This window comes from Rhodoferax sp. ZS1R25, assembly GCF_056521335.1.
This window is the reverse complement of record NZ_JBWMAZ010000001.1, coordinates 2,023,668-2,136,922: the sequence shown is the minus strand read 5'-3', so window position 1 is coordinate 2,136,922 and position 113,255 is coordinate 2,023,668. Positions and strand designations below refer to the sequence as shown.

Below are 113,255 nucleotides of genomic sequence, written 5' to 3'. Positions count from 1 at the left end.
GAGGGTGATGCGTTGGCCCAAGCCCAGGCCGAGCTAGCCACCTTGCAAGCCAAGAGCAGCGACTTGGCCGACCAGTTTCTGCGCGCCAAGGCTGAGGCCGAAAACGCCCGCCGCCGCGCTGAAGACGAAATCGCCAAGGCCCGCAAATTTGCCGTGGAGTCGTTTGCCGAGAGCCTGCTGCCCGTGGCCGACAGCCTGGAAGCTGGTTTGGTGATCAAGGACGCCACGCCCGAGCAAATCCGCGAAGGCGCCCAGGCCACCCTGCGCCAGCTGGTCGCCGCCTTGGAGCGCAACAAGGTGATTGCCATTGCCCCCGCTGCCGGTACCAAATTTGACCCACACCAGCATCAGGCCATCAGCGTGGTGCCTGCTGAGCAGGAAGCCAACACCGTGGTGAGCGTGCTGCAAAAGGGCTATTCGATCGCTGACCGCGTGCTGCGCCCGGCGTTGGTCACGGTGACCGCTGCGAAATAAATAAAGCAAGCGCCCTAAAAAATAACACTTTGAGCGCTGTGGGCTCTTGAAATGAAAAAAGTAACCCACACGTTATCCACATCTGAATTTTTAAGTTAGCAGGAGTAAATCATGGGAAGAATCATCGGCATTGACTTGGGCACCACCAACAGCTGCGTTGCCATCATGGAAGGCAACACCGCCAAAGTGATCGAAAACGCGGAAGGTGCACGCACCACGCCTTCCATCATTGCGTACCAGGAAGACGGCGAAGTACTGGTGGGCGCATCCGCCAAGCGCCAGTCGGTGACCAACCCCAAGAACACGCTGTACGCGGTCAAACGCCTGATCGGTCGCAAGTTTTCTGAGAAAGAAGTGCAGAAGGACATCGACCTGATGCCCTACACCATCGCTGCGGCCGACAACGGCGACGCCTGGGTGGAAGTGCGCGGCAACCGCATGGCGCCCCAGCAGGTCAGCGCCGACATTCTTCGCAAGATGAAGAAGACCGCTGAAGACTACCTGGGCGAGGAAGTGACCGACGCGGTGATCACCGTGCCCGCCTACTTCAACGATGCTCAACGCCAAGCCACCAAGGATGCTGGCCGCATTGCCGGTCTGGACGTCAAGCGCATCATCAACGAACCCACCGCTGCGGCACTGGCGTTTGGCCTGGACAAGAACGAAAAGGGCGACCGCAAGATCGCCGTGTACGACTTGGGCGGCGGCACATTTGACGTGTCCATCATTGAAATCGCTGACGTCGACGGTGAAAAGCAATTCGAAGTGCTGTCCACCAACGGCGACACCTTCCTGGGCGGCGAAGATTTCGACCAGCGCGTGATCGACTTCATCATCACCGAGTTCAAGAAGGAACAAGGCGTCGACCTGTCCAAGGACGTGCTGGCCCTGCAACGCCTGAAAGAAGCCGCTGAAAAGGCCAAGATCGAACTCTCCAGCAGCTCGCAAACCGACATCAACCTGCCTTACATCACGGCAGACGCGTCCGGTCCCAAGCACCTGAATATCAAGCTGACCCGCTCCAAGCTGGAAGCCCTGGTGGAAGAGCTGATCGAGCGCACCATTGCGCCCATCCGCACCGCCCTGAAAGACGCGGGTGTCACCGCGGCTGACATCCATGACGTGATCTTGGTCGGCGGCATGACCCGCATGCCCAAGGTGCAAGAGAAGGTCAAGGAACTGTTCGGCAAGGAACCCCGCAAGGATGTGAACCCTGACGAAGCCGTGGCCGTAGGCGCCGCGATTCAAGGTCAGGTGCTCTCCGGCGACCGCAAGGACGTGCTGCTGTTGGACGTGACGCCTCTGTCGTTGGGTATTGAAACCCTGGGCGGCGTGATGACCAAGATGATCACCAAGAACACGACCATCCCCACCAAGTTTGCGCAGACCTTCTCGACTGCCGAAGACAACCAACCGGCTGTGACGATCAAGGTGTTCCAGGGCGAACGCGAAATTGCCGCCGTGAACAAGATGCTGGGCGAGTTCAACCTGGAAGGCATTCCACCCTCGGCCCGCGGCACACCGCAAATTGAAGTGTCGTTTGACATTGACGCCAACGGCATCTTGCATGTGGGCGCCAAGGACAAGGGCACGGGCAAGGAAAACAAGATCACCATCAAGGCCAACTCCGGTTTGTCCGAAGCTGAAATCCAGCAAATGGTGAAAGACGCCGAGCTGAACGCTGCCGATGACAAGAAGAAGCTGGAACTGGTGCAGGCCAAGAACGAAGCCGATGCCAATGTGCACAGCGTCAAGAAGAGCCTGGCCGAATACGGCGACAAGCTCGAAGCTGGCGAAAAGGAAAAGATTGAAGCCGCCATCAAGGACCTGGAAGACACCTTGAAGCAGGATGACAAGGACGCGATCAAGGCCAAGAGCGAAGCGCTGATGGCGGCCAGCCAGAAGCTGGGCGAAAAGATGTACGCCGACATGCAGGCCAAACAGGCCGCTGAAGGTGGCGAGCAAGCGGCTCCCGAACAAGGCGCACAGGCATCCTCCAAGCCCACGAACGACGACAACGTGGTGGACGCGGAAGTCAAGGAAGTCAAAAAAGGCTGATTGCGCGGACACGCGCAGCTGAAAGATGCCGCGTTGAACGCCAGCTGGGGTTCAACGCGGCTTTTCTGTTGTAAACGGGCACAGAGATACACATGGCCAAACGAGACTATTACGAAATCCTGGGTGTTGCCAAAAACGCGTCCGAGGATGAGATCAAAAAGGCCTATCGCAAGCTGGCGATGAAGCACCACCCTGACCGCAACCAGGGAGACAGCGCCAAGGTCGCAGAAGAAAAATTCAAGGAAGGCAAAGAGGCCTACGAGATGTTGTCGGACGCGCAAAAGCGCGCGGCCTACGACCAGTACGGCCATGCCGGTGTGGACCCCAACCGCGGTGGCGGCGGGGGTGGAGAAGGTTACGGCGGTTTTGCCGAAGCCTTTGGCGACATCTTTGGTGACATGTTTGGCCAGCAGCGTGGCCGGGCCGGCGGCGGACGCCAGGTCTACCGCGGCAGCGATTTGAGCTACGCCATGGAGGTGACGCTGGAAGAAGCGGCCCGTGGCAAGGACGCACAAATCCGCATCCCCAGTTGGGACGCCTGCGACACCTGCAAAGGCAGCGGAGCCAAGCCAGGCACCCAGGTCAAGACCTGCGGCACCTGCAATGGCGCGGGCTCGGTGCAGATGCGCCAGGGCTTCTTCAGCGTGCAGCAAACCTGCCCCACCTGCCGCGGCAATGGCAAGGTGATTCCCGAGCCCTGCATTGCCTGCAGCGGCCAAGGCAAGATCAAGCGCCAGAAGACGCTGGAAGTCAAAATCCCCGCCGGTATCGATGGCGGTATGCGCATCCGCAGCGCGGGCAATGGAGAACCCGGCACCAATGGTGGCCCGCCCGGAGACCTCTACATCGAGATCCGGCTGAAGAAGCACGACATCTTTGAGCGCGATGGTGATGACCTGCATTGCTCGGTGCCCATCAGCATCGTGACGGCTTCGTTGGGTGGTGAGATTGATGTGCCCACGCTGGCTGGCAAGGCTGCCATCGACATTCCCGAAGGCACGCAGACCGGTAAGCAGTTCCGCCTGCGCGGCAAGGGTATCAAGGGCGTGCGCTCCAGCTACCCCGGCGATTTGTATTGCCACATTGCAGTGGAGACGCCGGTCAAGCTCAGCGAACACCAGCGCAAGCTGCTCAAGGAGCTCGACGAGTCCTTCAAAAAAGGCGGTAGTAAGCATTCCCCCTCGGGTGACAGCTGGACCGACCGTTTGAAGAGCTTCTTCAGCTAATGCCTGCCAGGCACTGAGGCGAGCCATCGCCCAAGCAGCCGCCATACCTGTACGGGTGTGGCGGCTTTTTCATGGTCCCCAAGGCACAATTGCACCATGCCCTCCCCCCGCTACCTCACTGCCGCGTTCTACAAATTCGTCGACCTGCCCGACTACGCCGAGCGCAAACCGGCACTACTGGCCTTCTGTGAAGCGCGTAACGTCAAAGGCCTGATCCTGCTGGCGCGTGAAGGTATCAACAGCACCATCGCCGGTGCGCCCGACGACGTGCATGCGGTGCTGGCCCATCTGCGCGCCGACCCGCTGCTGGCCGATCTGCAGCACAAGGAATCGTTTGCCGAGAAGGCCCCGTTCTACCGCATGAAAGTGCGCCTGAAAAAGGAAATTGTCACCATGCAGGTGGATGGCATCAGTCCCACGCACATGGCGGGCACCTACGTCAAACCCGAGGACTGGAACGCACTGATCTCCGACCCCGAGGTGGTGGTGGTGGATACGCGCAATGACTATGAGGTGGAGATAGGTACCTTTGCGGGTGCCATCAATCCGCACATCAAGACATTTGCAGAACTGCCCCAGTGGGTGCAGCAATCGGAACAACTGACAGCCACTGGTGGAAAAAAGCCCAAGGTCGCGATGTTTTGCACGGGCGGCATCCGCTGCGAGAAATCCACTGCGTACATGCGGGCACAGGGCTATGGCGAGGTCTACCACCTGGAAGGCGGCATCCTCAAATACCTGGAGACCGTCGCACCCGAGAACAGCCTGTGGCAAGGCGAGTGCTTTGTGTTCGACGAACGCGTCTCGGTCGGTCATGGCCTGGTGCCCGGCCACCACGGTCTGTGCCGCGCCTGCCGCCAACCACTGGAAGACGGCGCCACGGCATCTCCCTTGTACGAGGCCGGCGTGAGCTGCCCGCGCTGCCATGCGCACACCAGCGACGTCCAGAAAAACAGCGCCCGCGAACGCCAGCGTCAGTGGGAACTTGCCAAGGCGCGCCAGCAGGTACACATCGGTGCGGTCTTGCCCAAGCCAGTGACCGGCTGAGGTTGGCATGTCGCTGCCAGTGCTGTATTCGTTCCGGCGCTGCCCCTATGCCATGCGCGCCCGCATGGCCGTGGCAGTAAGCCAGCAGGTGTGCGAACTGCGCGAAGTCGTGCTCGCCCACAAACCAGACGCGTTGCTGCAGGCATCGCCCAAAGGCACAGTGCCAGTGCTAGTGCTGGCCGATGGCACGGTGATCGACCAGAGCCTGGACATCATGCTCTGGGCCTTGCAACGGAATGACCCCGAACACTGGCGGCCCACCACAGAGGCGGCGTGGGAGCGCACGCGCAGCTGGATTGCCGAGAACGATGGGCCGTTTAAGCAGGCGCTGGACCGTTACAAATACCCGCACCGCTATGCCCTGGCCGATGGCCTGACGCACCGGACCGAAGGTGCGGTGTTTCTGCAGGCGCTGGACGCGGTGTTGCGTACCCAGCTCTATCTGGCGGGCCCGCAATTCGGGCTGGCCGATGCCGCGCTGGCCCCCTTTGTGCGCCAGTTCGCCCACACCGACGCCCTGTGGTTTTCGCAGCAGCCCTGGCAGGGACTGCAGAAATGGTTGGCGCGGTTCGAGCAATCCCCCCCCTACCTGCGCGTCATGGGCAAGGTACCTGCTTGGAAACCCGGGCAAGCAACTGTGACTTTTCCAACCATTTGACGGAAATTTACAACTCGTTACGAGAAATTGTGTATCAAGCGGGTAAATCTGGGTGCCCGGTCATCGCAGGGACTACGGATGGGCCATGGTCCATGCGATCATTCCGAATCACAAATTCAGTCGATGGACGAGCGGTTCGCAGGCCCCCAGAGGTCGCGTCACCTTTCAGCGGTACATGAGCGCATTTCAGCCTTTTTCAGCCAGCAATAGCACCCCCGAGTCGCGCGCACAGGCGTTGCGGTTGGTGCGCGCGATGATGGGCAAAACGCTGGGGTATTTTGAAGACCGCGAAGACGCCCAGATCAAACAACTGCGGACCCACCTGCTGGATCTGGCCGACAGCAAGCTGCCCTTGCTGCAATCGCAAAACCTGCGTACCGCGGCCATGCTGCTGGACCGCCAATCGGCAGCCTTCAACCGCCTCTACCGCGACGCCCTGCAGCAAATCCTGAACGAGGAAGTGCGGGCCGTCTGGCCCGAGATGGAAAAACTGGGCGCCAAACCCGTGCCACTGACCGACCACGCGCTGGATGGCATGACCCTGAGCCTCATCGACTTGGACGAGGTGCACCGTATTCTGCTGCTGGACCGCGTGGCCCAGCAGTTCAATAACCACTATGACGCCACCCTTGCCCCGCTGACGCAAAAGTTGGGCGCCTTGTTTGGCATTGAATCCCCTTCTGTATCGACCAACCCCTTCCGCCCAGAGATCCTGCTCCGCGCCTTCATGATCGCTTGGGAAAAAGGCGAGTTCGACCCCCAAGCGACCGAGCATTTGGTGCAAGCACTGGAGCCCGCGCACACCATCAACCTGGCACCGCTGTACACCGACCTTGGCGCCACGCTGGCGCAGGCCGGCATCCAGGCGCAGACGGTGCACCGCATCCGTAAATCGGTGTCGTCGACCTACGCACCGCTGACCGGTTCTGCGCCGCTCAGCGAATCGGGTGCCCAAAGCAGCCAGGCCCCTCTGCAATCGGCTCCTGCCCCTTTGAGCGGTGGCAACAACGGCGGTGCGCCATCGTCCCCTGCAGCCTTTGCCCCCGAACCCGCCCGCAGTGCCTGGAGTGCGCTCGCCCCTGCGGGCCAGCACATTGCCACCCAGGTCAAAGCCTTTTTGCAACGCTTGGGCGTAGGGTCCACGGCCGCCGCCCCCCAAGGCCCAGGTGCTGCAGCAGGCCCAGCCGGTCGTGGCCCCGTCGCCTATGGCGGCGGTAGCGGCATGGGTGGTGGAGGCATGCAACCAGGTGCGTCCGAAGACTTTGATGGCAGCACCCAGGGCCAGCAATACGACTACGTTCCCGGCCAGTACAGCGGTGGTGCCCCAGCCGACCCGGCGCTGCTCAATTACCTGGGGCAGATGCAAGCTGGCGCGGGCATGGGCCAGACGTCCTCACGCTTCCAGTTTTTGCAGCCGCAAGAAGACGGCCCAGGCCACCACAATGTGCTGCGCCAGATCCGCGAGCAAGAAGAAATTCGCCAAGCCCCCGAGCTGGACCGCGGCACCGTGGACGCGCTGGCCGAGGTGTTCGACTACGTGTTCGCCGACCAAGCCATTCCCTCGCAAATGAAGGTGGTCATTGGCCGGTTGCAGATTCCGGTGCTGCGCGCGGCCATGATGGACCGTGACTTTTTCCTGAGCAGTGAGCACCCTGCACGCAAGCTGGTGGACACCCTGGCCTCATCGTCCGTCGCCTGGACTCCTGAAAAGGGCGAGGAAGATCCGCTCTACGTGCGCATCGAACACACTGTCCAGCGTGTACTCAGCGAGTTTGACGAAGACCTCACGCTGTTCAGCCTGCTGCTGGCCGAGTTCACCGAGTTTCTGTTTGAGAGCGAACAACAGGCACAGGAACAGATTGAGCCAGTCGCCGAAGCGCAGCGTGACCAGGAAGCGCTGAATGCCGCACTGGCCCATGCCGACGAGATCGTGCACGCCCGCATCAGCGCCCTGCCCGACAGCCTGCCGCTGGTGCCCTTCCTCAAGCCCTTTCTGACGACCGAGTGGCGCCAGGTGATTGCTGCGGCCTGGATGCTGGAAGACAGCGAACCCGGCCGCTGGAATGCCGCGCTGCAGACCATGGACCAGTTGATCTGGAGCACCCAGCCGAAGACTACGTCCGAAGAGCGCAAGGAACTGGTCGCCGTGCTGCCGGAGCTGGTGCGCATCCTGAATGTGGAGCTCGACGCCATCGCCTGGTACGGCGACCCGCGCGCCACCTTCACACGGAGACTGATCGGCACCCACATGCTGGCCATCCGCATGAAGGCGCCGCCCCCTATCGACACGCAAAGCGCAGCACTGGAAGAAAGCGCGGGCGACGCCGCGATGGAAGCCCTGGACCAACGGCGCGCCACACAGCTCACGGTGCAGGCCCCGTCGGCCATGGACGATTTTGATGCCAGCGCCCAACTGCTGACGCGTGGCGTCTGGTTTGAAGTGGCCGAGCCCGACGCCACGCCGCACCGCTGCCGCCTAAGCTGGGTCAGCCCCATGCGCACGCGCTTTTTGTTCACCAACCGCGAGGGCTTCGACGCCTTTGTGCGGTCTGAGCGCGAAGTGGCCAACATGCTGCGCCTGGGTCACCTGCAGCTGCTGGACCAGGCACCGATTGTGGAACGCGCGCTGAACCAGCTGATGGGTGGCAACGAGGAAGAGTTGCGCCTGCAGGCTTGAAGAGGCCCAGGCGCTCTCAAAAGAATAGCGCCCCGCGCAGATTGCACGGGGGCTAAAAGCCTAGATCTCTTAAATCTACGCGTAATTGCGAGCCAACAGCTCGGCCTTGGCGGCAGCGTATTCCCGCTTGAGCTGTGCCACGTACTCGCCCGCAGGCTGCACCTTGGTCACGGCGCCAATGCCCTGGCCGCAGCCCCAGATGTCTTTCCAGGCCTTGGCCGAAGCGCCGCCAAAGTTCATCTTGCTGGGGTCGCTCTCCGGCAGGTTGGCCGGGTCTAGGCCCGCAGCGCGAATGCTGGGCGCCAGGTAGTTGCCGTGCACGCCGGTGAACAGGTTGCTGTAGACAATCTCGTCAGAGTCGTGGGCCACGATGGCGTCCTTGTACTCCTGCGCGGCGCGCGCTTCTTCGGTGGCGATGAAGGCCGAGCCAATGTAGGCGAAGTCCGCACCCATGGCCTGTGCCGACAGCACCGCAGCACCGGTGGAGATGGCGCCGCTCAGCGCAATGGGGCCGTCAAACCACTGGCGAATTTCCTGGATCAGCGCAAACGGACTCTTCACACCCGCGTGGCCACCGGCACCCGCCGCCACGGCGATCAGGCCGTCGGCACCCTTCTCGATCGCCTTGTGGGCGTGCTTGTTGTTGATGATGTCGTGCAGCACCACACCGCCGTAGCTGTGGGCCGCAGCATTGATTTCCTCACGCGCCCCCAGGCTGGTGATGATGATGGGCACCTTGTACTTCACGCACAGCGCCATGTCGTGCTCCAGGCGATCATTGCTCTTGTGCACGATCTGGTTGATGGCGAACGGTGCAGCGGGCTTGTCCGGGTGGGCCGCGTTGTAGGCGGCCAGGGTTTCGGTGATTTCCTTGAGCCACTCTTCCAGCAGCTCCGCCGGGCGCGCGTTGAGCGCGGGCATGGAACCCACCACACCGGCAATGCACTGGGCAATGACGAGCTTGGGGTTGCTGATGATGAACAGCGGCGAGCCGATGACTGGGAAAGGCAGTGCGTTCAGGGGTGCGGGCAGTTTGGACATGGTCAGAAAGCCTCCAGGGCCAATGCGGTCACGCTGTCGGCACCTTCCACAATACTGTCGCGCAGGCCACCGGCCTTGCTCAGCAGGTGGTCGGCGTAGAAGCGTGCCGTGGTGGTCTTGGCTTGCATAAAGGGCACGTCGGTCCCCGCAGCAATTTGCTTCTCGGCCACCAGCAACGCACGCGCCAGCTGCCAGCCCGCCATCAGGTTGCCAGCCAGCATTAGGTAGGGCACGCTGCCTGCAAACACCGCGTTCGGGCTGGCTTTGGTGTTACCCGCCACAAACTCCACCACGTCAATGAAGGCCAGGCGCGCAGCCTTTAGGCGCTTGGCCACGGCCAGCGCGTGGGCCGAGCCACTGGCGGCCAGTTCAGCCTCCGTAGTCTCAATCTGCGCGGCAATGCCCTTGGCCGTTTGGCCACCGTCGCGCGAGGTCTTGCGGCCCACCAGGTCATTGGCCTGGATGGCCGTCGTGCCTTCGTAGATCGTCAGGATCTTGGCGTCGCGGTAGTACTGGGCTGCGCCGGTTTCTTCGATAAAGCCCATGCCACCGTGCACCTGCACGCCCAGGCTGGTGACTTCCAGACTCATCTCGGTGCTGTAGCCCTTGATCAACGGCACCATGTATTCGTAAAAGGCCTGGTTCTGCTTGCGCGTGTCGGCATCGGGGTGGTGGTGGGCCGCGTCATAGGCGCTGGCGCCCACGCTGGCCAGGGCGCGGCAGCCTTCAGTGTAGGCACGCATGGTCATCAGCATGCGCTTCACATCGGGGTGGTGAATGATGGGCGCGCTGGCGGCAATAGAACCATCCACGGGGCGGCTTTGCACGCGGTCCTTGGAGAACTGCACGGCCTTTTGGTAGGCACGCTCGGCAATCGCAATGCCCTGCACGCCTACACCATAGCGGGCGGCGTTCATCATGATGAACATGTACTCCAGGCCACGGTTTTCCTGGCCCACGAGGTAACCAATGGCGCCACCGTGGTCGCCGTACTGCAGCACTGCGGTCGGGCTGGCCTTGATGCCCATCTTGTGTTCGATGGAGACACAGTGCACATCATTGCGCGCACCCAGGCTGCCATCTTTGTTGACCATGAACTTCGGGCAAACAAACAGGCTGATGCCCTTCACACCCTCGGGCGCACCGGTCACGCGGGCCAGCACCAGATGGACGATGTTCTCGGCCATGTCGTGCTCACCCCAGGTGATGAAAATCTTGGTGCCAAATACCTTGTAGCTTCCGTCGGCCTGCGGCTCGGCGCGGCTGCGCACCATGGCCAGGTCGGAGCCCGCCTGGGGTTCGGTCAGGTTCATGGTGCCGGTCCATTTGCCGCTCACCAGGTTTTCCAGATACGTGGCTTTGAGTTCGTTGGAACCCGCCGTCAGCAGCGCTTCAATCGCGCCGTCGCTCAGCAGCGGGCACAGCGCAAAGCTCATGTTGGCGCTGTTGACCATCTCGCCACAGGCGGCGCCAATGGTCTTGGGCAGGCCCTGGCCGCCGAAGTCGGTCGGGTGCTGCAGGCCTTGCCAGCCGCCGTCGGTGAATTGCTTGAAGGCTTCCTTGAACCCTGGGGTGGCGGTAACCACACCGTCTTTCCAGCTCGACGGGTTCTTGTCGCCTTCCCAGTTCAGCGGGGCCAACACGCCTTCGGTGAACTTGGCGGACTCTTCCAACACGGCCTGGGCCGTGTCCAGGCCGGCGTCTTCAAAACCAGGGAGTTGGGCGATCTGTTCGATGTTGGCCAGGTGTTCGATGTTGAACAGCATGTCCTTGACGGGGGCGACGTAGCTCATGGAAGTCTCCAAAAATTCTTGTTACAGGCGGGGTACGTTGGCATGCAGACCAAAAAAAAGGGCACCGCGCGCGATGCCCTTTTTCACACTGGCATCAAAGCGCCGCAATCAGTTCGGGCACCGCCACGAACAGATCAGCTTCCAGACCAAAGTCGGCCACGCTGAAGATCGGTGCTTCGGGGTCCTTGTTAATCGCCACGATGACCTTGCTGTCCTTCATGCCGGCCAAGTGCTGGATGGCACCGCTGATACCGCAGGCCACATACAGCTGGGGTGCCACGATCTTGCCCGTCTGGCCCACTTGCCAGTCGTTGGGCGCGTAGCCCGCGTCCACCGCAGCGCGCGAGGCGCCCAGTGCAGCACCCAGCTTGTCGGCCAGAGGCGTCATGACTTCCATGAACTTTTCGCTGGAACCCAAGGCGCGTCCACCGGACACGATGATCTTGGCAGCGGTCAGCTCAGGGCGGTCGTTCTTGGCGATCTCGGAGCCCACAAACGTGACGTTGGCGTTGGTCGCGGCAGCGGCCACGGTTTCCACGGCGGCGGAGCCACCGGTGGCAGCAGCGGGGTCAAAGCCGGTGGTGCGCACGGTCAACACCTTCACGGCATCCGTGGCTTGCACGGTGGCGATGGCGTTGCCGGCGTAGATGGGGCGCTCGAACGTGTCGGCGCTGATGACCTTGGTGATGTCGGACACCTGGCCCACATCCAGCTTGGCAGCCACGCGGGGGGCGATGTTCTTGCCCGAAGCAGTAGCGGGGAACACGATGTGGCTGTAGGCAGAGGCGATGGCCAACACCTGGGCGGCCACGTTTTCGGCCAAGCCGTGTTCAAAAGAGACGCTGTCAGCGTGGATGACCTTGGACACACCGGCGATTTGCGCGGCAGCCGCAGCGGCGGCACCGGCGTTGTGGCCAGCCACCAGCACGTGCACATCACCACCGGCCTGGGCGGCGGCGGTCACGGTGTTCAGGGTGGCACCCTTGATGGATGCGTTGTCGTGTTCGGCGATTACGAGTGCGGTCATGGTCAGATTACCTTTGCAACGTTCTTCAGTTTGTCCACCAGCGTGGCAACATCGGGCACCTTGATACCGGCGCTGCGCTTGGCCGGCTCGGCCACCGACAGGGTCTTGATGCGGGGAGTCACGTCCACACCCAGGTCTTCAGGCTTGAAGACATCCAGCTGCTTCTTCTTGGCCTTCATGATGTTGGGCAAGGTCACATAGCGGGGCTCGTTGAGGCGCAGGTCGGTGGTGATGATGGCAGGCAGGGTCACGGCCAGGGTTTCCAGGCCACCGTCCACTTCACGCGTGACGTTGGCTTTGCCGTCGGCCACTTCCACCTTGGAGGCGAAGGTGGCTTGGGGCAGATCAGCCAGCGCTGCCAGCATCTGGCCGGTCTGGTTGCAATCGTCGTCAATGGCTTGCTTGCCCAGGATCACGAGGCCGGGTTGCTCTTTGTCGATCAGGGCCTTGAGCAGCTTGGCCACGGCCAGGGGCTGCAGCTCCTCAGAAGTTTCCACCAAGATGCCGCGGTCGGCGCCGATGGCCATGGCGGTACGCAGGGTTTCCTGGCACTGGGCCACACCGCAGGACACAGCAATCACCTCGGTGACCACACCCTTTTCCTTCAAACGTACGGCTTCTTCCACCGCAATTTCGTCAAAGGGGTTCATGCTCATCTTGACGTTGGCGATGTCTACACCCGTGCCGTCCGACTTCACTCGAACTTTCACGTTGTAGTCCACCACACGTTTGACGGGTACCAGGACTTTCATTGCTGCCACTCCAGAGGTTAAAAATGGGTCTGTTTAGTTGACGTGCACGTCAATCAGTCGATTCTATGCGGGACGGCCTTGCGGCCCCGACTATCGTCTGCGCCCCGCCATCATAAACACAAAATAGAACGATCGTGCTTTTTTATGATTATAGCGGCGCGCGGCGCGCCTTCTGGCGCTTTGGCGACTTAACTTAGAGGCAGCTCATCAAAACTCAGGGGGCCGTGCGCGTATGCACCACGCGCTGCGGGTAGGGAATGTCGATGCCATGCGTGCGCAGGGCGCGCAGGATGGCCAAGTTGATGTCCGAGCGCAGATTGCCCTGGCCGTTTTCCAGATCATTGATCCAATAGCCCACGGTGAATTCCAGCCCGTCCGCGCCAAAGTTGGCCAGGCTGATGGACGGTGCGGGTTCATGCAGTACGCGGGGCTGGCTCAGCGCGGCCTCCAGCAGCAGGGCCATCACCTGCTCCACATTGCTCTCGTAGCCCACGGCCACGTTGATAACCTGGTGCACACGGCTGTCGGCCAGCGACATGTTTTCCACGCGCTGGGTAATCAGCATCTCGTTGGGCACAATGGACTCGCGCCCGGTCTGTGAGCGGATCACGGTGTAGCGGGCGTTGATCTCGGTGATGGTGCCCTCGAAGTTGTCCACCCGCACCACATCGCCGATGCGCATGCTGCGCTCGGCCAGGATGACAAAGCCGCTCACATAGTTGGCCGCCAGCTTTTGCAGGCCAAAACCAATCCCCACACCCACCGCGCCGCCCAACACTGACAGCGCCGTCAGGTCAATGCCCACGGCCGACAAGGCCAGCATCAGCCCGACAAACATCAGCAGCGCGCGCGCGGCGTTGCTCACCGCCTTGCGCAGCGACAGCTCCCCGCCGGTGGCCGAGCGCAGCAGGCGCGACTCGATACCCGCAGAAATCCAAAGCGTGATGATGAGCACCGCACCCGCGGTGATCAGGCCTTCGATGATGTTGCGTACCGACAGCGTGGTGCCGCCCACCTTCCAGGTGATCTGGTCCAGCTCGTTGAGGATGACCGGCAGCAAGCCACTCACCCACAGCACCATGGCCAGCCAGGCCACCCAGGAAATGGTTTGTTCCAGCGGCTTGACCCAGCGCGATTGGGTAAAGCTCGCCTGCAGCACCTTCACGCCCACGCGAATCACCACCAGCGACATCAGCACCGGGATGGCGATGCGGAACACCGCCACGGGGACAAAGTTGCTTAACAGTTCCAGCGATACATAGCCCAGGCACAGCAGCACCAGCGGGAACAGCACGCCGTCCACCACCCGCTTGCCAAACCAGATGGAGCGCTCTTCCTGCTGCCCCAATGTGCGGCGCAGGGCTGCGACCATGCCCCAGGCCAGTGCCACGCTGAGCGCCAGCGCTAGCAGTTCCACCAGCACGGTGGGCTGGGTGAAGGCCGCGAGCCAGCCCTCAAAATCGTCAATAGGCCGGGGGGTGGGAAGGTGTTTGAGGATGGTCATCACAAATCGGCCAGCACGCGCACGTGGGCTTCCACGCTGCGGGCCAGTGCGTCCAGGTTGTAGCCACCCTCCAGGCAGGAGACGATGCGTCCCTGCGCATGGCGCTCGGCCACGGCCTTGAGCTGTTGGGTGATCCAGGTGTAGTCTTTTTCGACCAGGCCCATTTGGCCCAGGTCGTCGTCGCGGTGCGCGTCAAAGCCCGCGCTGATGAAGATCATCTCGGGTTGGTAGGCCTCCAGCCGTGGCAGCCAATGCTGCTCAATCAGCGCGCGCACCTGTTCGCCCTTGGTGTAGGCCGGCACCGGCACATTCACCAGGTTGCTGGCATGGGAGCGGGCGCCGCCTTCCGGGTAAAACGGATGCTGAAAAAAGCTCACCATCAGGATGCGCTGGTCACCCGCCACGATGTTCTCGGTGCCGTTGCCATGGTGCACATCAAAGTCGACGATGGCCACGCGCTTGAGGCCGTGGCGTTCCAGCGCATAGCGTGCGGCCACGGCCACGTTGTTGAAAAAGCAAAAGCCCATCGCCTTGTCTTTGCAGGCATGGTGGCCTGGTGGGCGAATGGCGCAAAACGCGTTGGCCATTTCACCGGCCAGCACGGCATCGGTCGCGGCCAGCGCAGCACCGGCGGCACGTAACGCGGCGTCCCACGTGTGGACATTGATGCAAGTGTCGGGGTCGATTTGCGCATGGCTGGGGCCACCGGCCGTAATATCCTCGCGCAGCCCATCGGTCAGGCCGCGCAACGAGGCGACGTACATGCGGCCATGGGCCAGTTCGAGGTCGGTGATGGGGGCGTGGGGGGCCTCGCGCTGGTCCAGCGCATCGGCCACACCGGTGATGAGCAAACGGTCTTCAATCGCATCCAGGCGCTCTGGGCATTCCGGGTGCCCGTGGCCCATGTCGTGCTTGCGGCAATCGCGGTGCGAAAAGTATCCGGTCTTGTTCACCAATGCGCTCGGTATTCAGGAATTTCGGGTAACGTCGTGCCATGGATGCACAACACAAGCTTAAATCATTGCTGGCTCAGCTTAACACGGTGATTGTGGGCAAACCGACCCAGCTACAGGACTGCGTGGCCTGCCTGCTGGCCGGTGGCCACTTGCTGATTGACGACGTGCCCGGCGTGGGCAAAACCACGCTGGCGCACGCACTGGCGCGCAGCTTTGGCCTGCAGTTTTCGCGCGTGCAATTCACCTCTGACCTGATGCCCAGCGACCTGTCGGGCGTGTCGATTTACGAACGCGGCAAAGAGGCCTTTGTATTCCACCCCGGCCCCATCTTTGCGCAAGTGCTGCTGGCTGACGAGATCAACCGTGCCAGTCCAAAAACCCAGAGCGCGCTGCTGGAAGCCATGGAAGAAAAACAGGTCACCGTGGAAGGCGAAACCCGGCCCCTGCCCCACCCGTTTTTTGTCATCGCCACACAGAACCCGCTGGACCAGTTGGGCACCTACGCCCTGCCCGAATCGCAGCTGGACCGCTTCCTGATGCGCATCTCGCTCGGCTACCCAGACCGCGCCTCTGAACGCGCCCTTCTGGCAGGCGAAGACCGCCGCGCCATGGTAGACGCGCTCCCCAGTCTGTTGGGCGAAGGCGAGCTGTTGCAGCTGCAGGCCACGGTATTGGCCGTGCATGCCGCCGGGCCGCTGCTGGACTACGTGCAGGACCTGATCGCCGCCACGCGCTCCGGCCAGTGGTTTTTACAGGGCCTGTCACCCCGCGCCGGCATTGCCGTGGTGCGTGCAGCCAAGGCACAGGCGCTGCTGAGCGGGCGTGACTACGTCGCGCCCGACGACGTGCAGGCCGTGTTGCCGCAAACCATTGCGCACCGCCTGATCCCTGTGGGTGACGCGGGCCGCGGCGCCGTCGAGCAAGTGCGCGCCATGTTGCAGGTGGTGCCTCTGCCGTGAGCGTGCTGGCGCAGCTCAATCCGCTGGCAGCAGTGCGCCGCCGTTTCCAGGCGTGGTGGCAATCACGCCTGCCGCTCAAGGACAGCACCACGCTGACCCAGCGCAATGTCTACATCCTGCCCACGCGCCCTGGCCTGATGCTGGGGCTGACACTGCTGGTGCTCCTGGTAGCCAGCATCAACTATCAGCTCAACCTGGGCTATGTGTTGACCTTCTTGCTGACGGGCAGCGCAGTGATTGGCATGCATGTTTGCCACGGCACGCTGCGTGGCATCACTATGCATTTGGTAGCACCCGACGCACAGTTTGCGGGGGCTAGCGTGCATATCCCCATCCATGTCCAGAGCGAACGCAAGGGCGTGCGCTATGGCATTGGGCTGGCGGTGCTGGGTTCCGACCACTGGAGCTGGACCGATGTCCCCTCGCAGGGCAGCGCCAAAGTACAGGTGGCCTTTCAGCCCGAGCGGCGCGGCCTGCACCGCGTGCCGCCACTGACCGCCGAGACCCGCTTTCCGCTGGGCACCTTCCGCGTCTGGACCGTGTGGCGGCCTGCGGCCCAGGTGCTGGTCTACCCTGCACCCGAGGCCCATCCGCCGCCCTTGCCACCGGGCGAACCGCGCGCCGGCGGCGCGGCCACAGTACGCCCCCAGGCCACGGGCGAATTTGATGGCGTGCGGGCCTACCGCCGCGGCGACCCGCTCAAGCTTGTCGTCTGGAAAAAAGCCGCCAAGGCCGACGAGCTGGTAAGCCGCGATGCCCAGCAGTCGCAACGCTTTGAGCTCTGGTTGGACCTGGCCCATGCGGCACAGGGCCTGGGCAATTCCCGCGAGCACGCCCTGTCTCGCCTGTGTGCCTGGGTGCTGCTGGCCGAGAAGCAGGGCCTGCGCTACGGCCTGCGCCTGGCTGGCACCGAGCTGCTGCCCGACAGCGGTCCGGCCCACCAGAAGAATTGCCTGCAAGCGCTCGCGCTGGCCTGAGCCACCCCTATGTTCAAGCGCCTGCACCACCTGCCCCGCGAAGCGCGTGACACGCTGTTTCTGTTGCTGGTCATCGCCTGGACCATTGCGCCACAAACATCAGAGTTGCCCCTGTGGTGCAGCGGCATGGCGGCAGCGGTGCTGCTGTGGCGCGGCTGGCTGGCGGTGCAGGGCCAGCCCTTGCCTTCGCGCTGGTGGCTCATGGCCCTGCTGGTGCTGGCCACGGCGGGCACCGCATTCACCTACAAGACCATCCTGGGGCGTGATGCAGGGGTGACCTTCATCGTGGTGCTGTTGGCGCTGAAAACGCTGGAAATGCGCGCCCGGCGCGATGCGTTTGTGATCTTCTTCCTGGGCTTCTTCACCCTGCTGTCCAACTTCTTTTTCTCGCAGAGCCTGCTCACCGCCGCCTCCATGTTGGTCGCGCTGCTGGGCCTGCTCACCGCGCTGGTCAATGCCCATATGCCCGTGGGCCGCCCGCCGCTGCTGCAGGCCGCCAAAACGGCGGGGTGGATGGCACTCCTTGGCGCCCCCATCATGGCCGTGCTGTTTATGCTGTTTCCGCGCATTGCACCGCTGTGGGGGCTGCCGAGCGACGCCATGAGCGGCCGCAGTGGCCTCTCCGCCAGCATGCAAGTGGGCACGATTGCGAGTCTGGCGCTGGACGACAGCATTGCCATGCGCATCCGCTTTGACGGGCCGCCGCCCGCGCAACCCGACCTGTATTTCCGCGGCCCCGTGCTCTCCAGCTTTGACGGGCGCGAGTGGCGCCCGCTGCGCTCCAACTTCCCCCCGCGCTACCAGCTGCAGCCCGAGCTGCAGGTGCAGGGCGAACCGGTGAAGTACCAGGTCACCCTGGCCGCTAACGACCGCCCCTGGTTGCTGGTGTTGGACGCCACGCCCACCAAGCCCGAGATCGTGGGCTACACGCCCAGCATGTCGCCCGATCTGCAATGGCTGTCGGACCAGCCGATTGCCGACCTGGTGCGCTACCGCGCCACCAGCTACCCGCAGTTCCGCCATGGCCCCAGCAAGCTGGCGGTGGGGCTGCAAGACTATGTGGACCTGCCGCCGGGCTTTAACCCGCGCACGCTGCAACTCGCCGCCGAGATGCGCCGCAGCCCCGAACTGGCACGCGCCAGCACGCCCCAGCTGGTGGACGCAGTGATGCAGCGCCTGCGCACCGGCGGCTACGTGTACACGCTGGAGCCCGGTGTCTTTGGCACCCACACGGCCGACGAATTCTGGTTTGACCGCAAAGCCGGGTTTTGCGAACACATTGCCTCCAGCTTTGTGCTGCTGATGCGCGCCCTGGACGTGCCCGCGCGCGTAGTCACCGGCTACCAGGGTGGTCAAGTGAACAATGTGGACGGCCTGTGGACCGTGCGCCAGAGCGATGCCCATGCCTGGGCCGAGGTCTGGGTGGCAAACCAGGGCTGGGTGCGCGTGGACCCCACTTCGGCCGTGTCGCCAGCGCGCACCGGCTCGTTCAACCGGCTGCAGGCACCGCAGAACGTGTTCACCCAGGCGCTCAACACCATGAGCCCGGGCTTTGCCATCAACCTGCGCGCCATGTGGGAAGCCGCCAACAACCGCTGGAACCAGTGGGTGCTGAACTACAGCCAAGCCAAGCAACTGAACCTGCTGCGCAACCTGGGCTTTGAGACCCCCAGCTGGGAAGACCTGAGCTATGTGCTGATCGCCCTCATCGTGCTGGCCAGCCTGTTGGGCGCCGCCTGGACGCTGTGGGAGCGCTACCACCAAGACCCCTGGCTGCGCCTGTTGCACGGCGCGCAACAGCGCCTGCAGCGCGCGGGTCTGGCCAGCTCGGCCCAGACCCCACCGCGCCAGCTGGCCTCACTGCTGCAACAGCAGTGGCCGGGGGACCCCGCGCACGCGCGCCAGCTCAGCGACTGGTTGTTGCGCCTGGAAGCTTGGCGCTACGCCCCCCAGCCGGCAGCCGCCACGCTGGGTACACTGCGGCGAGAATTCCGGCAACTGCCCTGGCCTGTGCGCCAGCCCTGACCATTGGACCCCGTGATCTTTTCCCTCCGCCTCACCGCTACGTTTTTAATAGCTGCTTGCGCAATGTCCGCGGGGGCTAGCACCCTAAAACGCCATAAACCCGCCGCCAAACATGCCCACCGGGCCAAAGTGGCAACGCCACCGCCACCCGCCGCCAACGCCGGCCCGCTGTATGCCACACGGCCCGAGGTCATGCTGATTGCCGACGACATCGCACAGCGCCGCAACCTGGACCGCGACTGGGTGCGCAACGCCGTGGGCCAGTCGCGCATGGTGGCCTCCGTGGTGCGCGCCATCACGCCGCCCGCCGTGGGCACGCCGAAAAATTGGGCGTTGTACCGCAGCCGTTTTGTGGAGCCCATCCGCATCCGCGCTGGCGTGAAGTTCTGGCAGGACAACCGCGAGACGCTGGAGCGCGCCGAGCGTGAGACCGGCGTGCCAGCCAGCATCATCGTGGGCATCATCGGCGTGGAAACCATCTACGGCCAGCAAACCGGCACCTACCGCGTGATGGACGCACTGACCACGCTGGCGTTTGACTTCCCCAGTGCCCACCCGCGCAAGGCTGAGCGTGCTGCCTTCTTCCTATCTGAGCTCGAAGCCTTTTTGAGCCTGACCGCCCGCACCCAGACCGACCCGCTGGCCCTGCGCGGCAGCTATGCGGGCGCCATGGGCCTGCCGCAGTTCATGCCGTCCAGCTGGGCCAAGTACGCGATCGACTTCGATGGCGACAGCCGCGTGGACCTGTTCCACAGCGCCGCCGACGTCATAGGCTCGGTGGCCAATTACTTTGTCGCCTTCAAATGGCAGCGCGACCTGCCCACCCACTACCCCGTACAGCTAGACCCGGCCCGCCTGGACCGCACCACGCTGCTGGCGCCCGACATCGTGCCCAGCTTTGCGCCCCAGACCATGGCCGACAAGGGGGTGCTGCTGGACGCAGCCGCTCTGGCCCACCCCGGCAAGCTCGCCCTGGTAGAGCTGCAGAACGGGGCCGATGCGCCGCTGTACATCGCAGGCACCGACAACTTCTACGCCATCACCCGCTACAACTGGAGCAGCTACTACGCCCTGGCCGTGATCGAGTTGGGCAACGCAGTAGCGGCGGGTGTGGTCAACGCCTCCGCCGTGCCAAAATAAACCATGCCTGCCGCCCCCACTACTGCCCTGGACAACACGGACGAACACTCCACCACCGCGCTGTACCGCGCAGCCATTGGGGATGTCAACAGCGCCTACTACCTGCCGCTGTTCACACGCTTTGAAGCGGCAGACCGCCCGGGCTTGAGCTGGAATTGGTCGGCCGCGCTGTACACGCTGAACTGGCTGGCTTTCCGCCAGCTGTGGCATGCGGCATTGCTGTACTCGGGCTGTGTCGTTGCACTGGCACTGTCGGTGTTTGGCATCGGCAGGCTGGTGTTCCAGTTTTCTGAAGGCACGCAGTGGGGCCTGCTGGCCACACTGCTGGTCATCGCCGTGGCGGTACCCGGCTTGGGCGGCAACGCGCTGCTGCACAACGCCACGCGCAAACGCATGCAGGCCGCACTGGCAGCCAGCGCCACCGTGCCCGAGGCCTGCGCCCTGCTGGCACGCCAGGCCAGCACACGCCGGCGCCTGATCGTGCTGGCCGTGCTGAACCTGCTGATCGCCGCGGCGGCGGCCTATTCGTGGACCCACTTCAGTGGCTTTGAGCCTCTGCCGGGCTATGCCGACAAGGCCGTGGACAAACTGAGTGACGCCCGCAACCTGGCTGTGGGCCGCGCCACCGATGCCACGGCACCGGCGGCTTCAGCACCCGCATCCTCGGTTGCCCAGCCGGCCGCACTACCAGCATCGGCACCTGCTTCTACCGCGACGACTGCGGCAACGCCTGCGATCGCCGCTTCCGCGCCCAAGGCAGCAGCGTCCCCCCCGGTTTCCGCACCGATGCCTACCCCTGCCAAGGCCGCCGTGACAATCACGCCCGCGGCTAGCGCATCGGCCGCCAAGCCGGCAGCTGCCAAGCCCGTGGAAGCCAAACCTGCGGAGGTGAAACCCACCGCGGTGCCCAAACCCGCGGCGTCACAACCCGTGCGCGCCAAAGCCAAGGCTGTGGCCCCCACGCCAGCGGCCACCGAGCCCTTGCGCGCAGCCCCCCGCCCCGCACCCACGGGCCGCTTTGTCGTGAACGTGGGCATCTTTGCCGACGAGAACAACGCGCGCAATGCGTTCACCCGGCTCATGGACGCAGACCTGCCCGCCAACTCCAAAGCGTTCCAGGCCGTGCGCGGGCCGCGCACCCGCGTGTGGGTCGGCCCGTTTGAAACCCAGACAGAAGCCGACACCGCGGCTCAGAAGATCAAAACATTTGGTCTGGACGCGCTGGTCGCGCCCGAGTAGGCGCATGGCCTCGGCAAACTCAGTTTGGAGCGCAACGTTCCCACAAGCCAACGCCAGCCTGTTTGGCGTCGTGTTTGGCAAGAGCCGCCAAATTGGCCACATCTTCGGCACGCGTGTACTGGCTGCCGTCGATGGCCACCGCGCCGATCGACAGTGTGGTGCACGGGAAGAAGCGCATCACACCATGGCGGTCTTCGGCTTCGATGCCGCCCTGGGCTCGGGCTTGCTCGTCAAACATGGCTTGCGCACGCTCGGCAAATTCCTGCACTAGCCGCTCGCAACGCTGTTGCCAATCGGGGCTTTGGAACAGCAGGATGAAATCGTCGCCGCCCACGTGACCCAGAAAGTCGCGCTGCGAGTCGCATTGCTCCATGGCAATGCGTGCCAGCAGGCGGATCATCTCGTCGCCACGCCAGTAGCCGTAGTAGTCGTTGAAAGGTTTGAAGTTGTTCAGGTCGGCATAGCAGGCGACAAAGTGCACTTCTTTTTTCAGCAGCCGCTCGATGTGCTGGCTGATGGGGATGTTGCCTGGCAGAAAGGTCAGCGGGTTGGCGTGGCGGGCTGCCTCGATACGCGTCTCGGTCACCGAGCGCACCAGCTGGTCACCCGTGCCCAAGCCCACGTAGCGGCCGTTCTCAATGGCGATGAAACCGTCAGATAAGTAGCGCTGGTCTTGCGACGTGAGAATGCCTACCAACTCGTCCACACAGTGCTCGCGCTCGATGAGGCGCGGCTCGCGGTTGGCATGCACCGCGCAGGACTTGCGGCCCCACACCTCGCGGTAGTAGAGCTTGGTGTACTCGTTCATGAACGTGGCGCGGTTGACGATGCCCACCGGGCAGTCGTCCTCCAGCAGTGCCACCGCATGCAGCGTGGGGTGCTCCAGAAACAGCTCGGCCAGCGCGTCGTTGCTGGTCTGTGCTGTCACCGTAGGCGCGCGCAGCAGCGACAGGCTGCGCAAATGACCGCCTTGCGAGACACGGCTGAGCTCGGGAAACACCACCACCTGGCGCTCACCAAGAACGCGTTGTGGCTCCACCCCGAGGTACTTCAGCGGCGCGCGGTCGGGGTGACCCAGAAAGTAGCCCTGGCCATACTCAATGCCTAGGTCGCGCAGTACGCGCAGGTCCTCGGCGGTCTCTATGCCTTCGGCCACCAGCGAGCTGCCAAAGATGGTGGCAATTTGCTGCAGGGCCTGGATGGTCTTGAGCTTGTCGCCGTGCTCGCTGATGTTGCGGGTGAAGTACTTGTCGATCTTCACCACTTCGGGCTTGAGCTGTGACCACAGCCGCAGGCTGGAATGGCCGTCACCAAAATCGTCCAGCGCCAGCGACACGCCGGCGGACCGGATGTCATTCACCACCTCGGCCAGGCGGTCCATGTTCTCCACACGCTCGTGCTCCGTGATCTCCAGCACCAGCATGCGCGGCACCACGCGCATGTCTTGAATCCAGCGCAGTAGCCCGTCACGCCCCTGCAGCTGAACAATGCGGGTCAGCGCATTGGCACTGATGTTCACAAACAGGCGCCCCACCCCGCGCATATGGCCCCAGTTGCGCAGGGTAGCCATGACACAAGCGCACTCGAATTCGTAGCCCAAGCCTTCTAGTGCCGCAGCGCGCAGCAGGTTGTCGGGGGTATGCAGGGGCGTGCCCGCGGGGCCGCGTATCAGCGCCTCGTGGGCATAGATGGAGGCGTCTGCCAGGTTCACGATGGGCTGGAACACGGGATACAAGGTCCCGTCGTTCAGCACCTTTTTTAAAGGACCTGGTTCACCCTCTCCGGTAGTGCGGGCGGCCACCAAACGCAAGGTTGATGTTGGCATGGCATGGGTTCCAAAACGACTAGAGGGGCAGTCTAGGGAAACCTTATGACAACCCAATGACAAAACTGTGTCATGCGATTTTGTGAAATTTATTAAACGATATAAACTGTATATACCGTTTATTTTTTCAAAGGAAACCACGTGACGACTGCAGACAATGCAACCGGTGTTGAGATCAAAGCCCCCATCAAGGTGAGTGCCAAGGCGCCCGCCAAAGCTGTAGCCAAGCCAGCCGCCAAAGCCCCCATCAAGGCAAAAGCCAGCACCGCCAAAAAGCCCGCTGCACCGGTGAAAAAACCTGCCACAGTGGCGCCTCCCGCCAAAGCCAAGCCTGCAAAGGCCACCAAAGCCGCTACCACGCCCAAGAAGCCCGCTGCCAAGCCTGTTGCAGCCCCTGTGGTCAAAGCCAAAAAGCCCAAGATGGTTCGCGACAGCTTCACCATTCCCAAGCCCGAGTACGACGTGCTGGACGTGCTCAAGCTGCGTGCCGCCAAGCAAGGCACCCCTGCCAAAAAGACCGAACTGATTCGCGCAGGCATCAAGGTGCTGGCGGCGTTGTCTGACACCGCGTTCAAGGCCGCGCTGCAAGCCGTGCCCAGCCTGAAGACCGGCCGCCCTGCCAAGGCTAAGAAGGCCTGAGGCCGACCTGGTCTACAGCACCTCGGGGGATTGCACCGTGACCACCATGGTCTGGGCAATGCCCTCGCGCTCGCGGTGGCGCAGCCACCAGATGGCGCCTTTTTTCACGGCGCAATCGGCCTCGGCCAACCCCAGCAGGCGCGCAATCGTGTGACCCAGCGTGGGCTGGTGGCCCACCACCAGCACGCAGCCCTTGACATGCGGCCAGTGCACCAAGTCCAGCAAATCATCGACGGTGGACAACGGCGCTAGCGCCGCATGGGTTTTGAATTTTCGCCCCAGCGCCTGGGCAGTTTGCTCGGTGCGCAGCGCCGGGCTGGACCACACCTTGGCACCTTCCGGCAGCTGCCGGTCCAGCCAACCCGCCATGCGGGTCGCCTGCTTCTCGCCTTTGGCGGTGAGGGTGCGCACCATGTCGTCCCCCACCAGCTCCAGATCAATGGCCTCTGCGTGCCGCCACAAAATCAGATCCATCGCCGTCACTCCCTTTTTTATCCTTTGTCATTGCGCGCGTAGCGGCCCATCAGCGCCGCCTGTGCACCGTGAGCAGGCACATCGGTGCGTGCTTCTTGTCGGCGGTACACCCCGTCGCCCCCCAGGTCCCACGCATCCACGCCATCGTGCAAGTAGGCCACTAGGCACTCATCCACAATGCGCTGGCGCTGCACCGGATCGGTCACGGGCCAGGCCAGTTCCACGCGGCGCACCATGTTGCGGTTCATCCAGTCGGCGCTCGACAGGTAGAGGTCTTCCACCTGGCCCTGGCGGAAATAAAACACGCGCGAGTGCTCCAGAAACCGCCCAATGACCGAGCGCACGCGGATGTTGTCGGTATAGCCCGTTACCTGGGCCGGCAGCATGCAGGCGCCGCGCACAATCAAATCAATCTTCACGCCCTGGCTGCCCGCGGCCATCAGGCTGCGGATCAGCGCCTCGTCGGTCAGCGAGTTCATCTTCACCACGATGCGGGTCTCCACACCGCGTGCCGCCGCCTCGCCCAGGGCGTCAATCTTGGCGATCAGTTTGCGGTGCAAATAGAACGGCGCCAACCACAGTTTGGACAAACGCGGCAGCTTGCTCTGGCTGGCCAGGTGCACAAACACATGCTCCATGTCGGTGGTGAGCGCCACGTCGGCTGTGAGGTGGCTCACGTCGGTATACAGCTTGGCGGTGCGCGGGTTGTAGTTGCCGGTGGAAAGGTGCCCATAGCGCTTGAGCGACTTGCCTTCACGACGCGTGATCAGCATCATCTTGGCGTGCGTTTTCAGGCCCACCACGCCGTACACCACCTGGGCACCAATCGACTCCAGCATCTCGGCCCAGTTGATGTTGGCCTCTTCGTCGAAGCGCGCCTTGAGCTCCACCACCACAGTCACTTCCTTGCCGCGGCGCACGGCCTCACGCAGCAAGTCCATCAGCTCGGAGTCTGCGCCGGTGCGGTAAATGGTTTGCTTGATGGCCAACACCTGGGGGTCGTTCACGGCCTCGCGCAAAAACGTCAGCACCCCGTCAAAGCTCTCAAACGGCTGGTGGATCAGGATGTCGCGCTGTTTGAGCTGGTCAAAGATGGACTGGCTGGACTGGATTTGCACCGGGTAGGCCGCGCGGTACGGTGCAAAGCACAGGTCGGGGCGGTTGGCCAGGTCGATCAGCTGCGTCAGGCGCACCAGGTTCACCGGGCCGTGCACGCGGTACAGCGCCTTGGCGGGCAGCGCAAACTGTTTGAGCAAAAAGTCCGCCAGGTGTTCCGAGCAACCCGCTGACACCTCCAGACGCACCGCCTGGCCGTAGTGGCGGTGCACCAGGCCCTGGCGCAGTGCGGTGCGCAGGTTTTGCACATCGTCTTCGTCCACCGCCAGGTCAGAGTGGCGGGTCACGCGGAACTGCGAAAACTGCCCCACCACGCGCCCCTGGAACAGCTCGTCCAGGTGTGCGCGAATGATGCTGGACAGCGACACAAACCAGGCCTTGTTGCCCACCAGTTTGTCCGGCATGCGGATCAGGCGCGGCAGCACGCGTGGCACTTTCACGATCGCGATTTCGTTCTCCCGCCCAAAGGCGTCCTTGCCGCTCAGCCGCACGATGAAGTTCAGCGATTTGTTGGCCACCTGGGGAAACGGGTGCGAGGGGTCCAGTCCCACGGGAATCAGCAGCGGGCGCACCTCGCGCTCAAAGTATTGCTTCACCCAGGCGCGCTGCGCGGCATTGCGCTCGCCGTGGGAGAGGATGCGCAAGCCCTGTGCTTCCAGCCCCGGCATCAACTTTTCGTTGTACAGCGTGTACTGGCGCGCCACCAGCTGGTGCAGGGCATCAGCCAGGCGGTCGAACGAGCCGACCGAGTATTGCCCCTTGCGGTCACTGGCCTGGTAGGCGCTCAGGTGCGGCTCGGCCCGCACCTCAAAAAATTCATCCAGGTTGCTGGAAACGATGCACAGAAAGCGCAGGCGCTCCAGCAGTGGCACATCGTCGCGTACCGCCCAGTCCAGCACGCGCTCGTTGAACGCCAGGATGCTGTGGTCACGGTCCAGCAGTGCGGGGGGCGCAGATTGCACCAGCGCGAGAGGCTTGCGAATAAGAGACAGCATGAACGGCATCCATTTATGACACAACGATGAACGATTGTTTACGTCCCAGATGACAGTTGTGTGACATCTTGCGCCACGGGCTGGGGCAGCGTCCGTGCGGTGTGCGCGGGCACCAAGTGGCCCGCGAACAGCAGGGAGGCGTAGGCCCAGCTGAAGTGCAGCGCCCGCGTGCGCGCCTCATGGCGCGGCACTGCCAGCGCGCCGTACCAGGCCGCAGTCAGGTCGGGGTCCAGCACCCCGCCCTGGGCGGGCGTCCCCACCACCTCGTTAGGCCCCTCTACCGGGTAGGCCGCCACCGGCGTACCACATGCCATGGCCTCCAGCATCACCAAACCAAAGGTCTCGGAGCGGCTGGGCATCACAAACACATCGGCCGCGGCATAGACCTTCGCCAGCTCGTCGCGCGGCAGCACGCCCAGCCAGCGCACGTGGGGGTAGCGCTCGCGCAGGCTGGCTTCCAGCGGGCCCACGCCGCACACCACCTTGGTGCCGGGCACGTCCATGTCCAGAAACGCAGCGATGTTTTTCTCGTACGACACGCGGCCCACAAACAGCGACACCGGGCGCGCCAGCACCCCCAGCGCGGGGTAGACCTTGGGCACCTCCTGGTACTGAAACAGCTGCATGTCCACCCCATGCGTCCAGCTGCGCAGGTTGCGAAAGCCCTTGGCATCCAGCATGCGCAGCACGCTGGGCGTGGGCACCATCACACCCGACGAGGGCTTGTGAAAATAGCGGAACAGCGCATACCCCATCCACAGCGGCACCTTGAGTGCGGCCTGCAAGATCTCGGGAAAGCGCGTGTGGTACGCCGTGGTGAAGGCCAGCTTGTGCTTGCGGCAGTAGCTGCGCGCGGCCCAGCCCAGCGGGCCTTCGGTAGCCAGATGAATGGCGTCGGGCGCGCTGGCGTCCAGCATCTGCGCCAGCGCCTTGCCGGGGCGCACGGCCAGGTCAATGCCTGCGTAGCCCGGGCATGGACGGGTGGCAAACAGGCCGGGGTGGATCACCTCCACCACATGGCCCAGGCCTTCGAGTTCGCGCACCAGCTCCACCAGGGTGGTCACCACCCCGTTGACCTGGGGTTGCCATGCGTCGGTAATCAGGGCGAGTTTCATGCGTGGGTTTCCTGCAGTGCGGGGGTGGCCACCGCAGTGGCCGGTGGGGTGGGCGTGCCCGCCCAGTAAATGAGTTCGAGCTGACCGTCCAGGTGCTCCACCAGCGCGGTGCGGCTCTCCACCCAGTCGCCGTCGTTGCAATACAGCGTGCCCTCGATGGTGCGCATCTCGGCATGGTGGATGTGGCCGCAGACCACGCCGTCGTGGCCGCGGCGGCGTGCCTCGTGGGCCACGGCTTTCTCAAAGTCTGTCACGTAATTCAGTGCTTTCTTGACCTTGTGCTTGAGGTAGGCCGAGAGCGACCAGTACGGCAGCCCCATGCGCGCGCGCAGGCTGTTGAGGTAGCGGTTGAGCTTGAGCGTGAACTCGTAGGCGTTGTCACCCAGGTAGGCCAGCCACTTGGCGCACTGGATCACGCCGTCAAAGTAATCGCCATGCGTGACCCAAAGCGTACGGCCATCTGCGGTGGTGTGCACCGTGTCTTCGTACACCTCGATGCCGCCAAACTGGTGGCCCACAAAGGCACGCGCAAATTCATCGTGGTTGCCGGGAATGAAGACCACGCGACAGCCCTTGCGCGCGCGGCGCAGCAGCTTTTGCACCACGTCGTTGTGCGCCTGGGGCCAGAACCAGCGGCGGCGCAGCTGCCAGCCATCCACGATATCGCCCACCAGGTAGAGGTGGTCGCTGGGGTGGTGCTTCAGAAAGTCCAGCAGCGGCTTGGCTTGGCAGCCTGCGGTGCCCAGGTGGATGTCGGACACAAACACCGCGCGGTAGCGGCGGTGGCCCACTTCGTCGTCATCGGCTTCGGCGTCTGGCGCCAAACCCTGCCAGTTGGCTCCCAGAGCGTCGAAGGCGGTGCGCATCAGGCCCCCAGAAAGTGCTTGCGGTAACGGGATGGCAAGTCGGCGATGCGCATGAGCATCGGCAGGTCGGCCGAGTTGAAGTCCGGGTCCCAGGCCGGCGCGCCCAGCACCTTGGCGCCCAGGCGCAGATAGCCCTTGATGAGCGCCGGGGGTTCCACATCCAATGTGCTGTCGAGCTGTTCAATGGGCAGCGGCAGGCGCGGCCGCACGTGGTATTCGATCGGAGCCAGGTGCGTGGCCTGCACCTGGCGCCAGATGCTGGCCGCAGCGTCACCGCTGACGATGCCGTTGTGCAGCATGGGCACGCTGGCGCAACCAATCATGGTGTCGAGCTGGTTGCGCACCATGAACTCGGCCAGTGCGCCCCACAGCGCCATGATGACGCCGCCGTGGCGGTGGTCCGGGTGCACGCAGCTGCGGCCCAGCTCCACCATGCGTTCGCGCAAGCTGCGCAGGCGGGTCAGGTCAAATTCGGTGTCACTGTAAAAACTGCCCACGCGCTTGGCCTGGGTGGGGGTGAGCACGCGGTAGGTGCCCACTACCTGGCCGCTGGCCTGGTCGCGCACGATCAGGTGCTCGCAGTAGTTGTCAAACAGATCCACGTCGTGGCCTGCGATCGGGGTGTTCAGGCGCGCGCCCATCTCTCCGGCAAACACATCAAAGCGCAGGCGCTGGGCGGCGCGCACTTCGTCCTGTTGGCGGGCCCAGGAGACCTGGATGCCGTTGCGCGCGGGAGCGGCGTCTGACGCCTGCACGGCGATGGGTTGCACCGCGATAGGCGCGATGGGGTGTACAGTGGGCGAGGCCAGCGTAGGCACGGCGGTGGCGGATGTTGTTGGCATTCTTGTCCCCTTCCTTGAGCGTGATTGCACTGACCGGGAAGTGTGAAGAGCACCTGTGACCCACACATGGCAGACGCGTGAAGTTTTTGTGACAGGGGCTGCGCCGTGGTCATTGATTCAATAATTCAAGTATTATTGAAATATGAACACCGCAGCCTTTGACGAACCCCAGGCCCTCAAGGCCCTGACCGCGCTGGCCCAAGCCCAGCGCCTGCGCGCCTTCAAGGCCTTGGTGGTGGCCGGCCCCGAGGGCCTGACCCCCGGCACCCTGGCCCAGCAGTTGGACAGCGCACCCAGCGCCCTGTCCTTCCACCTGAAGGAACTGGCCCACTCCGGCCTGGTCGACATTGAGCAGCGCGGGCGCAACCTCATTTACCGCGCCAACTTTGCGCAGATGAACGGTCTGCTGGCGTACATGACCATGCATTGCTGCCAGGGTGAAGGCTGCGAGGTGACAGGTACCACGGCGGGCAAATGCTGTTAAACGCCATGACCAAAACTCCGCCTACACCCCCCCTGCGCCAGCAGCTGTTGGCCGAATTCCTGGGCACCGCCGCCCTGCTCTGCGCCGTCATTGGCTCCGGCATCATGGCCCAGCGCATCAGCGGCGGCAACGACGGCGTGGCGCTGCTGGCTAACACATTGGCCACGGTGTTTGCGCTGTATGTGCTGATTGAAACCCTGGGCCCGGTCAGCGGCGCGCACTTCAACCCATTGGTCACGCTGCTTATGTGGTCAAAACGGCAGCTAGCCCCTGAGAACAGTGCGCGAGCAGCTACGCTTTTCATAGCATCCCAGTTGCTGGGGGCCGCGGCCGGTGCGGCCCTGGCCAACGCCATGTTCGAGCTGCCGGCCCTGCACCTGAGCCAGCACCTGCGGGGCGGTACGGGCCAGTGGGTGGCCGAGGCCGTGGCCACTGGCGGGCTGGTGTTCACCATCCTGCGCGCACCGCCCGGCAAAGCACCAGCGCTGGTGGCCTGCTACATCGGCGCGGCCTACTGGTTCACCGCCAGCACCTCGTTTGCCAACCCCGCCGCCGTGGTGGGCCGCATGTTCAGCGACACCTTTGCAGGCATCGCCCCTGCCAGCGCCCTGGGGTTTGTGCTGGCGCAATGCGTGGGCGCAGTGCTGGGCGCAGCCTTGGCCAACACACTCTCCTCCCAGAAAGAAACCGTATGACCATCACCATCTTCCACAACCCCGCTTGCGGGACGTCGCGCAACACTCTGGCCATGATTCGCAACAGCGGCGTGGAGCCCGAGGTCATTGAATACCTGAAGACCCCACCTACCAAAGTACGCCTGCAGCAACTGCTGGCCGCCATGGGCAGCGGCCCGCGCGATCTACTCCGCGAAAAAGGCACGCCCTATGCCGAGCTGGATTTGGCGAATGCAAAGTGGACGGACGACGAACTGCTGGACTTCATGCTGCAGCATCCCATCCTCATCAACCGCCCGGTGGTGGAAACCCCCTTGGGCACGCGCCTATGCCGCCCATCCGAGCTGGTGCTGGACCTGCTGCCCACCCCTCAGCAAGCGGCGTTTACCAAGGAAGACGGTGAAGCAGTGGTCAACGACAAGGGCCAACGTGTGTGATCTGGTCACCACTCTGCCGCAGCTGGATGCCACCCACTTTCGGGTGCCGGATGTGGCATCACTGCGCTCGGCTACGCCATCCAATCATGCTCCCCGCATCGCGCTGCTCTATGGCTCGCTACGGCCCCGCTCGTTCAGCAGGCTGTTGACCGAGGAGGCCGCGCGCCTGCTGCAGGCCATGGGGGCAGAGACCCGCATCTTCAACCCCACCGGACTGCCCTTGCCCGACGACGCGCCCGACACCCACCCCAAGGTGCAAGAGTTGCGCGAGCTAGTGTAGTGGTCTGAGGGCATGGTGTGGACCTCACCCGAGCGGCACGGTGCCATGACCGGCATCATGAAGGCGCAGATCGACTGGATTCCGCTGAACAGCGGCGCCCTGCGCCCCACACAGGGCAAGACACTTGCAGTGATGCAGGTGAGCGGCGGCTCGCAAAGCTTCAACGCAGTGAACCAGATGCGTCTGCTGGGCCGCTGGATGCGCATGGTCACCATCCCGAACCAAAGCTCGGTGGCCAAGGCGTTCATGGAGTTTGGTGACGATGACCGCATGAAGCCATCCAGCTACTTCGAGCGCGTGGTGGATGTGATGGAAGAGCTGGTGAAGTTCACGCTGCTCACGCGCGATGTATCGCCATATCTGGTGGACCGCTACAGCGAACGCAAGGAAACAACCGAGCAGCTCATGAAGCGCGTCAACCAGCGCAGCCTTTGACGCCTCCATCACCATGCAAACCACGCCGGCCATCCCCAACACCACGCTAGCCGATGCGATGAACCTGCGCACCTAAACCTATGCCGGGTGCGTGCAGCTACTGGCCGCCCGCACCTACAACGGCCAAACCACTGACTTCCGTACCGAAGGGGGCGGTTTCGCTCCGGTGATGTGGGTGCCTGACTTGCAGAGCGCTCCCACGAACCTCTGCAGCCCTGCCCCCTGATCGACCATACTGCGGCTGTGAAACACGTCGCCTTTTTCCGCAACCTCAACCTGGGCCGCACCCACTGCCCCACGCGGGTGCAGCTGGAGCAGGCGTTTCTGGACGCCGGGGCGCATGCGGCCGCATCGTTTCTGACGAATGGCACGCTGGTCTTTTCAACCGGCCCACGAGCCAACCCCGACGCGCTGCTGCGCAAGGCGGCCAAGCAACTTCACGCGGTGTGCGGCCTGGTGGAGCCCGGTTTTGTGCGGCCTGTTCCCTACTTGGCGCAGCTGGTCGCGAGTACGCCGTTTGCCGGGGTGGACACCACTACCGTCTATGAATGTTGCGTCACGTTTTTGCACCACGACGCAGAAGTGCCCGGCCCCCTGCCTCTGCACTCCAAGCGCCAGGACCTGGAGGTGTTTCACTGCACGGGGGGTGAGGCCTTCAGCCTGAGCCTCAAGATCGGCAACACGCCGGGCAGCCCCAATGCATTTTTGGAAAAAATGCTGGGGTTGCCGGCCACCACCCGGAGCTGGAACACGGTATCCCGGCTGGTGGCCAAATACGCGTGATCTAGGGCCCTAGCCCAGCCACTTCTGCATGAAACCCGCCTGCCCCATGGCCGGGTCTAGCGCGTAATAGGCAAAGCCCACGCGCTCGTACAGCTTCACCGCGCCGCCGTTGCCCGACAGCACTTCGAGCGTCAGCTTGCAGGCACCGCGCTCGGTGGCGATCTGTTCCACCAGCGCCAGCATCTTCTCGCCAATGCGCTGGCCGCGGTAGCCGGGCAGCACTGCGACGTCATGCACGTTCACCAGCGGCTTGCAGGCAAAGGTGGAGAAACCTTCAATGCAATTGATCAGGCCCACGGGCGTGGCGTCGTCCTCGGACGCGTATGCCAGCACGCTGAAGGCCTGCGGGCGCGCGGCCAGCGAGGGCACCAGGTTGGCCTTGGCAAAATCACTCAGACCCTCACCACCGCCCATGGGGTCGCTGGCATAGGCATCGAGCAGCATGACCAGCGCAGCGGCATGCACGGGGTTGGCGTAATCGGCACGGACCACGCGGATCGCAGTCGTCATGGGTTCAAACCTTCAGGGTATCGGCAATGCGCTGGGCACAGCTTTGGGCCTGCGCGGCATCGCGCGCCTCCACCATCACACGTACCAAGGGTTCGGTGCCACTGGCGCGGATCAGCACGCGGCCACTGTCACCGAGCGCGGCTTCAGCGGCTTTGGTTTCTTCGCTCAGGCGGGTGTTGGACTTCCAGTCCTGGCCCGGAGCCAGGCGCACGTTGATCAGGGTTTGCGGGAATAGCGTCACGCCATCCAACAGCTGCGCCATGGTCTTGCCGCTGCGCACGCAGGCCTGCAGCACCTGCAGGGCCGACACCAAGCCATCACCCGTGGTGTGCTTGTCTAGCGCCAGCAAGTGGCCCGAGCCCTCGCCCCCCAAGATCCACTTGTGCTTCTCCAGCTCTTCGAGCACGTAGCGATCGCCCACCTTGGCACGCACAAACTGAACACCGCGCTTCTTCAGCGCCACTTCCACGGCCATATTGGTCATCAGCGTGCCCACCACGCCGGGCACATGCTCGTCGCGGCCTAGGCGGTCGTCGGCCATCAGGTACAGCAGCTCGTCGCCGTTGTAGAGGCGGCCGTCCGCATCCACCAGTTGCAAGCGGTCGGCGTCGCCGTCCAGCGCGATGCCGAAGTCGGCCTTGTGGTCCTTCACGGCCTGCACCAGCGCCTCGGGGTGGGTGGCACCCACGCCCTTGTTGATGTTCAGGCCGTCGGGCGAGCAGCCGATGGCAATGACCTCGGCACCCAGCTCATGGAACACCTTGGGTGCGATGTGGTACGCCGCGCCATGGGCCGCGTCCACCACAATCTTCAGGCCCTTCAAGGTCAGGTCGTTGGCAAAGGTGCTTTTGCAGAACTCGATGTAGCGGCCGGCCGCGTCGTCCAGGCGGCGGCTCTTGCCCAGGCTGGCAGAGTCCACCCATACCGGCGGTTTCTCCAGCTCGGCTTCCACGGACAGCTCCCAGGCGTCGGGCAGCTTGCTGCCCTTGGCGCTGAAAAACTTGATGCCGTTGTCGGCAAACGGGTTGTGGCTGGCGCTGATGACCACGCCCAGCGAGGCCCGCTGCGCACGCGTGAGGTAGGCCACGCCCGGTGTGGGCAGTGGGCCGAGCAGCACCACATCCACACCCGCGGAGTTAAAGCCGCTCTCCAGCGCGCTCTCCAGCATGTAGCCCGAGATGCGCGTGTCCTTGCCGATCAGCACCGTGGGGCGTGCCTCGGTTTCCTTGAGCACATGGCCCACGGCGTGCGCCAAGCGCAGCACAAAGTCGGGGGTGATGGGGGCCTGCCCCACGGTGCCGCGAATGCCGTCGGTGCCGAAATACTGTCGTCCCATTTGAATTCCTGTTGTGTTGTTGTTGGTTGTTATGAACGTGCAGCTTGCATGGCGGCCAGCACCTTGAGGGCACTGACCGTGTCGCGCACATCGTGCACGCGCACCACATTCGCACCGTTCTGCACGGCCAGCACGGCGGCCGTCACGCTGGGTGCCCGGCGCTGGTCCACGTCCATGCTGGCCACCTGGCTCAGCGAGGTTTGGGTGACTGCGGCCAGCGACGATTTGCGCGACCAACCCGCCAGCACTGGGTAGCCCGCGGGCACGGCCTGGGTTTGGCGCGCGAGCAACGCAAAGTTCTGCGGCACCGTCTTGCCAAAGCCAATGCCGGGGTCCAGGCAAATACGGGCCGAATCGACCCCTAGCCCTCGTAAACGCTGCGCAAGCAGCTCTAAAAAAGATAGCACCTGCGGCACCACATCGCCCTCCATGGGCGCCACCTGCATGGTCTGTGGATCGCGGTGCATGTGCATCAGGCACACGCCGCAGCGGCCGTGTGCGGCCACCACCGCTTCGCCCGTGGATCCACCCGCTGCATCACGCCAGCGCAGGGCCCAGACGTCGTTGACGATGTCAGCCCCCAAGTCCAACACCGCCTGCATGACGGCGGGCTTGTAGGTGTCTACCGAGACCGGCACACCCAGGGTGACCGCGTGTTTGACCACGGGCAGCACACGCGCCAGCTCTTCCTCCAGCGGCAGCGCCTGGGCACCGGGGCGGGTCGATTCACCGCCGATGTCCAGCATATCGGCCCCGTCCTTGAGCAGCTTCTCGCAATGCGCCAGCGCAGCATCGCGCGCAGCATACTGCCCGCCGTCGGAGAACGAATCGGGGGTGACGTTGACGATGCCCATGACCTGGGGCCGGGACAGGTCAATCGTGAAACGGGTGGTTTGCCAATGCATGGGCTGGATTATGCAAGCCCTGAAACGCACACAGGGCCCGAAGGCCCTGTGGGTTCAGCGCAGCCTGGTGTCAGGCGGCTGTGGGTGCCGGGTCGGCCGCCACGGCGGGTGCGCCACCGCTGCCTCCGCCACCATTGGTGGGGGTGCGGGGCGTCCAGTCCTTGGGAGGACGTGGCTCACGGCCAGCCATGATGTCGTCCAACTGGTCGCTGTCAATGGTTTCCCATTCCAGCAGGGCTTTGGCCATGGCGTGCATCTTGTCCTGGTTGTCTTCGATCAGCTTGCGCGCGAGGGCGTATTGCTGGTCGATGATGCGGCGCACTTCCGAGTCCACCTTTTGCATGGTCTGTTCGCTCATGCTGGTGGTCTTGGTCACGCTGCGGCCCAGGAAGACTTCGCCTTCGTTTTCGGCATACACCATCGGGCCCAGCGCGTCGGTCATGCCGTAACGGGTCACCATGTCGCGGGCGATCGAGGTAGCACGCTCAAAGTCGTTGCTGGCACCCGTAGTCATCTGGTTCATGAAGACTTCTTCGGCAATACGGCCGCCAAACAGCATGCTGATCTGGTTCAGCATGAATTCGCTGTCGTAGCTGTAGCGGTCTTGTGCGGGCAGGCTCATGGTCACGCCCAGGGCACGGCCACGGGGAATGATGGTGACCTTGTGCACCGGGTCGCACTTGGGCAACAGCTTGCCAATCAGCGCGTGGCCGGACTCGTGGTAGGCCGTGTTCTTGCGCTCTTCTTCAGGCATGACCATGCTCTTGCGCTCGGGGCCCATGAGGATCTTGTCCTTGGCCTTCTCGAAGTCCTGCATTTCCACCAGGCGCGCATTGCGGCGGGCGGCCATCAGGGCGGCTTCGTTGCACAGGTTCGCCAAGTCGGCACCGCTCATGCCGGGCGTACCACGGGCAATGGTCATGGCGCTCACGTCCTGACCCAAAGGTACTTTGCGCATGTGCACGTTCAGAATCTGTTCGCGGCCACGGATATCGGGCAGGGTCACATACACCTGGCGGTCAAAACGGCCGGGACGCAGCAAGGCCGCATCCAGAATGTCAGGGCGGTTGGTGGCAGCCACCACGATCACGCCCACATTGGTCTCGAAACCGTCCATCTCGACCAGCATCTGGTTCAGGGTTTGTTCGCGCTCGTCGTTACCACCGCCTAGGCCCGCACCACGTTGGCGGCCCACGGCGTCAATTTCATCGATGAAGATGATGCAGGGGGCGTTCTTCTTGGCGTTCTCGAACATGTCGCGCACGCGGGATGCGCCCACGCCGACAAACATTTCCACAAAGTCAGAACCCGAGATGCTGAAGAACGGCACCTTGGCTTCGCCCGCAATGGACTTGGCCAGCAGCGTCTTGCCGGTACCGGGAGGGCCGACCAGCAGCAGGCCGCGCGGAATACGGCCACCGAGTTTCTGGAATTTGGAGGGATCTTTGAGGAAGTCCACGACTTCCTTCACTTCTTCCTTGGCCTCATCGCAACCGGCCACATCGGCAAAGGTCACGGTGTTGGTGTTTTCGTCCAGCAGGCGCGCCTTGCTCTTGCCGAAGCTGAAAGCGCCGCCCTTGCCGCCGCCTTGCATTTGCCGCATGAAGTACACCCACACGCCAATCAGCAGCAGCATAGGCCCCCAGCTGACCAGCAAGGTCATGAGCAAGGAGCTTTCTTCGCGGGGTTTGACGTCGAACTTGACGCCGTTGTTGATCAGGTCGCCAACCAGGCCACGATCGAGGTAGGTAGCGGTGGTGCGGACCTTGCGGTCGTCGGTGGTGACGGCCAAAATTTCAGTGCCGCCCTGGCCTTCCTGGATGATGGCGCTCTTGATTTGCTTATTGCGCACTTGCTCCAGGAAATCGGAGTAGCCGACCAAGCCCGCGCTGCCAGCGCTGCGCGAATCGAATTGCTTGAACACGGTGAAAAGCACCAAGGCAATCACCAACCACACTGCAATTTTTGAAAACCACTGATTATTCAAGCGAAGCTCCAATACTGGCGCAAGTAGACGAACCTTGCGTACTTGGGACCCATTTTAGGCGTTTCAAGACATGAAAGCTGCCCATTCAAGGTTTACGGCCACAGAAACCGCATGGGAATAGCTGGGCGGCTGCTTAAACAGAGCGCAAGCCCATGCCCACCAGGAAGGTTTCCGACGAACGGTCGCGCGAGGCCTTGGGCTTGAAGGGCTTGACCGTGACAAAGGCCGACTTGAAGCGCTGCACTACATCGTTGTAGCTGCCGCCATGGAACACCTTGGCCACCAGGGCGCCCTGGGGCTTCATGTGGTTCTGGGCAAACTCAATCGCCAGCTCCACCAAATACTCAATGCGCGCCGCATCGGCCGAGGAAATCCCTGACAGGTTGGGCGCCATGTCGGACACCACCAGATCCGCCTGCTTGCCAGCTAGTGCCGTCTCCAGCAAGGCCAGGGTATCGGCCTCGCGAAAATCGCCCTGGATAAAGGTAACGCCCTCAATGGGCTCCATGGGCAGCAGGTCCAGCCCAATGATGGTGCCGTCCAACGCCCCCACCGCCGCACCTTGGGGCGACATGCGGCGGCGCAGGTACTGGCTCCAGGCGCCAGGGGTGCAGCCCAGATCCACCACCAGTTGGCCAGGCTTGATGAGATGCAAGGTTTCGTCAATTTCCTTGAGTTTGTAGGCCGCACGGGCCCGGTACCCCTCTTTGGCCGCCAATTTGACGTAGGGGTCGTTGATGTGGTCGTGCAACCAGGCCTTGTTGACCTTTTTGCCTTTGCTGGGTGTTTTCATGCGAGCCTTGAATGCGATCCCCATTGCGGGGAGGGTTCCGATTGTCGGGCTTTTCCAGTTCGCCCCACATCTCCTCTATAGTGGCGAGTTGACCTTTGACGGAGATCTTCCTCGAAGGAGGCCCCCAGATCGAGAGGAAGGCATGCCCCTGTTCAAGCGCAACGTCAAACTGCACGTCACCATCAGCTGGCTGTTTGTCGTCCTGACCCTGCCTGTAATCATCGCGTTCTTGCTGGTGAGCTACCGGGCCAACACGCTGCTGATCGAAGACTATTCGAACAAGTTCATCGAAAAGTCGGTCCATGAGAACTTCAACAACGCGGCCCGGTTGCTGAACCCCTTCATCAGCAACGCCCGCGCCGCCGGCACCTTGATGCGCGACAAACCCGATTACTTTCGGGAGCCCAATGCGTCGGACTATCTGCACGAAATTGTGGCCTCCAATGAGGCGGTGTACGCGGCCTATGCGGCCTTCGAGGACGGAAGCTTTCGCCAGGTGCGCCGGGTAGTGCCCGGCAGGCCAGTGTTGGACAAGCCGGTTCCCACAGGTACGCTGATCATTGACCGCTTTATCGACCAGCGCGCTACAGCGGGTGAACCCCAGGACCAGTACCGCTTCCACAGCGCCTGGGGCACGGTGCTGGGCAGCGACGCCGGTCCGGTGAACTACGACCCCCGCACCCGCGGCTATTACAAGGAAGCGGCGCGCCTGCAGACGCTCATCGTGTCGGACGTTTACCCCTTTGCCAGCTCCGGCGAGCTGGGCATTACGGTAACTGCCCCCATCGTCACGGCGGGGCACACTTCCGGTGTGTTCGCGATTGACCTGACGCTCAAAACCCTGTCGGCCTACCTTTCGGACAACCGGGTCAGCCCCAACAGCATCACCATCATTGCCGACGACCACGGTGGCGTGATCGCCCACCCGGAGTTCGAGCGCGGCCTGACGCTGAAGGACAACGAGCTGGTGCAAAACCAGCTGGGCAAACTGGGGGACGTGCGCGTGACCGCGGCGCTGGCCGAGCGGATTCGCAGTGGCACCGACCGCTTCCACTTCACGGCAGGGCCCGACAACACCGAATACATCGGCGTGTTCTCCCCCTTCCCCAAGAACTTCAAAAAACCGTGGGAGCTGCTGATCATTGCGCCCACCGACGACTTCGTGGGTGGCATCAAAGACACCAACCGCCGCTTGCTGGTCTTCGGCACCCTGGTGTTTTTCCTGCAACTGGTGCTGATTTACCGCCTGTCCCGCGCCTTGTCCAAGCCCATAGAGCAGTTGGCAGAAGAAGTGGTGCACATCCGCGATTTCGAATTCCTGCAGGCCCCCATGGTCGAGTCGCGCATTGCCGAAATCAGCCATTTGGCCAAAGCCGTGTTCACCCTTACGCGTGCGCTGGAATCGTTCACCTCCTACGTGCCGCGCGGGCTGGTCAAGCAACTGATCGACTCGGGCCAGGGCACGCGGCTGGGGGTGGAAAGCCGCTACCTGACGCTGTTCTTTACCGACCTGGAAGGCTTCTCCACCTTGTCGGAATCCGAGCCTTCGCAGCAGCTGCTGGCCCGCGTGTCCGATTACTTTGCCAGTGTCACCCAGTCCATCGAACAGGAACACGGCACGGTGGACAAGTACATTGGCGACGCCGTGATGGCGTTCTGGGGCGCGCCCACCCCGCTGGAGAACCACGCTTATCTGGCCTGCGTGGCGGCGGTGCGCTCGCAGCGCCGCATGGCTCTGCGCAACCAGGAGTGGACCTCCCAGTCCATGTCGGCCCTGAAAGTGCGCATCGGTATCCACAGCGATTCGGTGCTGGTAGGCAATGTGGGATCGGCCGAACGGGTGAGCTACACCGTCATGGGCGATGGCGTGAACGTGGCTGCGCGGCTGGAGGGCCTTAACAAAGAACTGGGCACCTGGGTCTGCGTGAGCCACGCGGTCTACCGGGCTGCCGGTGAGCGCCTGTGGTTGCGCCCTATCGACACGGTCTCGGTCAAAGGCCGCAAGGGAGAGCTGCTGGTCTATGAGCTGCTGGCCATCCGCGACGGTGACGAGGAAACCGCGGCCACCCCCGAAGAAGCCCGGCTGTGCAACCTGACGGTAGATGCCTACGCCCGCTACGCGGACAACGACTTTGTGGGGGCAGCCGAGGCCTATGCCGCCATCCTGGCGCGATTCCCGCACGACACCGTGGCCCAGCGCATGCTGGAAAAATGCCAGGGCCAGCGCACCAAGGACCCGTCGCCGACCTGAATGGTGCTGGCGCCATTCCGCGCCGGCACCAATGCGTCGATAATATGGGCATGCCCCAAATCCAACTGACTCCTGCCCAGCGCAAGGAACACCGCGCTGAAGCCCACCACCTGGACCCCGTTGTCATGGTCGGTGGCGATGGCCTGACGGCCAACGTCAAAAAAGAAGTTGACGCAGCACTCAACGCCCACGGCCTGATCAAGGTGCGCGTGTTTTCCGACGATCGCGTGGCCCGCGAAGAGATGTTCAAGACCCTGGCCGACGAGCTGAATGCTGCGCCCATCCAGCACATCGGCAAGCTGCTGGTGCTCTGGCGCCCCCAGCCTGTGAAAGAAAAAGTGGTTGACGAAGACCGCATGGCGGGTCCGCGTGATTTCAAGGTGCTGAAGTTCAGCAAGCGCCCTGGCCAGCGGCCTGAGGTCAAAACCCTGCGCGTGCTGGGCAATCAGCGCCTCACGCCCGGCGGCAACATCAAGCGTGCCAAGCCGAAGCCAAAAACCAGCGTCAAGAAACGCAGCCAGACCTGAGTCGGGCACCCTTCCCTTGCAAACCGGAGCCTGGTGCTCCGGTTTTTTTATGCCTGTGCGGAGGGTTCGGTGGCTGATCGTGTGGCGGCGTGGGCCAGTTTGCCAAACACCACCAGTGCGCACAGCCACTGCGCCAGGTACATGGCGCTGCCTAGCTTGTGCCACAGCGCCAGGTTGTCACGCGCCACAATGCGCGGCGCCACGGCCAGCTCCACGAGCAGCGCAAGCAACACACCCGCCACTACAAAAAGCGTAGCAGCTTGCGCAGTATCCACGGGGGCTAGAGGCTTGTTTGATCTAAAAACCATCAGGAGCAGAACGCCGCAGGCGACCGACACCCAGGTTTGCACCGTGAACAGCTTGGCCGCCATTTGCCCGGCCATCGCAGGCGTGGGCAGATGGACAAACAGCATGGGCACCACGAACAAGCCCAGCACGCTCAGGCTCATGGCCCAGACGGCGGCCAGCCACAGGGGCAGGCTACGCATCAGAGGTAGTGAACGGCCACGATCTCGTAGGCCTTCTCGCCACCGGGGGCTTGCACCACGGCGGTATCGCCCTCTTCCTTGCCGATCAGGGCGCGGGCAATGGGGGAGCTGATATTGACCAGGCCCAGCTTGAGGTCGGCCTCGTCTTCACCCACGATCTGGTACTTCACCCGGTCGCCCGTGGCTTCGTCTTCCAGTTCCACGGTGGCCCCGAACACCACACGGCCACCCGCGTCCAGCTCGGTGGGATCGATGATTTGCGCAGCCGACAGCTTGCCTTCCACCTCCTGGATACGGCCTTCGATGAAGCCTTGGCGGTCCTTGGCGGCTTCGTATTCGGCGTTTTCGCTCAGATCGCCTTGGGCGCGCGCTTCCGAAATCGCGTTGATCACCCAAGGGCGCTCCACGGTTTTGAGCTTGTGCAGCTCGGCCTTCAGGATTTCAGCGCCGCGCTTGGTAATAGGAATGGTTGCCATGGTGGATAGAGAAATTACAGGGCCTCAAAGTGACAAGGACAGTGCAACGCTTGCGCGCGGCACTGTCCCATGCAGTTGGATCGGATTATGCCAACTTATGCGGTGGCTCAGGCCTGAAGTTGTGCGTGCATTTCCTGCACCGACACCACACCCAGGTTGTCCAGGTACTTCATGCCCTCCACCGCGGCTTCAGCTCCGGCGATGGTGGTGTAGGTCGTAACGCGGGCCAGCAGGGCCGAGGTGCGGATCTGGCGGGAATCGGCGATCGCGTTGCGGCGCTCTTCCACAGTGTTGACCACCATGGAGATTTCCTCGTTCTTGATCATGTCCACAATGTGCGGGCGGCCTTCGGCCACCTTGTTCACCACACTGCAGGTCACACCGGCTGCGTTGATGGCCGCTGCCGTGCCCTTGGTCGCCACAATCTCAAAGCCCTGCGCGGCCAGCGTACGTGCCACTTCCACGGCGCGGGGTTTGTCGGTCTGCTTGACCGAGATAAATGCCTTGCCGCCGCGCGGCAGCTTGGCACCGGCACCCAGCTGCGACTTCACAAAGGCTTCGCCGAAGGTCTTGCCCACGCCCATGACTTCACCGGTGGACTTCATCTCGGGACCGAGAATGGTGTCCACACCGGGGAACTTCACAAACGGGAACACGGCTTCCTTCACACTGAAGTACGGCGGTGTGACTTCCTTGCCAATACCCTGGCTAGCCAGGGTCTGGCCGGCCATGCAGCGCGCAGCCACCTTGGCCAGCTGAATGCCCGTGGCCTTGGAGACAAAAGGCACGGTGCGGCTAGCGCGGGGGTTCACTTCCAGCACGTAAATCACGTCCTTGCCGTCCACGTTCTGGATGGCGAACTGCACGTTCATCAGGCCCACCACATTCAAGGCGCCGGCCATCGCCTTGGTCTGGCGTTTGATCTCGGCCACGGTGTCCGTGCTCAGGCTGTAGGGTGGCAAGGAGCAGGCAGAGTCGCCGCTGTGCACGCCGGCTTGCTCGATGTGCTCCATCACGCCACCGATGAAGGTGTCGCCGGAGCCATCGCGGATGCAGTCCACATCGCACTCGATCGCGTCGTTCAAAAAGCGGTCCAGCAGCACGGGCGAGTCGTTGCTCACCTTCACCGCTTCGCGCATGTAGCGCTCCAGGTCGCGCTGCTCGTGCACGATTTCCATGGCGCGGCCGCCCAGCACATAGCTTGGGCGCACCACCAGGGGGTAGCCCAGGGCGGCGGCTTTTTCCAGCGCTTCGGGTTCGGTACGGGCCGTGGCGTTGGGCGGCTGGCGCAGCTTGAGTTCGTGCAACAGCTTCTGGAAGCGCTCACGGTCTTCGGCGGCGTCGATCATGTCGGGCGTGGTGCCGATGATGGGCACACCGTTGGCTTCCAGGTCCAGCGCCAGCTTCAAAGGCGTTTGGCCGCCGTACTGCACGATCACGCCGACCGGCTTTTCCTTGTCCACGATTTCCAGCACGTCTTCCAGCGTCAGCGGCTCAAAGTACAGGCGGTCGGAGGTGTCGTAGTCGGTGGACACCGTTTCGGGGTTGCAGTTGACCATGATGGTCTCGTAGCCGTCTTCGCGCATGGCGAGCGCGGCGTGCACGCAGCAGTAGTCAAACTCGATACCCTGGCCGATGCGGTTGGGGCCACCGCCCAGCACCATGATCTTCTTCTTGTCCGTGGGCGCGGCTTCGCACTCGGAGCCTTCGGCCTCGTAGGTGGAATACATGTAGGCCGTGTTGGTGGCAAATTCGGCGGCACAGGTGTCCACGCGCTTGTAGACAGGGCGCACACCCAGGGCGCGGCGCTTTTCGCGCACGGCCTTGTCGGTGGTCTTGAACTGGCGCGCCAAACGACGGTCCGAGAAGCCTTTTTGCTTCAGGGCACGCAGGGTGGGCGCGTCGATGTTATCCAGGGCGCTGCCCACGGCAGGCTGGGGCAGGCGCTCGATTTCGAGCTCCAACTTCACGATCTGTTCGATCTGCACCAGGAACCAGGGGTCGATCTTGGTCAGCGCAAACACTTCGTCCACGCTCATGCCCTGGGCGAACGCGTCGCCCACGTACCAAATGCGCTCGGGGCCGGGTTCGCCCAGCTCTTTTTCCAGCACTTCGCGGTCCTGGGTTTTCTCGTTCATGCCATCCACGCCCACTTCCAGACCGCGCAAGGCTTTCTGGAAGGATTCCTGGAAGGTGCGACCCATGGCCATGACCTCGCCCACGCTCTTCATCTGCGTGGTCAGGCGGCTGTCGGCAGTGGGGAATTTCTCGAACGCAAAGCGTGGGATCTTGGTGACCACGTAGTCGATGCTGGGTTCGAACGATGCGGGAGTCGCACCGCCGGTGATGTCATTGCGCAGCTCGTCCAGCGTGAAGCCCACCGCCAGCTTGGCCGCCACCTTGGCAATCGGGAAACCCGTGGCCTTCGAGGCCAGCGCCGAGGAACGGGACACGCGGGGGTTCATTTCGATGACCACCATGCGGCCGTCCACCGGGTTGATGGAGAACTGCACGTTGGAGCCACCGGTGTCCACGCCAATTTCGCGCAGCACGGCCAGCGATGCGTTGCGCAAGATCTGGTATTCCTTGTCGGTCAGCGTTTGCGCTGGCGCCACGGTGATGGAGTCACCCGTGTGCACACCCATGGGGTCCAAATTCTCGATGGAGCAAACGATGATGCAGTTGTCCGCCTTGTCGCGCACCACTTCCATCTCATACTCTTTCCAGCCCAAGAGCGACTCTTCGATCAGCAGCTCGTTGGTGGGCGAGGCTTCCAGGCCGCGCTTGCAGATAGTCTCGAATTCTTCCGAGTTGTAGGCGATGCCACCACCCGTGCCACCCAGCGTAAAGCTGGGGCGTATGACCGTGGGGAAGCCCAGCGTCTTTTGCACGGTCCAGGCTTCTTCCATGCTGTGGGCAATGCCGGAGCGTGCGGAACCCAGACCGATCTTGGTCATGGCGTCCTTGAACTTCAGGCGGTCTTCCGCCTTGTCGATGGCTTCGGGCGTGGCGCCGATCAGCTCCACCTTGTACTTGTCCAGCACGCCGTGGTGCCACAGGTCCAGTGCACAGTTCAGCGCGGTCTGGCCGCCCATGGTGGGCAAAATGGCGTCGGGCTTTTCCTTGGCGATGATCTTCTCGACCGTCTGCCAGGTGATGGGCTCGATGTAGGTGACGTCGGCGGTGGCCGGGTCGGTCATGATCGTCGCAGGGTTGCTGTTGATCAGGATGACCTTGTAGCCCTCTTCACGCAATGCCTTGCACGCTTGCACGCCGGAGTAATCGAATTCACAAGCTTGGCCAATGATGATGGGGCCGGCGCCGATGATGAGAATGCTTTTGATGTCGGTACGTTTTGGCATGGTGAGACTCGTAGCTTTTAGGCTCTTTACGTTTTAATTAATTCAGGCTCGCGGTGGCCAGCTTGGCGCCGAACCACACAAACAGGCCGCCCACGGCACTGGAGAGGCTGGCGCTCAGGCGCTTGCGGCGGCTGAAGCCTTGGGCCAGGCGGGCGCCCGCAAAAATCAGGGCAGACAAATACAGCGCGCTGAACACCATGATGATGGCGCTCAGGATCAGGAAGGGCACGGCCGGCGTGTCGTAGCTCGGATCGATGAACTGCACGAAGAAGGACAGCAAGAACAGAATCGCCTTCGGATTCAACAGGCTGATGACCAAGGCACGCTTGAACGGCTGCTGCAGGTTGGCGGTGGCTTGCGCCACGGCGGTGTCTGCGGACATATCCATCGGGCTGTTGCTGCGCCACTTCTTCACGGCGGCAATCAGCAGGTTCACGCCCACCCAGGTCAGGTAGGCCGCGCCCGCGTACTTCACGACCATGAACAAGGCTGGGTAAGTACGCAGCAGGCTGGCAGCGCCCAGCGCGGTGAGCAACAGCAAAATCGTGTCACCCACAAACACGCCCATAGCCCCCCGGTAGCCGGCCTTGACGCCGCGCACGGTGGCCACCGACAGAACAAACAGCGAGTTGGGGCCGGGCAGCAAGATGATGCCCAACGCGCCTATCACGTAGGTCCAGAGGTCGGTGACACCGTAAAAGCTCATGCGCGTTTTTCCATTTCGGTGATGAAGCGGTCGAACAGGTAGCCGATGTCGTGCGGGCCGGGCGATGCTTCGGGGTGGCCCTGGAAGCAGAAGGCCGGCTTGTCGGTGCGCTCCAGCCCTTGCAGCGTGTTGTCAAACAGACTGATGTGCGTGGGGCGTAGGTTGGCAGGCAACGATTTTTCGTCCACCGCAAAACCGTGGTTCTGGCTGGTGATGGAGACGCGGCCGCTGTCCAGGTCTTTAACCGGGTGGTTGGCGCCGTGGTGGCCAAACTTCATCTTGAAGGTCTTGGCACCGCTGGCCAGCGCCATGATCTGGTGGCCCAGGCAGATACCAAAGGTGGGCGTGCCGGTTTCGATAAGTTCCTTGGCGGCGGTGATCGCGTAGTCGCAAGGCTCGGGATCTCCAGGGCCGTTGGATAGGAAGATGCCGTTGGGTTGGAGTTTGAGTACCTCCGCAGCGGATGTCTGCGCGGGCACTACGGTGACCTTGCAACCGCGCTCGGCCAGCATGCGCAGGATGTTTTTCTTCACGCCGAAGTCATACGCCACGACGTGGAACTTGGGCGCGGTTTGTTGGCCGTAGCCTTTGCCCAGTGTCCACTCGGCTTCGGTCCAGCCATAGCTCTCGGTGCTAGAGACGACCTTGGCCAGATCCAGACCGGCCATGCTGGGCGCGCCCTTGGCAGCAGCCACAGCTTTTTCAATCGCTTCCTTGGTCACGGACTCACCAGCCGCCAGTGCCAGGATGCAGCCGTTCTGTGCGCCCTGGGTGCGCAGCTGGCGGGTCAGCTGGCGGGTGTCGATGTTGGCAATCGCCACGGTGCCCTCAGCGACTAGGTACTCGGTCAGCGTCTGGGTTTTGCGGAAATTGCTGGCCACCAATGGCAGGTCTTTGATGATGAGACCGGCGGCAAACACCTTGTGGGACTCGACGTCCTCAGGGTTGATGCCGTAGTTGCCGATGTGGGGGTAGGTCAGGGTAACGATCTGCTGGCAATAGCTGGGATCGGTGAGGATCTCCTGGTAGCCGGTCATGGAGGTGTTGAACACGACTTCACCGACGGTGGAGCCGACGGCTCCAATGGAATTGCCAATGTAGACCGTGCCGTCTGCGAGCGCCAGGATGGCGGGTGGGGTGGTTCCCTTGAGAGACAAAAGCACTGGTTTCTCCGAATGGGTTACGGGTACGCCCAAACGCGCTCAAGAATGGCTCTTGGCGAGTGCTGCTGTGAGGGGATGTTCAGAGGTGCGCTTGGGACGGCTGTTTTCTGGATAGCCTCTCATTATAGCCGAGGCCTCAGCGAAATTCAGTTTCAGGCAAGCGTCAAACTGCTCGCATGCAAGCAAATCGCTGCCGCCGCGGCCACGTTGAGCGACTCTTCGCCCCCGGGTTGACCAATGCGAGCAAACACACTGGCGCGAGCCATCAATTCGTTTGAGACGCCCTGCCCTTCATGGCCCATGGCCCAGGCGCAGGGGTGGGGCAAAGCCAGTTTTTGCACAAGATCACCCTGGTGGGAGCTGGTAACAACCAACGGAACAGCCAGGGCATCCAGATCAAACAGCTCCAGTCCTTCGACCAACTGCAGACCAAAGTGCGCGCCCATACCAGCGCGCAGCACCTTGGGACTCCACAGCGCGGCTGTCCCCTTGAGCGCCAGCACCTGGCGAAAACCAAAGGCGCCAGCACTACGCAGGATGGAGCCGACGTTGCCAGCATCCTGCACACGGTCCAGGATGACGGTGGCGACGTTGGGCTGCAATGCGATGTCTAACGGCAAGTCCAGCACAAAACCCACCTTGGCGGGCGACTCCAGGCCACTCAGTTCGCGGAACAAGGCGTCAGGAATTACTATGGTTTTTGTAGCTGCTCGCGCATATTCCACGGGGGCTAGTGGCCAAAATGACTCCGAAACCACGAACACGGCAGGCTGCATGCCGCGGTGCAAGGCAGCGCTGCATAGGTGGTCGCCCTCCACCCAAAAGCGCCCGGCCTTGCGGTAGGCAGTGTTGTCGGTGCTGAGCTTGCGCAGCTCTTTGAGCAGCGTGTTATCACGGGAGGTGACGACGACAGGCTCGCTCATGGAAACGCCTGCAGCACCTGGGTCACGGGGGCAAAGGTTTTGCGGTGCTCGGGGCAGGCACCGTGGGCCTTGAGGGCCGCAAGGTGCTCGGCCGTGCCATAGCCCTTATGGCCGGCAAAGCCGTACTGAGGGTACTGCTGGTCCAGCGTAGCGCACCAGCGGTCACGCGTGACCTTGGCCAAGATAGATGCCGCGGAAATGGACTGCACCGTGGCGTCTCCGCGCACAATGGCTTCGGCCAGCACGTCCAGCACAGGCAGGCGGTTGCCGTCCACCAGCACCTTGGCGGGCCTGAGGCGCAAGCCCGCCACCGCACGGCGCATGGCCAGCAAGGTGGCCTGCAGGATATTGATTTCGTCGATTTCTTCCACGCTGGCCTGCGCAATCGAGCAGCACAGCGCCTTCGCGCGGATTTCGTCGAACAGCTTTTCGCGCCGCAGCGCGGTGAGCTTCTTGGAATCGTTCAGACCGGCAATCGGATTCAGGTCATCCAGAATCACCGCGGCAGCGACCACGGGCCCGGCCAACGGGCCACGGCCGGCTTCGTCCACGCCAGCGATCAGCCCGGGCAGGTCCCAGGCAAAGGCGACCTGTTGGGCTGGCTCAGGCTTGGAGGACTTTTTGGATGGCATCGGCAGCAAGGGTGGCGGTATCGCGCTGCAGCGTGGTGTGCAGTGCGGTGAAGGAGGTGTGCAAAGCCGCTATTTTCGCAGGATCAGAGGTGCGCGCATCCAACCACGCGATCACTTCACATGCCAGCGCCTCAGGGGTAGCCGCGTCCTGCAGCAGCTCAGGCACCACAAAACGCTCGCACAGAATGTTGGGCAACCCCACCCAGGGCTGCAGGCGCTTGCGTCGCATGATCTGCCAGGACAGCCAGGCCATGTGGTAGCCGATCACCATGGGGCGCTTGAAGAGCGCGGCCTCGAGCGTGGCGGTGCCGCTGGCAATCAGCGTCACATCGCAAGCGGCCAACGCGGTGTGAGACTGCCCGCTGAGCAACTGCAGACGGCCTTGCATGCCACTCTTTCGCGCCAGTGCTTCAATCTCCGGCAGCAGGCCGGGCACGCAAGGCACTATGAATTTAGTAGCAGATCGCGCAGTTTGAATGCGGGCTGCAGCCCGAAAGAAGCGCAAAGCCAGGTGGCGAATCTCGGACTGACGACTGCCCGGCAGAATGGCGACCACCGTGTCATCGTCCGCCAGGCCGAGCGCACGCCGGGCTGCAGCCTTGTCAGGCTCCATGGGAATGACATTGGCCAGCGGATGTCCCACATAGGTGGCTGCAATGCCATGCGCCGCCAGCAGTTCGGGCTCGAACGGGAAGATGCACAGCACGTGGTCGGTACTGCGGCGGATTTTCTCCACACGCTCCGGCCGCCAGGCCCAGATGGAGGGGCAGACAAAGTGCATGGTCTTGACGCCCTGCCCTTTGAGCCGCGCTTCCAGATCGAGGTTGAAGTCGGGCGCATCGACGCCAATGAACACATCGGGCTTGTGCGTCAGCAAACGGTCACCCAACTGCCGGCGAATGCCCACGATCTCACGGTAGCGCTTGAGCAGTTCCCAGCTGAAACCGTGCACCGCCAGCTTGTGGTGCGGCCACCAAGCCATGAAGCCCTGCTTGGCCATCTGCGGGCCACCTATGCCCTGCGCCACCGCAGCGGGCCAGCGCTTGCGCACACCGCCCAGCAGCAGACCAGCAAGCAGATCGCCCGAGGCCTCCCCCGCCACCATGGTCACCGTGGGGGCGCCCACGGGGGCGTGAGACGGATTCATGATGATTCGGAGATTCGGAATGCTTAGCGAACGATGCCGCGCTGGGGAGACACGTCGCCCAAAAAGCCATTCATCATGGCCACATCGGGCGCCGTGTCGGGGTGCGCGGCTTCCAGCTCGGCAATCCGTTGCTTGGCCTGCTCTAGCGTCAGGTCGTCGCGGTACAGGGCCTTGTGCATGGCTTTTACACCCGAAATGCGCTCCGGCGAAAACCCGCGGCGACGCAGGCCTTCGAAGTTCATGGACCGGGCCGCGGCCGGCTGTCCCTGGCACATCACGAACGGGGGCACATCGGCAAACAGCAGCGAGCACATGGCCGTCATGCTGTGGGCACCCAGGCGCACAAACTGGTGCACCACGGTGAAGCCGCCCAGAATCACCCAGTCGTCCACATGCACATGGCCGGCCAGCTGCGAGTTATTGGCAAAAATCACGTTATTGCCCACTAGGCAGTCATGCGCAAGGTGCACATAGGCCATGATCCAGTTGTCATTGCCCAGCACCGTCTTGCCGACGTCGCCCGGAGAGCCGATGTTGAAGGTGCAGAACTCGCGGATGGTATTGCGGTCACCAATGATCAGTTCGCAGGGCTCCCCCGCGTACTTCTTGTCCTGCGGAATCGCACCCAGCGAGTTGAACTGGAAGATGCGGTTGTCTTGGCCAATCGTGGTGTGGCCTTCGATCACGCAGTGCGGCCCCACCGTCGTGCCGGCGCCAATGCGCACATGCGGACCGATCACAGTGTAGGGCCCGACGGTCACCGAGCTGTCGAGCTCGGCTTTGGGGTCAATGATGGCCGTGGCGTGGATAGCAGACACGCGCACCCCTTAGGCAATCGCGCGCATCGCGCAAGTCAGCTCGGCTTCGCAGGCCAGCTCATCACCCACGGTGGCGCTGGTCTTGAACTTGAAAATACCGGCCTTCATGCGCAACAACTCCACGTTGAGAATCAGTTGGTCGCCCGGCTCCACAGGGCGCTTGAAACGCGCGCCGTCGATGCCGGCAAAGTAGTACACCATCTGGTCGTTGGGCGAAGTGTCCAGCGTATCAAAGGCCAGCAAGGCCGCGGCCTGCGCCAGCGCTTCCAGCATCAGAACACCTGGCATCACGGGACGATGGGGAAAGTGGCCTTCAAAAAAAGGCTCGTTGATGGTGACGTTCTTCAGGGCCTTGATGGTCTTGCCCTTGTCCAGCTCCAGCACCCGATCCACCAAAAGGAAAGGGTAACGGTGCGGCAATTGCTTGAGGATTTTGTGGATGTCCATCATTTGGGTAACTCTTTTTCCAAGGTTTTGATACGGTCGCGCAAACTGTGCAACTGCTTCAGCGTTGCGGCATTGCGCTCCCACGAGGCGTTCTCGTCAATCGGGAACATGCCGGTGTAATGGCCGGGCTTCAAAATCGATTTGCTAACCACCGTGGCGGCCGAGATATGCACGTTCGCGCCCAGGGTCAAATGACCCAGAACAATCGCGCCCCCCCCAATGGTGCAGTTGGGCCCGATGGTGGCAGAACCGGCCACCCCCACACAGCCCGCCATGGCGGTGTTGCGCCCGACGCGCACGTTGTGGCCAATCTGGATCAGGTTGTCCAGCTTCACACCGTCTTCAATGACCGTGTCCTGCAGGGCGCCACGGTCGATACAGGTATTGGCGCCAATTTCCACGTCATCGCCAATGTGTACTGCACCGAGCTGTTCAATCTTTTCCCAGCGTTCGCCATCCTGCGCAAAACCAAAGCCATCAGCACCAATCACAACGCCTGCATGCAAGATACAACGCGCCCCGACGACACAGTCTTCTCCCAAGGTCACACGTGACTTGAGCACCGAATGAGCGCCCACACGTGCGCCAGCCTCCACCACACACAAAGGGCCAATGCTGGCCGTCGCATCAATGGCGGCCGAAGGATCGACCACTGCACTGGGGTGAACCCACGACCCGTGTGAGGGCATCACCGTCTTTGCTCGCGCCAGATCACGCTGCCGTTTCCATAGCTGCGTTACCTTCGCAAAATACAGATACGGTTGTTCGGTGACGATGCAGGCGCCGCGTGCAACAGCAGCATCGCGCATGGCAACGCCTACGATCACGCAGGCAGCTCCGGAGTCCGCCAACTGTTGTTGGTATTTGGGATTGCTGAGAAAACTGAGGTCGCTCGGGGTGGCGGTCTCCAGCGGAGCCAAGCCCGCAATAGACATAGCCGCATCACCATGCAGCTCTCCACCCAACGCGTTCACGATGGAAGCGAGGTCCATCTGTTCTCCCCTCGCCTGCTGGTCCAAGACTTACTTGGCAGGTGTGTTAAGAATCTTGAGAACCTTTTCGGTGATGTCGTGGCGCCCATTGCTGTACACCACTTCCTGGATCACCAAATCGTACTTCTCAGCATCGGCCACTTGCTTGACCGCTTTGTTGGCTTTGTCGAGCACCTGCTGCAACTCTTCGTTGCGACGGCCATTCAGGTCTTCCTGGAATTCACGTTGTTTGCGTTGAAAGTCGCGGCTTTGCTCCGCAAATTCTTTTTGCCGCGTCACACGCTGGGTTTCTGCCAATGTGGGAGCATCCCGCTCGAACTTTTCACTCATGGTTTTGAGTGCTTGCTGCTGATCGGCGAGCTCTTTCTGGCGCTTGGCGAACTCTTGCTCGAGCTTGGTCTGCGCCGCCTTCGCAGGAGCAGATTCTGTAGTAATTCGCTGGGTATTGATGTAGCCGATTTTGGACTCTTGTGCATGGGCACCCACAGTCGCCATCGCCAGCACAAATGCCACACCCCACATTGCTTTAACGTGTTTCATTAGAAAGTAGTTCCGATCTGGAATTGAAGACCTTGGAGTTTATCGCCTTCGAACTTGGTAATGGGTCTCGCGAACGCCAAGCGCAAGGGACCTACAGGAGAAATCCAGCTGATACCCACGCCATAGGACGAGCGCATGTCTGCAAGTTGAATGGATTCGTCGGAGCCATAAATGCCCCCCGCGTCCACAAACCCATAGACACGCAGCGTTCGGTCATTACCTCCACCAGGTAGCGGTGCCAACAACTCGCCGTTAAAGGTTATTTTCTTGGTGCCGCCAGTGGCAGTCAAACCACCTGCACGCTGGGCGGCGGTCGTCAAACTACCCTGTTCAAATCCACGAACAGATCCCAAACCACCTGAATAGTAATTCTTAAAAACCGGGTAAGAGAGCCCATTGGTACCAGCGCCCATGGAGATATCTGAGCTAAACGCGGCAGTTACTTTACGTGAAATCGGAAAGTATTGCTGATACTGGGCTGTGCCACGTGCGTAACGCAAATCACCGCCAACACTCCATTCACCGGAAGCTCTAATAACTTTACCATTACTTGGCACCAACGCACTATCACGCGTATCTCGCGACCATCCGATGCTTAAAGGCAATGACGTGCTGCTATACCCAAACTCGTTCGCGAAATCTTGGTATACCGTGGGCAACAATGTTCCTGGGATGATTCGGGTGCGATCCGCGCCGACTCCTAAGTACACGGTATCGGAGTCTGTGAAAGGAATGCCGAAACGAACGGCAGCGCCAGTTGTCTCAATCGCATAAGTATCTACGTCATCATAGGGCCGGGAAGTACGCTGATACACGTCAATGGCACGCGAAACACCGTCCTCTGTAAAGTACGGATTCGTTGTACTAAGTACAACTGTGCGATTGGTTTTACTGGTATTGACTTCGATGCCCAGAGAATTCCCAGAACCAAACGCATTCTCTTGCTTGAATGCAAACGAAAGGCCTAAGCCATCCGCACTGGAAAGCCCCGCACCTAAGCTGATACTCCCGGTCGGTTTTTCTGCCACGGTTACTGTCAAATCCACTTGGTCCGGCGAACCAGAAACCTCTTGCGTTTCAATACCGACGTTGGTGAAGTACCCCAAACGGTCTACGCGGTTGCGTGATTGGCGAATTTTTTCACCGTCGTACCAAGCGGCTTCCAATTGCCGAAACTCGCGCCGAATCACTTCATCGCGTGTCCGGTCATTGCCCGCCAAGTTGATGCGCCGCACATACACACGGCGCGAAGGGTCCGCTACCAAGGTCACGGCAACGCGGTTGCTGGTTCGGTCAATCGCAGTGCGCGCCTCCGCGCGGGCAAAGGCGAAACCAAAATTCCCGAAATAGTCTGTAAAGGCCTTGGTAGTTTGCGCAACCTCCGTCGCGTTGTACGCCTCGCCTGCCTTGATGGTGATCAGGGACTGGAACTCCTCTTCCTTACCCAGGAAGTTACCTTCCAGCTTGATGCCTGACACCACAAATCGGTCACCCTCAGTGATGTTGATAGTGACTTCAATGTCTTGTTTGTTGGGAGAAATGGCGACCTGGGTGGAGTCCACCTTGAACTCCAGATAGCCACGTGCCAGGTAGTAAGAGCGCAGTGTCTCAATGTCTGCATTCAACTTGGGGCGCGAATACCGGTTCGACTTGGTATACCAACTCAACCAGCTCCCTGTATCGGAGTCGAACAAGCCGCGCAGGGTACTTTCTGAAAACGCCGTATTGCCCACAATCTTGATCGCACTGATTTTGGCGGTATCACCCTCCGTTACCGAGAAGCTCACGTTCACACGGTTGCGCTCAATCGGGGTAACCGTCGTCACCACTTCGGCGGCATACATGCTTTTGTTGATGTACTGGCGCTTGAGCTCTTGCTCGGCGCGGTCCACCAAGGCTTTGTCGAAAGGACGACCGTCGGTCAAACCAATTTCACGCAGCGCTTTCTTCAGCACATCTTTGTCGAATTCCTTGGCACCCACAAAGTCGACATCAGCAATGGTTGGGCGCTCCTCCACAATGACCACCAACACGCCATTGGCAGCTTCAATGCGCACATCCTTGAAAAGCCCTAGCCCGAACAGCGCGCGAATGGAAGCCGCGGCCTTGTCGTCTGTGTAGGTATCTCCCACACGCACCGGCAACGACGCAAAAATGGTTCCCGCTTCTACACGCTGCAGGCCTTCGACCCGGATATCGCGAACAGAAAATGGCTCCAAAGCCAACGCAGCTTGGGCCACCAGGCCGACGGCCACAGAACACACCACAGCACGCATAGAAGATCGGTCGAAATGCATAGTTACCAATTCAAAAACTCGGGATATCCGCTCGCCGGATTCGTTGGGCCGGGCACTAGCCCAGCAAATGTGTCAGGTCGTTGAAAACCGCGACGGACATCATCATCAGCAAAATGACCAGCCCCACGCGCTGCAGTTGCACCATCCAGGCGTCCGAAACAGCCTTGCCGGTCAGCAACTCCCAAAGATAATACATCAGGTGCCCACCATCGAGCACCGGCAGCGGCAACAGGTTGAGCACGCCCAAGCTGATACTAATCAAGGCCAAAAACACCAGGAACTGCGACCACCCCAACGCGGCCGATTTGCCCGCGTAATCCGCAATGGTTAGTGGGCCGCTCAAATTTTTAAGGGAAACCTCGCCAATCACCATCTTGCCCATCATGCGCAGCGTCAAAGCGGAAACTTCCCAAGTGCGCTGCAGCGCACGGGTAACCCCCTCGACCAACCCGTAGCGCACAAGCACAGTAACGGGCATCGCACCGATCATGGCGTTCACGCGCCCCACCGCGACAGCACCACTCTGCTCGCGCGTTGGCGTGACGGGTAGGACCAATTGCTGCGCCGCACGCAGCACAGTCCAGCGCTGTACCTTTATTTGCGGAGACTCGGCGCTTGAACGGATGATTTCACGCAAATACGCGCCATCACCGATCACCACGCCGTCGACTTGTAGAACGACATCCCCCGGCTGTAGTCCCGCAGCCGCGGCAGCACCGCCAGCCTTAACATCGCCCACTACCGCCGCAGACCAGGGGCCTAGCCATCCTATTTTTCGGAACAATTCAGAATCCGCCATGCGGACATCCAGCGTTTCCAGATTCAACCGCGCTTGGGTGACCAACGCTGTACCAGATGGCTGGTACTCCATCAAAAGGCCTTCGTGTCCCAGCGCATTGCGGGTCAGCTGCCAACGAAAGTCCTCAAATGACTGTACAGGTTTCAAGCTAGCCCCATTGGTGCCGACACGCAACACCCGCTCGCCCCCTTCCAAACCCAGACCCGCAGCCAGCGATCCTGCCACCGGTTTGGACAGTTTGGCTTCGAACTCCTGCATGCCCGTCCAATGCACCACCGAGTACAACAGCACCGCCAATACCAAATTGGCGAGCGGCCCGGCAGCAACGACCGCCGCACGCACTTTCAACGGCTGGGTATTGAACGCCAAGTGGCGATCTCTGGGATCCACAGCGCCTTCACGTTCATCGAGCATCTTGACGTAGCCACCCAGTGGCAACGCACAGACAACAAATTCGGTACCCGAACGGACAGACGTCCAACCCCAAACTCTGGGACCAAAGCCCACAGAAAACCGCAATACCTTGACACCGGAAGCCGCCGCCATGGCGTAGTGGCCCCACTCATGGACAGCCACCAAGATTGCGATCGCAACAATGAACGAGGCAACGGTCAGCATGGTGACGCGTCCAGCATCAGCGCGCCAACTGGCGGCTTACCTGCTCTGCAGACCGCCGCGACAGTGCATCCAGCGCAATCAGATCATCCACTGACCCTGGCGGTGTTGGCTGAACCTGGGCTAAGGTTTCCGTGTTCACACGATGGATCTGGTCAAAGCGAATCTCCCGATTCAAAAATGCTGCTACCGCCACCTCATTGGCGGCATTCAATACCGCGGTGGTGCCGGGCGCCGCATTCAAGGTGTCCCACGCCAGCTGCAGGCCCGGGAAGCGGGTGCGATGTTCGTTCGAATCCATAGCCTCGAACGTCAACGCGGATATGGTAGCAAAATCAAGCGCAGTTGCCCCGGACTCCACCCGCTCGGGCCAGGACAACCCGTAGGCAATGGGTCCCCGCATATCCGGCGTACCCAGCTGGGCCACCACCGAGTTGTCGACGAACTGCACCATGGAATGGATCACGCTTTGGGGATGAATGACTACCTGAATCTGCTCAGGGGACACGCCAAACAGATAGCGGGCCTCAATCACCTCCAGCGCCTTGTTCATCATCGTCGCCGAATCCACAGATATCTTGCGCCCCATGACCCAATTGGGGTGGGCACAGGCCTGCTCGGGCGTCACGTCTACCAGAGAGGACGGCAAGCGTGTGCGAAAAGGCCCGCCTGACGCCGTCAAAATGATTTTGTCCACGCACGAGGCCCAGCGCGCCGAGTCTTCAGGAAGCGATTGAAAAATTGCGGAATGCTCGCTGTCAATCGGCAACAAGGTTGCGCCACCTGCATGCACCGCATCCAGAAACAACTGCCCGCCCACAACCAATGCCTCCTTGTTGGCCAGCAACAGGCGCTTGCCGGCCCGCGCGGCGGCGATGCAGGGGCCAAGGCCTGCGGCACCCACAATCGCAGCCATCACCGTGTCAGCCTCAGGGTGGGCAGCAACTTCTTCCAATGCCGAAGGGCCCCACAAGGCTACCGTGCTGCTACCAGCAGCCTTCAGCCTCGCTTGCAATTCGCGGCCATGTAACTCACTAGCCATCACCGCAAAAACCGGCGCATGCCGCAGGCATTGCGCCAGCAGCAAATCCACACGGGTCGAAGCCGTCAGCGCAAACGCCTGAAACGAATGGGGGTGGCGCGCCATTACATCCAGCGTGTTGACCCCAATCGACCCCGTGGAGCCCAACACCACGACCTGGCGCTTGGCTTGCGTTGTGTCCTGTCTCATAGGGTATGCAACATCATGGCGAGGGGAATCACGGGCAATAAGGCGTCCAGGCGATCTAGCACACCACCGTGGCCTGGCAACAAATGGCTGCTGTCTTTTGCCCCAGCACTGCGTTTGATCAGCGACTCCACTAAATCCCCCACCACACTCCAGGCGGCCAGAAACACAACCGCCAGCACAGCCACGACGGGGCTGACATCAGACATCTGTCGGTAAATACTGGAGGTTGTCGACCCCAGAGACCGTTCAACCCATTGCCAAGCAAAGGCACACGTCAGGACGCCCACAACACCCCCGGCAACCCCTTCCCAGGTTTTTCCTGGACTGATGGAGGGCGCCAGCTTTCTCTGGAAAACTCGCCCACCCAGCAAACGTCCCGAAAAATACGCAAACACGTCTGCCACCCAGACCAACACCAACACCGAGAACAAAAAATTGTTCCCCAGGCTGCGCGCCTGTGCAACGGCCAGCCACGCCGCGCACAGCGCCAATACGCCCAGACTCCAGCGCACGAACTGAGGAATGGTGCGCCAAGCCCCCGCGCCCCGAAAAAGCAACCAACTACCACCTAAAACCCATGCTGCACCAACAGCCAACCAAAGTTCCCGTAGTGGCAGACTCACCCAACCAGCCCAAAAGAAAAACCCGCACAAGGCGACACATAACAGCCCGGTGCCCCAAGCCTCAAAGTTACCGTACTGGTTCAAACGAGCCCACTCCCAGCCACCCGCAGCGATCAACAACAGGGCAACGGCCTGAAAGGCAAAAGGGTTGGGATAAAAGACCGCTGGCAGCAATATGGCCAACAACAGGATGGCGGTGATCACTCTCTGTTTCAACATGGATAGTCCTTGTTCACTTGGCTTGCGGGACATCCGCTACGACTTGGGCTGAGGTTTTCCCAAACCGGCGTTCCCGCGCCTGGTACTCCGCCAAAGCGGCGTCCAAAGCAGCCTCGTCAAAGTCAGGCCAAAACAGGGGGCTGAAATACAACTCGGTATAAGCACATTGCCACAAGAGGAAGTTGCTGATGCGGAATTCTCCACCCGTGCGAATCAGTAGATCAGGATCTGCCATCGGCGCCAGAGTCAATGCCGCTGACAACGATGCCTCATCAATGGCAGTTCCTGATTGGGCTAGTTGACGTGCTGCCTGAACAATATCCCAGCGTCCTCCATAGTTGAAGCACACATTCAATGCGAGCCGGGTATTGGAGCTGGTTTCAGCTTCTGCATCAGAAAAGCCCTGCTGCACACGCCCAGACAAACCTGTGCGATCCCCCACAAAACGCAACCGCACACCATCGCGTTTAAGTTGGGATACTTCCTTGGCCAGCGCACCGGCCAAGATATCCATCAAGCCAGAGACCTCTTCCGCGGGACGATTCCAGTTTTCAGACGAAAACGCAAAGACCGTCAACGCGTCAATCTGCCGGTGTGCACATGCCCGCACGATTTTTTTGAGAGTCTCCACCCCCTGCTTATGACCCGCAATGCGCGGCAGGAAACGCTTGGAAGCCCAACGCCCATTTCCGTCCATGACAATGGCCACATGCCGTGGCCCTGCAACGTGAGTTGCCATAGTGGTTGGCGTCAAACCGCCATGATGTCTTGCTCTTTGGAGGCTACCAACCGATCGATTTCAATGATGTGCTTGTCCGTGACCTTTTGAACATCCGCCTCACATCGTTTTTGGTCGTCTTCGGAAGCCAGTTTGTCTTTCACCAGCTTCTTGACAGCTTCATTGGCATCACGGCGAAGGTTACGCACAGCCACCTTCGAGGCCTCGCCTTCGGTGCGAACCACCTTGGTGAGTTCACGGCGACGCTCTTCGGTCATGGCGGGCATGGGAACGCGAATCAGATCGCCCATGCTGGTGGGATTGAGCCCCAAATCGCTGTCGCGAATCGCTTTTTCAATCTTGGCACCCATGCCTTTTTCCCAGGGCTGCACGCTGATCGTGCGGGAATCCAACAGTGAAAGATTCGCTACCTGGCTGATGGGCAGCATGGAGCCGTAATAGTCCACCTGCACCGTATCCAACAAAGCCGGATTAGCCCGGCCTGTACGAATTTTGGTGAGGTTGTTTTTGAGCGCCCCGATGGATTGGTCCATCTTGCTCTCAAGGTTCTTTTTGATGTCTTCAATTGACATGATTGCTTCCTCAGATCAACTCAACCAGACAGCCCGTCTAACGGGCTTATACGTGAACCAGCGTACCCTCATCTTCGCCGAGCACTACGCGCTTCAGAGCACCGTGTTTGAAGATGGAAAACACCTTGATGGGCAGCTTCTGGTCGCGGCACAGCGCAAAGGCTGCCGCATCCATAATGCCGAGATTTTGCGTCATGGCGGCATCGAACGTGATGCTGGCATAGCGGGTGGCGGACGCATCTTTTTTCGGGTCTGCCGAGTAGACACCGTCTACCTTGGTCGCCTTCAACACTATCTCTGCGCCGATTTCTGCACCACGCAAGGCAGCAGCCGTGTCGGTAGTGAAGAATGGGTTGCCAGTACCAGCAGCGAAAATCACCACCTTACCCTCTTCGAGGTACTGCAAGGCCTTGGGGCGCACGTAGGGCTCCACCACTTGTTCAATACCGATGGCAGACATCACCCGCGCCGTCAGTCCTGCCTTGTTCATGGTGTCACCCAACGCTAAGGCGTTCATGACCGTGGCCAACATGCCCATGTAGTCAGCGGTAGCCCGGTCCATACCAACCGAGCCTCCCGCCACACCGCGAAAAATGTTGCCCCCACCGATCACCACCGCAACCTCCACTCCCAGTCGGGTCACCTCAGCAATCTCATCCACCATGCGAACAATGGTGTCACGGTTGATGCCAAACTGATCGTCTCCCATCAAAGCCTCGCCCGACAGCTTTAGCAATATGCGCTTGTAGGCGGGCTTTTCTTGGCTCATGGAGATCTCCGATAGGGGAAGGGAAGGTTTAGGGGCAGGGTTTAAGCAGCTTGCTTGGCAGCAGCGACTTGAGCAGCCACTTCTGCGGCGAAGTCGTCAACCTTTTTCTCAATGCCTTCGCCCACCACGTACAGAGTGAAACCCTTGACGGTGGTGTTCACCGACTTCAGCATTTGCTCAACGGTCTGCTTGTCGTTCTTGACGAAAGGCTGGTTGAACAACGAGACTTCCTTGAGGAACTTCTGCACGCCGCCTTCGATGCGCTTGGCCACGATTTCAGCGGACTGCACGGGCTTGCCAGCAGCAGTTGCCACGGCCGCGTCTTCAGCCGCCTTGGCAGCAGCCACAGAGCGCTCGCGCTCTACCAGCTCGGCAGGCACTTGGTCAGACGAAAGGGACACAGGCTTCATGGCGGCCACATGCATAGCAACGTCCTTGGCAGCGACTTCTTCGCCGTCAAACTCCACCACCACACCAATACGGGTGCCGTGCAGGTAGGAGGCCAGCTTGGTCGAACCATCGAAATGCTTGAAACGGCGGAACGTCATGTTCTCGCCGATCTTGCCGATCAGGCCCTTGCGAACGTCTTCCAGCGTGGGACCGAAACCGTCTTGCTCGTACGCCAACGCGCTCAGAGCGGCGACATCGGCGGGGTTGTGCTTGGCAACCAGCGACGCAGCGGCATTGGCCAATGCCAAGAAGCTGTCGTTCTTGGTCACAAAGTCGGTTTCGCAATTGACTTCAATCAGTGCACCGGCAGCGCCTTCAATGCTGGTGGCGACTACGCCTTCGGCGGTCACGCGGGCAGCGGCTTTGCCAGCCTTGCTACCCAGCTTGACGCGCAACAACTCTTCCGCTTTGGCCATGTCGCCTTCGGCTTCGGTCAATGCCTTTTTGCATTCCATCATGGGGGCATCGGTCTTGCCGCGCAGTTCTGCCACCATGCTTGCTGTAATTGCTGCCATTTGGGATTCTCCGTAATTCAGTAGTTTAAATAAGAGCTAAAAAAAAGGGGCAACAAAGCCCCCTTTTTAGGGTGAAAAGCTGCTTAAGCAGACGCTTCACTCACTTCAACGAACTCGTCGTCGCCTTCAGCGGCAACGGCCTTTACAACGTCGTCCACGGCGTTGGCACGGCCTTCCAGAATCGCATCGGCGATGCCACGGGCGTACAGAGTGACAGCCTTGGAGGAGTCATCGTTACCGGGGATCACGTAGTCGATACCTTCTGGGGAATGGTTGGAGTCCACCACTCCGATCAGAGGGATGCCCAGCTTCTTGGCTTCAGCGATGGCAATCTTGTGGTAACCCACGTCGATCACGAAAATCGCGTCGGGCAAGGTGTTCATGTCCTGAATGCCGCCAATGTCTTTTTCCAGCTTTTCCAGCTCACGGGCAAACATCAGCTGCTCTTTCTTGCTCATGCTGTCCAGACCCGCTTCTTGCTGAACCTTCATGTCTTTCAAGCGCTTGATGGACGTCTTGACCGTCTTGAAGTTGGTCAGCATGCCGCCCAACCAGCGTTGATCCACAAAAGGAACGCCGGCGCGCTGGGCTTCAGCGGACACGATTTCACGGGCTTGGCGCTTGGTGCCCACCATCAGGATGGTGCCGCGCTTGGCGGACAGCTGGCGGACAAACTTGGCCGCGTCCTGGAACATCGGCAAGGACTTTTCCAGGTTGATGATGTGGATTTTGTTGCGGTGGCCGAAGATGAACGGGGCCATCTTGGGGTTCCAGAAGCGGGTTTGGTGTCCAAAGTGAACGCCGGCTTCCAGCATTTCGCGCATAGTAACTGCCATATTTAACTCCAAAGGTTAGGTCTTAAATCCGGTCCGCTCATCGCTGCGAAGCCCTGCTTCAACAACAACACCTTGGCTGGACCGGTTTGCGATTGCTTGCCTAATAGCGGAACGCTCTCAGCAAAGCCCATCGAGTATACCACGCGCACTTTTCTTGCCCGAGCTGGGGCCTCGCCAGACACGTAACAAACGCCAACACGACATCTGCGTGTGAAAAACCAGCCCCAGCTTGTGAAAAAATACGGTTTTGGGTGGCTGGGATTGCGCTACCAGGTTACAGAAGGAAACAATGAAAATTGCAGTAGTAGGCGCCGGAGTAGTTGGCATTGTTACGGCGTACGAGTTGGCGCTGGATGGGCATTCCGTAACGGTCCTGGAAAAAGCGGCCGCGGCGTGCGAAGGCGCCAGCTTTGCCAACAATGGTGTGGTTGCCCCTAGCTTCACCCAGCCGTTCTCTACCCCTGAGTGGCATGGCAATGGCTTCGCGCGCCTGGTTCGTAGCGCACGGCGCCTGACACGCACACCCTGGAAATCTGGCCAGCAGCTTAAATGGCTGCGGCGCTGGACCAAGCTCCATTCCCCCCAAAACCATGCGGAGGTGCAGCGCGCTGGCCAGCAGCTGGCCGCCTACAGCGCAGAGCGCTTGACCTACATCACCGGCGCCTGCCAGCTGGAACTGGAATGCAGCGAAGGGCAACTGCTGTTGCTGCGCACGGCCACCGCACCCGAAGAGCTGCAGCCAGTGTTAGATGCGCTCAAAGCACAAGACATCACCTGCAAACTGCTGAGCGCCGATGAGGCCCGGCAGCATGAGCCCGCCCTGCACGCCGCGGCACCTTTTCAGGGCGCGCTGTGGTTCCCCGGCAACCAAGTTACCAATTGCCGGCAGTTTGCGCTGCTGCTGCGCCAGGAAGCGCAACGGCTTGGGGTGCAATTCCGGTTCAACACCGCGGTGGAGCAGTTGCATGCCAACGCCAAGCCCAGTCTTGACCTGACCAGCGACGGCGGGCGCGAGACCCAAAGCTTCGACCACATCGTTTTTTGCACCGGCGGTTTGCCAGACGTGTTGCCCACCGCATGGCGGCAAAGGGTGCCATTGATGGCGCTGCATGGCTATGTCTTGAGTGTCACCGTGCGGGAACCGCTCAACGCCCCCCGCAGTGCCGTACAAGACCTTCAGAGTGGCATCAGCATCAACCGCTTAGGCCAGCGCATCCGTGTGAGTGGTGGGGCCGAACTGGGCGATGACACCGGTACCAAAGACGATGCCACCGTGAACCAGTTGTACCGCGCCCTGGAGCAGTACTACCCCGGCGCAGCCAACTACCCCTCCGGCACCCAAGTCTGGCGGGGCACACGCTACCTGGTGGCCGACGGCATGCCGCTGATTGGGCCGAGTGGCTTGGCCGGGGTCTCGCTGAACCTGGGGCATGGCGCCAATGGCTGGACGCTGGCCTGTGGCTCTGCCCGGCTGCTCGCCGATCTGGTCGGCGCCAAGGACACTGCTTTTCCCACAGCGCATTTGCTTCCCACGCGGTTTGCAGCGTAAAAAAGTGTTGTCCTTGGGCAAAATGTGCTGACACAATCCGCAGTAAGGGAGATGTTCAGCCCATGAGTCCAGAGCTTTCGCAAAAATTAGCCGCTGCCGTGGATGGCATGCCTGCGTTTCCCAAAAGCGTGCAGCGCATTTTGGAATTGACCCGGGACGTCAACAGCACCCCCAAGGACCTTGTCGATGTCATCGACAAAGACCCGGTGGTGACCGTCAAGATTCTCAAAGTCGTTAATTCGGCGTACTACAGCTTGCCCAAGCAAGTCACGTCTATTGGCCACGCGGTGGTGTACTTGGGCTTCAACACCATCAAAAACCTGGCTTTGAGCATTGCAGCTATCGGCATGCTGCCCAAGGACAACGCCGCCGGCTTTGATGTGAACCAGTACCTGCTGCATTCGCTGGCAACCGCCGGGATTGCCAAGCAGCTCGCTCTCAAAGTGGACGATGCGGACCCCATGGATTGCTTCATTGCGGGTTTGCTGCACGACTTTGGCAAAGTGGTATTTGCCCAGTTCATGCCCACAGAATTCAAGGCGGCCCTGCAGATCAGCCAGGAGACCCAAAGCTCTCTGCACGCCGCCCTGCAAACTACCATCGGCGCGGACCATGCAGTCGTGGGCGCCATGCTGGTGGAAAAATGGCGCTTTGCGCCCCATTTGATTGACACGATTCGGCACCAGCGCGTGGACGACCTCAAAGACACGGACATGATTGCCTGCGTGTTTGCCGCCAACCAGATTAGCAAAAAACTGCAGTTTGGTTTTGCGGGCAACTATGGCATTGAAGAACTTCCGCCCGCCATCCAGAAACGGCTGGGCGGAACCCTGGACCAGGTGATTGCCTCGATGGGGGACCTGAACACCCTGTTCGCAGAAGCCCAAGTGTTCGCCAAACTATGAAGGAGACGGCATGAAGGTGAAGTTCTGGGGGGTACGCGGGTCCATTGCTTCGCCGGGCCCCAAAACGGTTCGCTATGGTGGCAACACCACTTGCATCGAGATCCGCACGGACAACAACGAGTTGATCATCCTGGATGCCGGCACCGGCATTTTCCCGCTGTCACAGACGCTGCTGGCAGAAATGCCCGTGACCGCCAATGTGCTGATCACCCATTCGCATTGGGACCACATCCAGGGTCTGCCCTTTTTTATCCCCAACTTCATCCCCGGCAACACCCTGCGCCTGCATGGCTGCTTCGACCCCGTATCGGGCAAAGGCATTGAACAAGTCATGGCGGTGCAACTGCAGTACAGCTACTTTCCGGTGCGCGAAGCTGAGATGAAAGCCCGCATCGAGTACGTCACGCTGATGCCGGACCAGCCCATCCAGATCGGATCAGCCACGGTGACGCCCTGCTTGTTGAACCACCCGGTGATTGACTTTGGCTACCGCATTGAATGCAACGGCAAGTCGGTTTTTTTCACGGGCGACCATGAACCACCGTACAACATCTATGACCCGAGTGATGAGGCCTATGCCGAGTACCAAGTGTTTGTGGATGAAAAGGAGCGCTCCATCCAGGACGCCATTCGCGGCGTGGACGTCTACATTGCTGACAGCTCTTACACCGATGCCGAATATCCCGCAAAAAAGGGCTGGGGCCACGGCACCTTCAGCAGCAGCATCGCCAGCGCACATGGTGCCGGCGCCAAGCTGCTGTTTTGCACCCACCACGAACCCACGCGCAGCGATGACGCACTGGAAGCCGCGTTTGCCGAGGCGCTGAGCACCAACGCCACACTCACGCAGGGCATGGACATTCGCCTGGCCCGAGAAGGCGATGTCTACGAATTCTGAGTGGGTGCTGGGCCCGCGTGGCCCGGTTGCGCTACACGCTTACCCGCTGTGCAGAACACAGCAGACCCGGGCCCTGGAAACCCGGGCGGCCAGCGCCCTCCCCGCTCACACGCTAATGCAGTGCGCCGGCCTGGCGCTTGCACGCCTCGCCCTGGCCCATGCGCCCCACGCACACGTCTTTTGGTCGGCCTGCGGACGTGGCAACAACGGCGGCGACGGCCTGGAGGCCGCGATGCACCTGCAGCGTTGGGGCAAGACCGCCATCGTCACGCTACTGGACAGCACGTCCGCCTTGCCGGCAGATGCCGCGCGCTCCTTGCAGCGCGCCCAGGAAGCCGGCGTTACTTTTCTGGATGCACCGCCGGCAGAATGGGATGTCTGCATTGACGCCCTGCTGGGTATCGGCTTGCGCCAAGCGCCCAAGGGCGTCACGCTGGAATACATCCATGCCATTCGCGCAGGTTCAGGCTTCGTGGTAGCGGCCGACGTGCCCAGTGGCCTGCAGGCGGACACCGGGCAGGCCCCAGGCGAATGCGTGCGGGCTGATGTAACCCTGTCCTTCCTCACATTGAAGCCGGGCTTGCTCACCGCGTGGGGACGTGACCTGTGTGGAGACCTGTGGCTCAACACCCTGAGCGTAGAGCCACCCGCGTCGCCCGACGCTTGGATCAACGCCCCACAGACACCTGCGGAACGCGCTCACGCATCCCACAAAGGCTCCTTTGGCGATGTAGGCGTGCTGGGCGGTGCCACTGGCATGGCGGGCGCCGCGCTCTTGGCCGCCAGTGCCGCCTTGCATGGGGGAGCCGGTCGGGTGTACTTGGGGCTGCTGGACACCACCCAGGCAGGTGGGGCACTGGCGAGTCAGCCAGAACTGATGGTGAAGCCCTTGGCCCAGTGGGATCTGGCCACCATGGCCGTGGTAGCCGGCTGCGGGGGTGGTGTAGACATTGCCGCGCACTTGCCGCAACTGATTCACGACGCCAAACACTTGGTGCTAGACGCCGATGCACTGAACGCACTGGCAGCACAACCCGCATGGGCAACTCTGGTGGCCAATCGCAGGCCGGAGAGCACCACCCTCACGCCGCATCCGCTGGAAGCCGCACGCTTGCTAGGCTGCACCACGGCCGCCGTGCAGGCCGACCGCCTGGCAAGCGCAAAAGCCCTGGCAACCCAGTTCGGCTGCACGGTGATTCTTAAGGGGTCAGGCAGCGTGATCGCCGCCCCGGGGCAGACGCCCCGCATCAACCCAACAGGCAATGCACGCCTAGCCACGGCAGGCACAGGGGACGTACTGGCAGGCTTGGTAGGCAGCCTCATGGCGCAGGGCTATTCAAGCTGGGAAGCCGCATGCCTAGGCGCATACCGCCACGGTCAGGTAGGGGATGCCTGGCAGGAGCCCTATGCGTTGACAGCAGCCAGCTTGGCTAAAAAACTATAAAGCCAGCCAACCGCTCTTGCGCGGCCTCAGGTCACGGGAACCAAAAATTCACGGCTGATGTGGGCCCCCAGATCATTCACGCGGTCCAAGAACTGCGTGAGATAGGCGTGCAGGCCGGTGGCCAGGATTTCGTCGATACGGCCAAACTGCAGCTCGGCGCGCAACTTGCCAGCGCGGCGCAGGGTTTCGCTGTTGGGGTCGCTGGCCACCAGGCTCAGGTTGTTGACCACCTCGTTCAAGCTGGCGTGCAGGGAGCGCGGCATGTCGGGCTTGAGGATCAGCAGCTCGGCCACACGCTCGGGTTTGATGACGTCGCGGTACACCTTGCGGTACACCTCAAAGCCCGAGACGCTGCGCAGAATCGCGCTCCAGTGGTAGAAGTCGTACTCTTGGTCTTTCTCGCTGGCAGCGCCAAAAAAGTCGCTTTGCACGGCGTGGAATTTCACATCCACCAAGCGCGCGGTGTTGTCAGCCCGCTCCAGAAACGTACCCATGCGCATGAAGTGCAAGGCCTCGTCCATCAGCATGGTGCCCACCGTGACACCGCGCGACAGGTGCGAGCGGAACTTCACCCACTCAAAAAACTGGGCGGGGTCTTTTTCAAACTCGCCGGTCTTGATCATGCGCTTGACTTCGAGCCAGGTGGTGTTTTGGGTTTCCCAGACCTCGGTGGTCAGCGTGCCGCGCACGGCGCGGGCGTTCTCGCGCGCGGCGCTCAGGCAGGACATGATGGAAGACGGGTTGTCCTCGTCCTTGACCATGAAGTCCATCACCTCGCGGGCTTGGATTTCGCCATGGCGTTCCTGGTAGCTGTAGAGCAGTTCGCTGATGGACAGCAGGCCCTGCCAGCCCAGCTGGGCCACGGCCTGTGATTGCGGCAGCAGCGATGTCTGGTAGTTCACGTCCAGCATTCGTGCGGTGTTCTCGGCCCGCTCGGTGTAACGGGACATCCAGAACAGGTGATCAGCGGTTCTTGACAACATAGGGTGGTTCCTCCGCAGTTCGCTTATTGTTTTGGGGTTTGGCTTTGGGTCTGCCCGACGGTGGCCACAGCAGGCGCATCGTCTTCGAGAATCCAGGTGTCCTTGGTGCCCCCGCCCTGCGAAGAATTGACCACCAGCGAACCGTCCTTTAGCGCCACGCGTGTCAGGCCGCCGGGCACCATCTGCACCGTCTTGCCCGACAGCACATAGGGCCGCAAATCAATGTGGCGCGGCGCAATGCCACTTTCCACAAACGTGGGGCAGCTGGACAAGCTAAGCGTCGGCTGGGCGATGTAGCCACTGGGGTTCGCCTCCAGCGCCTTGCGGAAATCTTCGATCTCGGCCTTGGTGGATGCAGGGCCCACCAGCATGCCGTAGCCACCCGCACCGTGCACCTCTTTCACCACCAGGTCTTTCAGGTTCGCCAGTGTGTAGGCCAGATCGTCCTTGTTGCGGCACATGTAGGTGGGCACGTTGTTCAGGATGGGCTTCTCGCCCAAATAGAACTCGATCATCTTTGGCACGTAGGGGTAGATGGACTTGTCGTCGGCAATGCCGGTACCGACTGCGTTGCAGATGGTCACGTTGCCGGCCTTGTAGGCATTCAGCAGACCCGCACAACCCAGTGTGGACGTGGGGCGGAACACCGTGGGGTCCAAAAAGTCGTCGTCCACCCGGCGGTAAATCACGTCGACCCGGCGTGGGCCGCGCGTGGTGCGCATGTAGACAAAGTTGTCTTTGACGAACAAGTCTTGCCCTTCAACCAACTCTATGCCCATTTGCTGGGCCAAGAAGGCGTGTTCAAAGTAAGCGCTGTTGTACATGCCGGGCGTGAGCACCACCACCGTGGGCTCGGCCGTGGTGGCCGGGCTGCTGGCGCGCAGGGTTTCCAGCAACAGGTCGGGGTAATGGGCGATGGGGGCGACGCGGTGTGCGCTGAACAGATCGGGGAACAGCCGCATCATCATCTTGCGGTCTTCCAGCATGTAGCTCACGCCACTGGGCACGCGCAGGTTGTCTTCCAGCACGTAGTACTCGCCCTTGCCGTTGGAATCTGGCGCCCGCACGATGTCGATGCCACTGATTTGCGAGTAGATGCCATTGGGCACATCCACCCCCACCATCTCGGGGCGGTACTGGGCATTGCCCTCAATCTGCTCGCGCGGCACGATGCCGGCCTTCAGAATGTCCTGGTCGTGGTAGATGTCGTGGATGAAGCGGTTGAGTGCGGTGACGCGCTGCGTCAGGCCCTTCTCCATGGTGGACCACTCATGTGCCGGGATGATGCGGGGGATCAGGTCAAACGGGATCAGGCGTTCGGTGCCCGAGCCGTCTTCGTCCTTCTCGCCGTAGACGGCGAAGGTGATACCCACGCGGCGGAAGATCATTTCTGCTTCTTCACGGCGCTTGGCCATCATGTCGCTGGGCTGGCGGGCCAGCCATTCGTCGTATATCTTGTAGTGGTCTCGTATCTGCTTGCCCTGAGTGAAAAACTCGTAGGGAAGCTGGGTGTACATCTCGTCGAATTTCCGCATAAAAGACCTCTCTGAACACACAGTATGCAAGCTTTGGGCCACGGCCCTCCTATCCCGCTCCTGCACCACTATGGCACATGATGATGCCAGTAACGGCGATCTTCCTCCCGAGAGCACGCCACATTTTGGGGCTGCTCCGAGCGCCAAGTCATCGCACCACAACGGGGCGAACTCACCAAATTGATGCGTGCTTGCGCATAGCGCTCCACCACCGGCGGCGCGGGGTGGCCAAAGCGGTTGCGGTAGCCGGCCTGCACCAGCGCCCACTGGGGCGCCACGGCCTGCAAAAACTCGGGCGTGCTGGAGGTTTTGCTGCCATGGTGCGGCACCAGCAGCACGTCGGCATGCAGATGGTCGGTGCCCTGCCAGGCCTGCACCAGGCGCGCCTCTTGCGCCGCCTCGATATCACCCACCAGCAGTGCGGTGCGCTCATCCGTGCTGATGCGCAGCACGCAGGACAGCGCATTGGGTTTGGGGGGTGGGCTGGCCGCATAGTCGGCCGGCTGCGGGTGCAGCACTTCGAACTGCACACCATCCCACTCCCAGTGCTGCCCGGCCTCGCAACGCTGCGCCGTGCGCAGCTGCTGCAGCGGGTGCTGCGGCTCAATCGAACTCAGCAACGCGGCTTGCGTCTGCATGGCCAACACGGCAGCCGCGCCGCCCACGTGGTCAATGTCGCGGTGGCTCAGCACCACGGTGTCCAGGGTTGCGTCCAATGCCTTGAGCAGCGGCACCAGCACCCGGTGGCCCGCATCGCTCTCCAGGCTGTAGCGCGGGCCCGCATCAAACAGCAGCGCGTGGTGGGCGGTGCGCATCAGAACCGCATTGCCCTGGCCAATGTCAGCCGCCAGCAGCTCGAACTGCCCTGACGCGGGCAAGGCTGGGCGCCATAACAGGGTGAGCAGGACCAGGGGCACGCCCAGCGCCCGCACATGCCAGGGCGCAGGCAGCACCAGTAGCAGACCGCCCAGTACAGCGCCCAGCCCCAAGCCCAGCGGCGGCAAAGGCAGTACTACGGCCGCGCCCGGCAATACTGCCAGCCAGGACAGCCACTGCCACAGCAGCGCGACGGCCCACGACGCCACATCCCATACGCCGGGTAACAGCGCACCCAGCAGCGCCAACGGCGTGACCACCAGCGTCACCCATGGAATCGCCAGCAAATTCGCCACCAGCCCCACCACCGAAAGTTGGCCGAACAACAGCAGCGTGAGCGGCGCCAGCGCCAGCGTGATGACCCACTGCTCCCGCAGCATGGCCCACACTTTTAAGCCGAACCGGCCGCTAGCCCCCGTATCTTCTGCGCGAGTAGCTCCTGAATCTGTAGCAAACAGCACGCCCACCGCGACAAAACTGAGCCAGAACCCGGGCTGCAGCAGCGCCCACGGGTCCAGCGCCACCACCATAGCGCAGGCCAGCATCCACACCAGCGGCCAGGGCCAGCGCGCACCCGAGAGGCGCAGCAGGGCCACAGTGGCCAGCATCAGGCAGGTCCGCTGCGCGGGCACACCCCAACCCGCAAACACGGCATACGCACAAGCCAGCAGCACGCCACCCAGCAACGCGGCCGACGGCGCAGGCAAGGCCAGGCACAGGCGCCGTGAGCGCCGCCACAGCCAACCGGTCAGCCAGGCAGCACCCCAGGCGAACATCGTGATGTGGAGCCCGGAGATCGAGACCAGGTGCGAGACACCAGTGGCGCGGAACACGTCCCAGTCGCTACGGTCCACCGCGGCCTGGTCGCCCACCACCAACGCGGCCATGAGCCCGGCCGCCCGCTTATCGGGCACGGACGCCAAGATGCGGTCGCGCAGCGCCTGCCGCGCCAGCGCCACGGGCGCGCGCCAGGTCTGGCCCAAGCGCTGGGGCGGCGTGTCTTTGTCGCCAGCCCGCACATAGGCGGTGGCCTGCACGCCCTGCTCCCACAGCCACAGTTCGAAGTCAAAGCCATGGGGGTTGATGCCACCGTGTGGCGCTTTGGGGCGTAGCGTGAGCTGCCATCGTTCGCCCGCCTGCACCTCGACCGGCACGCGCTGCAACCCGGCCTGCTCGCCCGCCAGCGCATAGCCCCCGGCGTACCAGCCCACGTCCAGGCGCGGGGGCACCTCCACGGCCTGACCATCCAGCAGCGCCTGCTCCACCGCCAGGCGAAAGCGCAGGCCAGCCTCGGAGCGCTGGGGCATGTCGGTCACCACACCGGTGATGCGCAGGTCACGCCCCTCCAAGTTGGGGGCCAAAGCGTGGCTGGCAAACCCCACTGCACGCAGGCCGGTGGAGCCAAACCCCAGCGCCATGCCGGCCAGCAGCACCACGGCCGTGGCACGCACAGCCGCTATTCTTTTAGGAGCTGCCAGCGCATAGGCCACGGGGGCTAGCAGCCCAAAACCCATATAAACCCAGACGGGCCAGAGTTCCGGCTGCTGCAACTGCGCCGCCGTGCCCAGCACCACACCCAGCAGCACCGCAAACACCGTGCGGGGCCAGGCGCTGGTAAGGGTGGCGGCAGAGAACATGGCCCCATGCTAACCCGGCCCTCCCCCACGCTTACGGCCCCGGTACAGGCGTCAGGGGGCATGGCGCAGGACTTGCTTTAACCCCTGTCAACATCGATTGTTAGTATGGTGCTGGTGCAGCCCTCGCTGCACAGGCTTCCCAGTGAGATTACCGAGAGACCGGCCCATGTCCATTCACGCAGCGCTGAACCACGTCACCCACTACACCTACGACCGTCTGGTCAATCTCGGTCCCCAGGTCATCCGCCTGCGCCCTGCCCCCCACTGCCGCAGCAAGGTGGTGTCTTACTCCCTCAAGGTCGAGCCGGCCACCCACTTTATCAACTGGCAGCAAGATCCGTTTGCCAACTACCAGGGCCGCCTGGTGTTCCCCGAGAAGACCAAAGAGTTCAAGGTCACCGTGGACCTCGTAGTGGAAATGGCGGTCTACAACCCGTTTGACTTCTTCCTGGAGCCCGAGGCGGAAGAATTTCCTTTCAAGTACACCCCCGAGCTCAAGCAAGAGCTGCTGCCCTATCTGGACGCCGACCCGGTCACGCCATTGGTGCAGGCCTACCTGGACAAGATCGACCGCACCAAGCGGCGCAGCGTGATCTTTCTGGTCGACCTCAACACCATGGTGCACAAGTCGGTCGACTACACCATCCGCATGGAACCCGGCGTGCAAACGCCTGAAGAAACGTTGGAGCTGGGCTCTGGCTCCTGCCGCGATTCGGCCTGGCTGCTAGTGCAACTGCTGCGCAACTGCGGGCTGGCCGCGCGCTTTGTGTCGGGCTACCTGATCCAGCTCGCCCCTGATGTGAAATCGCTGGACGGCCCCAGCGGCACCGAGGTCGACTTCACCGACCTGCACGCCTGGTGCGAGGTCTATTTGCCCGGCGCCGGCTGGATTGGCCTGGACGCCACCAGCGGCCTGCTGGCCGGCGAAGGCCATATCCCGCTGGCCTGCACACCGCAGCCCAGCGGCGCGGCACCCATTGAAGGCGGCGTGGACGAGAGCGAGGTGGAATTCAGCCACCACATGCAGGTCACCCGCATTTACGAATCCCCCCGCGTCACCAAACCCTACACGCCTGAACAATGGGCGTCGGTGATGAAGCTGGGCGACAAGGTGGACGCCGAGCTGGTGGCAGGTGATGTACGCCTGACCATGGGCGGCGAACCCACCTTTGTCGCGGTGAACGACCGCGACGCCGCCGAATGGAACACCGACGCCCTGGGCCCCACCAAGCGCGGCTTCGCCACCGAGCTGGTGCACAAGCTGCGCGACGAATATGGCCAGGGCGGCTTTCTGCACTTTGGCCAGGGCAAGTGGTACCCCGGCGAGCAGCTACCGCGCTGGGCGCTGAACATCTACTGGCGTGCCGACAAGCAGCGCGTGTGGAACAACCCCGCCCTCTTCACCGACGAACGCAAGCCCACCCACTACACCGCCGAAGACGCGGGCTACTTCATCCGCACGCTGGCCGGCAAGCTGGGCCTGACCGACAAATACGTGCAGGCCGGCTATGAAGACACCTGGTACTACCTGTGGCGCGAACGCCGCCTGCCGGTGAATGTGGACCCCTTCAACGCCAAGCTGGACGACGAAATGGAGCGCGCCCGCCTGCGCCGCGTGTTCGAGCAAAAACTCGACTCTGCCGTGGGCTATGTGCTGCCGCTGAAGGTGGCAGACTCTGCCGGCCTGAACCCCTCGCTGGCTGGCCCGATGTGGACCACCGGCCCCTGGTTCTTCCGCGACGAGCGCATGTACCTGATGCCCGGCGACTCGCCCATGGGCCTGCGCCTGCCGCTGGACTCGCTGCCCTGGGTCAGCCAGGGCGACTACCCCTACATGGTGGAGCGCGACCCGACCGTAGAGCGCGGTGCGCTGCCACAGCACTCGGCGTTTGCAGCGCGCTATGCGCCGGCGGTCAAGGTCTCGGCCCCCGCCAGCAGCGCGGGCAGTGTGTCGCCCAACGGCCTGCCCTACCTGGCCGGCAACCTGGCCACGCCAGAGGCCAGTCGCAAGCTGCAAACCCCGGCCGGCCCAAGCGCCACCGGTGACAGCAGCATTGCGACCAACGCCCAAACGGCCCTGCAACCCGAACCCGCCCGCTACGCCCAGGTGCCCAGCCGGTTTGAGTCGGCCCACTGGATCACCCGCACCGCGCTGTGCGTGGAAGTGCGTGACCCACGCCGCGCCAGCGGCCCCAAGGCCGAGGCCGTGGGTGAAAAATCCGGTGTGCTGTACATCTTCATGCCACCGCTGGAGCGCCTGGAAGACTACCTGGACCTGCTGGCCGCCATCGAAGCCACGGCCAACGAGCTGAAGATGCAGATCGTGCTGGAAGGCTACCCGCCCCCACGCGACCCACGCCTCAAGCTGCTGCAGGTCACACCTGACCCCGGCGTCATCGAGGTCAACATCCACCCGGCCACCAACTGGAAAGAGTTGGTCTACAACACCGAGTTTTTGTACAACGCGGCGTTTGAGTCGCGCCTGTCGGCCGAGAAGTTCATGACCGATGGTCGCCATACCGGCACCGGTGGCGGCAACCACTTTGTGATGGGCGGCGCCACGCCGGCCGACAGTCCGTTTTTGCGCAAGCCCGAGTTGCTGGCCAGCCTGCTGCTGTACTGGCACAACCACCCCAGCCTGAGCTACCTGTTCAGCGGCATGTTCGTGGGCCCGACCAGCCAGGCCCCGCGCGTGGACGAGGCGCGCAATGACCAGCTCTACGAGCTGGAAATAGCCATCGAGCAGATCTACAAAAACCGCGAGCTGTATGGCCAGACCATGCCCCCGTGGCTGGTAGACCGCACGCTGCGCAACATCCTGATCGACGTGACCGGCAACACGCACCGCAGCGAGTTTTCCATCGACAAGATGTACTCGCCCGACTCGGCCACGGGCCGCCTGGGCCTGCTGGAGCTGCGCGCGTTTGAGATGCCACCGCACCCGCATATGAGCAGCGTGCAGCAGCTCTTGCTGCGCGCGCTGGTGGCCCGCTTCTGGAAGGCACCGTACAAGGCGCCGGTAACGCGCTGGGGCACCGAGCTGCACGACCGCTTCATGCTGCCCACCTTCATCAAGATGGACTTTGACGACGTGATGGCCGACATGAACATGGCGGGCTACGCGTTCGATTCCAGCTGGTTCGCACCGCACTACGAGTTCCGCTTCCCGCTGGTGGGCGCGGTCAAGGCCGCCGGTGTGGAGCTGACGCTGCGCAACGCGCTGGAGCCCTGGCATGTGATGGGCGAAGAGAGCTCGGCCGGCGGCACCGCGCGCTATGTGGATTCGAGCCTGGAACGCATCGAGGTGCGTGTAACGGGCTTGAACGAGAGCCGCTATGTGGTCACCTGCAACGGGCAAGCCTTGCCCATGCAGAGCACGGGCACAGTAGGTGAGTTTGTGGCCGCGGTGCGCTACAAGGCCTGGAACCCGCCCAGCAGCCTGCACCCCACCATTGGCATGCACGCGCCGCTGACGTTTGACATTGTGGACACCTGGATGAAGCGCTCGCTGGGCGGTTGCCAGTACTTTGTCACCCACCCCGGTGGGCTGAACTACGAGACCTTCCCGGTCAACGGCTATGAGGCCGAAAGCCGCCGCCTGTCCCGCTTCGCCGCCATGGGCCACACCCCTGGCAAGCTGGTGGTGCCACCGGCCACGATCAACGTAGCTGGCAGCAAGGAGTTTCCGTTCACGCGGGATTTGCGACGGGGCTAAGCGTTTTAAGAAAAAAAACAGCTCCAACCCGCGTGGAATATGCGCTGGCAGCTATTGAATTAATAGCAATATTGCAGAGGCGCTAGGTCGGGTCAGTTCCTGTGCTACCGTACTGGGTGCACACCATACCGGCCAGTCGTCGCGCAGCGTCACTCATGCTGTGATGCGATCGATGCACAAGCCCAATGTCACGGTAAAAGGTGCGCTCTCCGAGGTCGATCGCACGCACAGCGGCTGGCCATCGCTTGAAGCTTTCGGTTTGAGGCAATAGCGCAACGCCCACCCCTTTGGCCACCAGTTGGACAATGGCCTCCAACTCATCGAGTTCGCAGACCTCACGCACCTGCAGGTGGGAAGCGCGCAGGAACCGGTCCACCTGGCGGCCGCCGTACGACTCTCGGTCGTACCGAACGAAAGGCTGGCTCGTCAGCAACTCGGACCAATCGCTTCCACTCACATTCCGCGGCACAAGCAGTCGGTACGGCTCGCGTACCAATGTTGTCCAGCGCAAGTCGCTTTGCAACGAGAACGGGGGCCGAATCACCACACCCAAGTCGATTTTCCCGGCGTCAACCATGTTCAGCAAGTGCATCGACAGCCCGGGAACGATGCGAACCCGGCAGTCCTTGACTTGCTTGTAGAAGCCCGCCAAAACGTCTGGCAGCCATGAACGCTGCACCGACGCGATAGCCCCCACATTGACGAAGGACGGCGCGGGCGACCCCAATGCACGCGAACCAAGATGGTTGTATTGCAGGATCAGCTCCTGCGCTTGTTCGACGACCTGGTGGCCGCGCGGGTTCAGCCGTGCGGCGCGGGCGCTGCGGTCGAAGAGGGCAAACCCGAGTTCGGCTTCCAGTCGCTGCATCTGGGCGCTGACGGCGGCCTGGGTCAGGCCGATCTTGTCGCCAGCTGCGGCAAAAGTGCCTTCACGTGCCACTGCAATGAGGGTTTTGAGTTCACGAATCATATAAATAATATTGATGCTTAGCATCAATATACATTGATTTTCATTTTAAATGAAGGCGCCTAGGATTGCCGCATCCCTTCACCATTTATCCATTTCACTATGCAAGCTCCGGCAACCAACCCCGCCCCAATGTCCCCTTTCCACCTGGCTTTCCCCGTGCACGATCTGGCGCTGGCGCGGCAGTTCTACGGGCAGACGCTTGGCTGCCCCGAGGGCCGCAGCTCGGAGGAGTGGATCGACTTCAACTTCTACGGACACCAGATCGTCGCGCACCTGGCGCCCAGCGAAACCGGCCTGGCCCAACGCAACGCCGTTGATGGCCATGGCGTGCCCTGCCGCCACTTTGGCATCGTGTTGCCGATGCAGGATTGGGAAGCGATGGCCGAGCGGCTGAAGGCTGATGGCATCGAATTCATCATCGAACCCTACGTCCGATTCAAAGGGGAACCCGGTGAGCAGGCCACCATGTTCTTCCTGGACCCCTCTGGCAACGCAGTTGAGATCAAGGCGTTTGGCGACATCACCAAGCTCTTCGCCAAATGATCCGGACCACTCTGATGCTTGCCAAAATCACATTCGCATTGGTGGCCGCTGGCTGCGCTTTCACCGTCCACGCCGATACGCTCCAGCAAATCAAGTCGAACGGGGCTGTCACCATGGGTGTGCGCGAAGCATCCGGGGCGCTCTCCTATTCGTTGGGCGACAAGTACGTGGGCTTCCATGTCGAGCTGTGCCAGCGCGCCCTGGCCGACATCCAGAAGCAGCTCGGTCTTCCCCGGCTTGAGATCAAATACCAGACGGTCACCTCCAGCAACAGGATTCCTCTGCTGCAGAACGGCACCATAGATATCGAATGCGGTTCAACCACCAACAACGCCGTGCGCCAACAGCAAGTTGCATTTGCGGTGACCACCTATGTCGAAGAAATCCGGATGGCAGTGAAAACGAATTCCGGCATTCAGTCCATTGCGCAGCTGAGTGGCCGCAAGGTAGCGACTACGTCGGGCACCACCAGCGTGCAACTGCTGCGAAAGCATGAGCGGGCGCACGGTGTCGACTTTCAAGAAATCTTTGGCAAGGACCACACCGATAGCATGCTGATCCTGTCTTCGGGTCGTGCTGATGCGTTCGTGATGGATGCGCAAGTCCTCGCTGGCAATATCGCCCAAAGCCGCAATCCATCCGACTGCCGAATTGTTGGCGAGGTACTTGGCGTCGAACCCATTGCCATCATGCTGCGCAAGGACGATGCGGCTTTCAAAAAGGCCGTCGATGGCAGCTTGCGCACCATGATGAAGAGCGGCGAAATGGCCCAGCTGTATGACAAGTGGTTCACCAAGCCCATTCCACCGACTGGGACAAGCCTCAGCCTGCCGGCATCGCAGGCCACGCTGGCAGCCTGGGCCAACCCCAACGATCGCCCGGCCGAAGAGTACGGCGCACGCTAGTCCAAGCGCAGAAATTTAGAAGAGACCCGAAAACATGAACACTTTGTTTGAACCTTTGGCGTTGCGTGGAGTGACCTTGCGCAACCGTCTGGCACTGAGCCCCATGTGTCAATACACAGCCAGCAATGGCTTCGTGAACGAGTACCACATCGCCCACTACGGACGCTTTACGTTGGGCGGCTTCGGCCTGGTGATGGTCGAAGCCACCGGCGTATCGCCCGAGGCGCGAATCACCCATGGCGATGTGGGCATTTGGAACGACGCCCATGTCGAGGGCCTGGCCCGCATCGCGGCCTTCGCCAAGGAATACGGTGCCGTCCCCGGCATTCAGATTGGCCATGCCGGCCCCAAAGCCAGCATTCAGCGGGCTTTCCAGGGCAATGGCCCGTTAAACGCGAGTGACGCTGCCCGCGGCGAACATCCCTGGAAGGTGGTGTCCCCCAGTGCACGGCCCGTGACTGAAGGCTGGCTGGTACCCATCGCGCTCGATGCCCAAGGCATTGCAAAGGTCCGAGCTGACTTTGCCGCCGCTGCACGCCGTGCGCTGCGTGCTGGCTTCGAGGTATTGGAGCTGCACTGCGCACACGGCTTCTTGCTGAATGCGTTCATGTCCCCCCTGACCAACGACCGGACCGACGCGTATGGCGGCAGCTTCGAGAACCGGATCCGTCTGCCGTTGGAAATTGTCCGTGAGCTGCGCGAGATCTGGCCGCAGGACAAACCGCTGTTCGTACGCATCTCCGCCGTGGACGGCAACCGTGACGGCTGGACCATCGAAGACAGTGTGGCTTTTGCCAAGGAACTCGACAAGATCGGCGTCGATGTTGTCGATTGCTCGTCGGGCGGCTTCGGTGTCTTCGACTATCCGAGCGGCTATGGCTTCCAAGTGCCATTCGCCGCCCAGATCCGCCGCGAGACGGGCATCGGCACCATGGCCGTGGGCCTGATCGTCGATCCACACCAGGCGCAGGCGATTGTTTCGTCGGGTCAGGCTGACATCGTTGCCTTGGGGCACGGCGCGCTGCGCGCCCCCCACTTTCCGCTGCACGCGCAGCAGGCCTTGGATGCTGCCGATCCACAGAATCCTTACGCTGACTGGAATATCCAGGCCGGCTGGTGGCTCAACGATCGCCAAAAAAGACTTCAACGGCTGGGACCCCTGGCTTCTGCAGAAAAACGCGCCCCAGAAATGAGCGGCGCTTGACCTGGGTTTCGATGCCGTGTCGGTCACCCACTGATTCCCCAAACGCAACCAAGATAGAAACCATGAACAAACCTACTTACGTCCAAGACTACAACGCCATCATCACGGTGTTGAACAAGTACAACGATGGCTGCAAGCAAGCCCAAAGCAGCATCATGAAGCCGGCCTTCAGCGAACAGGCGACCATTTTTGGCGTCGGCGCCGACGGCAAGCTGACCGGTGGTGCAATTCAGAATCTCTTCGACGGCATCGACAGCGCCTTTCGCCCATCACCGGAAGCGCAAAACGCGATCGTCAGAATTGACATTGTCGGCACCGCCGCCAGCGCCCGAGTCGACACCAATGACGTATCTGGTTTCTGCTTCACCGACTTTTTCCATCTGCTGAAGGTCGATGGCCGTTGGACCGTGGTCAGCAAGATTTACCACACCCACATCGCCCCCTAAGCAGGCTGATTCATTCACTTGCAGCTTCGGTGCACACAGCGCGTGCTGTGCTTGATTTCTGATTCCTCCGGGTCTCTATGACGGCACAGCCAACGGTGCGAAAGTTGGTTTGTGGAGCTGCAATGGTGGGAAAAAATCAGCAATGGGCCTTCAATGCCAACGGCACTATCACCAGTCAAGGACGACGTGAAAGAATTGGGTAGATACAAACACGATATTTCATGATTGACAGGTCTTGCAGAAGACCGAATACTGTTGGAAACCGAGCAAGGGGTCCCACTACCGTGCCTCCTCGTTAGCTCGCGTTATGTCGTGAAAGCCTTGCAGAAACCTACAAGAACGGGGCACAACATGGTGACTACTGAATTCACTCGCCTCGGGGTACCCAAGCGCTGGGCCTGGTGGATGGGTGGGTTGGCTGTGATTCTGATGAATTGCGTCATGGTCAAGTCCCTCCAGGCGGCGGAACCAGAATTGAAGTTGCTCGTTGCATCGCAAGTCGCCCCCAAGATGTTTTTGGACGAAGACGGGAAGCCAACAGGCTACGTCACCCAGGTTGCTGTTGCCATTATTCGTCGTGCGGGCTATGCGCCGGTGGTTGACGCAGTGCCGTGGGCGAGGGCATACAAGTTAGCCCAGGAGGGTGAGGGAGTCTTGGCTGGCCTGTCCAAAACGATTGAACGCGGAAAAATATTCAACTTTACCGACGTCGTGCTTGAGGACCGCGTCCAAGTCATAACCTTGAAGAAAGCCGATCTCAAGATAGCCCAATTTTCTGACCTCAAAGGTAAGCGCGTCGGGATTCAACGTGGTTCGTCTTATGGCGAGCAGTTCGAAGCGGCGCTCCCGACGTTTTACGAAGATCGAGACAACAGTGGCGATTCCCGTTTGAATAAACTTGTTGCTGAACGGATCGACGCGGCAATACTGTCAGGTGGTAACACTGCGGTTAAGTACTATTCCAAACTTGCCGGCGTTGACATGTCTCTACTGACCGTGCAAACGCCACCTTTGGTTGTTGACCTAAATTACATTGGGATTGCAAAGACAAGACCCGATCAGGCGGAAGTGATGGCAAGGCTCAATGCCGCCATCACGGCGATGCGTGCAGATGGCAGCATGGCCAAGATCGTTGCGGCATGGGAACACTGATCAACCCAATGTTGTGTACCGCACGGAAGGAAGCCCTGGTTTGACTTAGGGTCCAGAGGAATGAGATTTCGAAGGCCTGCGGTGTGCGAGCTGCGATGTCCTTCCTCCACCTGACGGGTACAACCATGAACTTCAGTTTCCGCGTTCCCCAGTCCCCGACCGACAGCATGTGCACGGTGCTGGCCTATTTCGCAGTCTGGTTCTTTGCGTCCCTGACTGCGAGCGCCTGCCTGGCCGGGGTGTCGGCCCTGTTTCGTTAATCTGCGCTCACAGCGTCGGCCAGCAGCACGACCTCCAGATCCCGCCGCGAGTGGACCCAGGAATCGCGGGTGACGTCGCGTGCGTGCTCCCACTCGAGGTTGGAATCACCGCGCACGGTGGGCCACTCCAACGCGAGGTCGGATTCCACCTCCTCAAAACCCCGGTCCGGGAATTTGGCGGACGCATGAATCCCGAACACGTAGGCCGGTGCATAGTCGTCAAAAACCGCTCCATCATCAACATCCGGGCGGTTCGCAAAATGGTCGCGCCAATAGGCATATTCGGCGGCCGGGTCCATCGCTTCGACGGCATAGGCGGCAGCCGTGGCACTGGGGTTGAGGTGTTCGGTCGTGTTGGCGGTGGGCATAGTCGGCTCACTTGCAAGGTTGTGAAAGAGTGTGGTTCGTGCCAGCACTGCGTGAACAGGGCTGGCGTGGAAATATTCTTTCAATGCCGCGGCGGCTTCTGTACGTCAACACACAGATGTTGTCCCGCCGCCGTTTTATACCTTCCACAGCGTGAACGAAACGCGGCACAGCCGCAATTCCCCATCCACCTTCGGCCTCAGGACGAGCAAGGAGTTTCCATGCCGCGTGCAATCTGGAAAGGCGCCATTACCTTTGGTCTGGTGCATGTACCGGTAACCCTGTACCCCGCCTCGCAAGAGGTCGGCATCGATTTCGATTGGCTCGATAAACGCTCCATGGACCCCGTCGGCTACAAGCGCATCAACAAACGCACCGGCAAGGAAATCCAGAGCAAAGACATCGCCAAAGGCATTCAGCAGGAGGATGGGAACTATGTAATCCTGAGTGAAGACCAGATCAAGGCCGCCTATCCCAAGTCGACCCAGACCCTGGAAATTGAAGCCTTTGTCCAGGCCCGCGAGATCCCCTTCACCCTGCTGGAAACGCCGTACTACCTGGAGCCCCTAGGCCGGGGCGGCAAGGTCTACGCCCTGCTGCGTGAAGCCATGCTGGAAGCCGGGGTGATCGGTATCGCCCGGGTGGTGATGCACACCAAGGAACATCTGGCTGCCCTGGTTCCCATCGGTGCGGCCCTGGTGCGAAAAAAGGTAGCCGCCAGTGAAGCCGAAAGCGTAACCCTGCTGGAGAATGCCCCAGACGCTATTGCCTCCAATGTGGTCGATTTGACCGAACTGCTGGCCAGCAGCCTGTCCAAGCGCAAGCCAGCCAGGAAAAATGGCACCAAGTCGGGGCGCTAACCCCGTAATGCCGTCAGGAAATACTGTCAGGAATGTCCTATCGACGGGGAAAGGCCGACGGTTTAACATACCTGAACCGTTGGAGCAGCGCAAAAAGCTGCACATTAGAGATAGAAGCATGGAAGTAGACCTGAAAACCGAGAGCTGGGCATTTCTCTCCACCAAGCCCGCTGGCCGCCGTGAAAACCGTTACGCGCTCTTTGCCGTACTGGTATCGGCCCTCTTTTTCTTCTGCGCCGTGCCCTACGCCAAGACGCCCTTGGCGCAGTTTCCGGCCTTTATTCCTATTTACGTGTCCTGGCTGGTGATCTGCGACCTGATCACCGCGGCCCTGCTGTTTGGGCAGTTCAGTGTGTTGCGCTCCGGGGGCCTACTGGTCATGGCCGGGGGCTACCTGTTCACCGCCTGTATTACCACCGCCTACGCCATTATTTTTCCGGGCCTCTTTGCCCCGCCCGGCCTGTTTGGCGCTGGCCCCCAGAGCACCTCGGCCATGTACATGTTCTGGCACGCAGGCTTTCCACTGTTCGTCATGGCCTACACCCGGTTCCAGGCTAAGGAGGCGGCCCCCACGCTACCGCTGCCCAGCAGTGCCGTGCGCGAAAGGGCGCGCGCTGCGATTCTGGGCACCATCGGCGCAGTACTGACCGTGGTGCTGGCCTACTTTGCGTTTGCCACGGGCGGTTCTGCCTACATACCCACGTTTCTCAACGGCAACATGACCACCGATCTGGGACGGTTGTTTCTGCTGGGTGTATGGATATTGAGCCTACTGGCCCTGGCCACGCTGTGGCTGCGCAAGCCCCATACCGTGCTGGACCTGTGGCTGATGGTGGTGATGTGCGTGTGGATCTTCGACATCGCCCTGGCCGCACTGCTGAACACGGGCCGCTATGACCTGGGCTGGTACACGGGCCGGATTTACGGCCTGCTGGCGGCCAGCTTCCTGCTGATCGTGCTGCTCGTCGAGGACGGCAAGCACTACGCCCGGCTGGTGCATCTCTCGGTGGCCTTGAGCGCCGCCAACAAGCAGTTGGCCCATTTGTCCCGCCACGACGGGCTGACCGAGCTGGCCAACCGGCGCTTCTTTGATGAGTACCTGGCCGAGCAGATTGCCGTGGCCAGCCGTTACAACCGCGCCCTGGCCTTGGTCATGTGTGATGTGGACCAGTTCAAGGCCTACAACGACCATTACGGACACCAGATCGGCGATGCCTGCCTGCAACAGGTGGCAATGGCCATCCAGTCCTGCTGCAACCGCCCCGCGGACAAGGCCGTGCGCTATGGCGGTGAAGAATTCGCCATCATCCTGCCCGACACCGAGCTGGCTGGCGCAGTGCGCATTGCTGAAGCTGCCCGCGAAGCCGTCACGCGGCTGCAAATTCCCCATGGGCATTCTTCGGTGGGCGCACATGTCAGCATCAGCGGCGGTGTGGCCGTGCTGCTGCTGCGCGCAGACATGACGGCGCAGCAGCTGATTGCCGCGGCAGACCAGTGCCTGTACCGGGCCAAAAACCTGGGCCGCAACCGGGTGATCACCACCTAGCCAGTGCTCCGGGCGTGGTGTCAAAATGCAGCAGTGCGGGCCTGGCCTGCACCCTGCAAGGAAAGACGCCATGACCCCAGCCCCCATCCCCAGCAACGAGGACGATCGCCTGCAGGCGCTGCGCGCGCTGCTGATTCTGGACACTCCCCCCGAAGAGCGGTTTGACCGCATCGTGGCCTTTGCGGCCGAGGAGTTCGAGGTGTCATCGGCACGCGTGTCGCTGGTGGATTCGGAGCGCCAGTGGTTCAAGGCCGCCCATGGTGAGGAGCAAGGCGAGTCGCCGCGTGAAACATCTTTCTGCGGCCATGCCATCCTGAAAGACACGCCCATGGTGGTGCCAGATGCGGCGCAAGACCCCCGCTTTGCCGACAACCCCATCGTCACCGGACCGCCACACATCCGCTTTTATGCCGGTGCGCCCTTGACGCTGCCCACAGGGCAAAACGTTGGCACGCTCTGCATCTTTGACAGCCACCCCAAGGAGATGGATGCGATCGGGCTGGCCATCCTGGTCTCCCTGCGCGACTTGGTGGTGGAAGAGCTGGTGCGCAGCACCACGCCGGAATGAGCACTGCCATGACCTCCTATGCCCCCGACATCCTGCTGGTGGAGCAAAGCGCCATGGTGGGCAACATCATTGTTTCCACCGCGCGGCAACTCAGCATGCCCAAAGTGCGCCTGGTCACCAGCATCCGCAGCGCCCAGCAGCAGCTGGAGACGCAGCCTTTCAGCGCAATGATTACCTCGCTGGAAGACGAAGCCGCAGCACTGGAGCTGATACAGGGGCTGCGCAGCGGTGCGTTCAAAAGCCATTCGGACACCCCCGTGGCCATCACGGCTGCGCTGTGTGACGTGCACCTGGCCCACCGGCTCAAGGTGCTGGATGTGCGCCGCATCCTGCTCAAGCCCTTCAAAATCCGCGATGTGATTTCCACCGTCGAACTTTTGACCAACGCGGCCACGGTGTAGATCGGCCAGCACAACCACTGTCACACGGCCCTAGCACGCAACTTGCATACTCAAGGCCTTTAACAAGGAAAAACACAGATGCCCTCGATCAACTTCATAGGCGGCGAAAAAGGCGGGGTGGGCAAATCAGTCGTGGCCCGCGTGCTGGCCCAGTATTTCATCGACCAGGGGCGTGCTTTCACGGGCTTTGACACCGACCGCTCGCACAACTCGTTCACGCGCTTTTATGCCGACTACGCCGCCTCCGTGGTGGTGGACACCTACGAAGGCCTGGACCTGGTAGCCGGCGTGTTTGAGGATGAGCCCATCGAAGGCACCTACCCGAATGTGATCGTGGACCTGGCCGCGCAAACCGCGCTGCCGCTGGCGCGCTGGGTCAAGGACTCGGACCTGGTCTCGCTGATGGCCAGCCTGGGCGTCACCGTCAATTTCTGGCACGTGGCCGATGCAGGCAAGGACTCGGTGGACCTGCTGGACCGGCTGGTGGCCACCTATGGCCCGGGGCCCAACTACATCGTGGTGAAAAACCTGGGGCGCGGCAGCGATTTCTCGCAGCTGCAAGACTCCGCCGCCCTCAAGAAAGCCGTGGCACTGGGCGGGCATGTGGTTTCGCTGGGGCAACTGCACGAAGCCAGCATGCGCAAGATCGACCGGCAAAACGCCAGCTTCTGGGCCGCCATCACCCACAAGGGCGGTGAAGACAGCCTCGGGCTGCTGGAGCGCCAACGCGTCAAAACCTGGCTCAAGACCACCTACGCCACGCTGGACACGCTGCCACTGGGTTAGCATGCAGGCACGCATTGTTTAGAGGGAACCCACTGATGCCGTTGCAGCCTTTTCACCTGGCCATTCCTGTGTACGACCTAGCCATCGCCCGCCAGTTTTATGGCGAGGTGTTTGGCTGCGAAGAGGGCCGCAGCAGCGCCCAGTGGGTGGACTTCAACTTCTTTGGCCACCAGCTGGTGATCCACCTAGCGCCCAAAAATGATTCCCAAACCCACGCCCACACCAACGAGGTGGACAGCCACCATGTGCCGGTACCGCACTTTGGCGTGGTGCTGGCCTGGGACACCTGGCACGCGCTCGCCGAGCGGCTGAAAAGCCGCCACACCGCGTTTGTGCTGGAACCTGGCATCCGCTTCCAGGGCCTGGTGGGCGAACAGGCCACCATGTTTCTGCTAGACCCCTGTGGCAACGCGCTGGAGTTCAAGGCTTTCAAGGACATCGGCCAGTTGTTTGCCAAATAAGCCCACCCCTCTCTGAACAGGCACCCCCATGGAAACTTTGATCAGCGAATTCGGTCGGGAAGTCTTCGATGCGGGTGTCACGGTGTTCAGTGTGGGCGACGCGGGCGAATCGGCCTATGTGATCGAGTCGGGCTGTGTGGAGGTACTGGTGGGCCCGCCTGCGGCGCAGCAGCGCGTGGCCGTGCTGGCCCAGGGCGCCATGTTTGGCGAAGTGGCCCTACTGGACCGCCAGGCCCGTACCGCCACCGTCCGCGCCCTCATCCCCACCACGCTGGTGCGCATCGACCGCACCCATGTGGAAGAGCTGCTGGGCCGGGCCGACCCGGTGATTCAGTACCTGCTGCGCCTGCTACTCGAGCGCTTTCGCAACAAGACCCAGGGCGATACCGCCGCCCCGGCCTCTGCATTTCCCGCAGTGACGGAGCCGTCCCCGCCCACCGACTTGCATGCCGCCGCGGTGCGCACGCTGTCGCTGGCACATGACCTGTCCGACGCCATTGACCGTGGCCAGCTGGACCTGTACTACCAGCCCATCGTGCGGCTGGGCAATGGCTCGCTGGCAGGGTTTGAGGCCCTGGTGCGCTGGCGCCACCCCCACCTGGGCGTGGTGCGGCCCGACGAATTCATTCCCCTGGCCGAAAAAACCGGCTTGGTGCACCGCATTGGCCAATGGGTGCTCAAGCGCGCCACCACCGACTGGCCGCTGCTGCGCCAGCGCTGCGCGGCCACCTCGCACAGCGCGCCCTTTGTCAGCGTCAACCTGTCGGCGCCCGAGCTGTGCAACCCCGGCATCGTGCAAAGCATCCGCGAATGCATTGCCAGCTCACACATCACCGCGTCCGAGCTGCGTATCGAGCTGACCGAGACCGTCATCATCAGCAGCGTGGAGCTGGTGTCCAGCGCCATTGCGCAGCTGCGTGACATGGGGGTGGGCATTGCGCTGGACGACTTTGGCACGGGCTACGCCGGCCTGGATTACTTGCAAACGCTGCCCTTCACGGCCATCAAGATCGACCGCGCCTTTGTGGCGCAAATGCACGACTCGGAACGCAGCTTCCAGATCATCAAATCGGCGCTGGAGCTGTCGCGCCTGCTGGGCATTGCCACTGTGGCCGAGGGAATTGAAGACGCCAAGACCGGCGCCATGCTGGCCGAGATGGGCTGCGACTACGGCCAGGGCTACCACTACGCCCGCCCCCTGCCCCTGCAAGACCTGCTGGGCGCCGTCGCCGCTACATAACCGGGCGCACCTTGCGCAGGCCGGTGTTCAGCGCGCGCAGGGCCTTCTCGCCCGACGGTGTGCGCTGAAAGCACACATACAGGTTCTTCACATCCAGCACCTTGGCGTTGGTTTGCAACTGCAGGGCTGCACGGCCAATCTCGGGATCGGTGCGCACCAAGTGTTGGTACACGTGGCTGTCGATCACCACCAGCTCCAACCGGCCTGCCGCCAGCTTCAGGATGTTGCTGCGGTCATCGGGCACCTCTTCGGCCAGCACCGTTTTTTGGGCAATGCGGGCGTCCAGCTCTTCGGTATTCACGAAGCCGCGCACCACGCCAATGTGCCGGCCCTGCAGGTCGTCGTAGTTGGCCCATTTCACGGGGCTGTCAATGCGCTCCAGAAACACCATGGTGCTGCGCCCTATAGGCTCGGAGAACAAATAGCGGCTGGCGCGCTCACGCGAGTAGTAGGCGGGAAAAAAGCCAATGTAGGCAGAGTCTGGCTCGACCAGACGCACCGCCCGCGACCAGGGGAAGAACTGGATTTCCACCGAGGTTCCGGTGACCTTCAGGGCATCGGCAATGGTGCTCGACACAAAGCCCAGGCCAGGCAGCGCGGCGCCTGTGTAAGGTGCCCACTCCAGGGTGGACATTTTGTAATCGGCGGCCAGCGCCTGCGGTGCCAGACTGCCCCACAGGCCCAGCACAAGTCCCCATGCGACCAAGGTTCGCCACATATGTGTCATAGGGGTCTCCAACGTTAAATACCCGGTTTTTGACAGGATGGTAGCGCCCTTTTGGGAGAATTGGCTGGGCACGGGGCTTGCGTTCCCCCGGCGGTGCCCAGCCCCTTGCGCTGGCATACTCTGCGCCAGTGATTTCCTCTTCTGATTCCCGCCCTGTGGACCCCGTGTCCCCCCCCACCGATGTGCTAGCCAGCGCACGCGCCAGCATGGCTGCGGCCGAGCACTACGACGAGCTGCGCGGCCACACCACGCCCAAAACCCGCAGCCACACTGCGACCGACCCCGAAGATGCTATGGATTCCATAGCTGGCGGCGCAGACTTTACGGGGGCTTGGGGGCAATTCTTTGACAATCTGGAGACCCAGAGCGGCACCGACATGGACGCCCGCGCCGCCAGCCTGCAGCGCCAGATCCGCGATAACGGCGTCACCTACAACGTCTACGCCGATGCCGAGGGCCCACAGCGCCCTTGGTCGCTGGACCTGTTCCCGCTGGTGGTCGACGCCCCCAGCTGGCAGCACATCGAAGCCGGTGTGCAGCAGCGCATGCGCCTGCTGGAGGCGGTGATGGCTGATGTGTACGGCCCGCAAACCTATTTGACCCAGGGCCTGCTGCCCCCCGCTTTGGTGCACGGCCACCCCGGCTACCTGCGCCCCATGGCCGGCGTGCGCCCCGTCGGTGGGCGGCATCTGCATGTGGCCGCGTTTGACCTGGCCCATGGCCCCGATGGCAACTGGTGGGTCGTGGGCCAGCGCAGCCAGGCCCCCAGTGGCCTGGGCTACCTGCTGGAAAACCGGCTGGCCGTGTCGCGCCAATTTCCTCAGGCCTTTCAGGCGCTCAAGGTGCAGCGCCTGGCTGGTACCTACCGCGCGCTGATGGACAGCCTCAAGGCCCACTGCCCGGCCGGGACCGATGCCCACATCGCCCTGCTGACGCCCGGCCCCTACAACGAAACCTATTTCGAACACGCCTACCTGGCCCGCTACCTGGGCCTGAGCCTGGTGGAAGGCAGCGACCTCATCGTGCGTGACGAGCGCCTGTTCCTGCGCACGTTGCGTGGCCTGGTGCCGGTGCACGGCCTGCTCAAGCGCGTGGACGACCAGTACCTGGACCCGCTGGAGCTGCGCCCCGACTCCACGCTGGGCGTGCCCGGCCTGCTGCAGGCCATACGCGCGGGCAATGTGCTGGTGGCCAATGCGCCAGGCTCGGCGTTCCTGGAATCCCCTGCGCTGCTGGGCTTTCTGCCCGCGCTGGCGCGCCATGCGCTGGGCGAAGAGCTCAGCCTGCCCGCCCTGTCCACCTGGTGGTGCGGCGAACGCAGCGCCATGGAAGACGCCCTGGCCCGCCTGCGCGAGCACACCATCAAGCCCACCTATCCGGGCTCGGCCATCCACACCAGTTTTGAATCGGTCATCGGCCACAGCCTGGGTCAGACCGCGCTGGACGCCTGGGCCGGCCGCATCATGCGCCAAAGCGAAGACCACACCGTGCAGGCCTACATGCCGCTGTCGCAAATGCCCACCTGGCACAGCGCCGGTCCTGGGCAGCGCGGCGCCATGGTGGCGCGCTCGGTGCTGCTGCGCGTGTTTGCCGTGTCCGACGGACTGGATGCCGCAGGCCGCCCACACTGGCGCGTGCTGCCCGGGGGCCTGGCCCGCGTGGCCGGCACCAGCGCCGACATTGCCAGCATGCAGCGCGGCGGCAGCAGTGCCGATGTCTGGGCCCTGACCGAAGGCGAGGTGGACAACACCACCCTGCTGCCCACGGCACTGACCCCGGCTGTGCTGGCCCAGCGCAAGCGCCTGGTCACCAGCCGTGCCGCGGAGAACCTGTATTGGCTGGGCCGCTACACCGAACGCTCGGAGAACACCCTGCGCCTGGCCCGCCTGACGCTGGAATGCTTGGGCGGCGAGAACCAAACCTCGGCCCCGCTGCTGCAATGGCTGTCGCAGCAGGCCGTGGCCAACACGCTGGTGCTGCCCGGCACGCCATCGGCCGTGCAGGCACGCCGCGTGTTCGAGCGCACGCTGATCGCCAGCCTGGCCTCGGCCGAGGGCGCCACCAGCGTAGGCTTCAATGTGCGTGCCTTGAAGATGGCCGCCGCCACCGTACGCGAGCGGCTCTCGCAAGAGCACTGGCACACCATCGTGCGCACCGAGGAAGAACTATTTTCCCAATGCGCCCGCCTGGCTGCCCAGGGCGACTACTCGCCCGCGCAGGCCCTGCGCGTGCTGAGCGAGGTGAGCGACCAGCTGGCCGCCATCACCGGCGCGCAGACCGACCGGATGACGCGCGACGACGGCTGGCGCCTGCTCAGCATTGGCCGCCATGTGGAGCGCCTGCACTTCCTGGCCAGCGCGCTGGCGCGTAGTTTTGAGACCGGTGCAGTGGACACCGACGGCGGCTTTGAGGCCCTGCTCACGCTGTTCGACAGCACCATCACCTTCCACGCCCAGTACCAGCAAAGCCGCGACATTGCCGCGTTGACCGACCTGCTGGTGCTGGACCGCGACAACCCGCGTTCGCTGGCCTGGGTGGCCCACACGCTGCGTGGGCGCCTGGCCAAACTGGCGCAAAGCCCGGCGGGTGAGCTCAGCAGCATGTCGCTGCAGGTGCCCAACCCCGACAGCTGGGACCTGGCCCACCTGTGTGAAACGCCCGAAGGCGAGCCCAGCGCGCCCGCGCTGCGCGCGCTGCTGGACGGCTTGAGCGACTGCGCCTTTGACGTGTCTGAGGACATCAGCACCACCTACTTCACCCACTCGGGCCAAACCAAACACAGCGTGGGCACCTGATGCTGCTGCAAGTCACCCACAACACCCGCTACGACTACCAGCCGGCCGTCGAGACGGCGCAGCACGTGGCCTACCTGCAGCCGCTGCGCCACGCCAGCCAGAACCTGCTGAGCCACAGCCTGACCATCAGCCCGCTGCCCGCGCAGCAGCGCAGCACCGTGGACGTGTATGGCAATGCACGCTGCTTCTTCTCGCTGCAGGTGCCGCACACGGTGCTGGAGGTGAAGGCCCAAAGCCTGGTGACCACGGCCACCCACGACCTGCCCGAGAGCGAGCAGCCATGGGAACAACTGCGCGACCGGCTGCGCTACCAAGCCCACACGCCGTTTGAGGCGGCCTCCGAATTCGTCTTCGCCTCGCCTTTTGTGCCGCGCCGCCAGGAGTTTTCGGGCTACGCGCGGCCCAGCTTTGTGGCCGGTGCCAGCGTGCTGGCCGTGGCGGTGGACCTGATGGAGCGCATCCACGCCGACTTCACCTACGAGAGCGAGAGCACCCAGATCAACACCCCCGCGCTGCAGGCGCTGGAGCAGCGCAAAGGCGTGTGCCAGGACTTTGCCCACATCATGCTGGCCGGACTGCGCAGCATGGGCCTGCCAGCGCGCTATGTCAGCGGCTACCTGCTGACCCAGCCCGCGCCGGGCGAGGTCAAACTCATTGGCAGCGATGCCTCACACGCCTGGGTCAGCGTCTACGTGGGCGACCTGCCCGAGGGCCAGCGCTGGGTAGACCTGGACCCCACCAACAACCGCTGGGGCTGGAATGCGCCGGGCGTGGACTACGTGACCGTGGCCACCGGGCGGGACTTTGGGGATGTGTCACCGCTGCGTGGCGTGATCCACGGCGGCGCCAGCCACACGCTGACCGTGGGCGTCACAGTGGAAGAAATCCGCGGCGACAATAGCCGTTCCGAGCCCACGGCGGCGCCTGCACCGACCTCCAGCCAGACCCAAAGCCAAGGGCAAAACCAGTCCCAAGGCGGCGGTCAGAGCCAAAACCAGGACGCTATCAATTAAGTAGCTGCTCGCGCAATGCCTACGGGGCTAGAGGCACTTTTTATACCTAACGACAGGAAACACCATGAGCATTTACGACAAACTCACCGCCCTGAACATCACCCTGCCCCCGGTGGCTGTGCCTGCCGCGGCCTATGTGCCTTTTGTGCAGACCGGCAACCTGGTCTTCATCAGCGGCCACATCGCCAAAAAAGACGGCAAGCCCTGGGTGGGCCAGTTGGGCAAGAACACCAGCACGGAAGAAGGCAAGGCCGCCGCGCGCGCCATCGCCATCGACCTGATGGGCACGCTGCACGCCGCCGTGGGCGACCTGAACCGCGTCAAACGCATCGTCAAGGTCATGTCCCTGGTCAACTCCACGGGCGACTTCACCGAACAGCATTTGGTGACCAACGGTTGCAGCGAGCTGCTGGGCGAAGTGTTTGGCCCGCAGGTGGGTGCGCATGCGCGCAGCGCCTTTGGCGTGGCGCAAATCCCCATGGGCGCTTGCGTGGAAATTGAACTAATCGCCGAAGTGGCCTAATTCAGCAGCAACGCCGAGCCCTGGGCATGGCCCAGGCTGGGCGCCACTTTGAACACGGCCACCGCCTGGGCCAGCTGGGCGGCCTGGTCGCGCAGGCTCTCGGCCGCGGCGGCACTCTCTTCCACCAACGCGGCGTTTTGCTGCGTCATCTGGTCCAGGTTGCCTACCGACTGGTTCACCTCGGCAATGCCCGCGCTTTGCTCGCTGGACGCCGCGGTGATCTCGCCAATCACGTCCACCACGCGGCGCACGCTTTGCACAATCTCCTGCATGGTGGCACCCGCATCGGTCACCAGCTTGGTGCCTGACTCGACCTTCTCCACCGACGTACCAATCAGGCCCTTGATCTCCTTGGCGGCCTCGGCGCTGCGGCCAGCCAACGAGCGCACTTCACTCGCCACCACGGCAAAACCGCGACCCTGCTCACCGGCGCGTGCGGCTTCCACTGCGGCGTTCAGCGCCAGGATGTTGGTCTGAAAGGCGATGCCATCGATGACGGAAATGATGTCGGCGATCTTCTTGCTGCTGGCGTCGATCTGCTGCATGGTGCTGACCACCTGCGACACCACCTCGCCCCCGCGCTGGGCCACGTTGGAGGCATTGGCGGCCAGCGTGGCGGCCTGGTGGGCGTTGTCCGAACTCATGCGCACGGCGTGCGTCAGGCTGTCCATGCTCGATGCGGTGGAGGCCAGGTTGCTGGAGGTTTGCTCGGTGCGCTGGGCCAGGTCGTTGTTGCCGGAGGCAATCTCGGTGCTGGCGGTGGCAATGCTGTCGGTGCTGTGGCGGACCTGGGAGACCATCAGCCCCAACGAGCGGTTCATGGCGGCCAGCGAGCGCATCAGGTCGCCGAACTCGTCGGCGCGGGTTTCGTCCACATGGCCGCTGAGGTCGCCCTCGGCAATGCGGGCGGCCAGGTCATTGGCCTGCAGCAGCGGCTTTTTGATGGAGCGGATCAGGAAACCTGCGCCCACCAAAATGCCGCTGATCAGTCCCACCAGGCTCAGCGCCGAGGACAGGATGAGCTTGCGCCCCTCGGCTTCAAAACTGTCGCGCAACGATTCGTTGGCGGCGTCCTGCATGGACACAAAATCCTGGTGGGCCTTTTGCAGGGCCAGCACGGCGGGGCGGTACTGGGTTTCCACGAACGCACCCATCTCAGTGGGTTTGGTCACCTTGAGCAGCGCGGTCTGGCTGGTCAGGTCCTGCAGCTTCTTGCGCAGATCGGTGATTTTGGCGAGCTGGGCCTTGTCCGCCTCGGTGGGGTCGGCGGCTTCGATGGCCTTTTGCAGTTCTTCAATCTTGGCATTGCTCTCCGCAATTTCGTCCTTGAAGGCCTTGGCCACGCCGGGGTCGATGGACACCACCACGGCATAGGCCCGGGTGGCATTCACGTCCACCAGGGCCGCCCACTGGTTGGCGGTCTTGATCTGGGCCAGCATGGCCGCGTTGACGGCGCCATAGGCTTCGCGGGATTTGCGGGACTGCAGGGCGGTAAACGCGATGATGGCGGCCAACAGCAGCACCATCACCCCCATGGCCGACCACAGCTTGGTGGCCAGACGCAGTCGGTCAAAACGCATTCCAATCTCCTTTAATTATTCTGTAATTAAATCACGGCAACCGCGGCTACAGAACGGAGAAATTACGGGATTTACCCTGCCCCCGCTGGCGTCAAACGCCACAGGGCTTGGTCGTGGACGCGGGCCAGGGCTTGGGCCTCGACCCGCACAGGCGCCACATCGGCCAGCGGCCGCAACACAAAGGCCCGCTCCTGCATGCGCGGGTGCGGCACGGTGAGCGTGGGGCTGTGGATGGTGGCGCTACCGTACAGCAGCAGGTCCAGGTCCAGCGTGCGCGGGGCGTTGCGGTAGGGGCGCTCGCGCCCGGCCTGCAGCTCCAGCTGCTGCAGCACGTGCAGCAGTGCGGGGGCGGTCAGGGTGGTGGACACCTCGGCCACGGCGTTCACGTAGTTGGGACCGCTGGAATCTATCGGCGCACTGCCGTAGAACGGGGACTGCTGGGTCAGCGTGAGCTGGGGCACTGCCGCCAAGTCGCGCAGTGCCAGTTGCAAGGCCAACACCGGGTCCCCCAGGTTGGCCCCCAGGCCGATATAGGCCAGCACCGGAGCGCGCATGGCCGTGGCCGGCTTTATTCGGCGCTGCCAGAACCCTCGCCCGCGCCCTTGGCTGCGCCAGAGCGGCGACGGCGGCGGCGTTTGCGGGGAGCATCGCTGGTGTCCGCGGCAAATTCAGCCTCCGGCGCATCCTCCCGCTCAGCGGCGGGTTTGGTGGCTGCTGCGGAAGCGTCTTTGGTGGGCGCGCGGTGCACGCGGGGCGCCTGTTTGCGTTGCTGTTGCTCGCTGCGCACCTGGTCTACCATGTCCTGGCGCAGGTCGTCGTCGGCCATGCTGAACTCTTGCCACCAGTCGGCCAGCAGTTCATCAATCTCGCCGGCGTCGGCGCGCAGGCGCATGAAGTCAAACGCGGCGCGGAAACGCGGCTGCTCCACCATGCCAAATGGCGTGGCACCCACGCGCTTCTCGAAGCGGGGCTGCATGAGCCAGATTTCGCGCATGTCGCCAGCCAGCTTGCCGCGGCCCGACACATCGCCAATGCGGGCGTTAAACACATCCTCGATCGCGTCTTGCAACGCGGGGTGGCTGTGCTGGCCGGTGCGGATGCGCTGGGCCCAGCCATCGCGCACATCGGCCCACAGCACGCAGGCCAGCAGGAAGCTGGGCGCCACGGGCTTGCCCTCGCCGACGCGGCGGTCGGTGTCTTTCAGCGCAGCGGCTACAAAGGGCTGCTCGGCGCGCTCCACCACCACATCCAGCAGCGGGTAAATGCCGCGGGCCATGCCCAGCAACTTGAGCTGTTCTACCGAGGCCAGGGCGTGGCCGGTCTGCAGCAGCTTGAGCATTTCGTCAAACAGGCGGCTTTGCGGCACGTCATTCAGCAGGCTTTGGCTCTTGATCAGCGGGCCTGCGGTTTTGGCTTCCAGCTTGAAGCCCAGCGGGCTGAGCTTGGCGGCAAAGCGCACGGCGCGGATGATGCGCACCGGGTCTTCGCGGTAGCGTGTGGCGGCGTCACCAATCATGCGCAGCGTGCGGCTCTTCGCGTCTTTCAAGCCATTGTGGTAATCGACCACGATCTGTGTCTCGGGGTCGTAGTACATCGCGTTGATGGTGAAGTCGCGGCGCACCGCGTCTTCTTCCTGTGGGCCCCAGACGTTGTCGCGCAGTACGCGACCCGTGCTGTCCACGGCGTGCTTCATGCCGGCCAGTTCGCTCTTGCTGGTGCGTTCGTTGCCGGCGACCTGCTCGGCCGCGGCGTTGTCCAGGTAGGCGCGGAAGGTGGAGACTTCGATGACTTCATGCTCGCGTCCGCGGCCATAGACCACGTGCACGATGCGAAAACGCCGTCCGATGATGAAGGCGCGACGGAACAGGCCTTTGACCTGTTCGGGCGTGGCGTTGGTGGCCACGTCAAAGTCTTTGGGGCGCAGGCCTACCAGCAGGTCGCGCACCGCGCCGCCCACCACGTAGGCTTCAAAGCCGGCTTGCTGCAGGGTGCGCACCACGTTGAGCGCGCGTTCGTCCACCAGGTTGGGGTCGATGCCGTGGACAGACGCAGGCACTTCCACGCGTTTGCCAAACTGGGGCTGTTTTTTGGCGGCAGACGGGCTCTTGCCCAGCAATTTATCGATGAATTTCTTGATCAAGAGAAGGTTCCAAGCGGTCAGGGCCGCGGGTCAGGGAAAGAGGTCAAGTATGCGCCATCCGCGCTCTTGGGCCAGGGTGCGCAGGCGCGCGTCGGGGTTGGTGGCCACGGCCACATTCGCTTTTTCCATCAAGGGCACATCGTTGATGGAATCGGAATAGAAAGTGGTGTGCACGGTGTCCCAGCGCAGGCCGCGGTCGCTGAGCCACTGGTCCACGCGTGTCACCTTGCCTTCGCGGAAGGAGGGCACGCCGGCAATCTCGCCGGTGTACCAGCCGGTGCCGCCGGGGGCATCGTCCTTCACCAGGTCCACGGCAATCAGGTCTTCCACGCCAAACGCCGTCGCAATGGGGCGGGTTACAAAAGCGTTGGTGGCGGTCACGATGATCACCGTGTCGCCCGCGGCCTGGTGGTCCTGCACCAGCTTCAGGGCTTGGGGTTGGATGGACTTTTGGATCACAGCCCGCATGAAATCTGCGTGAGCCGCTATCGATTTCGCAGCACCCTGCTTCACCACGGCTGCTGTGGCAAAGCGGCAGTAGGCATGGATGTCCAGGGTGCCGGCCTTGTAGTGCTCGTAGAACGCGTGGTTTTGCGCCTGGAAACTGGCGGCATCCGTCCACCCCAGTGCGGTCGTGAATTCGCCCCAGGCGAAGTCCGAATCCAGCGGAATCAGGGTGTGGTCCAAGTCAAAAAGGGCAATTTTTTTCAGGGTCATTGGTTGTCCAGCATGGCTTTGATCATGGGAATGGTGATGGCGCGCTGGGTTTGCAGCGCGTAGCCGTCCATCAGTTCCAGCAGCTCCATGAGGCTGCCCAGGTCGCGGCTGAAGCGGTTGAGCATGAAATCCATCACCTCGTCGCTCAAAAACACGCCGCGCGCGTCCGCCGCCTGGCGCAGCACCGAGCGGCGCTCGGGTTCACTCAGCAAATGCAGGCCAAACACATGGCCCCAGCCCAGGCGGGTGCGCAGGTCGTCGCGCAGCTTGAGCTCCACGGGCGCCAGCTCGCCAGCGGCCAGCACCGGGCGCTGGTGGGTCTGGGCGTTCACAAACCAGTTGAAGGCCATGTGCTGCTGCTCGGCGGTGTACAGCTGTACATCGTCCATCAGCACCGCGGCCCAGTTGTCGTCAAACTCGGCGGGCTCCAGCACCGTAGCGTCCATCCAGCCCACGCGGGCGCCCTGCTCGCGCAGCGCCTCACGCGCGGCCTTCAGCAAGTGGCTTTTGCCGCTGCCCTCGGGACCCCAGAAGTAGGTGGGCACGGGGGAGCGGTTGTGCGCACTGCCTTTGGCGCCAATCCACAGCTCCAGGTGCTTGAGCGCCGCCTCGTTGGGGCCGGCGAAGAAATTCGCTACCGTCGGCCCGGCGGACAGTCCTATGTCCAGCGCGATCTGTTGCATGGTCAACGTCTTATCCCAGATACAAGCGGCTGGCCAGGTAGCCCGTGCGCATGCGCCGCACCGCCACCAACAGCACTGCGCTGGCTGGCAGCGCGATCAGCACGCCCACAAAACCAAACAGCTGCCCAAACGCCAACAGCGCAAAAATCACGGCCAGCGGGTGCAGCCCGATGCGCTCCCCTACCAGACGCGGCGTCAAATACAGGCTTTCCACCAGCTGGCCCACGCCGTAGACCACAGCCACCATGACCAAGGGGTAAACCAGCCCACCGCTGGAAAACTCCAGCAACCCGGCAAACGTCGCCAGCACCAGCCCCACGCCAAAGCCGAGGTAAGGCACCGAAATCGCCAGCCCCGTAAAGATGCCAATCGGCAAGGCCAGGTCCAGCCCAAACAAGGCCAGGCCCACGCTGTAGGCCACCGCCAGAATCAGCATCACGAGCAACTGGCCGCGCAGGTACTGACCCAGCACCGCGTCGGCCTCGGCCAGAAAGCCGTCCACACCCTCGCGCAACCGGGGCGGCACCAAATCGCGCGCCTGGCCCACAAAACGGTCCCAGTCCATCAGCAAATAAAACAGGGCAACAGGAATCAGGATGGCGTTGCCGATGATGGCAAAGGCCACGCTGCCCCCCAGCTTGACCGATGCCAGCACGGAGCCCAGCGCGTCTTCCACGTTGGCGTTGAGGTACTTCATGACAAAGCCCTTGATGCTGGCCACATCCAGTGAGACACGGATGCCCCACTGCGCCAACCAAGGCTTGACGGTGGAGTTCACACTGTCCAGCAGCACGGGAAATTGCTCGCGCATCAGCGGCAGTTCTTTGGCGAAGATGGGAACAATGAGCAGCAGCACACTGAACAGCACCACCACAAACAGCAGCTCCACCACCACCACCGCCGCCAGACGCGGGATACGGCCCCGCCCCACGTCGTCCAGCCAATCGACCAACGGGGTCAGCGCATAGGCCAGCACCGCCGCCACCACAAAGGGGGCCAGCACCGGGGCCAGCAGCCATAGCGCGAGCGCCACCAGTCCTGCGATCAGGGACCAGGCGGTGAATCTTTTTTGGGCGGGGGTGAATTCCATAGACTGAGGTGAACCCTTAAAACGCAGTTTCAGCGAAGACTAACAATTGCCCGAAGGGCTTGGTTCAGTCGAAGCTAAAATCTGGGCAAATTCTATCGGGGTCTGCCTCTGCTCTGCCCCAAAGCCACTTCCAATGACCCAATCTGCCTCCCCCACTCCCCTTTCCTACAAAGACGCCGGTGTCGACATCGTTGCCGGCGACGCGCTGGTTGAGCGCATCAAGCCCCTGGCCAAGAAGACCATGCGCGAGGGTGTGCTGGCCGGAATCGGCGGTTTTGGCGCCCTGTTTGAAGTGCCCAAGCGTTACAAGGAACCTGTGCTGGTCAGTGGCACCGACGGCGTGGGCACCAAGCTCAAACTGGCGTTTGAATGGAATATGCACGACACCGTGGGCATCGACCTGGTAGCCATGAGCGTGAACGACGTGTTGGTGCAGGGCGCCGAACCGTTGTTCTTCCTGGACTACTTTGCCTGTGGCAAGCTCGACATTGACACCGCCGCCGCTGTGGTCGGCGGCATTGCCAAGGGCTGCGAACTGTCGGGCTGCGCGCTGATTGGCGGCGAAACCGCCGAAATGCCCGGCATGTACCCTGCGGGCGAATACGACCTGGCCGGCTTTGCGGTCGGTGCGGTCGAAAAATCCAAAATCCTGACTGGCGCGGACGTGAAACCCGGCGACGTGGTGCTGGGCCTGGCCTCCAGCGGCGTGCATTCCAACGGTTTCAGCCTGGTGCGCAAGTGCATTGAGCGCGCTGAAAGCCAGGGTACGGTGCCCGCCACGCTGGATGGCAAGCCCTTCAAACAGGCCCTGATGGAGCCCACCCGCCTGTATGTGCTGAACGTGCTGGCCGCGCTGGCCGCCCACCCGATCAAGGCGCTGGCCCACATCACCGGCGGCGGACTGCTGGAGAACATTCCCCGCGTGCTGCCCGAAGGCACAGCCGCCCACCTGAAAAAAGGCAGTTGGCCCCAGACCGAGTTGTTTGCATGGCTGCAAAAGACCGCCGGCATTGACGATATCGAGATGAACCGCACCTTCAACAACGGTATTGGCATGGTCGTGGTGGTGGACGCCGCGAACGCCGAAGCCACCGCTGCCACCCTGCGCGCCAGCGGCGAAGCGGTGTACACCATCGGTGTCATCGCGCCCCAAGGCAGCGGCGAGCAAGTCGTCGTCGCCTGACCGGCAGATCGGGGCGTGTTGCCCCGGCACCACCCCGTGCTAGTAAATTTATAGCTGCCCGCGCAAGCTACATCTGGACTTTTGGCACTTTTTGCTCCAAACTTTGTGCTTCGTTGGTTACCACACGGAGCAGCATGCCGGTTATCGCAATCGTCAACCGCAAGGGCGGAAGTGGAAAAAGCACCCTGGCTACGCACCTGGCCGCCTGGCTGGCGCACCAGGGTGTAGCCGTCATGCTGGGCGATGTGGACCGCCAGCAAAGCACCCGCGCATGGCTCAAACGCCGCGCCCCCAGCCTGCCCGCCATCGCGCCCTGGACGCTGGACCAAAAGAATGTATTGAAGGTGCCCCCGGGCGTCACCCATGTGGTGCTGGACACCCCAGGCGGCCTGCACGGCTTTGAGCTAGCGCGCATTGTCATGTCGGCCGATGCCATCGTGATGCCGGTGTGCAACTCCATGTTTGACCGTGAATCCGCTGCCGCCTGCCTGGCGGAGCTGGCCACCCTGCCCCGGGTCGCGTCAGGTCGCTGCGCTTTGGGCGTGGTGGGTATGCGGCTGGACGCCCGCACCAAGGGCGCCGAGACCCTGCGCGCTTGGGCCGAAGCGCAGTCGGCGCCGTTTCTGGGCGTGCTGCGCGAAACCCAGGGCTATGTGCGCAGCCTGGAAAATGGCCAAACCCTGTTTGACCTGCCAGCCTCCGGCCAGGCCGCCGACCTGGCCCAATGGGCCCCGATTCTGGAATGGCTGCAACCCGTGATGCGCCTGCAACCGCCAGCCGCTGCCCCAACCCCCGATCAACCCCCAAAACCCGTGGTGAGCAAGAACATCCAGGCATCCCGCGCGGCGAGCCTGATGCCGGCACAGGAAGCGCTGGTACACGGCAACCGCCTGTCGGTGTTCACCCCGTCGCAAAAAACCACAGGGCGAGACGATGGCTTGGAGTTGGTGAGCCCGCTGCCGCAGTACGCCAGCGCGGTACCACAGTTTTTGCGCCGGCACTAGCCCGGCGCGGCTGCGTGGTCAGTGCCGGATCTGTCGGCGCAGCAATTCCACCTGCTCGGCAATCGCATCCACATCGACCACGTCTTCGGCGCGCACCAGGTAGCACTCCAGATCGGCCAGCGCTTCCTCCTGGTGACCGAGCTGGGCGTGGGCCATGCCCCGGTCGCGGTACTCGGACCACGATTCGGGCAGCAACACCACCAAGCGCTCCTGCACGGCCAGCAGGCGCTGCCAGTCTTCCTGCGATTTGTAGATTTCCTTGAGGTTGCGCAGCATGCGCGCCACGATCTCGCGCGGTGTGGCGGCCTGCAGGTACAGACCCAGTGGCGCCTCAAAGTCGTCCACCAGCCCGCTGCGTCGGCGGTAGGGCTCCAGCATCTCAGAGAGTTCTTCGCGGCTCAGCGACTTGCCGCTCAGCGGGTCGATCACCGCCTGGCCCATGGGCAGGCTGACCTTGACCATGAAGTGCCCCGGAAAGCCCACGCCGTGCGCCGACAAGCCCAGCCCCTGCGCAAGCTCCATCCACACCACCGCCAGCGAGATGGGGATGCCGCGGCGCGTGCGCAGCATCACGCTGGCAAAGCTGTTATCGGGGTCGTAGAAGTTGTTGACGTTGCCGCCAAACCCCATGTCTTGGTAAAAGAAATGGTTGAGGATGCGCAGGCGCTGCAGGGCCGAGGCATCGGGCGCCAGGCGCCGGCGCACGCGGGCTAGCAGCTGGTCCACCTCGCCGAGCACGGTTTGCACATCGGTCTCGGGGTATTCGTCCTGCGCCAGGCTCACGGCCGCCTCAAACAGCGCGAAGTTGCCGTCGCTGTGGACCAGCGCGGCAAAGTAATCCAGTGGCGTAGGAACCGACAAATCCAGCTGCATGGTTGCCCTCCGTTGCGTCCTATCGGCGCAAAAACTGCCGCACATTCAGGCCCGCCGCCCAAACTGCCCCCAGGTACACCCCCATGGCGCCCAGCAGCAGCAGTGCCAGCCAGCCCATGCGTAACCAAGTATGGCTGCGCAGCGCTACCCAGTCCACCAACCCGGCGGCCCACAGCAGATAGATCACCAGCAGCGCAGCACCGGCCAGCACCTGCAGCATAAACCGACCCCAGCCCGGCTCGGGGCGGTAGCTCTTGCTGCGCAGCAGGCCGATCAGCAGCCACCCGGCGTTCACCATGGCACCCAGGCTGATGGACAGCGACAGGCCGGCTTGTTTGAACACGGGCACCAGCACGAGGTTCAGCAACTGCGTAATGATGAGCACGACCACCGCAATACGCACCGGGGTTTTAATGTCCTGCTTGGCGTAGTAGCCCGGTGCCAGCACCTTGATGGCCACAATGCCCACCAGCCCGGCGCCCCAGCCCATCAAGGCATTGGTGGTTTGCTGCACATCGAGCTCAGAGAACGCGCCGTAGTGGTACAGCACCGCCACAATGGGCTTGGCAAAGGTCAAGAGGCCCAGCGAGCACGGCACCGCTAGCAGTACCACGATGCGCAGCCCCCAGTCCAGCAGGGACGAATACTGGTCCGCATCGCCCGAAGCCTTGGCCCCTGCCAGCTGCGGCATCAGCACCACACCCAAGGCCACGCCCAGCATGGCGGTGGGGAATTCCATGAGCCGGTCGGCGTAGGTGAGCCAGCTGACACTGCCTGTGGGCAGGTGCGAGGCGATCTGGGTGTTGATCACCAGCGAAATTTGCGCCACGCCCACGCCCAGCAGGGCCGGGAGCATCAAGCTGCCAATGCGGCGGGTCTCCGGGTCGGCTGCGGCCAAGCGCAGCGCCCGCCAGGTCAGCCCAATGCGGGGCAGCATGCCCAAGGACTTGAGCGCCGGGATTTGCACCGACAGTTGCAGCACGCCGCCCAGCATGACACCTATGGCCATGGCATAAATCGGCGGCCAGCCCTGCTGGGTTTGCAGCCAGGGCGCCAGCAGCCAGGCCGCGCCGATCATGGCCACGTTGAGCAGCACGGGCGTGGCAGCCGACACGGCAAAGCGCTTCCAGGTATTGAGCACGCCCGAGGCCATGGCCACCAGCGACATGAAGCCGATGTAGGGGAACATGAAGCGCGTCATCACCACCGTGGCATGGTAGCCCTCGGGGTCTTTTTGCAGGCCACTGGCCATGCCCCAGACCAGCAGCGGCGCCAGAATCACCCCGGCGGTGCACAGCAGCACCAGCGCCCAGCCCAGCAGGGTTGCCACGCGGTCGACCAGCAGATGGGTGGCCTCTTCGCCATGCTGCGCTTTGGTGGTCGCCAGCACGGGCACAAAGGCCTGGCTGAAAGCCCCCTCGCCCAGAATGCGGCGGAACAGGTTGGGAATGCGGAACGCCACATTGAAGGCGTCGGTCATGGCGCTGGCGCCAAACATGGCCGCCACCAGCAGCTCGCGCACCAGTCCGGTAATGCGGGAGGCCAGTGTCCACAGGGACACGGTAGATACAGATTTGATCAAGCTCACACGGGTGAGTGTACCCACCCCCACTGCCGCGAAACCCGCCGCCCAGGGGGCAGGTTTGGCCGGGGAAGGCGTTGCTGGTACAATCGTGGGCTTTGCTGACAACATCCTCAGACACAAGGAATATTTACTATGGCATCTGGAAAACCCAAGAAAAAGAACCCGCGCCTGGCGTCGGGCCGTAAACGCGTCCGTCAGGACGTCAAAATCAACGCAGCGAACACTTCCCTGCGCTCCAAATACCGCACTGCGGTGAAGAACGTGGAAAAAGCAGTGGTGGCCGGTGACAAGACCAAGGCCGCTGAACTGTTTGCCAAGATGCAAGCCGTGGTGGACACCGTGGCCGACAAGGGCATCTTCCACAAAAACAAAGCAGCCCGCGACAAGAGCCGTTTGGCTACCAAGGTGAAAGCCTTGGCCCTCGCAGCCTAACTCGTTAGGCAATCGCACGAATCCTGCTGGTCAGGGTTCGCCGTTTGTAGTGGGTGCGCTGTCAGCAAAGCAAAAAAGCCGTTCATCTGAACGGCTTTTTTGTTTCTGGATGTTGCCTGGGGGCGGCGCGTTCAGCGCGGCGGAATCTCGGGGCGGGTTTCGCTGACCTGCAGCTCGTTGTCACGCGCAAAGTTCAGGCAAAAGTCCCAGGCCATCACGTCGTAGTCGCGCAGGTCGCGGTGCACGATCACGCACTTGGTCTGCCCGAACGAGGTGGGCACGCACCAGGGGGAATAGCCCAGATGGCTGCCCGGCTGGGGGCCGCCGGGGCGGAACTGGCTCATCACCCCGGCCAGTCGCTCTGCCCAATCGCTGGGGCGAAACGTCTTGCCTTGCAAGGTCAATCCCAGGATGTAGAGTTCTTTGGAAGGAGTGGAAGCCATCGGGTACAGGGTTATGGCGGCAGAGTGCGCATGGTGTCTTGAGACGGTGCTGCGCCGCACAAGAATTCTACCCGCTCTCCTGTCATGCAGATGACATCCGGGTTACCAAACAGCGCATCACTGTGATGTGCATTTGTCACCAAACCGCCACGGGGCCTGCGCCTAAAATCAGGCTTCAACGGCCCAACTTGCCTTTGTTCATGTTGGGCCGCCTTGTTTTGTAGCCAACCCCGGAGTTATTGCATGACCGCCGCTCTCGCCACCACGCCGTCCTCACCCCACGTGATGAACACCTATGGCCGACTGCCCATCGCCCTGAGCCATGGCCAAGGCTGCCGCGTGTGGGATACCAATGGCCGCGAATACCTGGACGCGCTGGGCGGGATTGCCGTCAACACCCTGGGCCACAACCACCCCCAGCTGGTGCCCGCGCTGCAAGACCAGCTGACCCGGCTGATCCACACCTCCAACTACTACCACGTGCCCTTGCAGGAAGAACTGGCCAAGCTGCTGGTCGAACGCTCTGGCATGACCAATGTGTTCTTCTGCTCCACCGGGCTGGAAGCCAACGAGGCCGCGCTGAAGCTGGCGCGCAAGTTTGGCCACGACAAGGGCATTGAGCGCCCCGAGGTGGTGGTCTATGAGAAGGCCTTCCACGGTCGCTCCATCGCCACGCTCAGCGCTACGGGCAATCCCAAGGTGCAGGCCGGCTTTGGCCCGTTGGTGGAAGGTTTTATCCGCGTGCCGGTGAACAACATCGAACAACTGAAAGCGGCGACCGAGGGCAACCCCAATGTGGTGGCCGTGTTCTTTGAAGCCATCCAGGGCGAAGGCGGCGTGAACCCCATGCACATGGACTACCTGCGCGACGTGCGCGCCCTGTGCGACCAGCGCGACTGGCTCTTGATGATTGACGAAGTGCAGTGCGGCATGGGCCGCACCGGCAAGTGGTTCGCCCACCAGTGGGCCGGTATCAAGCCGGACGTGATGCCGTTGGCCAAGGGCCTGGGCTCCGGCGTGCCCGTGGGCGCCGTAGTGGTGGGCCCCAAGGCCGCCACGATCTTCCAGCCGGGCAACCACGGCTCCACTTTTGGTGGCAACCCGCTGTCCATGCGCGCCGGGGTGGAAACCATCCGCATCATGGAATCCGAAGGCCTGCTGGCAAACGCAGAAAAAGTAGGCGCCCATCTGAAGGCCGCCCTGCAAGCCGCGCTGGCCACCGAAATTGCCAATGGCGGCGTGAAAGAAATTCGCGGCCAGGGCCTGATGCTGGGCATCGACTTGGCCAAGCCCTGTGGTGCGCTGGCCCAGCGCGCCCTGGATGCGGGCCTGCTGATCAGCGTGACGGCAGACACCGTGGTGCGCCTGGTGCCGCCGCTGATCCTGACCACGGCCGAGGCCGACCAGATCGTGGCCCTCCTGGCGCCGCTGATTGCGGCGCTGCTGAAGGAGTCTGCATGAATCCAGTCGTCCCCAGCACCCTGCCGCAGGGTGCACCGCCCGTGCGGCACTACCTGCAGTTTGCGGACTTCAAGACCGAGGAATACCACTACCTGCTGGCCCGCGCCGCGCTGATCAAGAAGAAGTTCAAGAACTTCGAAAAACACCACCCGCTGGTGGACCGCACGCTGGCCATGATTTTTGAGAAAGCCTCCACGCGCACCCGCGTGAGCTTTGAGGCCGGCATGTACCAGCTGGGCGGCAGCGTGGTGCACCTGACCACGGGCGACAGCCAGTTGGGCCGCTCCGAGCCGATCGAGGACAGCGCCAAGGTCATCAGCCGCATGACCGACATCGTGATGATCCGCACCTACGAGCAGACCAAGCTGGAAAGCTTTGCCGCCAACTCGCGCGTGCCCGTCATCAACGGCCTGACCAACGAGTTCCACCCCTGCCAGATCTTGGCGGACATCTTCACCTACATCGAGCACCGCGGCCCCATCGAAGGCAAGACCGTGGCCTGGGTGGGCGATGGCAACAACATGGCCAACACCTGGCTGCAGGCCGCTGCCCTGCTGGGCTTTCACCTGCGCGTGAGCACGCCCAGTGGCTACGAGTTGAATGAAAAAACGGCCGCTGCCCCTCGCCAAATGGGCGCAGGCAGCTATAAAACCTATAGCAACCCGATGGAAGCCTGCGCCGGTGCCGACCTGGTGACCACCGATGTGTGGACCAGCATGGGCTTCGAGGCCGAGAACGAAGTGCGCCGCAAGGCCTTTGCCGCTTGGTGCGTGGACCGCAAGATGATGGCCGTGGCCGCTCCCGACGCACTGTTCATGCACTGCCTGCCGGCCCACCGCGGCGAAGAGGTGGAAGCCGAAGTCATCGACGGCCCGCAAAGCGTGGTCTGGGACGAGGCGGAGAACCGCATGCACGTGCAAAAGGCACTGATGGAATACCTGCTGCTGGGTCAGCTGGCCTGAATGCACGGCAGGCGCGCAAGCGCCTTGCCACACAACTACTTACTGAGGAGCGATCACTATGGCAGGCGTTTTTGGCAAAGATCCCAACATGCAAAAGGCCGGCGGCCGCAAAGAGCTGGATCGGGTCATGGCTGAGCGCGAGCGCGCAAAGAAAGAAGCCGCCGCCAGGTTCCTGCAAAAGAACCCGGCCACAACCGCCAATAAACCGGCTCTCACTCCGAAAAAATGACTGTGGCGGCACCGATAAGGCGAATTTAATCGCCGAATGTATATAGGCGCACGGACGCATCTCTTCGAAGACGGCATTCTGAAGGTTCCTTGCATGCAAAGGCTGTGTATTCAGGTCGTGGCGTGCTGTTTCAACCTTCTTTCGAAAGAGAGTCATTGATGTCTACATCTACCGTTTCTACGTCCTCCTTTGGCCTGCTGCTGCGTCCCGCTGTCGCCGCTGCCGCACTCTTGGCTTGCTCCTTCGCTGCGCAAGCGGCCGATCCCATCGCCCCCGTGGTGGCGCCTGTCACTAACGCCGTAACTGGCGCTAAAACGATCGCCAACGGCAAGGCGACTGCCAACGGTGAAATTAACGCCGCTACAGGTACCAATGTCGACATAAGTGGCAATACCAACGCCAACGCATCAGCCGACGCGAAAACCGACATGGGTGCCAGCGCCAACGGAAAGGCCGTGTCTGACGGCTGGATCACCACGAAGGTGAAGTCCGAAATCGTGGCGAACAGCGCTACCAAGGGCCTCAAGGTCCAGGTGACCACCAAGGGTGGCGTCGTGGCACTGAAGGGCAAGTTGCCTTCGCAAGAAGCCGTTGACGCGGTCAAGTCGCTCGCCGTGAACGTCAAGGGCGTTCAAAGCGTAGACACCTCTGCCCTCGTGGTTGCCGGCAGCTAATTGCAAGCCACGCGCGCAATTTCGTTCAATACAAAACCCCGCTGCGCCTGAACACTCCGATCCTTGACTAACAAGGATCGGAGGCAGCATGCCCACAGCGTGGTTACCCATGGTTTTCTTTTGCCTGGCCGGGGCCATCTCACCGGGGCCAGTGAATGTGATCGCGTCCAGCCAAGGCGCACGCCACGGCTTTTGGCGCACCCTGCCCCATGTGGCGGGTGCCAGCCTGAGCTACTGCGCGGTGGTGCTGCTCATGGGCGGCGGCATGCAGTGGCTGCTGCAGACCTGGCCCGCGCTGACTACGGCAACACAGTACGCCGGCGCGCTGTACCTGCTGTACCTGGCGGTCAAGATTGCCTTGGCCCCTGCGCAGTCCCTGAACAATTCCGAGACATCCACGCACGGCGTGCACTGGCGGCACGGCGCGCTACAGGGCGCGCTCACCCAAGGGCTGAACCCCAAAGCCTGGCTGGTGGCGCTGTCGGGCGTCAGCCTGTTTGTGCCTGCCGGTGCCAATACCAGCACCACGCTCTGGCTGTTCTGCGCCATTTCGGGCGTCGTTTGCTTTGGCTCTGTGGCCTGCTGGGCCGCTCTAGGCACACTGATCCGTCAGTGGCTGCAGCCGGCGCACCACCAGCGCCTGTTCAACCGCGTGATGGCCGGGCTGCTGGTGCTCACGGTGCTGGACATGGTGGACCTGCTCTGAGCGTTTGGACGTACCATTCCGGCATGCCTGCCAGCCCCCACGCCTTCACGCGCCACGCCAGCCTGCCGCACCTGGAGCTGCGCACCACCACGCAGGCCAGCGACAGCTACCAGACCCACACGCACGCCGAATACTCACTCGGCTGCATCGACGCAGGCGCAGCCGTCTACCTCCATGGCGGGCACGCTGTGCCTCTGCGCCCTGGCATGACGGTGATGATGGAGCCCGGCCTGGCCCACGCCTGCAACCCCAGCCCGCAGCAACCCTGGTCCTACCGCATGCTGTATGTGGACGCGCAGTGGATGCACCAGAGCTTTCTGCCGTTTGATGCGCAAGCGACCTCCCAGCAACTGGCCCTGGCGCGCCACCACAGTGACGACGCCCCCCTCTTTGGGGCGCTGGCGGATCTCTTCGACAGCCTGGCCGGCACACCCGACCCGCTGCAAGTGGACGAGCAGCTGCTTCAATTTTTAGAGCAGCATGTGCTTATTCCGCGCGGGCTAGAGCCCGAAAGTGCTGCCAATCATGCGGGAGTGGCCCGCGTGCGCGAGCTGCTGCATGCGCGCGTGGGGCAGCCCCTGGCGCTGGCCGAGCTGGCATCGGCCAGCGGGCTGGATGGCTTTGCGCTGATCCGCAAGTTCAAGCAGGCCTATGGACAAACGCCGCACGCCTACCAGATCGACCTGCGGCTCAACCTGGCCAAGCAGTTGCTCAAGCAAGGTGCGGCCCTGGCCGACGTGGCACACCAACTGGGCTTTGCCGACCAGGCGCATTTTCAGCGCCAGTTCAAAAAGCGCCACGCCACCACCCCCAAAAACTACCAGGGCAACCTGGGCTCCACGCCTTCCCATGGCTGATTCGGCCTGTACGTCCTGCGGCGCTTGCTGTGCCTGTTTTCGCGTGGAGTTTTCGGTTTACGAAATGGCCTTTGCAGGCGGCACCGTGCCGAGCGAACTGGCCCACGAGGTCAACGGCAACACCTGGCGCATGCAGGGCACCGGCACCGTGCCCATCCGCTGCGCGGCACTGACCGGTACGGTGGGTGAACAGGTGGGCTGCCACATCTACCCTCTGCGGCCCGCCCCCTGCCACGCACTGGTGGAAGGCAGCGATGGCTGCCAACGGGCACGTGCCAAGCTCGGCTTGCCCACGCTCGAGGCGCTTTAGCGCATCAGGTCTTCAATCGCGTCCACCACCATGCTGGTGCCGATGGCGATCAACAAAATGTCATTCGCTACGCGCACATATTTGTAGCCTTTGGGCGGCAGGCCGATCTTCACGATCACCTGGTTGGGCACGGGGTAAAACACCACATCGCGCGGCAGCGGCTGGCCCCGGGACCACTTTTTGGCCTGGCCCGGGGGCATACAGCCGTTGTTCTTTTTGGCCAGGCCGGGTGGGCAGTGGCCCTTGGCTTTCTGGCCACCGTAATAGTCCTGCGCCTCGCGGCGCTGGTCGTCGCCAAAGTAGCCGCCCACGCGCACTTCGACGGAACTGCCCTGCTCTTGCCGATGGTCTTCTTCGCCATGTTTGTTCTTGCCCTTGCCGGCCCAGTCGGGCTTGTTCGCGTGGGCTGCAGATGCCAGAACGACACCCGAGAGCAGCAGCGCCGCAGCGCGTGCCATAGAGGTGAGGGAGAGGGATGGACGGTGCATAAAGGTTCCTTGTATTCCGGCATGGAATGCACGATTGTGTACCTGTTGGAAATAACCGACACCACGCCCCCAAACGCAGTGTTACCTTTGCGCCGCTTCACGAATTTGAGGACCGACATGAGCACTTCCCCCACCACGTTGCAACACTGCCAGGCGCTGGACGCCGCCGATGCGCTGCGCCCGCTGCGCGACCTGTTTGACATCCCCGCCGGCGTCATTTACCTGGACGGAAATTCCCTGGGCGTGATGCCCAAAACCGCTGCCGCACGCGCGGCCGAAGTGGTCACCCAGGAATGGGGCCAGGGCCTGATCCGCTCCTGGAACACGGCCGGCTGGTTCAGTCTGCCGCAGCGCCTGGGCAACCGCATTGCCCCGCTGATTGGCGCCGATGCCGACGAGGTGGTGGCCACCGACACCACCTCCATCAACCTGTTCAAGGTGCTGTCCGCCGCGCTGTCCATCGCCGCGCAGGACGCCCCCCAGCGCAAACGCATCGTGAGCGAGCGCAGCAACTTCCCCACCGACCTGTACATCGCCGAAGGCCTGTGCAAGGAGCGCGGCTACACACTCCAACTGGTGGAGCCCGAAGAAATTGCCGCCGCACTGACCGCCGACGTGGCCGTGCTGATGCTCACCCACGTGAACTACCGCACCGGCGCCATGCACGACATGACGGCGGTGACCGCTGCCGCCCATGCGGCTGGCGCGCTCATGGTGTGGGACCTGGCGCACAGCGCGGGTGCCGTGCCGGTGACGCTGAAAGCAACCAACGCCGATTTCTCGATTGGCTGCGGCTACAAGTACCTGAACGGTGGCCCCGGCGCGCCAGCCTTTGTGTGGGTGCACCCTAAACATGCAGACCGTTTCTGGCAGCCCCTGTCCGGCTGGTGGGGCCACGCGGCACCGTTCGCCTTCACGCCCGACTACCAGCCTGCCCCCGGCATCACGCGCTACCTCTGCGGCACCCAGCCCATCGTCAGCATGTCGCTGCTGGGTTGTGGCCTGGAAGGTTTTGAGGCTGCGGACACACTGGGCGGCATGGCCGCGCTGCGCACCAAGTCGCTGGCGCTGACGGACCTGTTCATCCAGTTGGTGGAAGAGCGCTGCCAGGGCTACGGCTTGGGCCTGGCCACCCCCCGCGCCCATGGGCAACGCGGCTCGCAGGTGTGCCTGACGCGTGAGCACACCGCGGGCGGTGCCTTGGGCTCGGGCGCCTTTGCCATCGTGCAGGCCTTGATCGCGCGCGGCGTGATTGGCGACTTCCGCGCGGGCGACGGCGGCATCCACAAAGACATCTTGCGCTTTGGCTTCACGCCGCTGTACATCGGGTTTGAAGATGTGTGGAACGCCGTGGAGCACCTGCGCCAGGTGCTGGAGACGGGTGAATGGCAGAAGCCCGAGTTCAACCAGAAACACGCGGTGACCTGAGATGAGCGAACCCACCTCCGGCTGCCCCATGCACGGGGCCACAGCCCACCCGGTATCCTCCGCCGGCGAGTCCATCGTGGCGGAAGAAAAAGCCCAGCTCGACTTCAGCCAAAGCATGAGCTATGGCGACTACCTGCAGATCGACACCATCCTGGCGGCGCAAAAGCCACTCTCGCCCGCGCACGACGAGCTGCTCTTCATCATCCAGCACCAGACCAGCGAGCTGTGGATGAAGCTCATGCTGCACGAGCTGACCGCGGCCATCGCGCACATTGCGCAGGACGACCTGCCGCCCGCCTTCAAGATGCTGGCGCGCGTGAGCAAGATCATGGAACAGCTGGTGCACGCCTGGGACGTGCTGGCCACCATGACGCCGCCCGAGTACAGCGCCATGCGGCCCTACCTGGGCGCCAGCAGCGGCTTCCAGAGTTTTCAGTACCGCTGCATCGAGTTTTCGCTGGGCAACAAAAACGCCGCCATGCTCAAGCCCCATGCCCATGCGCCCGAGCGCCTGGCACTGGTGCAGGCCGCGTACGCAGCGCCGTCGCTGTATGACGAAGCCCTGAAGCTCATGGCACGCCGTGGCATTGCCGTGCCCGCCAGCCATCTGCAGCGCGACTGGACCCAGCCCTATGTGGCCGATGCGGGTGTGGAAGCCGCGTGGCTGCAGGTCTACCGCGCGCCGCGCGAACACTGGGACCTGTACCAGCTGGCCGAAGAACTCACCGATCTGGAAGACGCCTTCCGCCTCTGGCGCTTCCGGCACGTGACCACGGTGGAGCGCGTGATCGGCTTCAAGCGCGGCACTGGTGGCACCGGCGGCGTGAGCTACCTGCGCAAGATGCTGGACGTGGTGCTGTTCCCTGAGATCTGGTCGCTGCGCACGGCGCTCTGACGCGGGCCGTTAAAACGGCATATCTTTCTTGCCTTCACCCTTGGCGTCGAGATTGGGAGACACCACCGCAGTCAGCGTAGCGTCTGTAAAGAAGGCCTCAAACACCTGTTCGTCCCACGCCCCCCTGGGTTGGAGCTGCATAGCGTAATGGATGACCAGCGGCGCACTGATATCCACCCAGTACCGCACAGCCAGCACATTCTGGTTGGGGTACTGGTAGGCCACATACGCGCTGCCCTGTCGGGCCACCAAACCCGCAACCTGCGCGTTCCATTCCGCGACAACCTCATCGCCCACGCCCAAGGGTTTTACGATGTCCTGAAACGCTTCGGCCGCAAAGATTGGGAAGTTGGCAGCGCTGGTTTGTAGGCACACGCCCATGGTCTTCTTCAAAACAAACAAACGCGAAGACCCGCTCGCCTTATAGGTTGCGTTGAGCACATTCGCCGGTGGCAGCTCCATGGTGTTGATGCTGTTGCTGAACTGGGGAATGCAATTCAACAGCGTCGCACGGAAGTTATCCGGGCGCACATCCACAAAGTCAAACTTCTTGCGGATCTGGATGTTGCCCACCGGTGTGACATCTGCCAGCGTGGACTGGACCCGGTTGCCGATCGCCGCAGCGGCAGCGCCCCCGACAGCACCCGGGAACGGGGTGGGCAAACTGAAGGTCGTAGCGTTGTTCGCGACCACCGCCACCACGCTGAGGCCCGTGGCATGGACCCACGGCTTCAGGTGATTCGCGTAGGCGGGGTCGGTCAGATTCCCTTCTTGCTTGATGAAGAACGCAACGTCAATGTTGTAGCCCTTGTAGCGGCTCGCGGCGACACTCACCATCACGGCGTTGTCAGGCAAGGTATAGGCTTCCGGCGATACCGCGGTCAGCGTGGATTTAACCCATGCGTTGGGGTGCACCGCGGCATCTGCCACAAACTTTTTGAAGTTGGAAATTCCCACGCTGGTGGCACACACAAACGCTCCGGAAGACGCAGCCTCCGCGGGATATCTCTCCGGAAAAGTG

Annotated in this window: 106 protein-coding genes and 1 pseudogene (2 of these 107 cut by a window edge); 52 read left to right on the top strand and 55 right to left on the bottom strand. The window is 62.4% G+C overall.

The features are described 5' to 3' along the window. From grpE to AC097R_RS10190, 6 genes are all read left to right on the top strand, one after another. A protein-coding gene (gene grpE / locus AC097R_RS10215; RefSeq protein ID WP_479597966.1) for a nucleotide exchange factor GrpE crosses the window boundary here: on the top strand, window positions 1–474 show its 3' portion. The gene continues 93 nt to the left of window position 1, outside the view; only the last 474 of its 567 coding nucleotides appear in the window; its start codon lies beyond the left edge, outside the window; it ends in the stop codon at window positions 472–474. Window positions 475–585: 111 nt separating this feature from the next. Further along, complete coding sequence (gene dnaK, locus AC097R_RS10210) at window positions 586–2,532, top strand: molecular chaperone DnaK (protein WP_479597965.1); 1,947 nt, start codon at window positions 586–588, stop codon at window positions 2,530–2,532. 92 nt (window positions 2,533–2,624) lie between these two features. Beyond that, the gene (dnaJ, locus tag AC097R_RS10205; protein ID WP_310338276.1) at window positions 2,625–3,758 is read left to right on the top strand and encodes a molecular chaperone DnaJ; all 1,134 of its coding nucleotides are present in this window, start codon (window positions 2,625–2,627) and stop codon (window positions 3,756–3,758) included. 96 nt (window positions 3,759–3,854) lie between these two features. After that, window positions 3,855–4,805, top strand: a complete 951-nt coding sequence (gene trhO, locus AC097R_RS10200) for an oxygen-dependent tRNA uridine(34) hydroxylase TrhO (RefSeq protein WP_479597964.1) — start codon at window positions 3,855–3,857, stop codon at window positions 4,803–4,805. A 7-nt stretch (window positions 4,806–4,812) separates the two neighbouring features. Continuing rightward, the gene (locus tag AC097R_RS10195) at window positions 4,813–5,463 is read left to right on the top strand and encodes a glutathione S-transferase (protein ID WP_479597963.1); all 651 of its coding nucleotides are present in this window, start codon (window positions 4,813–4,815) and stop codon (window positions 5,461–5,463) included. Window positions 5,464–5,638: 175 nt separating this feature from the next. Next, the gene (locus AC097R_RS10190; RefSeq protein WP_479597962.1) at window positions 5,639–8,140 is read left to right on the top strand and encodes a DUF1631 family protein; all 2,502 of its coding nucleotides are present in this window, start codon (window positions 5,639–5,641) and stop codon (window positions 8,138–8,140) included. A 75-nt stretch (window positions 8,141–8,215) separates the two neighbouring features. Here AC097R_RS10190 and AC097R_RS10185 read toward each other — a convergent pair whose 3' ends face one another. From AC097R_RS10185 to AC097R_RS10160, 6 genes are all read right to left on the bottom strand, one after another. Continuing rightward, entirely contained in the window at window positions 8,216–9,181 is a 966-nt protein-coding gene (locus AC097R_RS10185) for an NAD(P)H-dependent flavin oxidoreductase (protein ID WP_479597961.1), read from the bottom strand. Between the two features lie 2 nt (window positions 9,182–9,183). Beyond that, window positions 9,184–10,974, bottom strand: a complete 1,791-nt coding sequence (locus AC097R_RS10180) for an acyl-CoA dehydrogenase (protein ID WP_479597960.1) — start codon at window positions 10,972–10,974, stop codon at window positions 9,184–9,186. A 94-nt stretch (window positions 10,975–11,068) separates the two neighbouring features. Continuing rightward, the gene (locus AC097R_RS10175) at window positions 11,069–12,001 is read right to left on the bottom strand and encodes an electron transfer flavoprotein subunit alpha/FixB family protein (RefSeq protein WP_479597959.1); all 933 of its coding nucleotides are present in this window, start codon (window positions 11,999–12,001) and stop codon (window positions 11,069–11,071) included. Window positions 12,002–12,003: 2 nt separating this feature from the next. Continuing rightward, window positions 12,004–12,753, bottom strand: a complete 750-nt coding sequence (locus tag AC097R_RS10170) for an electron transfer flavoprotein subunit beta/FixA family protein (RefSeq protein ID WP_479597958.1) — start codon at window positions 12,751–12,753, stop codon at window positions 12,004–12,006. A 214-nt stretch (window positions 12,754–12,967) separates the two neighbouring features. Then, window positions 12,968–14,257 carry a mechanosensitive ion channel family protein gene (locus AC097R_RS10165; RefSeq protein ID WP_479597957.1) on the bottom strand — a complete coding sequence of 430 codons (1,290 nt, stop codon included), beginning with the start codon at window positions 14,255–14,257 and terminating at the stop codon, window positions 12,968–12,970. Then, entirely contained in the window at window positions 14,257–15,210 is a 954-nt protein-coding gene (locus AC097R_RS10160; protein ID WP_479597956.1) for a histone deacetylase family protein, read from the bottom strand. Before AC097R_RS10160 ends, AC097R_RS10165 begins: the two co-directional genes overlap by 1 nt. A gap of 41 nt (window positions 15,211–15,251) precedes the next feature. On the opposite strand from AC097R_RS10160, the gene AC097R_RS10155 reads away from it, so the two are divergent. Genes AC097R_RS10155 through AC097R_RS10135 form a run of 5 tightly spaced genes read left to right on the top strand, consistent with a single transcriptional unit; the run spans window position 15,252 to window position 21,553 of the window. After that, window positions 15,252–16,172, top strand: a complete 921-nt coding sequence (locus AC097R_RS10155; RefSeq protein ID WP_479597955.1) for an AAA family ATPase — start codon at window positions 15,252–15,254, stop codon at window positions 16,170–16,172. After that, complete coding sequence (locus AC097R_RS10150) at window positions 16,169–17,149, top strand: DUF58 domain-containing protein (RefSeq protein WP_479597954.1); 981 nt, start codon at window positions 16,169–16,171, stop codon at window positions 17,147–17,149. Before AC097R_RS10155 ends, AC097R_RS10150 begins: the two co-directional genes overlap by 4 nt. A gap of 9 nt (window positions 17,150–17,158) precedes the next feature. After that, window positions 17,159–19,174 (top strand): transglutaminase TgpA family protein, encoded by a 2,016-nt coding sequence (locus tag AC097R_RS10145; protein WP_479597953.1) that lies wholly within the window; start codon window positions 17,159–17,161, stop codon window positions 19,172–19,174. A 15-nt stretch (window positions 19,175–19,189) separates the two neighbouring features. Continuing rightward, window positions 19,190–20,314 (top strand): lytic murein transglycosylase B, encoded by a 1,125-nt coding sequence (gene mltB, locus AC097R_RS10140; RefSeq protein WP_479598119.1) that lies wholly within the window; start codon window positions 19,190–19,192, stop codon window positions 20,312–20,314. 3 nt (window positions 20,315–20,317) lie between these two features. Then, window positions 20,318–21,553 (top strand): SPOR domain-containing protein, encoded by a 1,236-nt coding sequence (locus tag AC097R_RS10135; protein WP_479597952.1) that lies wholly within the window; start codon window positions 20,318–20,320, stop codon window positions 21,551–21,553. A gap of 19 nt (window positions 21,554–21,572) precedes the next feature. Here AC097R_RS10135 and AC097R_RS10130 read toward each other — a convergent pair whose 3' ends face one another. Continuing rightward, the gene (locus tag AC097R_RS10130; RefSeq protein WP_479597951.1) at window positions 21,573–23,378 is read right to left on the bottom strand and encodes an EAL domain-containing protein; all 1,806 of its coding nucleotides are present in this window, start codon (window positions 23,376–23,378) and stop codon (window positions 21,573–21,575) included. Between the two features lie 141 nt (window positions 23,379–23,519). Between AC097R_RS10130 and AC097R_RS10125 the strand changes: the two genes are divergently transcribed. Then, a complete protein-coding gene (locus AC097R_RS10125) occupies window positions 23,520–24,017 on the top strand; it encodes a hypothetical protein (protein WP_479597950.1) in 498 nt (165 codons plus the stop codon). Window positions 24,018–24,029: 12 nt separating this feature from the next. Here the strand turns inward: AC097R_RS10125 and AC097R_RS10120 are convergent, their stop codons facing one another. The 5 genes from AC097R_RS10120 to AC097R_RS10100 are packed head-to-tail and all read right to left on the bottom strand — an operon-like array spanning window position 24,030 to window position 29,425. Next, a complete protein-coding gene (locus tag AC097R_RS10120; RefSeq protein ID WP_479597949.1) occupies window positions 24,030–24,491 on the bottom strand; it encodes a SixA phosphatase family protein in 462 nt (153 codons plus the stop codon). A gap of 17 nt (window positions 24,492–24,508) precedes the next feature. Continuing rightward, window positions 24,509–26,602, bottom strand: coding sequence for a polyphosphate kinase 1 (gene ppk1, locus AC097R_RS10115; protein WP_479597948.1), 2,094 nt, complete (start codon window positions 26,600–26,602; stop codon window positions 24,509–24,511). 38 nt (window positions 26,603–26,640) lie between these two features. Next, on the bottom strand, window positions 26,641–27,717 hold the full coding sequence (locus AC097R_RS10110) for a glycosyltransferase family 4 protein (protein WP_479597947.1): 1,077 nt from the start codon (window positions 27,715–27,717) through the stop codon (window positions 26,641–26,643). Next, entirely contained in the window at window positions 27,714–28,583 is an 870-nt protein-coding gene (locus tag AC097R_RS10105) for a UDP-2,3-diacylglucosamine diphosphatase (protein WP_479597946.1), read from the bottom strand. Before AC097R_RS10105 ends, AC097R_RS10110 begins: the two co-directional genes overlap by 4 nt. Next, on the bottom strand, window positions 28,583–29,425 hold the full coding sequence (locus tag AC097R_RS10100; RefSeq protein WP_479597945.1) for a GNAT family N-acetyltransferase: 843 nt from the start codon (window positions 29,423–29,425) through the stop codon (window positions 28,583–28,585). The genes AC097R_RS10105 and AC097R_RS10100 overlap by 1 nt, the downstream gene beginning before the upstream one ends. Window positions 29,426–29,567: 142 nt before the next feature. Between AC097R_RS10100 and AC097R_RS10095 the strand changes: the two genes are divergently transcribed. The 5 genes and pseudogenes from AC097R_RS10095 to AC097R_RS10075 all read left to right on the top strand — a co-directional run bounded on the left by AC097R_RS10095 (window position 29,568) and on the right by AC097R_RS10075 (window position 32,518). Further along, entirely contained in the window at window positions 29,568–29,909 is a 342-nt protein-coding gene (locus AC097R_RS10095) for an ArsR/SmtB family transcription factor (RefSeq protein WP_479597944.1), read from the top strand. Window positions 29,910–29,914: 5 nt separating this feature from the next. Beyond that, window positions 29,915–30,604, top strand: coding sequence for an aquaporin (locus tag AC097R_RS10090; RefSeq protein ID WP_479597943.1), 690 nt, complete (start codon window positions 29,915–29,917; stop codon window positions 30,602–30,604). Next, on the top strand, window positions 30,601–31,020 hold the full coding sequence (gene arsC, locus AC097R_RS10085) for an arsenate reductase (glutaredoxin) (RefSeq protein ID WP_479597942.1): 420 nt from the start codon (window positions 30,601–30,603) through the stop codon (window positions 31,018–31,020). The genes AC097R_RS10090 and arsC overlap by 4 nt, the downstream gene beginning before the upstream one ends. Continuing rightward, window positions 31,013–31,735: pseudogene (gene arsH / locus AC097R_RS10080) on the top strand (arsenical resistance protein ArsH). The gene arsC and the pseudogene arsH overlap by 8 nt, the downstream one beginning before the upstream one ends. A 243-nt stretch (window positions 31,736–31,978) precedes the next feature. Next, window positions 31,979–32,518: a DUF1697 domain-containing protein gene (locus AC097R_RS10075; RefSeq protein ID WP_479597941.1), complete on the top strand. Its 540-nt coding sequence runs from the start codon at window positions 31,979–31,981 to the stop codon at window positions 32,516–32,518. A gap of 9 nt (window positions 32,519–32,527) precedes the next feature. Here the strand turns inward: AC097R_RS10075 and AC097R_RS10070 are convergent, their stop codons facing one another. The 5 genes from AC097R_RS10070 to AC097R_RS10050 form a co-directional block, all read right to left on the bottom strand. After that, on the bottom strand, window positions 32,528–33,028 hold the full coding sequence (locus AC097R_RS10070; protein ID WP_479597940.1) for a GNAT family N-acetyltransferase: 501 nt from the start codon (window positions 33,026–33,028) through the stop codon (window positions 32,528–32,530). A gap of 4 nt (window positions 33,029–33,032) precedes the next feature. Next, window positions 33,033–34,364 carry a phosphoglucosamine mutase gene (gene glmM, locus AC097R_RS10065; RefSeq protein ID WP_479597939.1) on the bottom strand — a complete coding sequence of 444 codons (1,332 nt, stop codon included), beginning with the start codon at window positions 34,362–34,364 and terminating at the stop codon, window positions 33,033–33,035. A gap of 29 nt (window positions 34,365–34,393) precedes the next feature. Then, a complete protein-coding gene (gene folP / locus AC097R_RS10060) occupies window positions 34,394–35,269 on the bottom strand; it encodes a dihydropteroate synthase (RefSeq protein WP_479597938.1) in 876 nt (291 codons plus the stop codon). A gap of 70 nt (window positions 35,270–35,339) precedes the next feature. Further along, complete coding sequence (gene ftsH, locus AC097R_RS10055) at window positions 35,340–37,256, bottom strand: ATP-dependent zinc metalloprotease FtsH (protein WP_479597937.1); 1,917 nt, start codon at window positions 37,254–37,256, stop codon at window positions 35,340–35,342. 133 nt (window positions 37,257–37,389) lie between these two features. Beyond that, window positions 37,390–38,049: an RlmE family RNA methyltransferase gene (locus tag AC097R_RS10050; RefSeq protein WP_479597936.1), complete on the bottom strand. Its 660-nt coding sequence runs from the start codon at window positions 38,047–38,049 to the stop codon at window positions 37,390–37,392. 142 nt (window positions 38,050–38,191) lie between these two features. On the opposite strand from AC097R_RS10050, the gene AC097R_RS10045 reads away from it, so the two are divergent. Both AC097R_RS10045 and AC097R_RS10040 read left to right on the top strand, forming a co-directional pair. Beyond that, entirely contained in the window at window positions 38,192–40,300 is a 2,109-nt protein-coding gene (locus AC097R_RS10045; protein ID WP_479597935.1) for an adenylate/guanylate cyclase domain-containing protein, read from the top strand. Between the two features lie 50 nt (window positions 40,301–40,350). Continuing rightward, on the top strand, window positions 40,351–40,827 hold the full coding sequence (locus AC097R_RS10040; RefSeq protein ID WP_310341959.1) for a YhbY family RNA-binding protein: 477 nt from the start codon (window positions 40,351–40,353) through the stop codon (window positions 40,825–40,827). Between the two features lie 47 nt (window positions 40,828–40,874). On the opposite strand, the gene AC097R_RS10035 is transcribed toward AC097R_RS10040, so the two are convergent. The 21 genes from AC097R_RS10035 to rpsB all read right to left on the bottom strand — a co-directional run bounded on the left by AC097R_RS10035 (window position 40,875) and on the right by rpsB (window position 62,186). Beyond that, a complete protein-coding gene (locus tag AC097R_RS10035) occupies window positions 40,875–41,315 on the bottom strand; it encodes a DUF4149 domain-containing protein (protein WP_479597934.1) in 441 nt (146 codons plus the stop codon). Then, complete coding sequence (gene greA / locus AC097R_RS10030; RefSeq protein ID WP_479597933.1) at window positions 41,315–41,791, bottom strand: transcription elongation factor GreA; 477 nt, start codon at window positions 41,789–41,791, stop codon at window positions 41,315–41,317. The genes AC097R_RS10035 and greA overlap by 1 nt, the downstream gene beginning before the upstream one ends. A gap of 107 nt (window positions 41,792–41,898) precedes the next feature. Further along, window positions 41,899–45,153, bottom strand: a complete 3,255-nt coding sequence (carB, locus tag AC097R_RS10025; RefSeq protein ID WP_479597932.1) for a carbamoyl-phosphate synthase large subunit — start codon at window positions 45,151–45,153, stop codon at window positions 41,899–41,901. A gap of 37 nt (window positions 45,154–45,190) precedes the next feature. Further along, a complete protein-coding gene (leuE, locus tag AC097R_RS10020) occupies window positions 45,191–45,859 on the bottom strand; it encodes a leucine efflux protein LeuE (protein ID WP_479597931.1) in 669 nt (222 codons plus the stop codon). Continuing rightward, a complete protein-coding gene (gene carA / locus AC097R_RS10015; protein WP_479597930.1) occupies window positions 45,856–47,022 on the bottom strand; it encodes a glutamine-hydrolyzing carbamoyl-phosphate synthase small subunit in 1,167 nt (388 codons plus the stop codon). The genes leuE and carA overlap by 4 nt, the downstream gene beginning before the upstream one ends. A gap of 152 nt (window positions 47,023–47,174) precedes the next feature. After that, window positions 47,175–47,945: a TrmH family RNA methyltransferase gene (locus AC097R_RS10010; RefSeq protein WP_479597929.1), complete on the bottom strand. Its 771-nt coding sequence runs from the start codon at window positions 47,943–47,945 to the stop codon at window positions 47,175–47,177. After that, window positions 47,942–48,577, bottom strand: coding sequence for a ribonuclease HII (gene rnhB, locus AC097R_RS10005; protein ID WP_479597928.1), 636 nt, complete (start codon window positions 48,575–48,577; stop codon window positions 47,942–47,944). The genes AC097R_RS10010 and rnhB overlap by 4 nt, the downstream gene beginning before the upstream one ends. Further along, on the bottom strand, window positions 48,549–49,724 hold the full coding sequence (lpxB, locus tag AC097R_RS10000; RefSeq protein WP_479597927.1) for a lipid-A-disaccharide synthase: 1,176 nt from the start codon (window positions 49,722–49,724) through the stop codon (window positions 48,549–48,551). The genes rnhB and lpxB overlap by 29 nt, the downstream gene beginning before the upstream one ends. A gap of 23 nt (window positions 49,725–49,747) precedes the next feature. Continuing rightward, window positions 49,748–50,542 (bottom strand): acyl-ACP--UDP-N-acetylglucosamine O-acyltransferase, encoded by a 795-nt coding sequence (gene lpxA, locus AC097R_RS09995; RefSeq protein WP_479597926.1) that lies wholly within the window; start codon window positions 50,540–50,542, stop codon window positions 49,748–49,750. A 9-nt stretch (window positions 50,543–50,551) separates the two neighbouring features. After that, complete coding sequence (gene fabZ / locus AC097R_RS09990; RefSeq protein ID WP_479597925.1) at window positions 50,552–50,992, bottom strand: 3-hydroxyacyl-ACP dehydratase FabZ; 441 nt, start codon at window positions 50,990–50,992, stop codon at window positions 50,552–50,554. Then, on the bottom strand, window positions 50,989–51,981 hold the full coding sequence (gene lpxD, locus AC097R_RS09985) for a UDP-3-O-(3-hydroxymyristoyl)glucosamine N-acyltransferase (RefSeq protein ID WP_479597924.1): 993 nt from the start codon (window positions 51,979–51,981) through the stop codon (window positions 50,989–50,991). Before lpxD ends, fabZ begins: the two co-directional genes overlap by 4 nt. Window positions 51,982–52,011: 30 nt before the next feature. After that, window positions 52,012–52,503 (bottom strand): OmpH/Skp family outer membrane protein, encoded by a 492-nt coding sequence (locus AC097R_RS09980; RefSeq protein WP_479598118.1) that lies wholly within the window; start codon window positions 52,501–52,503, stop codon window positions 52,012–52,014. Window positions 52,504–52,520: 17 nt separating this feature from the next. After that, window positions 52,521–54,818: an outer membrane protein assembly factor BamA gene (gene bamA / locus AC097R_RS09975; RefSeq protein WP_479597923.1), complete on the bottom strand. Its 2,298-nt coding sequence runs from the start codon at window positions 54,816–54,818 to the stop codon at window positions 52,521–52,523. 55 nt (window positions 54,819–54,873) lie between these two features. Beyond that, window positions 54,874–56,235 carry an RIP metalloprotease RseP gene (rseP, locus tag AC097R_RS09970; RefSeq protein ID WP_479597922.1) on the bottom strand — a complete coding sequence of 454 codons (1,362 nt, stop codon included), beginning with the start codon at window positions 56,233–56,235 and terminating at the stop codon, window positions 54,874–54,876. A 16-nt stretch (window positions 56,236–56,251) separates the two neighbouring features. After that, window positions 56,252–57,463: a 1-deoxy-D-xylulose-5-phosphate reductoisomerase gene (locus AC097R_RS09965; protein WP_479597921.1), complete on the bottom strand. Its 1,212-nt coding sequence runs from the start codon at window positions 57,461–57,463 to the stop codon at window positions 56,252–56,254. Beyond that, a complete protein-coding gene (locus AC097R_RS09960) occupies window positions 57,460–58,305 on the bottom strand; it encodes a phosphatidate cytidylyltransferase (protein ID WP_479597920.1) in 846 nt (281 codons plus the stop codon). Before AC097R_RS09960 ends, AC097R_RS09965 begins: the two co-directional genes overlap by 4 nt. 13 nt (window positions 58,306–58,318) lie before the next feature. Continuing rightward, window positions 58,319–59,044 carry a polyprenyl diphosphate synthase gene (gene uppS, locus AC097R_RS09955; RefSeq protein WP_479597919.1) on the bottom strand — a complete coding sequence of 242 codons (726 nt, stop codon included), beginning with the start codon at window positions 59,042–59,044 and terminating at the stop codon, window positions 58,319–58,321. Between the two features lie 11 nt (window positions 59,045–59,055). Beyond that, on the bottom strand, window positions 59,056–59,616 hold the full coding sequence (gene frr, locus AC097R_RS09950) for a ribosome recycling factor (protein WP_479597918.1): 561 nt from the start codon (window positions 59,614–59,616) through the stop codon (window positions 59,056–59,058). 46 nt (window positions 59,617–59,662) lie between these two features. Then, window positions 59,663–60,385, bottom strand: coding sequence for a UMP kinase (gene pyrH, locus AC097R_RS09945; RefSeq protein WP_477889069.1), 723 nt, complete (start codon window positions 60,383–60,385; stop codon window positions 59,663–59,665). Between the two features lie 41 nt (window positions 60,386–60,426). Then, a complete protein-coding gene (gene tsf, locus AC097R_RS09940) occupies window positions 60,427–61,350 on the bottom strand; it encodes a translation elongation factor Ts (protein WP_310341906.1) in 924 nt (307 codons plus the stop codon). 83 nt (window positions 61,351–61,433) lie between these two features. Beyond that, window positions 61,434–62,186 carry a 30S ribosomal protein S2 gene (gene rpsB / locus AC097R_RS09935; protein WP_310341903.1) on the bottom strand — a complete coding sequence of 251 codons (753 nt, stop codon included), beginning with the start codon at window positions 62,184–62,186 and terminating at the stop codon, window positions 61,434–61,436. Window positions 62,187–62,475: 289 nt separating this feature from the next. On the opposite strand from rpsB, the gene AC097R_RS09930 reads away from it, so the two are divergent. From AC097R_RS09930 to AC097R_RS09915, 4 genes are all read left to right on the top strand, one after another. Continuing rightward, window positions 62,476–63,735 carry an FAD-dependent oxidoreductase gene (locus AC097R_RS09930; RefSeq protein ID WP_479597917.1) on the top strand — a complete coding sequence of 420 codons (1,260 nt, stop codon included), beginning with the start codon at window positions 62,476–62,478 and terminating at the stop codon, window positions 63,733–63,735. Between the two features lie 62 nt (window positions 63,736–63,797). Further along, window positions 63,798–64,640: an HDOD domain-containing protein gene (locus AC097R_RS09925; RefSeq protein ID WP_479597916.1), complete on the top strand. Its 843-nt coding sequence runs from the start codon at window positions 63,798–63,800 to the stop codon at window positions 64,638–64,640. A 10-nt stretch (window positions 64,641–64,650) separates the two neighbouring features. Continuing rightward, window positions 64,651–65,538 carry an MBL fold metallo-hydrolase gene (locus AC097R_RS09920; protein ID WP_479597915.1) on the top strand — a complete coding sequence of 296 codons (888 nt, stop codon included), beginning with the start codon at window positions 64,651–64,653 and terminating at the stop codon, window positions 65,536–65,538. Beyond that, a complete protein-coding gene (locus AC097R_RS09915) occupies window positions 65,522–66,982 on the top strand; it encodes an NAD(P)H-hydrate dehydratase (RefSeq protein ID WP_479597914.1) in 1,461 nt (486 codons plus the stop codon). Before AC097R_RS09920 ends, AC097R_RS09915 begins: the two co-directional genes overlap by 17 nt. A gap of 26 nt (window positions 66,983–67,008) precedes the next feature. Here AC097R_RS09915 and AC097R_RS09910 read toward each other — a convergent pair whose 3' ends face one another. From AC097R_RS09910 to AC097R_RS09900, 3 genes are all read right to left on the bottom strand, one after another. Further along, on the bottom strand, window positions 67,009–67,965 hold the full coding sequence (locus tag AC097R_RS09910; RefSeq protein ID WP_479597913.1) for an alpha-E domain-containing protein: 957 nt from the start codon (window positions 67,963–67,965) through the stop codon (window positions 67,009–67,011). A gap of 23 nt (window positions 67,966–67,988) precedes the next feature. Next, on the bottom strand, window positions 67,989–69,500 hold the full coding sequence (locus AC097R_RS09905; protein ID WP_479597912.1) for a circularly permuted type 2 ATP-grasp protein: 1,512 nt from the start codon (window positions 69,498–69,500) through the stop codon (window positions 67,989–67,991). 68 nt (window positions 69,501–69,568) lie between these two features. Then, entirely contained in the window at window positions 69,569–72,013 is a 2,445-nt protein-coding gene (locus tag AC097R_RS09900) for a ComEC/Rec2 family competence protein (RefSeq protein ID WP_479597911.1), read from the bottom strand. A gap of 166 nt (window positions 72,014–72,179) precedes the next feature. Between AC097R_RS09900 and AC097R_RS09895 the strand changes: the two genes are divergently transcribed. Next, window positions 72,180–75,728 (top strand): transglutaminase family protein, encoded by a 3,549-nt coding sequence (locus AC097R_RS09895; RefSeq protein WP_479597910.1) that lies wholly within the window; start codon window positions 72,180–72,182, stop codon window positions 75,726–75,728. A gap of 82 nt (window positions 75,729–75,810) precedes the next feature. On the opposite strand, the gene AC097R_RS09890 is transcribed toward AC097R_RS09895, so the two are convergent. Further along, on the bottom strand, window positions 75,811–76,698 hold the full coding sequence (locus AC097R_RS09890) for a LysR family transcriptional regulator (RefSeq protein ID WP_479598117.1): 888 nt from the start codon (window positions 76,696–76,698) through the stop codon (window positions 75,811–75,813). Window positions 76,699–76,827: 129 nt separating this feature from the next. On the opposite strand from AC097R_RS09890, the gene AC097R_RS09885 reads away from it, so the two are divergent. The 6 genes from AC097R_RS09885 to AC097R_RS09860 all read left to right on the top strand — a co-directional run bounded on the left by AC097R_RS09885 (window position 76,828) and on the right by AC097R_RS09860 (window position 81,208). After that, window positions 76,828–77,241 carry a VOC family protein gene (locus AC097R_RS09885; protein WP_477887068.1) on the top strand — a complete coding sequence of 138 codons (414 nt, stop codon included), beginning with the start codon at window positions 76,828–76,830 and terminating at the stop codon, window positions 77,239–77,241. A gap of 14 nt (window positions 77,242–77,255) precedes the next feature. Beyond that, the gene (locus tag AC097R_RS09880; protein WP_479597909.1) at window positions 77,256–78,146 is read left to right on the top strand and encodes an amino acid ABC transporter substrate-binding protein; all 891 of its coding nucleotides are present in this window, start codon (window positions 77,256–77,258) and stop codon (window positions 78,144–78,146) included. A gap of 34 nt (window positions 78,147–78,180) precedes the next feature. Then, on the top strand, window positions 78,181–79,350 hold the full coding sequence (locus AC097R_RS09875) for an NADH:flavin oxidoreductase/NADH oxidase (protein WP_479597908.1): 1,170 nt from the start codon (window positions 78,181–78,183) through the stop codon (window positions 79,348–79,350). A gap of 62 nt (window positions 79,351–79,412) precedes the next feature. Continuing rightward, window positions 79,413–79,796, top strand: coding sequence for a nuclear transport factor 2 family protein (locus tag AC097R_RS09870; protein ID WP_479597907.1), 384 nt, complete (start codon window positions 79,413–79,415; stop codon window positions 79,794–79,796). A 351-nt stretch (window positions 79,797–80,147) separates the two neighbouring features. Next, window positions 80,148–80,948, top strand: coding sequence for a substrate-binding periplasmic protein (locus AC097R_RS09865; RefSeq protein ID WP_479597906.1), 801 nt, complete (start codon window positions 80,148–80,150; stop codon window positions 80,946–80,948). Window positions 80,949–81,073: 125 nt separating this feature from the next. Beyond that, entirely contained in the window at window positions 81,074–81,208 is a 135-nt protein-coding gene (locus AC097R_RS09860) for a hypothetical protein (protein ID WP_477892389.1), read from the top strand. On the opposite strand, the gene AC097R_RS09855 is transcribed toward AC097R_RS09860, so the two are convergent. Continuing rightward, window positions 81,205–81,576, bottom strand: coding sequence for a hypothetical protein (locus AC097R_RS09855; RefSeq protein WP_479597905.1), 372 nt, complete (start codon window positions 81,574–81,576; stop codon window positions 81,205–81,207). The genes AC097R_RS09860 and AC097R_RS09855 overlap by 4 nt on opposite strands. A gap of 219 nt (window positions 81,577–81,795) precedes the next feature. On the opposite strand from AC097R_RS09855, the gene ku reads away from it, so the two are divergent. The 7 genes from ku (at window position 81,796) to AC097R_RS09820 (ending at window position 87,436) form a co-directional block, all read left to right on the top strand. Beyond that, window positions 81,796–82,434 (top strand): non-homologous end joining protein Ku, encoded by a 639-nt coding sequence (gene ku / locus AC097R_RS09850; RefSeq protein WP_479597904.1) that lies wholly within the window; start codon window positions 81,796–81,798, stop codon window positions 82,432–82,434. 118 nt (window positions 82,435–82,552) lie between these two features. Beyond that, window positions 82,553–83,980 carry a sensor domain-containing diguanylate cyclase gene (locus AC097R_RS09845; RefSeq protein WP_479597903.1) on the top strand — a complete coding sequence of 476 codons (1,428 nt, stop codon included), beginning with the start codon at window positions 82,553–82,555 and terminating at the stop codon, window positions 83,978–83,980. Window positions 83,981–84,050: 70 nt separating this feature from the next. Beyond that, a complete protein-coding gene (locus tag AC097R_RS09840) occupies window positions 84,051–84,548 on the top strand; it encodes a GAF domain-containing protein (protein ID WP_479597902.1) in 498 nt (165 codons plus the stop codon). Window positions 84,549–84,556: 8 nt separating this feature from the next. Next, window positions 84,557–84,949: a histidine kinase gene (locus tag AC097R_RS09835; RefSeq protein ID WP_479597901.1), complete on the top strand. Its 393-nt coding sequence runs from the start codon at window positions 84,557–84,559 to the stop codon at window positions 84,947–84,949. Window positions 84,950–85,027: 78 nt separating this feature from the next. Next, entirely contained in the window at window positions 85,028–85,735 is a 708-nt protein-coding gene (locus AC097R_RS09830) for a P-loop NTPase family protein (RefSeq protein ID WP_479597900.1), read from the top strand. Window positions 85,736–85,770: 35 nt separating this feature from the next. Beyond that, entirely contained in the window at window positions 85,771–86,196 is a 426-nt protein-coding gene (locus tag AC097R_RS09825) for a VOC family protein (protein WP_479597899.1), read from the top strand. A 28-nt stretch (window positions 86,197–86,224) separates the two neighbouring features. Next, window positions 86,225–87,436, top strand: a complete 1,212-nt coding sequence (locus AC097R_RS09820) for an EAL domain-containing protein (RefSeq protein ID WP_479597898.1) — start codon at window positions 86,225–86,227, stop codon at window positions 87,434–87,436. Here AC097R_RS09820 and AC097R_RS09815 read toward each other — a convergent pair. After that, window positions 87,429–88,163 (bottom strand): substrate-binding periplasmic protein, encoded by a 735-nt coding sequence (locus AC097R_RS09815; protein WP_479597897.1) that lies wholly within the window; start codon window positions 88,161–88,163, stop codon window positions 87,429–87,431. The genes AC097R_RS09820 and AC097R_RS09815 overlap by 8 nt on opposite strands. Window positions 88,164–88,240: 77 nt before the next feature. Here AC097R_RS09815 and AC097R_RS09810 point away from each other — a divergent pair, with 77 nt between their 5' ends. From AC097R_RS09810 to AC097R_RS09800, 3 genes are all read left to right on the top strand, one after another. Continuing rightward, window positions 88,241–90,958: a circularly permuted type 2 ATP-grasp protein gene (locus AC097R_RS09810; protein WP_479597896.1), complete on the top strand. Its 2,718-nt coding sequence runs from the start codon at window positions 88,241–88,243 to the stop codon at window positions 90,956–90,958. Further along, window positions 90,958–91,971, top strand: a complete 1,014-nt coding sequence (locus AC097R_RS09805) for a transglutaminase family protein (protein WP_479597895.1) — start codon at window positions 90,958–90,960, stop codon at window positions 91,969–91,971. The genes AC097R_RS09810 and AC097R_RS09805 overlap by 1 nt, the downstream gene beginning before the upstream one ends. Before the next feature lie 64 nt (window positions 91,972–92,035). Continuing rightward, on the top strand, window positions 92,036–92,494 hold the full coding sequence (locus AC097R_RS09800; protein WP_479597894.1) for a RidA family protein: 459 nt from the start codon (window positions 92,036–92,038) through the stop codon (window positions 92,492–92,494). Here the strand turns inward: AC097R_RS09800 and AC097R_RS09795 are convergent. From AC097R_RS09795 to AC097R_RS09770, 6 genes are all read right to left on the bottom strand, one after another. After that, window positions 92,491–94,074, bottom strand: a complete 1,584-nt coding sequence (locus tag AC097R_RS09795; RefSeq protein ID WP_479597893.1) for a methyl-accepting chemotaxis protein — start codon at window positions 94,072–94,074, stop codon at window positions 92,491–92,493. The two genes, AC097R_RS09800 and AC097R_RS09795, sit on opposite strands and share 4 nt — an antisense overlap. Window positions 94,075–94,145: 71 nt before the next feature. Then, entirely contained in the window at window positions 94,146–94,628 is a 483-nt protein-coding gene (gene folK / locus AC097R_RS09790) for a 2-amino-4-hydroxy-6-hydroxymethyldihydropteridine diphosphokinase (RefSeq protein ID WP_479597892.1), read from the bottom strand. 14 nt (window positions 94,629–94,642) lie between these two features. Continuing rightward, a complete protein-coding gene (gene pcnB, locus AC097R_RS09785) occupies window positions 94,643–96,214 on the bottom strand; it encodes a polynucleotide adenylyltransferase PcnB (RefSeq protein ID WP_479597891.1) in 1,572 nt (523 codons plus the stop codon). Window positions 96,215–96,244: 30 nt separating this feature from the next. Further along, window positions 96,245–96,931: an HAD family hydrolase gene (locus AC097R_RS09780; RefSeq protein WP_479597890.1), complete on the bottom strand. Its 687-nt coding sequence runs from the start codon at window positions 96,929–96,931 to the stop codon at window positions 96,245–96,247. Then, the gene (gene hda / locus AC097R_RS09775) at window positions 96,928–97,614 is read right to left on the bottom strand and encodes a DnaA regulatory inactivator Hda (RefSeq protein ID WP_479597889.1); all 687 of its coding nucleotides are present in this window, start codon (window positions 97,612–97,614) and stop codon (window positions 96,928–96,930) included. Before hda ends, AC097R_RS09780 begins: the two co-directional genes overlap by 4 nt. Window positions 97,615–97,624: 10 nt before the next feature. Further along, entirely contained in the window at window positions 97,625–98,704 is a 1,080-nt protein-coding gene (locus AC097R_RS09770; RefSeq protein WP_479597888.1) for an AI-2E family transporter, read from the bottom strand. 133 nt (window positions 98,705–98,837) lie between these two features. On the opposite strand from AC097R_RS09770, the gene purM reads away from it, so the two are divergent. Next, window positions 98,838–99,887, top strand: a complete 1,050-nt coding sequence (gene purM, locus AC097R_RS09765; protein WP_479597887.1) for a phosphoribosylformylglycinamidine cyclo-ligase — start codon at window positions 98,838–98,840, stop codon at window positions 99,885–99,887. A 134-nt stretch (window positions 99,888–100,021) separates the two neighbouring features. Then, window positions 100,022–100,891 (top strand): nucleotide-binding protein, encoded by an 870-nt coding sequence (locus AC097R_RS09760; RefSeq protein WP_479597886.1) that lies wholly within the window; start codon window positions 100,022–100,024, stop codon window positions 100,889–100,891. Between the two features lie 18 nt (window positions 100,892–100,909). Here the strand turns inward: AC097R_RS09760 and AC097R_RS09755 are convergent, their stop codons facing one another. Both AC097R_RS09755 and murJ read right to left on the bottom strand, forming a co-directional pair. Then, on the bottom strand, window positions 100,910–101,764 hold the full coding sequence (locus AC097R_RS09755) for a SirB1 family protein (protein WP_479597885.1): 855 nt from the start codon (window positions 101,762–101,764) through the stop codon (window positions 100,910–100,912). 19 nt (window positions 101,765–101,783) lie between these two features. Then, complete coding sequence (gene murJ / locus AC097R_RS09750; protein ID WP_479597884.1) at window positions 101,784–103,352, bottom strand: murein biosynthesis integral membrane protein MurJ; 1,569 nt, start codon at window positions 103,350–103,352, stop codon at window positions 101,784–101,786. 129 nt (window positions 103,353–103,481) lie between these two features. Here murJ and rpsT point away from each other — a divergent pair, with 129 nt between their 5' ends. After that, complete coding sequence (gene rpsT / locus AC097R_RS09745) at window positions 103,482–103,781, top strand: 30S ribosomal protein S20 (protein WP_305644320.1); 300 nt, start codon at window positions 103,482–103,484, stop codon at window positions 103,779–103,781. Window positions 103,782–103,912: 131 nt separating this feature from the next. Here the strand turns inward: rpsT and AC097R_RS09740 are convergent, their stop codons facing one another. Continuing rightward, on the bottom strand, window positions 103,913–104,224 hold the full coding sequence (locus tag AC097R_RS09740) for a DUF3579 domain-containing protein (RefSeq protein WP_479597883.1): 312 nt from the start codon (window positions 104,222–104,224) through the stop codon (window positions 103,913–103,915). A gap of 243 nt (window positions 104,225–104,467) precedes the next feature. On the opposite strand from AC097R_RS09740, the gene AC097R_RS09735 reads away from it, so the two are divergent. The 7 genes from AC097R_RS09735 (at window position 104,468) to AC097R_RS09705 (ending at window position 109,423) form a co-directional block, all read left to right on the top strand. Then, window positions 104,468–105,685 (top strand): acetylornithine/succinylornithine family transaminase, encoded by a 1,218-nt coding sequence (locus AC097R_RS09735; RefSeq protein ID WP_479597882.1) that lies wholly within the window; start codon window positions 104,468–104,470, stop codon window positions 105,683–105,685. Continuing rightward, a complete protein-coding gene (gene argF, locus AC097R_RS09730; RefSeq protein ID WP_479597881.1) occupies window positions 105,682–106,647 on the top strand; it encodes an ornithine carbamoyltransferase in 966 nt (321 codons plus the stop codon). Before AC097R_RS09735 ends, argF begins: the two co-directional genes overlap by 4 nt. A gap of 58 nt (window positions 106,648–106,705) precedes the next feature. Beyond that, window positions 106,706–106,876, top strand: coding sequence for a hypothetical protein (locus AC097R_RS09725; RefSeq protein ID WP_479597880.1), 171 nt, complete (start codon window positions 106,706–106,708; stop codon window positions 106,874–106,876). 158 nt (window positions 106,877–107,034) lie between these two features. Then, a complete protein-coding gene (locus AC097R_RS09720) occupies window positions 107,035–107,550 on the top strand; it encodes a BON domain-containing protein (RefSeq protein ID WP_479597879.1) in 516 nt (171 codons plus the stop codon). A gap of 88 nt (window positions 107,551–107,638) precedes the next feature. Then, on the top strand, window positions 107,639–108,256 hold the full coding sequence (locus tag AC097R_RS09715) for a LysE family translocator (RefSeq protein ID WP_479597878.1): 618 nt from the start codon (window positions 107,639–107,641) through the stop codon (window positions 108,254–108,256). Between the two features lie 23 nt (window positions 108,257–108,279). Further along, entirely contained in the window at window positions 108,280–109,113 is an 834-nt protein-coding gene (locus AC097R_RS09710) for a helix-turn-helix transcriptional regulator (RefSeq protein WP_479597877.1), read from the top strand. Beyond that, window positions 109,106–109,423, top strand: coding sequence for a YkgJ family cysteine cluster protein (locus AC097R_RS09705; protein ID WP_479597876.1), 318 nt, complete (start codon window positions 109,106–109,108; stop codon window positions 109,421–109,423). The genes AC097R_RS09710 and AC097R_RS09705 overlap by 8 nt, the downstream gene beginning before the upstream one ends. Here AC097R_RS09705 and AC097R_RS09700 read toward each other — a convergent pair. Next, the gene (locus AC097R_RS09700; protein WP_479597875.1) at window positions 109,420–109,911 is read right to left on the bottom strand and encodes a hypothetical protein; all 492 of its coding nucleotides are present in this window, start codon (window positions 109,909–109,911) and stop codon (window positions 109,420–109,422) included. The genes AC097R_RS09705 and AC097R_RS09700 overlap by 4 nt on opposite strands. Window positions 109,912–110,028: 117 nt before the next feature. Here AC097R_RS09700 and kynU point away from each other — a divergent pair, with 117 nt between their 5' ends. Together kynU and kynA are read left to right on the top strand one after the other, a co-directional pair. Further along, the gene (kynU, locus tag AC097R_RS09695; protein ID WP_479597874.1) at window positions 110,029–111,339 is read left to right on the top strand and encodes a kynureninase; all 1,311 of its coding nucleotides are present in this window, start codon (window positions 110,029–110,031) and stop codon (window positions 111,337–111,339) included. Between the two features lie 28 nt (window positions 111,340–111,367). Further along, window positions 111,368–112,234 (top strand): tryptophan 2,3-dioxygenase, encoded by an 867-nt coding sequence (kynA, locus tag AC097R_RS09690; protein WP_479598116.1) that lies wholly within the window; start codon window positions 111,368–111,370, stop codon window positions 112,232–112,234. A gap of 9 nt (window positions 112,235–112,243) precedes the next feature. Here the strand turns inward: kynA and AC097R_RS09685 are convergent, their stop codons facing one another. Next, window positions 112,244–113,255, bottom strand: partial view of a hypothetical protein gene (locus AC097R_RS09685; protein WP_479597873.1) — the 3' portion only. 374 nt of this gene lie beyond the right edge of the window; 1,012 of the gene's 1,386 nt are visible here — the last part of the coding sequence; its start codon lies beyond the right edge, outside the window; its stop codon occupies window positions 112,244–112,246.

What these genes read in the sequence shown, in the direction of transcription:
- dnaK (WP_479597965.1), top strand. Translation starts at nt 586, where the DNA reads ATGGGAAGAATCATCGGCATTGACTTGGGCACCACCAACAGCTGCGTT.
- dnaJ (WP_310338276.1), top strand. Translation starts at nt 2,625, where the DNA reads ATGGCCAAACGAGACTATTACGAAATCCTGGGTGTTGCCAAAAACGCG.
- trhO (WP_479597964.1), top strand. Translation starts at nt 3,855, where the DNA reads ATGCCCTCCCCCCGCTACCTCACTGCCGCGTTCTACAAATTCGTCGAC.
- AC097R_RS10195 (WP_479597963.1), top strand. Translation starts at nt 4,813, where the DNA reads ATGTCGCTGCCAGTGCTGTATTCGTTCCGGCGCTGCCCCTATGCCATG.
- AC097R_RS10190 (WP_479597962.1), top strand. Translation starts at nt 5,639, where the DNA reads ATGAGCGCATTTCAGCCTTTTTCAGCCAGCAATAGCACCCCCGAGTCG.
- AC097R_RS10185 (WP_479597961.1), bottom strand. Translation starts at nt 9,181, where the DNA reads ATGTCCAAACTGCCCGCACCCCTGAACGCACTGCCTTTCCCAGTCATC.
- AC097R_RS10180 (WP_479597960.1), bottom strand. Translation starts at nt 10,974, where the DNA reads ATGAGCTACGTCGCCCCCGTCAAGGACATGCTGTTCAACATCGAACAC.
- AC097R_RS10175 (WP_479597959.1), bottom strand. Translation starts at nt 12,001, where the DNA reads ATGACCGCACTCGTAATCGCCGAACACGACAACGCATCCATCAAGGGT.
- AC097R_RS10170 (WP_479597958.1), bottom strand. Translation starts at nt 12,753, where the DNA reads ATGAAAGTCCTGGTACCCGTCAAACGTGTGGTGGACTACAACGTGAAA.
- AC097R_RS10165 (WP_479597957.1), bottom strand. Translation starts at nt 14,257, where the DNA reads ATGACCATCCTCAAACACCTTCCCACCCCCCGGCCTATTGACGATTTT.
- AC097R_RS10155 (WP_479597955.1), top strand. Translation starts at nt 15,252, where the DNA reads ATGGATGCACAACACAAGCTTAAATCATTGCTGGCTCAGCTTAACACG.
- AC097R_RS10145 (WP_479597953.1), top strand. Translation starts at nt 17,159, where the DNA reads ATGTTCAAGCGCCTGCACCACCTGCCCCGCGAAGCGCGTGACACGCTG.
- AC097R_RS10135 (WP_479597952.1), top strand. Translation starts at nt 20,318, where the DNA reads ATGCCTGCCGCCCCCACTACTGCCCTGGACAACACGGACGAACACTCC.
- AC097R_RS10130 (WP_479597951.1), bottom strand. Translation starts at nt 23,378, where the DNA reads ATGCCAACATCAACCTTGCGTTTGGTGGCCGCCCGCACTACCGGAGAG.
- AC097R_RS10120 (WP_479597949.1), bottom strand. Translation starts at nt 24,491, where the DNA reads ATGGATCTGATTTTGTGGCGGCACGCAGAGGCCATTGATCTGGAGCTG.
- ppk1 (WP_479597948.1), bottom strand. Translation starts at nt 26,602, where the DNA reads ATGCTGTCTCTTATTCGCAAGCCTCTCGCGCTGGTGCAATCTGCGCCC.
- AC097R_RS10110 (WP_479597947.1), bottom strand. Translation starts at nt 27,717, where the DNA reads ATGAAACTCGCCCTGATTACCGACGCATGGCAACCCCAGGTCAACGGG.
- AC097R_RS10105 (WP_479597946.1), bottom strand. Translation starts at nt 28,583, where the DNA reads ATGCGCACCGCCTTCGACGCTCTGGGAGCCAACTGGCAGGGTTTGGCG.
- AC097R_RS10100 (WP_479597945.1), bottom strand. Translation starts at nt 29,425, where the DNA reads ATGCCAACAACATCCGCCACCGCCGTGCCTACGCTGGCCTCGCCCACT.
- AC097R_RS10095 (WP_479597944.1), top strand. Translation starts at nt 29,568, where the DNA reads ATGAACACCGCAGCCTTTGACGAACCCCAGGCCCTCAAGGCCCTGACC.
- AC097R_RS10090 (WP_479597943.1), top strand. Translation starts at nt 29,915, where the DNA reads ATGACCAAAACTCCGCCTACACCCCCCCTGCGCCAGCAGCTGTTGGCC.
- arsC (WP_479597942.1), top strand. Translation starts at nt 30,601, where the DNA reads ATGACCATCACCATCTTCCACAACCCCGCTTGCGGGACGTCGCGCAAC.
- AC097R_RS10070 (WP_479597940.1), bottom strand. Translation starts at nt 33,028, where the DNA reads ATGACGACTGCGATCCGCGTGGTCCGTGCCGATTACGCCAACCCCGTG.
- glmM (WP_479597939.1), bottom strand. Translation starts at nt 34,364, where the DNA reads ATGGGACGACAGTATTTCGGCACCGACGGCATTCGCGGCACCGTGGGG.
- folP (WP_479597938.1), bottom strand. Translation starts at nt 35,269, where the DNA reads ATGCATTGGCAAACCACCCGTTTCACGATTGACCTGTCCCGGCCCCAG.
- AC097R_RS10050 (WP_479597936.1), bottom strand. Translation starts at nt 38,049, where the DNA reads ATGAAAACACCCAGCAAAGGCAAAAAGGTCAACAAGGCCTGGTTGCAC.
- AC097R_RS10045 (WP_479597935.1), top strand. Translation starts at nt 38,192, where the DNA reads ATGCCCCTGTTCAAGCGCAACGTCAAACTGCACGTCACCATCAGCTGG.
- AC097R_RS10040 (WP_310341959.1), top strand. Translation starts at nt 40,351, where the DNA reads ATGCCCCAAATCCAACTGACTCCTGCCCAGCGCAAGGAACACCGCGCT.
- AC097R_RS10035 (WP_479597934.1), bottom strand. Translation starts at nt 41,315, where the DNA reads ATGCGTAGCCTGCCCCTGTGGCTGGCCGCCGTCTGGGCCATGAGCCTG.
- greA (WP_479597933.1), bottom strand. Translation starts at nt 41,791, where the DNA reads ATGGCAACCATTCCTATTACCAAGCGCGGCGCTGAAATCCTGAAGGCC.
- carB (WP_479597932.1), bottom strand. Translation starts at nt 45,153, where the DNA reads ATGCCAAAACGTACCGACATCAAAAGCATTCTCATCATCGGCGCCGGC.
- leuE (WP_479597931.1), bottom strand. Translation starts at nt 45,859, where the DNA reads ATGAGCTTTTACGGTGTCACCGACCTCTGGACCTACGTGATAGGCGCG.
- AC097R_RS10010 (WP_479597929.1), bottom strand. Translation starts at nt 47,945, where the DNA reads ATGAGCGAGCCTGTCGTCGTCACCTCCCGTGATAACACGCTGCTCAAA.
- rnhB (WP_479597928.1), bottom strand. Translation starts at nt 48,577, where the DNA reads ATGCCATCCAAAAAGTCCTCCAAGCCTGAGCCAGCCCAACAGGTCGCC.
- lpxB (WP_479597927.1), bottom strand. Translation starts at nt 49,724, where the DNA reads ATGAATCCGTCTCACGCCCCCGTGGGCGCCCCCACGGTGACCATGGTG.
- fabZ (WP_479597925.1), bottom strand. Translation starts at nt 50,992, where the DNA reads ATGATGGACATCCACAAAATCCTCAAGCAATTGCCGCACCGTTACCCT.
- lpxD (WP_479597924.1), bottom strand. Translation starts at nt 51,981, where the DNA reads ATGGACCTCGCTTCCATCGTGAACGCGTTGGGTGGAGAGCTGCATGGT.
- AC097R_RS09980 (WP_479598118.1), bottom strand. Translation starts at nt 52,503, where the DNA reads ATGTGGGGTGTGGCATTTGTGCTGGCGATGGCGACTGTGGGTGCCCAT.
- bamA (WP_479597923.1), bottom strand. Translation starts at nt 54,818, where the DNA reads ATGCATTTCGACCGATCTTCTATGCGTGCTGTGGTGTGTTCTGTGGCC.
- rseP (WP_479597922.1), bottom strand. Translation starts at nt 56,235, where the DNA reads ATGCTGACCGTTGCCTCGTTCATTGTTGCGATCGCAATCTTGGTGGCT.
- AC097R_RS09965 (WP_479597921.1), bottom strand. Translation starts at nt 57,463, where the DNA reads ATGAGACAGGACACAACGCAAGCCAAGCGCCAGGTCGTGGTGTTGGGC.
- AC097R_RS09960 (WP_479597920.1), bottom strand. Translation starts at nt 58,305, where the DNA reads ATGTTGAAACAGAGAGTGATCACCGCCATCCTGTTGTTGGCCATATTG.
- uppS (WP_479597919.1), bottom strand. Translation starts at nt 59,044, where the DNA reads ATGGCAACTCACGTTGCAGGGCCACGGCATGTGGCCATTGTCATGGAC.
- frr (WP_479597918.1), bottom strand. Translation starts at nt 59,616, where the DNA reads ATGTCAATTGAAGACATCAAAAAGAACCTTGAGAGCAAGATGGACCAA.
- pyrH (WP_477889069.1), bottom strand. Translation starts at nt 60,385, where the DNA reads ATGAGCCAAGAAAAGCCCGCCTACAAGCGCATATTGCTAAAGCTGTCG.
- tsf (WP_310341906.1), bottom strand. Translation starts at nt 61,350, where the DNA reads ATGGCAGCAATTACAGCAAGCATGGTGGCAGAACTGCGCGGCAAGACC.
- rpsB (WP_310341903.1), bottom strand. Translation starts at nt 62,186, where the DNA reads ATGGCAGTTACTATGCGCGAAATGCTGGAAGCCGGCGTTCACTTTGGA.
- AC097R_RS09930 (WP_479597917.1), top strand. Translation starts at nt 62,476, where the DNA reads ATGAAAATTGCAGTAGTAGGCGCCGGAGTAGTTGGCATTGTTACGGCG.
- AC097R_RS09925 (WP_479597916.1), top strand. Translation starts at nt 63,798, where the DNA reads ATGAGTCCAGAGCTTTCGCAAAAATTAGCCGCTGCCGTGGATGGCATG.
- AC097R_RS09920 (WP_479597915.1), top strand. Translation starts at nt 64,651, where the DNA reads ATGAAGGTGAAGTTCTGGGGGGTACGCGGGTCCATTGCTTCGCCGGGC.
- AC097R_RS09915 (WP_479597914.1), top strand. Translation starts at nt 65,522, where the DNA reads ATGTCTACGAATTCTGAGTGGGTGCTGGGCCCGCGTGGCCCGGTTGCG.
- AC097R_RS09910 (WP_479597913.1), bottom strand. Translation starts at nt 67,965, where the DNA reads ATGTTGTCAAGAACCGCTGATCACCTGTTCTGGATGTCCCGTTACACC.
- AC097R_RS09905 (WP_479597912.1), bottom strand. Translation starts at nt 69,500, where the DNA reads ATGCGGAAATTCGACGAGATGTACACCCAGCTTCCCTACGAGTTTTTC.
- AC097R_RS09900 (WP_479597911.1), bottom strand. Translation starts at nt 72,013, where the DNA reads ATGTTCTCTGCCGCCACCCTTACCAGCGCCTGGCCCCGCACGGTGTTT.
- AC097R_RS09895 (WP_479597910.1), top strand. Translation starts at nt 72,180, where the DNA reads ATGTCCATTCACGCAGCGCTGAACCACGTCACCCACTACACCTACGAC.
- AC097R_RS09890 (WP_479598117.1), bottom strand. Translation starts at nt 76,698, where the DNA reads ATGATTCGTGAACTCAAAACCCTCATTGCAGTGGCACGTGAAGGCACT.
- AC097R_RS09885 (WP_477887068.1), top strand. Translation starts at nt 76,828, where the DNA reads ATGTCCCCTTTCCACCTGGCTTTCCCCGTGCACGATCTGGCGCTGGCG.
- AC097R_RS09880 (WP_479597909.1), top strand. Translation starts at nt 77,256, where the DNA reads ATGCTTGCCAAAATCACATTCGCATTGGTGGCCGCTGGCTGCGCTTTC.
- AC097R_RS09875 (WP_479597908.1), top strand. Translation starts at nt 78,181, where the DNA reads ATGAACACTTTGTTTGAACCTTTGGCGTTGCGTGGAGTGACCTTGCGC.
- AC097R_RS09870 (WP_479597907.1), top strand. Translation starts at nt 79,413, where the DNA reads ATGAACAAACCTACTTACGTCCAAGACTACAACGCCATCATCACGGTG.
- AC097R_RS09865 (WP_479597906.1), top strand. Translation starts at nt 80,148, where the DNA reads ATGGTGACTACTGAATTCACTCGCCTCGGGGTACCCAAGCGCTGGGCC.
- AC097R_RS09860 (WP_477892389.1), top strand. Translation starts at nt 81,074, where the DNA reads ATGAACTTCAGTTTCCGCGTTCCCCAGTCCCCGACCGACAGCATGTGC.
- AC097R_RS09855 (WP_479597905.1), bottom strand. Translation starts at nt 81,576, where the DNA reads ATGCCCACCGCCAACACGACCGAACACCTCAACCCCAGTGCCACGGCT.
- ku (WP_479597904.1), top strand. Translation starts at nt 81,796, where the DNA reads ATGCCGCGTGCAATCTGGAAAGGCGCCATTACCTTTGGTCTGGTGCAT.
- AC097R_RS09845 (WP_479597903.1), top strand. Translation starts at nt 82,553, where the DNA reads ATGGAAGTAGACCTGAAAACCGAGAGCTGGGCATTTCTCTCCACCAAG.
- AC097R_RS09840 (WP_479597902.1), top strand. Translation starts at nt 84,051, where the DNA reads ATGACCCCAGCCCCCATCCCCAGCAACGAGGACGATCGCCTGCAGGCG.
- AC097R_RS09835 (WP_479597901.1), top strand. Translation starts at nt 84,557, where the DNA reads ATGACCTCCTATGCCCCCGACATCCTGCTGGTGGAGCAAAGCGCCATG.
- AC097R_RS09830 (WP_479597900.1), top strand. Translation starts at nt 85,028, where the DNA reads ATGCCCTCGATCAACTTCATAGGCGGCGAAAAAGGCGGGGTGGGCAAA.
- AC097R_RS09825 (WP_479597899.1), top strand. Translation starts at nt 85,771, where the DNA reads ATGCCGTTGCAGCCTTTTCACCTGGCCATTCCTGTGTACGACCTAGCC.
- AC097R_RS09820 (WP_479597898.1), top strand. Translation starts at nt 86,225, where the DNA reads ATGGAAACTTTGATCAGCGAATTCGGTCGGGAAGTCTTCGATGCGGGT.
- AC097R_RS09815 (WP_479597897.1), bottom strand. Translation starts at nt 88,163, where the DNA reads ATGACACATATGTGGCGAACCTTGGTCGCATGGGGACTTGTGCTGGGC.
- AC097R_RS09805 (WP_479597895.1), top strand. Translation starts at nt 90,958, where the DNA reads ATGCTGCTGCAAGTCACCCACAACACCCGCTACGACTACCAGCCGGCC.
- AC097R_RS09800 (WP_479597894.1), top strand. Translation starts at nt 92,036, where the DNA reads ATGAGCATTTACGACAAACTCACCGCCCTGAACATCACCCTGCCCCCG.
- AC097R_RS09795 (WP_479597893.1), bottom strand. Translation starts at nt 94,074, where the DNA reads ATGCGTTTTGACCGACTGCGTCTGGCCACCAAGCTGTGGTCGGCCATG.
- folK (WP_479597892.1), bottom strand. Translation starts at nt 94,628, where the DNA reads ATGCGCGCTCCGGTGCTGGCCTATATCGGCCTGGGGGCCAACCTGGGG.
- AC097R_RS09780 (WP_479597890.1), bottom strand. Translation starts at nt 96,931, where the DNA reads ATGACCCTGAAAAAAATTGCCCTTTTTGACTTGGACCACACCCTGATT.
- hda (WP_479597889.1), bottom strand. Translation starts at nt 97,614, where the DNA reads ATGCAACAGATCGCGCTGGACATAGGACTGTCCGCCGGGCCGACGGTA.
- AC097R_RS09770 (WP_479597888.1), bottom strand. Translation starts at nt 98,704, where the DNA reads ATGGAATTCACCCCCGCCCAAAAAAGATTCACCGCCTGGTCCCTGATC.
- purM (WP_479597887.1), top strand. Translation starts at nt 98,838, where the DNA reads ATGACCCAATCTGCCTCCCCCACTCCCCTTTCCTACAAAGACGCCGGT.
- AC097R_RS09760 (WP_479597886.1), top strand. Translation starts at nt 100,022, where the DNA reads ATGCCGGTTATCGCAATCGTCAACCGCAAGGGCGGAAGTGGAAAAAGC.
- AC097R_RS09755 (WP_479597885.1), bottom strand. Translation starts at nt 101,764, where the DNA reads ATGCAGCTGGATTTGTCGGTTCCTACGCCACTGGATTACTTTGCCGCG.
- rpsT (WP_305644320.1), top strand. Translation starts at nt 103,482, where the DNA reads ATGGCATCTGGAAAACCCAAGAAAAAGAACCCGCGCCTGGCGTCGGGC.
- AC097R_RS09740 (WP_479597883.1), bottom strand. Translation starts at nt 104,224, where the DNA reads ATGGCTTCCACTCCTTCCAAAGAACTCTACATCCTGGGATTGACCTTG.
- AC097R_RS09735 (WP_479597882.1), top strand. Translation starts at nt 104,468, where the DNA reads ATGACCGCCGCTCTCGCCACCACGCCGTCCTCACCCCACGTGATGAAC.
- argF (WP_479597881.1), top strand. Translation starts at nt 105,682, where the DNA reads ATGAATCCAGTCGTCCCCAGCACCCTGCCGCAGGGTGCACCGCCCGTG.
- AC097R_RS09725 (WP_479597880.1), top strand. Translation starts at nt 106,706, where the DNA reads ATGGCAGGCGTTTTTGGCAAAGATCCCAACATGCAAAAGGCCGGCGGC.
- AC097R_RS09720 (WP_479597879.1), top strand. Translation starts at nt 107,035, where the DNA reads ATGTCTACATCTACCGTTTCTACGTCCTCCTTTGGCCTGCTGCTGCGT.
- AC097R_RS09715 (WP_479597878.1), top strand. Translation starts at nt 107,639, where the DNA reads ATGCCCACAGCGTGGTTACCCATGGTTTTCTTTTGCCTGGCCGGGGCC.
- AC097R_RS09710 (WP_479597877.1), top strand. Translation starts at nt 108,280, where the DNA reads ATGCCTGCCAGCCCCCACGCCTTCACGCGCCACGCCAGCCTGCCGCAC.
- AC097R_RS09705 (WP_479597876.1), top strand. Translation starts at nt 109,106, where the DNA reads ATGGCTGATTCGGCCTGTACGTCCTGCGGCGCTTGCTGTGCCTGTTTT.
- AC097R_RS09700 (WP_479597875.1), bottom strand. Translation starts at nt 109,911, where the DNA reads ATGCACCGTCCATCCCTCTCCCTCACCTCTATGGCACGCGCTGCGGCG.
- kynU (WP_479597874.1), top strand. Translation starts at nt 110,029, where the DNA reads ATGAGCACTTCCCCCACCACGTTGCAACACTGCCAGGCGCTGGACGCC.
- kynA (WP_479598116.1), top strand. Translation starts at nt 111,368, where the DNA reads ATGCACGGGGCCACAGCCCACCCGGTATCCTCCGCCGGCGAGTCCATC.